Genomic DNA, 111218 nt, shown 5'->3' on the forward strand with positions numbered 1-111218 from the left:
GGAACGGCGTGCGTGCGCGCTCATCGTCCCGGAGCAGCCGTTCACCGCGTCGGTCATCGAGCTCGCGAAGCGCCTGGAGGTCTCGCTGCTCACCACCCGACGCGATATGACCCGCCTCGCGATCGATGCGGCGATCCGGATCGGCGCCGCGCGTGCCGAGGCGATGGTCCGCGTGCGCGCCGTCGTCGATCGGCTGGCGACCGTCTCCGGGCCCGCGCAGGCCGTCGACATGCTGTCGGACGAGCTCAGCGGAGCGCAGGTGTGGATCGAGTCCTCCGGGGCTCGCACGTTCGCGTCTCCGATGCCCCGCGAGGGCGATCCCGACCCTCGAGCCATGTCGGTCGTCCGGGCCAGGCTCGCGCCTCGGGCCGAGGAACAGGACCTGGTGCTCGCCAGGGTTCCCACACATGCGGTGGTCTTCGGCGAGCAGCTGCTTGCCGGGGCCGCACCATCGCTCAGGGCTCTGCTTCTCGAGCAGCGCCTGAACGCCACCCGGACTTCGCTCCCCGCCATCTCGATCACGGCGCTGACCGGGTTCGCACCGATCGCCACGTTCATGGAGCCGTCGGAGCCGCAGGACGAACAGCGCGCGCGGCTGCCGCTCGACGGCGCCTTCCTGGCAGTGTGCCTGCTCGCCGAGGCGCCGGATCGCCTGGGCGCCCTCGTGCACCAGCTCTGGCACCTCGCCTTTCCCGAGGCGCCGCTCGCCCGATTCGAAGGCGGCTGGATCGGCTTTCTTCCCGTCGGCGATACCACCGAGCAGCGGGCGGAGACGCTGGCACGGGTGAGAAGCGGGTTCGTGCGCGCCGCGGGCGTCCCGATCACCGGAGGCTGCTCAAGAGTCCACCGTTCCGCAGGGAGCGCTAAGCACGCGGTCCGCGAGGCCTGGCTCGCCGCGCGTCTCGCGGATGCCGCGGGGGCGACACCCGAGGCGCCCAGCTCCGACGCCTTCGTGGAGTTCGACCACGCGCCGCTGCACCTGCTTGAACGTGTCGTGCCGGCGGATCTCGCCGATCAACTCGTCGAGGCGCTGTTCCCGCAGCTCGTCGCCGATCCCTCGGCTCCCCGCCTCATTGAGGCAGTGCTCGGCTACCTGTCGGCGAACGGGTCGATATCGACCGCCGCCGCGCGTCTCGGTCTGCACCGCAACACCGTGCAGACCAGGCTTCAGCGCGCCGCCGCGCTCGGCGTCGACCTCACCGAGCAGGCGAACGTGCTCCCCGTGCATCTGCTCTTCGCGGCGATGCATCGCGCGGGCCCCCGCGCGGACGTGTGAGAAGCCTCGGCGGACACGACGAAGGCCCCGCCTCAGCGCGGCGCCGTGGGGAACGTGTCGGCTCCCGACCCGTCGAGCGCGAGCGCCCATTCGTTCATGGTGAGGTCCGCCCCGCGGAACTCCTCGGTGAAGGTTCCGGTCTGCGTGAAGCCTCCGCGCCGGCAGACGCCGTTGGAGGCGGCGTTGTCCGCGGCGGGGAACGCCGTGAGCAGGTGGCGCTCACCGCGATGCTCCCTCGCATCGTCGATGACCAGTGCGAGCGCCCGCGCCGCCACCCCGCGTCCCTGCGCCTCAGGGAGCACGAACCAGCCCGCCTCCAGCACGGGCTCGCCCCGCCAGTCGGCCCGCCAGTACGCGATGGATCCGAGCGGGACGTCCTGGGCATCCACGATCACGAAGTTCCGCGCCTCGCCGGCCGCTCCGAGTCGCAGATACCGCTCGTTGCGGTCGATGATCTGCTCCTCGGTCTCCGGGCCGTTCAAGTGCGCCGTCATCTCCGGGGTGTTCGCCGCGCGGAGCAGGTCGATGTCATCCGCCGTCCACAGTCGCAGTCGTATCGTGTCCACGCGGCCACGCTCTCACGGGCCTCCGACATCCGCGAGCGCGAGGTCCTCCCCCGGATGTCGGTGGCCGGGCGTACCGTCGCAGATGTGCGCGAGCCTCTCGCGTCTCCCTCGAGAAAGGCGCAGGACATGGACTGGAAGATCGAACTCATCCACGTGCCGGTGACGGACGTCGACCGCGCGAAGGAGTTCTACACGATGATCGGCTTCAACCCCGATCACGACCACCAGGTCTCCGACGAGCTGCGCTTCGTGCAGATGACCCCTCCCGGATCGGCCTGCTCCATCGCCTTCGGCACCGGCATGGGCAGCGGGCTCGAGCCCGGTCAGCAGAACTCGATCCAGGTCGTCGTGCCGGATGCCGACGAGGCTCTGTCGCACCTGCGCGGACTCGGTGTCGAGGCCTCCGGCGTGGACGAGCAGCCGTGGGGCCGATTCGTCACCTTCGCCGACCCCGACGGCAACACCTGGACGCTGCAGCAGATCCCGGACTACGGGGCGCAGTGAGCGAATGACGGAGCAGACTGCGCAACGACGCTCCGCCTGAGGTGCTCAATCACCATCATCGAGAACGCGGCGGCCGCGAGCCCGACAGCGCCGCTCACCAATGCCGCGATGAACGCGACCCGTGCTGCTCGATGGTGGCCACGTCGGCCTCGGCGAGTTTCATCGACGGCCGTCGCGGTGCGTCGGGCTGACGGGCCTTCATTGCCACCCACGACGTCCGTTCGACGGACTTGAATCGCCTCCGTCACGAGCGCCAACCACGAACGCACCACGTCGCTCGAGCTACGACGTGGTCGCGAACACGACCGTCGACGAGGACTACGGCGTCCCCGACTCAGGCTTCGATAACGCCTGACTACACGTCGCCGCGGATCTGAGACGACGCGCGGTGCGACCCCAATAAGATCGTCTGAGGGAGACGAACACGATGAGCAAAGAGGCCCCCGCCAATTGGTATGCCGACCCTACGGGCCGACACCAGTACCGCTACTGGGACGGCGCCCGGTGGACAGATACCGTCGCCGACAACGGCAACCAGTCAATCGATCTGCTCGTACCAGCAGCAGCGCCGCTGACCCGGCGCGAGATGCGGCAACAGGCGAAGGCAGACGCCCGTGCACAGAAGGAAGCGGAGCGCGAAGCCAAGCGCCTGCAGGAGGTTCACGAGCGCCGGGTCCGCGAGCTCGCCGCGAAGCAAGCGGAAGCCGCACGGGTGCTCGCCGAGCAGCAGAAGCGAACCGAGCAGGAGGCCGCGGCGCGAGCAGCACTCGAACGACAGGAAGCCCGCCTCCGCGCCGAGCAGGAAGCTCGCGCGGCGGCCGAACGCGAAGCACGGGAAGCCCAGGACCGCGAAGCGCGGATCATCACCCAGTACCCCCGGTTCCGACTCCCTGACAGCAGCGGCTACCCGACCACGGAAGTCGCCGGCGAGTTCGCCCGCATCGATGCGATCCACCGCGTGCTCGGCCGCGCACCCCGCATCGACCAGGAGCTCGTCAACGAGAACCTCGTCGCACTGCTAGTCCCCGAACCGCAAAACGCATTCGACCGCAACGCCGTCAAGGTCGTCATCAGCGGATACCACGTGGGCTACCTGGAGAAGGAAGTCGCCGCAATCACCCAGCCGATCATCCGCCGCATCATCGACGCCGGCTATGCTCCCGCTGTCGGCGCCCGCATCTGGGCCGTCGCACGCCGCGGCTATGACGGCCCGGCGAAGCAGCATGCGAACGTCCGCCTCGCGCTCACTTACACGCATCTGATGACCCCGCGCAACGACCCGCCACACGAGGCCTACAGCATCCTCCCCTGGGCCTCCGCGCTGCAGGTCACTGGCGAGGAGCACCACCAGCACGTCCTCGCCGAGTACGCCACCGAGGGCGACTCCCTCGTGATCGGCACCCTGCACGTCATACACGGTGGCATGGCAAAGACGCCGAAGGAGCTCATCGAGGTGCGCCTCGACGGCGAGCGCGTCGGCCAAATGACGCCAGCCTCGAGTCAGCACTTCCTACCGACCGTGCACCACCTCGCAGCGCAGGGCATGACGGCGGCCGCCTGGGTCACGATCACGGGCAGCGCGATCGCCGCTCAGGCGGTGTTGCATGCGACGAAGGCGCATGAGCTGCCTACCGAATGGTTCGAGGCACCTCAGACCGCGCCGCGGCTGTGGGGCACCCCCGCCCGTCGCGCCGTCGATGATGGCGCGATCGACGATGCGGAGATCCGCTCGCAGATGCGCGAGCCGATGTGGGACGAGCCGTGATGGATGTCTGGCGGCCTGCCGTCACCCTCGGCCTCGAGGTCATCGAGCGCCGCGACGTTCCACCGCTCCGACTGCATCCCCGGCGAGCGCTCGTGATGAGCGGACGCCGGGGGCGCACTCGTCGTCAGAGATTGTGTTTCTGACCTGGGATGATCAGAAGTCCCAGTCGTCGTCCTCGGTGGCCTCGGCCTTGCCGATCACGTACGACGAGCCCGACCCCGAGAAGAAGTCGTGGTTCTCGTCGGCGTTCGGCGACAGGGCCGACAGGATCGCCGGGTTCACGTTGGTGACGGTGGAGGGGAACATCGCCTCGTAGCCCAGGTTCATCAGGGCCTTGTTGGCGTTGTAGTGCAGGAACTTCTTGACGTCCTCGGTCAGGCCGACGCCGTCGTAGAGGTCCTGCGTGTACTGCACCTCGTTGTCGTAGAGCTCGTACAGCAGCGAGAAGGTGTAGTCCTTCAGCTCGTCGCGACGCTCCGGCGTCTCGGTCTCGAGGCCGCGCTGGTACTTGTAGCCGATGTAGTAGCCGTGCACGGCCTCGTCGCGGATGATCAGGCGGATCAGGTCGGCCGTGTTCGTCAGCTTCGCCTTGGACGACCAGTAGATCGGCAGGTAGAAGCCCGAGTAGAACAGGAACGACTCCAGCAGCGTGGAGGCCACCTTCCGCTTGAGCGGGTCGTCACCACGGTAGTACTCCATGATGATCTGCGCCTTCTTCTGCAGGTTCTGGTTCTCGGTCGACCAGCGGAAGGCCTCATCGATCTCCTTCGTCGACGCGAGCGTCGAGAAGATCGAGGAGTAGCTCTTGGCGTGCACCGACTCCATGAAGGCGATGTTGGTGTACACGGCCTCCTCGTGCGGGGTGATCGCGTCGGGGATCAGCGAGACCGCGCCGACCGTGCCCTGAATCGTGTCGAGCAGTGTGAGGCCGGTGAACACGCGCATCGTGAGCAGCTGCTCGTCGGCGGTGAGCGTGTTCCACGACTGCACGTCGTTCGACAGCGGCACCTTCTCGGGCAGCCAGAAGTTGCCGGTGAGACGGTTCCAGACCTCGAGGTCCTTGTCGTCCTCGATGCGGTTCCAGTTGATCGCATCGACGTGGCTGACCAGCTGAAGCTTCGGAGAGGGAGTCATTTCCTGTAGTCCTGTTCTCGGAGAAATTCTGATCAGAGAGCGATCACAGCATGCAGCTGACGCACTCGGTCATGTCGGTCCCCTCGAGGGCCATCTGACGCAGGCGGATGTAGTAGATCGTCTTGATGCCCTTGCGCCATGCGTAGATCTGCGCCTTGTTGATGTCGCGCGTGGTGGCGGTGTCCTTGAAGAACAGCGTCAGCGACAGGCCCTGGTCCACGTGCTGGGTGGCGGCGGCGTACGTGTCGATGACCTTCTCGTAGCCGATCTCGTACGCGTCCTGGTAGTACTCCAGGTTGTCGTTCGTCATGAACGGCGCCGGGTAGTACACGCGACCGAGCTTGCCCTCCTTGCGGATCTCGATCTTCGAGGCGATCGGGTGGATCGATGAGGTCGAGTTGTTGATGTAGGAGATCGAGCCCGTCGGCGGCACAGCCTGCAGGTTCTGGTTGTAGATGCCGTGCTCCTGGATGCTGTCGCGCAGCTCCACCCAGTCCTGCTGGGTCGGGACGAACTTGCCCGCGAACAGCTCCTTGACCTTCTCGGTCTCGGGCTGCCAGGCGCGCTCGATGTACTTGTCGAAGAACGCTCCCGACGCGTACGTCGAGTCCGCGAAGCCGTCGAAGGCCTCGCCGCGCTCGATCGCCAGACGGTTCGATGCGCGGAGCGCGTGGAACAGCACCGTGTAGAAGTAGATGTTCGTGAAGTCGATGCCCTCTTCCGACCCGTAGAACACGTGCTCGCGCGCCAGGTAGCCGTGCAGGTTCATCTGGCCCAGGCCGATCGCGTGCGACCGGTCGTTGCCATCCTCGATCGAGCGCACCGAGCTGATGTGGCTCTGCGTGCTCACCGCGGTGAGAGCGCGGATGGCGGTCTCCACGGTCTTGCCCAGGTCATCGGCGTCCATCGCCAGCGCGATGTTCATCGAACCGAGGTTGCAGGAGATGTCCTTGCCGATCTGGTCGTACGACAGGTCGGTGCTGTACGTGGTCGGGGTGTTCACCTGCAGGATCTCGCTGCACAGGTTGGACATGTTGATGCGGCCCTTGATCGGGTTCGCCTTGTTCACCGTGTCCTCGAACATGATGTACGGGTAGCCCGACTCGAACTGGATCTCGGCGATGGTCTGGAAGAACTCGCGCGCGTTGATCTTGGTCTTCTTGATGCGCGCGTCGTCGACCATCTCGTAGTACTTCTCGGTGACCGAGATGTCGCCGAAGGGCACGCCGTAGACCTTCTCGACGTCGTACGGCGAGAACAGGTACATGTCCTCGCCCTTCTTGGCGAGCTCGAAGGTGATGTCGGGGACGACCACGCCCAGCGACAGCGTCTTGATGCGGATCTTCTCGTCGGCGTTCTCGCGCTTGGTGTCGAGGAACCGCATGATGTCCGGGTGGTGCGCCGAGAGGTACACCGCGCCGGCGCCCTGACGCGCGCCGAGCTGGTTGGCGTAGCTGAAGCTGTCTTCGAGGAGCTTCATGACCGGGATGATGCCGGAGGACTGGTTCTCGATCTGCTTGATCGGGGCACCCGACTCGCGGATGTTCGACAGCAGCAGTGCCACGCCGCCGCCGCGCTTGGACAGCTGCAGCGAGGAGTTGATGCCGCGGGCGATGGACTCCATGTTGTCCTCGATGCGCAGCAGGAAGCAGCTGACGAGCTCGCCGCGCTGCGCCTTTCCTGCGTTGAGGAACGTGGGGGTGGCCGGCTGGAAGCGGCCGGAGATGATCTCGTCGACCAGGTCGATCGCGACCTGCTCGTCGCCCTCGGCGAGCGCAAGGGCGGTCATCACGACGCGGTCCTCGAAGCGCTCCAGGTAGCGCTTGCCGTCGAAGGTCTTCAGCGTGTAGCTGGTGTAGTACTTGAACGCGCCGAGGAAGGTCTCGAAGCGGAACTTCTTCGAGTAGGCGAAGTCGTTGAGCTTCTGGATGAACTCGAACGAGTACTGGTCGATGACCGCGGCCTCGTAGTACTCCTTCTCCACCAGGTAGTCCAGGCGCTCCTTGAGCGAGTGGAAGAACACGGTGTTCTGGTTCACATGCTGCAGGAAGTACTCCCGAGCGGCGCGCTTGTCGGCGTCGAACTGGATCTTGCCGTTCGCGTCGTACAGGTTCAGCATCGCGTTCAGCGCGTGATAGTCGAGCCCCTCGTATGCGGGGTTGACCTTGAACTCCACCTGCTCCGTCACTGACTGCTCTTCGAGTGCGCTGTCCACCATCGTTCCAATCCGTCGCTCACGCGATCGACATCATCCGGCGTGCCGAATACCTCCAGCCGGTACAAGTGCGGCACATGACACTTGCGGCTCACGATCTCTCCGGCGAGGCAGAACGACTCGCCGAAGTTGGTGTTCCCCGCGGAGATCACTCCGCGGATCAGGCTGCGGTTGTGCTCATCGTTGAGGAACCGGATCACCTGCTTGGGAACGGCGCCCTGCTCCTCGCCGCGCCCCTGACCGCCCCCGTAGGTGGGGGTGACGAGCACGTACGGCTCGTCGACGACGATCTGCTCGTCGTTTCGGTGCAGAGGGATGCGGCGGGCAGGAAGCCCGAGCTTCTCGATGAAGCGAGCGGTGTTACCCGAGACGCTCGAGAAGTAGACCAGGAGCGGCGCTGCGGTCGCGACTGCGCTCATGGCCGGCCACACTCACGCCAGACGGGCGGCGAGCTCGTCGATCTTGTCGGGACGGAAGCCCGACCAGTGGTCCTCGTCGGTGACGACGACCGGTGCCTGCATGTAGCCGAGCGCCTTGACCTGCTCGAGCGCCGTGGCGTCCTCGGAGAGGTCGTGGATCTCGTACTCGATGCCCTTCGCATCGAGCGCGCGATAGGTGGCGTTGCACTGCACGCAGGAAGGCTTGGTGTAGACCGTGATCGACATGAATTCCCCTCAATCTCAGCTGTTCTCCGGCAGACCCCCCACCGGGACTTCAATACTACATATAGGGACGGACATTGCGACCGACCACTAGGGATAGTAGTTACATCCGTGTAGTTTTCCACCGCTCTCCCCATGTTCAACACAGCTTCTCCACGGTTTCTTCCACAGCCGGGAGCCCCTCGGAACGGCCCGCGAACCGCGAGTTCTCGCGGCTTCCGGGGCCGGTCGCCGGATCCATCCACAGGCCGCACGCTACGCCGCACCACCGACATCCGATTTCCTGTGGAGAACGCCCTTCGGCGTGTCGCGGCGTGTCGCGGCATCCGACACCTCGCGCGCCGCCGCGCACCCCGGATAGGGTTCTCTGGTGGCGGGATATCGGGACCTTCTTCGCACGCCGGGAGTCGGCCGCATGATCGCGGCGCAGCTGGTGGCGCGCTTCCCCAACGGCATGATGAGCCTGGCGATCCTGATGCACGTCGAGCAGCAGTCCGGGTCCTACGGCGCCGCGGGCCTCGTGCTCGCCGCGGCATCCGTCGGCCAGGCCATCGCGGGCCCGGTGACGAGTCGCTGGATGGGCGCCTGGGGCATGCGCCGCGTGCTCACCCTCACCCTGTCCGTGTGCGTCGCCGCCGTGCTCTGCCTGGCTCTGCTGCCGCTGAGCATCGCCGGCTACATGGCGTTCGCGATGCTCGCCGGTCTGTCCACGCCTCCCGTGCAGTCGGCGGTGCGCACCATCTACCCCAAGCTCGTCAACGCGGGCCAGCTCACGCCGCTGTTCTCGCTGGACGCCTCGCTGCAGGAGATCATCTGGATCGTCGCCCCCGTGCTGATCACGATCGTCTCCACGCAGGTCGGCACCGTGCAGGGCCTGCTGCTGGTCGCGATCATCCTCGCCGGCGGGGGCACCTGGTTCATCCTCTCCCCCGAGGTCGGGCGCGTGCGCATTCCGCGCAGCAGGCGCGCGTTCGGACGCGTCGTCCTCAAGCCGCCGGTGCTGCTGGCGACCGTCATCGGCTTCCTCCTGATCGGAGCATGCTCCGCGGTCGAGGTGGGCGTCGTCGCCACCTTCGGGCACGGCGGGCTGGAGGCCGGGCTCGTGCTGGCGGTGTTCTCGGTCGGCAGCCTGGCCGGTGGCCTGGCGTTCGGCCACATCCCCATCGGACCCTGGGCGATGGCTCGGCGACTGCTCATCGTCACGGTCGGACTGGGCCTGACCATGGTGACGCTCAACGTGTTCTGGATCGGCGGCACACTGCTGCTGGCGGGCATCGGCATCGCCCCGGCCCTCGCCGTGCTGTTCGCGATCACCACCGCGAGCGTGAAGTTCAGCGAGACCGCCGAGGCGTTCGGCTGGGCGGGCACCGGGCAGCTGATCGGCGCGGCGGCGGGCTCCGCGGTCGCGGGCATCCTGATCGACGCGGGCGGCCCGACCGGCGCGTACCTCGCCGCGGCACTGTTCGCGCTCGCCGGACTGATCGTCTCGGTGGTCTTCGTGCGCGCCTTCCCCGACCTGCGGAACCGCGATCCCAGCCCCTACCCCGACACCGAGACGCTCTCCATCCCGACCGTCCGTCCCTGACGGTCGGCGCACGATCCTCGCGGCATAGGCTGGGCGCGTGAGCACCTTCGACGCCGCTGCCTTCCTTCCCGACAACCTGCTGGAGCGCATCCGCGAGCGCGCCGCCGTGCACGACCGCGAGAACACCTTCCCGCAGCAGGACCTCGACGAGCTGAAGGACGCCGGATACCTCTCGGTCCTCGTGCCCGCCGAGCTGGGCGGAGCGGGCCTGGGCCTCGAGCAGGCGGCCCTGCTGCAGCAGCGCCTGGCGACCGCATCCCCCGCCACGGCGCTCGCCATCAACATGCACCTGGTGTGGACCGGCGTCGCGAAGGTGTTCAGCGACCGCGGCGTGCCCGGGCTCGAGTTCGTGCAGCGCGGCGCCGTCGCCGGCGAGGTCTTCGCCTTCGGGATCAGCGAGGGCGGCAACGATCTGGTGCTGTTCGGCAGCGACACGGATGCCGCACCTCAGCCCGACGGCGGCTACGCCTTCACGGGCACCAAGATCTTCACCTCGCTCGCGCCGGTCTGGACGAAGCTCGGCCTGCACGGCCTGGACACGACCGATGAGGAGGCCCCGAAGCTCGTCTTCGCGTTCATCGACCGCACGGATGCCGTGGTCACCGGCGACGACTGGGACACGCTCGGCATGCGCGGAACGCAGAGCCGCACGACCCGATTGAACGGCGCGATCGCCGCCCCCGAGCATGTGGTCCGCCGCATCGACCCGGGCCCGAACCCCGACCCGATCGTGTTCGGCATCTTCAGCGTGTTCGAGATCCTGCTCGCCTCGGTGTACACCGGCATCGCCCGTCGCGCCCTCGACCTCGCGGTCGAGACCGCGCAGAAGCGGCGCTCGAAGAAGTCCGGCACGACGTACAGCCAGGATCCCGACATCCGCTGGCGGGTCGCGGGCATGGGCCTGGCATACGACGCGCTGCCGCCGCAGATCTCCGCACTGGCCCGGGACGTCGACCAGCTCGCCGATCACGGACCGCGCTGGTTCAGCCTGCTCTCGGGCGTGAAGCATCGCGCGGTCGTCATGGCCAAGCAGGTCGCCGACGAGGCGATGCTGGTGGCCGGCGGCGGATCGTACTTCTCCTCCAACGAGCTCTCGCGGCTGTACCGCGATGTGCTGGCGGGGCAGTTCCATCCTTCCGACCCGGAGTCCGCGCACGCCACAGCCGCGACCGCCTGGCTCGGACCGCTCGAGGGCTGAGACCCTCGAGCCGCTGACCCCGAGCATCCGAGAACAGGAGGATTGCCGAGACCAGGAGGATTCCGAGCGGAATCCTCCTGCATTCAGCAATCCTCCTGCGTAGGGTGATGCCGCCGTTCGACGACTCAGCCGCCCGCCATCGTGCGCGCGATGTCGGTGGCCGAGTCCCCCGCCCGCTTGAGCACGAGCGCCACGAGCGCCAGCGACGCGAGCGTGAGCACGAGCATGATGGTGGAGACGGCGGCGATCTCCGGTCGCAGACCGCTGCGCAGGGCGCTGAGCACGTACACCGGCCACGGCGTCGTGCCCGACACCTGCACGAACGCGGAGACGATCGTGTTGTCCAGTCCGAGCGTGAACGAGAGCAGGAAGCCGGCCAGCACCGCCGGCATGGCCAGCGGCAGCGTGACCTTCACGAAGGTGCGCAACGGCGGCGCGTAGAGGTCGGCGGATGCCTCCTCCAGACTGGCATCCAGTCCGACCAGTCGCGCCCGCACGATGTACGACACGATGGCGATGGAGAACAGCGACTGCCCGATGATCAGTCGCACGGTGCCGTCGTTGAAGATCCCGATCCCGGCGTCCTGGCCGAGGAACACCATCCACGGCAGCAGCGCGACGGCATCCACGATCTCGGGTGTCACCGAGATCAGCAGCAGCATGCCCAGGAACCACACCACCCACTTGCCGGGGTTCCGGGCCATCGCGATGCCGGCGAGCGTGCCGAGCACCGTCGCGATGACCGCGGCGAGCAGACCCGTGCGCACCGACACCAGCACTGCATCCCTGATCGCCGGCTTGGTGACGATCGCGGCGAAGGAGTCGAAGCCGAAGTGGTCCCACGAGACGAGCAGTCGCCCGACGTTGAACGAGTACACGATGATCACGATGATCGGTAGGAACAGGAAGACGAAGACCAGCGTCGACCACACCGGAAGCAGCCAGCGGCTCATGATCCTTCTCCCAACCTCAGGGCGTATCGCCGTCTCAACGGCATCGTGACCAGCCACAGCAGCAGCGCGGCGATGCCGATCGAGACGGCGATGGTGATGATGAGCAGCACGGCCATCGCCGATCCCAGCGCCCAGTTCTGCGCGGTCTGGAACTGGCTGGCCACCATCTGGCCGACCATGTTGCCCTTCGCGCCGCCCAGCACCGTGGCGGTGATGTAGTCGCCCATCAGCGGGATGTACACCAGCAGGACGCCGGCGATGATTCCCGGCTGCGCGATCGGCACCGTCACACGCAGGAAGGTGACGAGACCGTTCGCCCCGAGGTCCTTGCTCGCCTCGCGCAGAGGACCGCTGACGCGGTCGAAGGCGACGTACAGCGGCAGGATCATCAGCGGCAGGTAGTTGTAGACGACGCCCAGCAGCACGGCTCCCCGGGAGTTGAGGATGTCGAGCGGACCGGGGATGACGCCGATGAACTGCAGTGCGCCGGACAGCCATCCCTCGGGCGCCAGGATCACCTGCCAGCCGATCGTGCGCACCAGGAAGTTCGTCCAGAACGGCACCATCACCAGCGCCAGCAGCATCCCGCGCTTCGAGGGCGCCGCCTTCACGGCGATCCAGTACGCCACCGGCGCCCCGATGATCAGGCACAGCAGGGTGCCGATGACACCGACCCAGAAGGTGTTCTGGAACGTGTTGAAGAAGGTCGGCGAGAGCGCCTCGACGTAGCGGTCGAAGGAGAGCCGGTCATTGGAGTTCGTCGAGAAGATGCTCGGCTTGTAGCCGAAGCTGTACCAGACGACGACTCCGATCGGCACGACGAAGAACACGGCGAGCCACGCCCATGCCGGCAGCGCCAGCGCGAACGGCATCCTGACCTTACGCACCTGCGGCCACCTTCACCTTGTTCCAGATCTCCACGATGCGCTCCTGCGCGCTGGTGAACTTCTGCTCGTGCATCGTCTTCACCTGCTCGTCGCTGAAGTACACCATGTCGAGCCGATCCAGCTCAGCATCCTCGGCCTTCTGCTGCGTGCCCTGCACCCCCGTGTCGTAACCGATGTAATCGACCTGGGCCACCTGGATGTCGGGGGCGATGATGTAGTCGATGAACGCGTGCGCCGCCTCGGGGTGCGGGGCTCCCTTGGCGATCGCCCAGTTGTCCATCCACAGCTCCGTGGCCGGTGCGCCGAGCACCCACTGCCACCGCTCGGGGTCGTCCGACTCGTCCATGCCGAGCCTGGCGTCGCCGCTGTACGACTGCACGAGCGCCGCCGACGCCTGCGGGATCACCTGCCCGCCCGGTGCGGAGTCGAAGATCGAGATGTGCGGCGCGAGTTCCTCGACCAGGAACTTCTCGCAGGCATCGAGATCCTTCTTGTCCGTCGTGTTCCAGTCGATCCCGTGCGACCAGTGGTAGATGCCGCACAGCGGCGCCGGGTCGTCGAGGACCGAGGTCTTGCCGGATGCCTCGTTCTGGGCGGCGTCGATGAAGTCGGCCCACGTCGTGAGCTCACGGGTGATGACGCGCTTGTCGTAGACGAAGCCGGTCGTGCCCCATGCCTTGCATATCGAGTACGCGTTGTCGGGGTCGAAGGAGCGATGGATGAAGTTCGGATTCATCGTGGCGAAGTTCGGGATGAGGTCGAGGTTCAGCTTCTCGAGCAGACCGTTCTCGGCCATCGGCATCACGAACAGCCCGCTGGGGACGACGATGTCGTACCCGGAGGTCCCGCGCGCCGCCACCAGCTTCGCGATCAGCTCCTCATTGGAGTTGAACGCGTCGACGACGATCTTCGGCCCCTTCTTCTTGGTGAACGCGGAGAGCAGTTCGGGCTCGTCGTAGTCGCTCCAGGTGTAGATCGACAGCCGGTCCTCGAGCGGGCCGCCGTGCGCCTGCGCCGCGGTCCCGGCCTGGCCGGGTGCGCAGGCGGTGAACAGCACGGCTCCGCCGGCCGCGAGTGCCGTGGCGAGGAATCCCCGCCGGGTCAGCTCGCTGCGCAGGATGCCCGCCGCACCGCGGTGCGCGAGCACCCGGACCGGTTCGGAGGTCATCGGACGGCCTTGGGCAGCGCGATCACGTGCGTCGCGGACGTCGGCGCACCGTCGGCCGCGAACAGGCGTGCATCCGATGTCGCCCAGGTGCAGCGGACGTCGTCGTCGACCGCGACCCGCGGCGCGTTCGGCGCGGGGGTGCGCACCAGCAGGGTCTGCCCGTCCGCGACCCCGACCACGACCTGCAGGGTCTCGCCCAGATACGACACGCTCAGCACGCGGCCGTCGGCCCCGGCACCGGTCGCGCCCGCGGAGTCGAGTTGGATGAACTCCGGACGGATCGCCGCGACGGCCTCCGCGCCGCGCTCGACACGACCGGCGCCCCAGCGCCCCTCGATCAGGCCGAGGGGCGTCTCGATCGCATCGCCGTCGGCGGCGACGCCCCGGATGAAGTTCTGCTGCCCGATGAACGAGGCCACGTAGGCGGAGGCGGGTGCCGCATAGATGGCGTCGGGCGCGTCGAGCTGCTCGATGCGCCCCGCCCGCATCACGGCGATGCGATCGCTCATCGACAGCGCCTCGCCCTGATCGTGCGTGACGAAGACGAACGTCGTCCCGAGCCGAGACTGCAGCAGCTTCAGCTCGACCTGCATCTCCTCGCGCAGCTGCCGGTCGAGCGCCGCGAGCGGCTCGTCCAGGAGCAGCACGCTGGGCCGGTTGATGAGCGCCCGCGACAGGGCGATGCGCTGCTGCTGCCCGCCTGAGAGCATGGTGGGCTTGCGATCGGCGAAGCGCCGCAGCTGCACCATGTCCAGTGCTTCGGCCACGCGCTCGCGCTGCTCCGCCTTGGGGACACCGCGCTGCTGCAGCCCGTACGCCACGTTCTCGGCGACGGTCATGTGGGGGAACAGCGCGTAGGCCTGGAAGACGGTGTTGACCTCGCGCTTGTAGGGCGGCAGGCCCAGCACGCTGCGCCCGGAGATGCGGATGTCACCGCTGTCCGGGTGCTCGAAGCCGGCGATCATGCGCAGCGTCGTGGTCTTCCCGCAGCCGGACGGACCGAGCAGCGAGAGGAACTCCCCCGGCCGGATGCTCAGGGACAGGTCGTCGACGGCGGTCGACTCGCCGTAGTGCTTGGTGACGCCGGCGATCTCCACGCCACCGGACGCGGTGCCCGCGTCGGGTGCGGTCGCCGCCACTGCGATATCGGCCATGAAACCTCCACGATGAGATTCGAACAGCCGTCAGTCAACCACAGTCGGGGGCTGAGGTACAGCGAAAAGCGAAGAAAAGAAGCAGAATCGCGACGATATCCGTTGTCGAGACCTAGCGAGGCAACGGAATTTGCGTTACTTGCGGTCGAAGTCGAAGGCTTTCAGCAGCTCGCCGACGGCCTGCTCGCGCTCGTCGCCGCCCTGCTCGAACATGTGCGTCACGTGCGTGCGCAGGTGGTTCTCGAGCAGCAGCCGGTTCAGGGACTCCAGTGAGCGCTGCACGGCACGCGACTGCGTGATGATGTCCATGCAGTAGTCCTCGTTCTCGATCATCCGCGCGATGCCGCGCAGCTGACCCTCGAGGATGCTGGTGCGGTGCAGTGCGCGCTTCTTGATGTCGTCGATCACACTCAGAGCGTAGCCGTCATGAAAGGATGACGGCATGTCGCGAACCCCGATGGCGCTGCTGTCCCCCGCCGATCAGGAGCGGCTGCGGGGCCTGCGCCGGATGAAGGCCGTGGCGCTGGGCGCGCTGATCTTCATGGCCGTGGTCTTCGTGATCGCGTTCGCCTTGGAGCACAGGCACCCGTGGCTCGCGTACGTGCGCGCAGCCGCCGAGGGCGGCATGGTCGGCGCACTCGCCGACTGGTTCGCCGTGACCGCGCTGTTCCGGCACCCGCTGGGGCTGCCCATCCCGCACACCGCGATCATCCCGAACCGCAAGGACGAGATCGGCCGCTCGCTGGGCGAGTTCGTCGAGACCAACTTCCTCTCCGGCGATATCGTGCGCGACAAGCTCTCCCGCACCGCGCTGTCGAAGCGCCTCGGCGAATGGCTGCAGGATCCTGCCCACGCCGAGCGGGTCGCCGCCGAGGGATCGACAGCGGCATCCGCCGTGCTCCGCGCGCTGAGCGACGACGACGTGCAGGGCCTCATCGCCGATCTCGCGCGCGAGCACCTGATCGAGCCGGACTGGGCGCCGCCCGCGGGCGGCTGGCTGGAGCGCATCGTCGAGGCGGATGCGCACCGCGGTGCGGTGGACCTGGCCGTGGACAGCATCTCGACCTGGCTGCACGCCAACGCGCACACCTTCCAGGGCCTCGTCTCCCGGCGGCTCCCGGGCTGGGTCCCCAAGCTCGCGCACCGCTTCGTCGACGAGACGGTCTACCACGAGGCCGTCCGCTTCGTGGAGGCCGTGCAGGCCGACCCGCAGCATCCGGCCCGTCAGGCGCTCGACGGCTACCTGGCCCGCCTGGCCGACCGCCTGCAGCACGACCCCGCCATGCGGGACCGCTTCGAGGGCGCCAAGGCCGCGGTGTTCGACAGCCCGCGGGTGATCGCGCTCGCGGCGCAGGCCTGGGACACCGCCAAGAACGGCCTGCTCACCGCCCTCGCCGACCCGGAGAGCGGGCTGCGCCGCCGCGCGGCATCCGCCGTCGCCGAGATCGGACGACGCCTGGCCACCGAACCCGCCCTGCAGGCCCGCGTCGACGGCTGGGTGACCGACGCCGCCGTGTTCCTGGTGGACCGCTACCGGCACGACATCGCGTCGATCATCACCGACACCGTCGAGAAGTGGGATGCCGCGGAGACCACCGAGAAGATCGAGCTGATGGTCGGTCGCGATCTGCAGTACATCCGGCTCAACGGCACGGTGGTGGGGGCGCTCGCGGGACTCGCGATCTTCGCCGTCGCGCACGCCGCGATCCCGGTCCCGCTGGGGCTGGGCTGATGCCGTCGGCGTGAGCCGGGGTCTCAGCCCGCCAGGGCCTCGGCGATCGGCCGGTCGCCGTCGTTGAAGCGGATCGTCCGGCGGATGGTGGCGGGCTGCTGCAGCGTCTCCGCGATCACGAGCGCGACGTCAGCGCGCGACACCTCCCCCGAGACGGCGGGGGTCGCGTCGATGCGCCCGGTGGCCTCGCCGAGCGTCAGGCGGCTGGGCGCCAGCACGGTCCAGTCCAGGCTGGTCGCCCGCAGGTACTCGTCGGCGGCCGCCTTCGCCTCGGCGTAGGCGTGGAACGGATCGGATGCCGGGATGCCGTGCTCCGGCGAGGAGCCGAAGTAGGAGACCATGACGTAGCGGTCCACGCCGGCGTCCCTCGCCGCGTCCATCGACCGCACGGCGGCCTCGAAGTCGACGGCGTGCGTCCGCTCCGGACTCCCGCCACCCGCACCGGCCGACCAGACGACGGCGTCGTGCCCGGCGATCAGCGCGGCGAACGCCGCACGATCCTCCCGCTCCATGTCGAACACCACCGGTACGGCGCCTGCGGCGCGCACGTCATCGGACTGCGCGGGATCGCGGATGACGGCGGTGACCTCGTCGCCGCGAGCGACGAGCACCGGAGCGAGCAGCAGTGCGACCTTGCCGTGGCCGCCGAACACGATGATCCGAGCCATGCCTCCACGCTACCCGCGCGGAGCGGCTCTGGCACCGGAGCACCGCCGAAGCTCCTCCCCCGCACGAGACGGCCCTCATGACGCCCGTCTCGTGCTGGAGCAGAACTCTCCTGCGGCCTCAGCGTACGGCGAGGCCCGCGAGCAACTCGAGCACGCAGAGCGCAGCGAGGCGCACGGTGCGGCCGTCCTCGGCATCCGCGGTCGCGTCGACCTCGGCGAGGTCGGCGCTGACGACGCGTTCGTCGGCGGCGATGCCGCGCACCAGGGCCCGCAGCTCCCATGCGGCGAATCCGCCGGGAACGCTCGCCGGGCAGCCGGGGACGGCGGCGCGGTCGACCGCATCGACATCGATGTCCAGGTGGATGCGAGAGCCCGCCCCGGCGACCTCCAGCGCCTCGGCGACGACGTCGGCGAGGCCGCGACGGCGCACCTCGTCGAGCGTGATCACGCGGATGCCCCACTCCTCCGCGCGCTGAGCGTAGGCCGCGGAGTTCGCGAAATCGGCGATGCCGATCTGCACGATCCGCTTCGGGTCGATGCGCTCCCCATCCGGGGCGTCCTGCACCAGCCGGCGCACCGGGGAGCCGTTCGAGACTCCGTCACGAAGGTCGTAGTGCGCGTCGATCGTGATGAGCCCGTCGGCCCCGGCGCCACGGGCGACGGGATAGGTCAGCGAGTTGTCGCCGCCGAGCGCGATGACCAGACGCGAGTCCGCGGCCAGCTCCCGCACGCGGTCGACGGCGCGCTGCACGCCCTCGTCCCCGTCGGGCTCGTGCACATCACCGGCATCCACGATCCGCAGCGCCTCGTTCAGGTCCACGGCGGGCGCGCCCATCAGCGTCGCGCTGTAGCGCGGCAGGGCCTCGCGGATCGCCGCCGGCGTCGCGTGAGCGCCCGTGCTCGAGATCGACGTGCGCCAGGTCGGGACGCCCAGCAGCACGGCATCCGTCGTCTCCCCCGCGACCGGCGCGGGCCAGGATCCGGCGCGCGGCCAGAGCTCGTCGTGCGGAAGTGCCATGTTCGTCCTCTCCTGGCGTCAGCGGACCGCGACGCCGTCCTTCCAGACCTTCTTCACGAGCGGCACACCGGGGCGGTAGGCCAGGTGCACCCGCGTGGGCGCGTCGAGCAGCACCAGGTCGGCGCGCTTGCCCGGCGCGATCACCCCGATGTCGTCGCGCTGCAGCGCGGCGGCGCCTCCGGCGGTGGCGGCCCAGACGGCCTCGGCCGTCGTCATGCCCATCTCCCGCACCGCGAGCGCGATGCAGAACGGCATCGACGAGGTGAAGCTCGATCCGGGGTTCGTGTCGCAGGCGATCGCGACCGTCACTCCCGCGTCGATCAGCCGGCGCGCGTCCGGGAACGGATGCCGGGTGGAGAACTCCACCCCGGGCAGCGCCGTGAGCACGGTGTCGGATGCGGCGAGCGCGGCCACGTCCTCGTCGGAGAGGTACGTGCCGTGGTCGACGGATGCCGCGCCCAGCTCGATGGCCAGCTGCACGCCCTCACCGGGGCCGAGCTGACTGGCGTGCACGCGCGGCTTCAGGCCGCGGGCGATACCCGCCTCGAGCACCCGCCGCGACTGCGGCACCGTGAACGCTCCGGTCTCGCAGAACACGTCGATCCACTTGGAATGCGGGGCGCAGGCGTCCAGCATGTCGCCGATCACGAGCTCGACGTACTCGTCGCCGCGGTCGGCGTACTCCGCCGGCACGACGTGCGCGCCCAGGAAGGTCACCTCGGGTGTGACCTCGGCGGCCAGGCGCACCAGGCGGGCCTCGGTCTCGACATCCAGCCCGTAGCCGCTCTTGATCTCGACGGTCGTGGTGCCCTGCGCGAGCATCTCGTCGAGGAACCCCCGCAGCCGCGCGCGCAACTCGTCGTCGGACGCGCCGCGGGTCGCGGCGACGGTGGAGCGGATGCCGCCGGCGGCGTACTTCTCACCGGCCATGCGCGCCTCGAACTCGGCGGCCCGGTCGCCGCCGAACACGATGTGGCTGTGGCTGTCGACGAAGCCGGGGATGACCGCACGGCCCTCGGCATCCACCTCAAGGTACCCGCCGGGAAGCGCGGGGACGTCCGATGCCGGACCGACCCACGCGATGCGCTCGCCCTCGATGAGGACGGCCGCGTCGGTGAGCGTGCCGGAACGGCCCAGCGGGGAGCTGACGTTGGTCGTCAGCTCCCCGATGTTCGTGATGAGCGTGGTGCTCACAGCATCGGCACCTTGAGTCCGCGCTCGCGGGCGATGTCGCGGGCGTGCTCGTAGCCGGCGTCCACGTGACGCATGACGCCGGTGCCGGGGTCGTTGGTCAGCACGCGCTCGAGCTTCTCGGCGGCGAGCTCGGAGCCGTCGGCGACGGTGACCTGGCCGGCGTGGATCGAGCGGCCGATGCCGACGCCGCCGCCGTGGTGCAGCGACACCCAGCTGGCGCCGGACGAGGTGTTGAGCAGGGCGTTCAGCAGCGGCCAGTCGGCGATCGCGTCGGAGCCGTCCTTCATGGCCTCGGTCTCGCGGTACGGGCTCGCGACCGAACCGGAGTCCAGGTGGTCGCGGCCGATCACGATCGGGGCGGACAGCTCGCCGGAGGCGACCATCTCGTTGAACTTCAGACCGGCCAGGTGGCGCTCCTTGTAGCCCAGCCAGCAGATGCGTGCGGGCAGGCCCTCGAAGTGCACCTTCTCGCCGGCCTTCTCCAGCCAGCGGTGCAGCGCCTTGTCCTCGGGGAACAGCTCCGCGATGGCGCGGTCGGTCTTGTAGATGTCCTCCGGGTCGCCGGAGAGGGCAGCCCAGCGGAACGGGCCGCGGCCCTCTTCGAACTGCGGGCGGATGTACGCCGGCACGAAGCCGGGGAACTCGAACGCGCGGTCGAAGCCGCCGAGCTTCGCCTCGGCGCGGATGGAGTTGCCGTAGTCGAACACGGCGGCCCCGGCGTCCTGGAACGCGACCATGGCGGCGACGTGCGCGGCCATCGCCTCGCGCGAGCGACGGGTGAACTCCTCGGGGTCGCGCTCGGCCTCGGCCTTCCAGTCCTCGACGGAGATGCCGATGGGCAGGTACGCGAGCGGGTCGTGCGCGCTGGTCTGGTCGGTCACGACGTCGATTGCGATGTCGCCGGCCTGCTGGCGGCGGAACAGCTCCGGGAAGACCTCGGCGGCGTTGCCGACGATGCCGACGGAGAGGGCCTCGCCCGCCTCCTTGGCGGCGACCGCACGGGCCACGGCCTCATCGAGGTCGGTGTAGTAGACGTCGAGGTAGCCGTGGTCGACTCGGCGGGCGAGACGGGTCTCGTCCACGTCGACGATGAGGCAGGCGCCCTCATTGAGGGTGACGGCCAGCGGCTGCGCGCCGCCCATGCCGCCGGCGCCGCCGGTGAGCGAGAGGGTGCCCTTCAGGGACTCCTTGCCGAGCGACTGCGCAACGGCGGCGAAGGTCTCGTAGGTGCCCTGCAGGATGCCCTGCGAGCCGATGTAGATCCACGAGCCGGCCGTCATCTGGCCGTACATCATCAGGCCCTCGGCCTCGAGCTTGCGGAACTCGGGCCAGGTGGCCCAGTCGCCGACGAGGTTGGAGTTGGCGATCAGCACGCGCGGCGCCCACTCGTGGGTGCGGAACACACCGACGGGCTTGCCGGACTGCACCAGCAGGGTCTCGTCGGGCTCCAGCTCGTCGAGGGTGCGCACGATCGCGTCGTACGCCTCCCAGCTGCGGGCCGCGCGGCCGGTGCCGCCGTAGACGACGAGGTCCTCGGGGTGCTCGGCGACCTCGGCGTCGAGGTTGTTCATCAGCATCCGCTTGGCGGCCTCGGCACCCCAGCTCTTGGCAGTGCGCTGGTTGCCGCGCGCAGCGCGGATGCTGCGGGTCGGGTCGTGGAGGGTGGGCTCAGACATTCGTGTGCTCCTTCGCAGTGCGGAGGACGGCGCCCGAGCGCACGAGCTCGGTGACGGCCTCCATGTCGGGTGAGAGGAAGTGGTCGGGTCCGGGGCCGTCGGCGACGGTGCGGACCAGGTCGCGGACGGCGCCCGTGGCGGGGCCGGCGACCAGCGGCGCGCGCAGGTCGAGCGCGCGGGCGCCGGTGAGGATCTCGATGGCCAGCACGCGGGTGAGGCCGTCGACGGCGCGGCGCAGCTTGCGGGCGGCCGCCCAGCCCATCGAGACGTGGTCCTCCTGCATGGCCGACGACGGGATGGAGTCGACGGATGCCGGGGTCGCGAGCCGCTTGAGCTCGGAGACGATGCCGGCAGCCGCGTACTGCGCGATCATCAGGCCCGAGTCGACGCCCACCTCGTGCGCGAGGAACGGCGGCAGGTCGCGGTTGCGGGCCGGATCCAGCGCGCGGTCGGTGCGGCGCTCGGAGATCGAGGCCAGGTCGGCGACCGAGATCGCAAGGAAGTCGAGCACGGCGGCGACGGGGGCGCCGTGGAAGTTGCCGTTCGACTCGAGGCGTCCCTCCGAGACCACGATCGGGTTGTCGACGACGGATGCCAGCTCGCGCTCGGCGATCATCGTGGCGTGGCCCATGGTGTCGCGGGCGGTGCCGTGCACCTGCGGCGAGCAGCGCAGCGAGTACGCGTCCTGCACGCGGCCGTCCTCGGGTCCCTTGTGGCTGTGCACGATCGGCGACTCGGCGAGGAAGGCGCGGAGGTTCGCGGCGGAGGTCGCCTGGCCCACCTGCGGGCGCAGCGCCATCAGGTCGGCGGCGAACACGGCATCCGTGCCGAGCTGGGATTCGATCGACATGGCGGCGGCGAGGTCGGCGGTGGTCACGAGCTGCTCGAGGTCGTGCAGCGCGAGCACGAGCATCCCGAGCATGCCGTCGGTGCCGTTGACGAGGGCGAGGCCCTCCTTCTCCACGAGCACGAGCGGCTCGATGCCGGCAGCGGCGAGTGCTTCGGACGCCGGGACCAGCTCGCCTTCGGCGTTGCGCACGTCGCCCTCTCCCATGGAGGCGAGTGCGACGTGCGACAGCGGCGCCAGGTCGCCGGAGCAGCCGAGCGAGCCGTACTCGCGCACGACCGGGGTGATGCGGGAGTTGAGCATGGCCGCGTAGGTGTCGACGACGACGGGGCGCACGCCGGTGTGGCCGGAGGCCAGGGTCTGCAGGCGGAGCAGCTGCAGGGCGCGCACGACCTCGGTCTCGACCTCGGGGCCGGTGCCCGCGGCGTGCGAGCGGATCAGGCTGAGCTGCAGCTGGCGGCGGCGCTCGGGGGCGATGAAGGTGGTGGCGAGGGCGCCGAAGCCGGTGGAGACGCCGTAGTGGGGGTTCGGGTCGGCGGCCATGCCGTCGATGACGGCGCGGCCGGCGGCGACGCGCTCGCGGGCGGAGTCGGCGATCTCGACCTTCGCGAAGTGGCGGGCGACGGCGACGACGTCGGCGGGCGACAGAGGTGCTGCGCCGACGATCACGGTGGAGGAATGCTGCATGATCTGATTCCACACCGTCGGATGCCCGTGCGGGAGCGCTCCGTGGCAGACTGTGTCTGTGATCCCAGACGAGTTGGCTCCGGATGCCGCTGACACGCGCCCGCAGGTGCCCGCGGCGGATCAGACGCTGCGGATCCTGCGGCATCTGGCCCGCCGTCCGGCACCGATCGCGGCATCCGCACTGGCCCGCGACCTGGGCATCCCGCGCTCCACGGTCTACCATCTCCTCGCCACGCTCGAGGCGCACGGCTTCGTCGTGCACCTGTCGCAGGAGCGGCGCTGGGGCCTCGGCACCAGTGCCTTCGAGCTCGCCGGCGGCTACGCCCGCCAGGAGCCGCTGGCCCGGCTCGGGCGTCCGCTGATCGCCGCCCTCGCCGACCGCATCGGAGAGAGCGCGCACCTGGCCGTGATGAGCGGGCGGGACGTGCTGTACATCGTGGAGGAGCGCGCTGCGCGGCGGCCCGCGCTGGTGACGGATGTGGGCGTGCGCCTGCCCGCGCACCTCACGGCCACCGGACGGGCCATGCTCGCGGCGCTCCCGGCGTCGCAGGTGCGCGCGCTGTATCCGGACTCCGCCTCCTTCACCGACCGCACCGGGCAGGGCCCCTCGCGCCCCGCCGAGCTCAGGGAGGTGCTCCGAGAAGTGCGCGCTGCCGGCGTGGCCACCGAGGACGGCGAGGTGACGCCGGGCTTCCGCTCGGTCGCCGCCGTGGTGCGCGACCACGCGGGGTGGCCCGCCGCCGCGGTGGCCGTCACCTGGGAAGGCGAGCGCACGGTGACGCCGGCGGATGCCGTGCTCGAAGCCGCACACGCACTGCAGGCCAGGCTCGGCTGAACGACAGCATCCCGAACGGACGGAGAATTGTCGCTGATCTGCGACAAGGCCGCGACGGGCGTGCGACGGACGCTCGATACTCTCGAACCATGAACACTTCCGCACGAGCCCTCCTCGCGCTCCTCGGCACCGCCTCGGCCGTCATCGCCCTGGCCGGCTGCTCGGTCGGCGTGGCTTCGCCCGCGCCGGCATCCCAGAAGCCCAAGCCCGCGGCGTCCGCGGCCGCCACCCCGAAGCTGCTCGTGGTCCCCGGCTACGACGTCGGCGAGTTCCCGCCCGTGCCGCTGTTCCGCCTGCCGGATCTCTCTCTGCTCGACTCCGCATCGGCATCCGGGTTCACGATCGACATCAAGGACGACTTCGCGAAGATCCCCGGGGTCACCGTCTCCCCGGCGCACTGCGACGCGGGCGGCGAGGTGGTCGCCGGCAACGGCAGCGCCTACCTGTACGGCGACGGCTCAGGCAACTACACCGGTTCCGACGGCAGCATCCAGAACTACGGAGACGGCTCCGGCAGCTTCACACTGAACGGCATCACCGTGCAGAACTATGGCGACGGCTCCGGCAACTACTCCGGGAACGGCGTCACCATCCAGAACTACGGAGACGGCTCGGGCAACTACTCCGACAGCACGATGACCGTGCAGATCTACGGCGACGGCTCCGGCAACTACACCGGCCCCGACGGCACGATCCAGAACTACGGCGACGGCTCAGGCAACTTCACCGGAGGCGGCGTCACCATCCACAACTACGGGGACGGCTCCGGCAACTACGCCGCTCCCGGGCTGACCATCGAGAACTACGGCGACGGCACAGGCAAGCTCAACGGCAAGGACATCAAGGTCGAGCCGATCGCACCGGTCGCCAAGCTCGGCGTGTTCCCGCCCCTTGCGGCGCTGCAGCCCATCACCTCCTGCGGCACCGTGATCACCTTCGACGCGGGCGTGCTGTTCGACTTCGACAAGTTCAGCATCCGGCCGGACGCGGCGGCGACCCTGAAGACCGTGGCGGCCGCCCTGACCGAGTACAAGGTCGCGAACGCGGTCGTGTCCGGCCACACCGACGCCAAGGGCTCCGACGACTACAACCAGACGCTCTCCGAGAAGCGCGCGGCTGCCGTGGTGGCGGCCCTCCAGAAGGCCGGAGTGTCCACCGGCCTCACAGCGGAGGGCTACGGCGAGTCCCGTCCGGTCGCGGCGAACGAGATCGACGGCAAGGACAACCCCGCCGGCCGCCAGCTGAACCGCCGCGTCGAGATCTTCATCCCCGCGAGCCTGTGATGACCGTTCAGGAGAAGCGCACCATGATCCGTCCCCTCCCCGCCCTCGCCGCGGCCGCCCTCCTCGTCGCCCTGCTGAGCGGATGCTCGGTCAGCGTGATCGACAAAACCGACGGCGGCAAGCCGGCCGCTGGTGCACAGGACAAGCCCGCGAACGAGGAGCCTGTGGAGTCCCCGGACGCGGCTCCCACGGACGAGGGTGAGCTCCCTCTGCCGAACGCCGCCACGGGCCTCGATCGCGACACGATCACCGCCGCCGCCACCACCGTGCGCCGCTGCGACAGCTCCGGTGAGCTCACGATCCTCGACGACGCCGTCGTCGCGCGCGTGGAGGGCACGTGCAAGCGCATCATCCTGAACTCGAAGGGCTCGATGCTCGTCACCGACGACGTCACGTCGATGGAGGTGATCGGCGACGCCAACCTCGTGCTCACCGGCTCGGTCGACCAGGTGCTCGTGAACGGCATGGGCAACACCGTGCACTGGTCGGGGGCCACGCCGACGGTGTCGGATGTCGGCTCGGGCAACACCCTCACGGCAGGATGATCCCGTGCCCTCGGAACGTCCGCTGCTTCTCCTCATCGATGACGACGAGGCGATCACCGGCGCGCTGGGCGCCTTCCTGGAGCGCAGCGGCTACCGCGTAGCCGTCGCTGCGGACGGGATGCAGGGGCTGACCGCTCTCGAGCGCGAGCGCCCTGCGCTGGTGGTGTGCGATGTCCTCATGCCGCACCTGGACGGGCGCGAGTTCGTCCGCCGCGTGCGCGCCGGGGACGCCGTGCTGCCGATCATCCTGCTCACGCAGGTGGGCGAGTCGTGGGAGCGCAGCGCCGCCCTCGACGAGGGCGCGGACGATTACCTGAACAAGCCCTTCGACCCGCAGGAGCTGCTCTCCCGTATCCGGGCCGTGCTGCGCCGCAGCGGGAGCAGCTCGCAGCCGCTGCGTTCGGCTCAGCGGCTGCGCGCCCAGGATCTGGTGCTGGATCGCACCGCGCGCCGCGTGTGGCGGGCGGATGCCGAGCTCGTGCTCACTCCCAAGGCGTTCACGCTGCTGGAGTACCTGATGATGCATCCGCAGGAGGTGCACACCCGCGAGCGGCTGCTGTCGACGCTGTGGGGCTTCGATTTCGCCACGTCGAGTCGCGCCGTGGATCACCGCATCGCCGAACTGCGTCGGGTGATCGGGGACAATGGCGCGGAGCGGCTGATCGAGACCTCGCAGAGCGTGGGCTATCTGTTCACGGCACAGGTGGTGCCGGGATGAGGGCGCGCACGACGGGCTGGCTCCTGGCGCCCGTTCCGCTGGTGATCGGCGGGCTGGTGGGGCTCGGCTTCGTCCTCGCCGGCGACGAGCGGATGCTGCAGATCAGCACTGCGCTGCCTGCCGTGGCCTTCGGCACGGGGGCCGTGGTGTCGTGCCTGGTGGCGCTCCCGCTCATCGTCATCACCGCGCGCGACGGCGCCCGGCGTCGCCGGGAGGCGGCGGTCGCGCAGGCCGTGGACGACGGCGTGCTGCGGGAACGGGAGCAGCACCGCCGCTTCCTGGCGCGCCTCGACCATGAGCTGAAGAACCCGGTGATGGCGATCCGCGCGCAGGCCGCGGCAGTCGAGCCGACCCCGGAATGGCGCACGGTCGACGCGCAGGCGGCCAAGCTCAGCACGCTGGTGCGCGATCTGCGCAAGCTCGCCGAACTGGAGAGCAGGCCGCTGGAGCTCGAGCGGATCGACCTGGAGGAGCTGGTCCGCGAGTCCGTGCAGGCGATCGGTCAGCAGCATGCGGACGCCGCCTCGCGCTTCCAGGTCGTCGCCACCACGGTCCCCTGGCCCGTGCCGAAGGTGCAGGGCGACCTCGATCTGCTCTCGCTCGCCCTGGACAACGTGCTCGGCAATGCCGCCAAGTACTCCGCCCGGGGTGCGATCGAGGTGCGCCTGCGGGAGCAGCAGGGCGCCGCCGTGATCGAGGTGGCCGACAACGGACGCGGCATCCCCGCCGAGGACCTCCCCCAGGTGTTCGACGAGCTCGCCCGCGCCGGCAACGCAAGGGACGTGCCCGGCTCCGGTATCGGCCTCACGCTGGTCGCGACCGTGCTGCGCCGGCACGGCGGCGACGTCGACGTGCGATCGGTGGCGGATGCGGGAACCCTGGTCACCCTGCGCATCCCGGCGGCGCCGGAGGTTTAGACGAACCCCTCTTCGACGAGCACGCAGCCGCTCTCGGTGATGACGTGCGCCTGGCCCGACCCGCCGGCCACTCTCGACCAGCTCTCCACGAACAGCCGACCCTGATGAGTCGACAGGCTGAAGCCGCCATACATCCCGGGATAGCCGAACCACAGGGTCTCCAGCCGATCCCGCACGATGACCTCGGTCTGCACGGGCCGGATCTGCACCGGGCCGAGCCGCTCCGTGCGCTCGGCGATCAGAGCTGCGAGATGGTGGTCCCAGGCGGCGAACCGGCGATGCTCCGGCTCGCCGGTTTCGGGCAGCGCCAGGATCCGCTGCAGATGATCGTGGCCCCGGCTCCGGGCGATGTCCGATGGGAGCTCCCCGTCGGCGGTCCTCAGCGACCGCCAGGCGCCGCGCCGCAGCAGCTGCTCCGCGACCTGCTCAGGTGCGCCGAGCCAGGCCGCCTGATGCAGAGGCGAGAACCAGGATCGCCCGGTGATGCGCGAGTGGTTGGCGGTGAGGCCGTGGGCTGCATCCAGGAGGGTGAAGACGGATGCCCAGTCCCCCGCCCTGGCGGCGTCGGCGAGCCGATCGACCTGCGCCACATGGTTCGGCTTCAGGGCGTCGACGTCGAGGACACCCGGCCACTCCACGCTCATGCCTCGTCTTCGGGGGCGCGCCTGATCGCCGACTGAGGCACCAGCCACGCGCCGAAACGCGAGACGTTCGCCATCGGCGTCCACAGGCCGATGCGCGGATGATCCAGCACGATGCCGCCGGCTCCCCTCTCCCCCAGCGCGAGCGCGTACTCGAGAGCCTGCGGGGTGAGCAGGCCGAACACCACGTCCTCGCCCTGACCGAGTGCGGAGGCGGCCGCCGCCGCCCTTTCGCGGCAGCTGTAGACGCAGACGACCGGCGCCATGCCCGGCGGCTGCACGGCGTAGGGAACGACCGCATCGTCCGTGCCCCGGTTGATGAAGAACCACACGCCGAGGCGCGTGGCCGCCTTCCAGACGGCGATCTCGCCGTCGATGCCCGCCCCGCCCGAGTCGGCGTGCAGACGATCCAGCTCCGCCACCAGAACAGGTGCGTTGTCCAGATTCTCCGTGTCCATACTCCCCCTCATCCCGCGGACATCATCGTTCCGATCGACCGGCAGTTATGACGAAAGCCCCCGGTGAACCGGGGGCTTTCTGCTGTGGACCTAAGGGGATTCGAACCCCTGACCTCCTCGATGCGAACGAGGCGCGCTACCAACTGCGCCATAGGCCCTGACAACTCATCTAGGCTATCACGCGCTCAGCCGGCTGCTCGACGCGCGAGCAGCTCGCGCACGTGAGCCTCGATCTCGCGGTCGTCGATGACGCCCATCCGCGCGTACGGCGACTCCGCGGCATCCGCCTTCGCGGCCGGGGCGACCAGAGGCGTCGGGACGGGCGGGGCGAGCTCCTCGGCACGACGACGCAGCTCGGCGCGGCGCGCCGCGCGGCGGCGCTCCTCCTGCGCGTCCTGTTGAGCGCGGGCCTGCTGCGCGCGGGAACCCGCGACGTCGACCATCGGCTGCGGCAGCGGACGGGGAGTCCAGGATGCCGGGCCCTGGTCGTGCAGCGGCGGCGAGACGCGCTCGGCCTGCGGCGCGGCGACCGGCGCTGCAGCGCGGTGGACCGCGTTCCGCGCGACCTGCGCCATGCGCACCAGTACCATCCCGCCGAGCACGGCGGCGACGGCTCCGGATGCCGCCAGCATCCAGCCCCCGGTGGAGAGGTAGTCCCAGACGCCGAAGCCGATCATGGCGGCGGCGATGACCAGTCCGGCAGTGGCGGTGAGGCGCAGCCGGCGACGGGCCCTGGCCTGACGGACGAGCGGATCGCGCCTGGTCTCCGCGAGCTCCTGACGAAGACGCTCCAGCTCGGCGTTCTCCTTCTCGGCCTGCACGCGCTTTGCGAGTCGCTGCTGCTGCATCACCGTGCGTGCGGTCAGCTCGAGGCGGACCTCCTCGGGGGTCTCACTGGTCTCGGCCAGGACCCGCAGCGCCTGGTTCAGGCGGACGGCGTTGCGCTCGGCGGCATAGTACTGATGCCGCCCCCGCCAGCTGGGCAGGAAGTACAGCGCCCACAGCAGGACGGCGACGACGACGATCACGCCCCCACTCAGCACCGGCCCATCCATAGAGACCACGGTAAGCGAGCGGATCCGAACCGCCGCGAAACAGACTTCGCGTGTCGCGGCGATTGCGCCTCAGATCTCCGACGGAGCGACCCCGAGACCCGGCGGGACGCGCCCCTGCACCCAGCGCGTCAGCACGCCCTCCGGCACGTCCTCCTTGACCAGCGCGAACGCGTGATGGTCGCGCCAGTCGCCGTCGATGTGGATGTACCGCCGGCGCAGCCCCTCGTACCGGAAGCCGAGCTTCTCCACCACACGCAGGCTCGCGCGGTTCTCCGGGCGGATGCAGATCTCCATCCGGTGCAGGCCGAACTGATCGAACGCCGCGTCCGTCGCCATCGCCACCGCGGTCGGGGTGATCCCCCGGCCGGCGAACCGCTCGCTGACCCAGTACCCGATGGTCGCCGATCCCAGCGAGCCGCGCGCCACGCCCCAGATGTTGAGCTGCCCGGCGATCTCTCCGTCGTACTCCATCACGAACGGGTACCCGGCGCCGTCGCGGTGCTGCTGCAGCAGCCGGCGGATGCTGACGCGCATGTCGAAGGACGCGACGCCCCCGGGAATCGTCGCCTCCCACGGCCGCAACCAGGAGCGGTTGGACAGCAGCTCGCGCTGCAGCGTGCGCGCATCCCTGCCGCGGATCAGTCTCAGCCCCACCGGGCCGTGCTGCATCGGGTCGAAGCCGTCGGTCGCCATGTCGGTGCGTCGGCTACAGACCGCCGGCGAAGTCCTTCAGCCAGGGACGCAGATCCGCCCCCAGGTCGTCGCGGTCGACGGCCAGCTGCACGATCGCCTTGATGTAGTCGACGCGATCGCCGGTGTCGTAACGACGGCCGCGGAACACCACGCCGACCACGCCGGGGCCGTCAGGGTCGGTGGCGAGTTCCTGCAGGGCGTCGGTCAGCTGGATCTCCCCGCCCTTGCCGGGCTGCGTGCGCTCCAGCACCTCGAAGACGGCCGGGGGCAGCACGTACCGGCCGATGACGGCGAGGTCGGACGGGGCGTCCCCGGCGCTCGGCTTCTCGACGAGCCCGGTCACTCTGACGGCGCCGTCCGCGTCGTCGCCGTCGGTCGCGGCGACGCCGTAGAGGTGGATGCTCTCGGCGGGAACCTGCATGAGCGCGATCACGGCGGCCCCGGTGCGCTCGTGCGCCGCGATCATCTCGGTGAGCAGCGGGTCGCGCTCGTCGATGAGGTCGTCGCCGAGCAGCACCGCGAAGGAGCTGTCGCCCACGTGGGTCCTGGCTCGCAGGACGGCATGCCCGAGGCCCTTCGGCTCGCCCTGCCGGACGAAGTGGATGTCGGCCAGGTCGCTCGACTTCATGACGCGCTCCAGACGGCCGTGGTCGCCCTTCTGCTGCAGCCTGACCTCCAGTTCGGGCACGGAGTCGAAGTGGTCGGAGATGGCGTTCTTGTTGCGCCCGATGATGACCAGGATGTCGTCGATCCCGGCGCTCACAGCTTCTTCCACGACGTACTGGATCGCGGGCTTGTCGACGACGGGGAGCATCTCCTTGGGCATCGCCTTCGTCGCAGGAAGGAACCGGGTTCCGAGCCCCGCGGCGGGGATGACCGCCTTCATCTTGCTCATCCGGTCAGCATACCGGCGGCATCCGCTCGCACGGCGGGCCCGCAGGCGGTCCGCCGTATGATCGGTGCATGCCCGGCGACGAGGAACAGCAGAAGCGAGCACTGCGTGCAGAGCTGCGCGAACGACGGCAGCTGCTGTCCGATTCGCAGCGCGAATCGGCCTCGGACGGCGTGGCCGCTCAGCTCCATGAGCTCATCCGCGCACACGGCGCCCGCTCGGTGTCGTGCTTCCTGTCCACGACCACGGAGCCCGGGACGCGCCGCTTCGTGCGCGAGGCCGTCACCGCCGGCATCCGCGTGCTGCTGCCGATCACCCGCGCGGACGGACTGCTGGACTGGGCGGTCGCGAACGACAGCGACGAGGTGTCCGAGGGGCTGTACGGCCTCCCGGAGCCGACCGGCGAAGTGCTCGGCCCGATCGCCGTGAACGACGTGGACCTGATGATCATCCCCGCCGCCGCGATCGACCGCACCGGCACCCGGCTGGGCTGGGGACGCGGCTACTTCGACAAGACGATCGGCTCCATGGAGAAGTGCCCGCCGGTGTACGCGGTCATCTATGATTCCGAAGTACTCGATTCGCTGCCGCGCGAGGTCCACGACCAGCCGGTCGATGGCATCGTCACCCCGACGCAGACCATCGCCCTGTCGCCCGCGCGCCACTGAGACGCCCCGTACCGAGCCCGAAGGAACCAGGAACTCCCATGCCCACCTACGCCTACGCCTGCACGGCCTGCGGCCACCGCTTCGACGCCGTGCAGAGCTTCTCGGAGGACTCCCTCACCGTCTGCCCCGAGTGCGGCGGCGCGCTGCGCAAGCAGTACGGCACCGTGGGTGTGACCTTCAACGGCTCGGGCTTCTATCGCACCGACTCGCGGGGAAATACTGGTGCGACGACGGGAAGTCCGGCATCATCCAAGGTGGATTCTTCGACCGGCTCCAATCCGGCGCCTGCGAAGACCCCGGCCTCGAGCTGAGGTCGACCACAACTCCAGGGGGAGTCCATGTTCCAGGGATTCAAGGAATTCATCGCCAAGGGCAATGTCATCGACCTTGCCGTCGCAGTCGTCATCGGCGCGGCCTTCTCGGCCATCATCGCCGCCCTCGTCGACAACCTCATCAACCCGCTCATCGGCCTGGTCTTCAACGCCCAGGATCTCAACCACGTCAAGCTCGGCGTGATCGGGATCGGCGCCATCATCGGTGCGGTCATCAACTTCCTGGCCGTCGCGCTGATCGTGTACTTCGTGTTCGTCCTGCCGATGAACAAGTACAAGGAGCACCAGGCCGCCAAGAACCCGGCCGTCGAGGAGGAGACCCTCCCCAGCGAGCAGGAGCTGCTCATCGAGATCCGCGACGCGCTGCGCAAGAATGCCGCCGGCTGACCTCGGCCATCACGACGGCGAGCGCCTCGTCCCCTCGGGGGCGGGGCGCTCTTCTGCATCCCGCCGTGCTCACCCGCCGCATTCAGTAGTGCGGGGGCACCTCGCGCAGCATCCGCTCGTCGTTGGGGCCGTGGTCGCCCTCGGTCCCGGCACGGCGCTCCTCGCGCACGTGCGGTTCGGCGGTCGTCCCCGCCACGGGGGTCAGCCGTGCGCGCCGCACGCCGGGGACGCGCTCGATGTGCTGACGCTCCTCGTCACTCATCGACGTCGAACGGCTGCGTGTCGTTGTCGGCGCGGACGGCGTCCTCCTCGATGCCGAGGACGGTGGCGATGCGCCGTGCGACCGTGGCGGGGTCGCTGTAGAGATCGAAGGCGTGCACGCGCACGTAGTGCCAGCCCAGGCGCCGCAGCACCTGCGGACGCAGCCGCAGGCTCTCCCGCAGCGACTCGTCGCGCGACTCCGGGTCGGACTCGATCACGACCGCCCGTCCGCCGTGCTGCGCGACCAGCGGCAGCAGGCCGCGGTAGTCGACGTCGACGGATGCCCCGAGCCGGCGCAGCTCGCGCGCCAGGGCCAGGGTGAGCGGATCGGCGAGGTCCTCGAGACGGGCGTCCCGGCCGCGGGCGGCGAGGCCGCCGAGGATCGACATCAGCGTGGACGCGCCGTGCTCCAGGCGTCCCTCGTCGAAGGCGGAGGGGCGGATGCAGGACACGATCACCATCGAGCGACGGGCGCGGGTCATGCCGACGGTGAGCAGCCGCTCGCCGTCCTCCTGCGACAGATCGCCGAAATCGCTGAGCACGCGGCCGTGCCTGGTCAGGCCGAACCCGAGGGAGAAGATCACCCGGTCGCGGCTCTCCGCCACGGACTCCTCGAGGGTCAGCACCGCGAAGGGCTCCTCGGTGTCGCGTCCGACGAACTCCGCCACGTCGGATCGCCCGGAGAAGGCGGATGCCACGGCGGCGCGCACGCGCTCGGCGTGACGCCGGCTGGCGGTGACGACCATGAGCGACTCGGACGGGCGGTTGATCGCGTGCTCCACCACCAGGGTCACGACGCGGGCGACCTCGGCATCCGGGCTCTCCACCGCGCCCGACTCCGGATCGGGGTTGCCGACGCCGCCCTCGACGTAGTCGACGGTGAGGCTCCCCCGGCCGAGATAGGAACCCGCCCACGGGAGGGACACGATCTCCCCGCCGTAGAAGGCGTCGTTGATGAGCTCGGCGAGGTCCTCTCCCCCGGCCCGGTAGCTGCGGGTCAGGGTGCACACCTCGAACAGCTCGGCGAGGCGCTCGAACACCGAGACGTCGTCGAACGGCACCTCGGGCTCCCACTCCGGATCCGGCACGGTCGCCACCGAGAACGGCGTGGGCCGCTGCGTGACCGGGTCGCCGAAGGCGACCACCTGACGGGCGCGCCGGATGGCGGGGGCGGCCTCTGTGAGGTTCACGGCAGCCGCGTCGACCAGCAGCACGGCGTCGAACTTCACGGAGTCGGGGATCTCGGGCACCTGGTATGGCGAGGCGATCCACACCGGCGCCAGCACGCGCACCAGGTCGGGTGCCGCCGTGACGATCTCGGCCGGGCTGGCCTCACCGTGCTTCAGCGCGCGCCGGAGGTTGGCGGCCTGCTCGGGCTCGTCGACGATCGCGATGCGCCACTGGCTGGCGAGGTTCCACGCCAGCAGCGGTCCCGCCATGGCGGTGTGCGCCTCGTCGACGAGACGGAAGTCGCGCTCCAGCCGGTCCACCACCGAGGTGTTCGCCCCGAGCAGCGAGCGGTCGTCCTGGAGCGCGCGCTCGAGCAGCGACTGCCACCATGCGAACTCCAGCTCGTCCGCCACCCGCTCCTCCGGCACGTGCCGCACCGACAGGTCGGACAGCAGCGGGCGCAGCCCGAGCCCGGTGAGCGCGTCCCTGATCTGGGTGCGCTCGACGAGGTTGTCGAACACGGCGCTGCGCGCCGCGAGACCGGAGAGCGTGCGCACGAGACGCGCGACGGGAAGTGCGGCGAGAGGTTCCTTGCGCCCCAGCGCGGCATCCAGCTCGGCGAGCTCCGCCGACACCCGCTGCCACGCGACGTGCACGTCGGAGAGCCCGAGCGGCACCTGCGGCGCGACACCGGCGTCGACGTAGCGCTGCCACTGGGAGCGCTGGTACTGGATGCGCAGCAGCGCCTCGTGCATCTCGAGCACCTGAGCGCCGGGGCGCACGTACTCACGAGCGAGGCGCTTGAGACGCCGGCGGTTGGCCGACGACATCCCGGGCGCGTCACGGCGCGACCCGTGCGCCTGGATGAGCTCGCCCAGCGGACGCTCGAAGACGGTGGGGCTGAAGCGGTCCAGGGAGTCGCGGATGCCCTTGAGCAGCTGCAGGTACTCGCCGAGCTCGTCGATCGTGCCGAACGGGCGCATGCTGGTCTGGGCGATCAGCTCGTAGCCGCGTTCGAGCAGAGCGGGCACGGCGGTGCCGTGCAGCCCGCCGGCCAGGGCGTGCGCCTTCTGCGCGGCCTCCGTGCTCTCGAAGCTCACGCCGTACCAGGGCGAGTCATCCGGCCCGAAGCGGAACTCGCCGAGCTTCGCCGCACGGGTCAGCGCCTTCGCGGCATCCGTCCGGTCGCCCGCCAGTCCCTCCAGCGTCTGCATCGACAGCCGCGCACCGGTCGACGGCGGCACCGGCAGCGAGGCCATCCGGGTCAGCTGGCGGGTGGCGTCCAGCACGGATGCCCCGGTGCGACCGACCTCGCCCGTCAGAGCGCGGCGGTAGTCCCGCAGCACGGCGCGGAGCCGGACCAGGGCCTCGTCGACCTCGGTCGCCTTGGGCTGCGTCGCCTTCTCGCTGCGGGCGATCGATCGGATGAGATCGCGCCGCACGGCCGCCGGGGAGACGGCCAGACCCTCGAGCCCGATGCCCGCCAGGCGATGGCGGACGCCGTCGAGCGTGGAGCGCCGGGTCGAGACCACGAGCACCCGCTTGCCGGCGCGCACGAACGCGCCGAGGGCGTTGATCACCGTCTGCGTGCCGCCCGTGCCCGGCAGGGTGGAGACGACCAGCGAATGCCCGGCCGCGATCCGCGCGAGCACCTCCTCCTGCTCGGCATCCGCATCCAGCAGCAGCGTCTCGGCGGCCGGGGCCCGATCGTCGGGACCGTGCACGACCGGAGCCTCCCGGCGTGCAGACACCTGCTCCCGATCGCCGGCGTGCCCGCCCAGCGCGTTGAGCACGGGGTGGTCGAGCTCCACCATGTCGCGCACCATGGCGCCCGAGACGTCGGCGAACGTGGAGACCACCAGCCGCGGATGCACCGCGAACGTGTCGATGGAGTGCGTGAGGGCGCGCAGCTGGTCGATCACCGGCTGCGGCTTGAAGATGCCGCCGTCGTAGGCGAGTGATGCCAGGCCCGGGCCGTCGAGCGTGAGGCCGAAGTGGTCGCGGGCGACACGGATGAGCTCCGGGTTCACCTCGAAGCCGCCCTGCAGCTTGAGCTCGAAGTCGGCGTGGTGACGACGGATCGCCAGCGGGCGCAGCAGCACGGGCGCGGAGAATGCCGCACCGCCGATCCGCCAGCGCGCGATGCCCACCGCCAATCGCACGGCGTCGATGCCGCGGACCGTGCGCAGCTCGGTGTTGCGCGCGGTGATCCGCTCGGCCGCCATCCGCGCCGTGCGCAGGCCCACCTCGTCGCGGAACAGGTTGGACAGGAGTGTGGAGCGCCCGGTGATGAACTGGGGAAGGCTGCCGGGGTGCGCCTTGGAGATGTCGATCCCGGCCTCTGGTGTGTCGCCGAAGGTGACCAGCGGCGAGGCGCCGCCGAGATCGGCGGCCTCGGCGCGCAGCGTGGTGCGTCGTGCCTCCGCGGCGTGGGCGATGTCGATGCCCGTCGATGAGTCGCTGAGCTCCCCGAGGTTCATCGCGGCATCCTCTCCCGCGTCCTCGGCGCCCTTCGCCTCTCGTCGCCACACATCTGAAAGCCTAAGCGCGACGCGCCCGGGGGCCGGTATCCCGGGCCGATTCGCGCGGATTGGCACCGATGGACTCGTATGAACATCCTCCCTGCACAGGGGAGATTTCCGTAAGGGTTGTCCACGGATGCCGGGATCCACGCCGTCCGCTGTCCTGCGGCGCAGGAAGATGGGTGGCATGACCTTTCGACACGACTTCGTCCCGACGCCGTTCGGCGACGCCCTGGCGGTCTTCTCGGACGACGGCATCGTCAGCTTCGACCTCTCGGAGTCGGCCGACCCGAGCGTGCCGTGGCTGCTCGAGGGGATCAGCCGACGACTGGGTGAGGTTCCCGACGAGGCGCCGGGCGCCGGAGACGAGCTCGCTCACCTGCTCGATGACTACTTCGAGGGGGCGCCGATCCGCTTCGACGAGCACGTCCGCTTCGACTGGCGTCTGATCGACGGCTTCGCGCGTGCCGCGCTGCAGGCGGTGTGCGACATCCCCTGGGGCGAGACGATGAGCTACGGCGAGGTCGCCGTCGTCGCGGGCAGCCCGGGCGCGGCCCGTGCGGTCGGCACCGCCTGCCGGCTGACCCCCTTCTCGGTGATCGTCCCCGTGCATCGCGTGATCCGCTCCGACGGCTCCCCCGGCCACTACGGCGCGCACCCGGAGCGGAAGCGCTTCCTGCTCGACCTCGAACGCGAAGCCGCGTCGACGTCGTGAACGAAGCGGAGCCCGGCGTGTAGGCCGCCGGGCTCCGCTCCCTGGAGACGCTCGGGTCGCACTGGGGAACGACCCGAGTGGTCACTAGTGCTCGACCGCCTTCTCGGCGCCGAAGCCGGTGAGCGAGCGCACCTCCATCTCGGCGGCAAGGGCGCGCGACTCCGCGGTCCTCGCCGTCACCGTGCCGATCCAGCCGAGCAGGAAACCCGCCGGGATCGAGACGATGCCGGGGTTCTCCAGCGGGAAGATCGCGATGTCGATGCCCGGGATCATCGCGGTCGGGCTTCCGGAGAAGACCGGCGAGATCACGATGAGCGCGACCGCCACGATCAGGCCCCCGTACATGCTCCACACCGCACCGCGCGTGTTGAACCGCTTCCAGAACAGCGAGTAGAGGATCGTCGGCAGGTTCGCCGACGCCGCGATGGCGAAGGCGAGCGCCACGAGGAACGCGATGTTCTGGCCCTGTGCTCCGATGCCGCCGACGATCGCCAGGATGCCGATCACGATGACCGTGCGGCGCGCGACCTTGACCTCGCCGGCGGCGTCGGACTCGCCCGTGCCGTCCTTGCCGCGCTTGATCACGTTGGAGTAGATGTCGTGCGCGAACGATGCCGCCGCCGTGATGGTCAGACCTGCGACCACCGCGAGGATCGTCGCGAACGCGACCGCCGAGATGAAGCCCATCAGCAGCGGACCGCCGAGAGCCTGTGCGAGCAGCGGAGCGGCGGAGTTCACGCCACCGGGAGCCTTGGCGATGGCGTCAGGTCCCACCAGCGCGCCGGCACCGTAGCCGAGCACCAGGCTCAGCAGGTAGAAGCCGCCGATGAGCCAGATCGCCCACACCACGGACTTGCGCGCCTCCTTGGCCGTCGGCACCGTGTAGAACCGCATCAGCACATGCGGCAGACCCGCGGTGCCGAGCACGAGCGCCATGCCGAGGGAGAGGAAGTCCAGGGGGTTCGCGCCGTACTTCAGGCCCGGGCCGAGGATCTTGTCGCCCTGCGGAGCGTTGGCCACCGCATCCTGGAGCAGGTTGTTCAGGCTGAACCCGTGCAGCGCGAGCACCCACACCGTCATGGCGAGGGCACCGGCGATCAGCAGGCCCGCCTTCACGATCTGCACCCAGGTGGTTCCCTTCATCCCGCCGATGAGCACGTAGATGATCATCAGCACGCCGACGATCGCGATCACGATCGACTGGCCGACCTTGCTGTCGATGCCGAGCAGCAGCGACACCAGCCCACCGGCACCCGACATCTGCGCGAGCAGGTAGAAGAAGCAGACCGCGAGGGTCGTGATCGCGGCCGCCATGCGCACCGGCCGCTGCTTGAGACGGAACGAGAGCACGTCCGCCATCGTGAACTTGCCCGTGTTCCGCATCATCTCGGCGACCAGCAGCAGCGCGACCAGCCACGCCACCAGGAATCCGATGGAGTAGAGGAAGCCGTCGTAGCCGTTGACCGCGATGGCACCGCAGATGCCGAGGAAGGATGCTGCCGAGAGATAGTCGCCGGCGATCGCGAAGCCGTTCTGCGTTCCGCTGAACGAGCGTCCGGCTGCGTAGTAGTCGGCGGCCGTCTTGTTGTTGCGGCTCGCGCGGATCACGATGAACAGCGTCACCGCGACGAACGCCGCGAAGATGGCGATGTTCAGGACGGGGTCGTTCTTCACGGCTTCCGCGGCCATGGGTGTCACGTTCATGCGCCGGCCTCCGCCTTCTCGAGTTCTTCGCGGATCTCTTTCGCCACGGGGTCGAGCTTGCGGTTGGCGAATGAGACGTACCACATGGTGATCACGAACGTGGTCACGAATTGGCCCAGTCCGAAGAGCAGGCCGACGGTGATGTCACCCCAGACCCGCTGGCTCATGAAATCCACGGCGAACGCGGCGAGCAGCACATATGCGAAATACCAGAGCAGGAAGAACACCGCGAGAGGGAAGATGAATGACCGCTGCATCCTTCTCAACCCTTGGAACCGCTGCGATTCCTCGACCGCGATGTAATCGATGCCTACGCCTGATTCTTCGTCGATCCGACCTGTCATGAGGCCTCCTTGCCACATGTCCGATGCCACGTGACGGCGTCACGCGGGTGGTATCGTCGACGCTACGAAAGGGGAGGACGCAGCGGTCACCCCCGAAAGTTGGTATTTGCTGAGAATGAGCGTGCAGACCGGATCCGCAGAGGAGCTCGTCGCCGACGGCGTACGCGAGCTCGCTCGGCGCACGCGCTTCCCGGTCGCATTCGGCGGACTCATCGAGGACGGCGAGGTCGCGGTCACGACCATCGTCGGCAATCGCACGCGCCACCTGGACGGGCTGCAGGTGCGCCCGGAGCGCGGACTCGGCGGGCGCGCGATGATCGAGCTCCGCCCCCGCATGACGAACAACTACCGCGCCTCGCAGCAGATCACGCACGACTACGACGTGTTCGTGCTGGGCGAGGGGCTGCGCACGCTGCTCGCCCTTCCCATCATCGTCGAGGGCCGTCCGCGCGGAGTGCTCTACGCCGGCGCATGGGAGGAGTCCGAGGTCGGAGGCGTGACGACGGCGCCGGCCATGAGCGTCGCTCAGCGCATCGCCACGGAGCTGCGCATCCGCGACGAGGTCGACCGGCGGCTGCGCGAGTCCGCTCCCGCGCCCGCTCTGGCCACGCCGCAGCGCGAGGAGCTCCGGGAGAGCTTCGCGGAGCTCCGCAGCATCGCGGCCGGAATCACCGACGAGGCCCTGCGCGACCGCATCGCCGCCGTCGAACGCCGCCTGATGGGATTCGTCGAGCCCGAGCAGTCCGCCACCACAGGGACCATTCCCACGGTGCATCTCTCCCCGCGCGAATTGGACGTGCTGGCGTGCGCCGCCGTGGGCTCCACGAATTCCGAGATCGCCGCCCAGCTCGGACTGCGCGAAGGCACCGTCAAGGCGTACCTGGGAACGGCGATGTCGAAGCTGGACGCCTCCACTCGCCATTCCGCGGTGGCGCGCGCCCGCCGCGCCGGTCTTCTTCCCTGACATTTCCGAAATGAATTCGCTGCGATTTACCGCGCGCATTCTTGCCAGGGCGGAATATCGCACATATTGTTCTTCCCATGGCTCGAAGAATTGTGCATCAGCTCGTTGACGATATCGATGGCACGCTGCTGGAGGTCGGGGAGGGCGAGACCGTCCATTTCTCCCTGAACGGCGTGGCGTACGAGATCGACCTGACGAATTCCCACGCGGAGGAGCTGCGTGCGGCTCTCGACCCGTACATCAAGGCCGGGCGTCGCGCCTCGGCCGGAACCGCCCGCGCCGCCGCTCCCCGCCGCCGGGCATCGCGAGACTCCGAGGTCGGTGAGATCCGCGAGTGGGCGAAGGCCCAGGGCCTGAAGGTCTCCGAACGGGGCCGCATCGCCGCGGACGTCATGGACGCATACCGCGCGGCGCACTGACATCCGGAATGCAGCGAAGGCCGATGCTCCTCGGGGCATCGGCCTTCGTCATGCGTGCCCTCGACAGGATTCGAACCTGCGACCTGCCCTTTAGGAGAGGGCCGCTCTATCCGACTGAGCTACGAGGGCGCCCGGCAAGTCTAGCCGAGCGAACGCCGGCCGCCTGAAACCTACGCCGCGAGCGCGAGGTACGGCTCCCAGCGCGGGTCACCGCGCTCACCGCCGCGCACCGTCCACGCCGTGCCGTGCGGCGGTCGCGGCGTCATCCGCAGTTCCCAGCCCATCTCCTGCGGGGTGCGGTCGCTCTTGATGTTGTTGCACTTCAGGCAGCAGGCGACGAGGTTCTCCCAGCTGTCCGCCCCTCCCCGCGAGCGCGGAAGGATGTGGTCGATCGTCGACGCACTCCGTCCGCAGTAGCCGCAGCGGTGGTCGTCCCGGCGGAGCACGCCCCGCCGGGTTACAGGAACGCGCCTCGATGACGGCACGCGCACATAGCGGGTGAGCAGGATCACGACCGGCCGGTCGTATGCGTTGCGTCCCGCCCAGACGGGATCGCCCTCCACGTGCTCGATCACGCTGGCTTTGTCGTTCATCACGAGCACCATGGCTCTCTTGAACGAGACCACGGTGAGGGGCTCGTATCCGGCGTTCAGGACCAGTGTGCGCATCGTCGTCATCCTCTCGATCCGGCCGGGATGGCTTCCCGGCGCTCTCGACTCACACGACGCCGCGCGGACAGCAGGCGGTCGCAGGGACGAAAAAAGGCGCTGCCTTACAGACAGCGCCTTCCACGCTCGACGGTGTCGAGCCGTCCCTGCGGACGATGCCGAAGAACCAGACGACCGAGCGCATCCATGGTTCGGATGCTCGGTAACTGCTCCATCGGCTTCTCCCGTCCGTACGACGACGGGTACAGGCTAGCCCATCCGTCTGAACAGCGCGGGAACGGCGCTCAGACGGACGACGACGTGTCGGGTCAGCCCGCGTTCGCGCGCAACCAGGAGATCGGCTCGACGAGGGAGCCGTTCACGTGCACCTCGAAGTGCAGGTGGGCGCCGTAGGAGCGACCCGTGTTCCCGACCTTGCCGATGAACTGTCCGGGCTGGACGGTCTGGCCGGCCGAGACGGCGCGCGTGCCGTTCGTCATGTGGCCGTAGAGCGTGGAGACGCGCTGACCGCCGACCACCGAGTCGATGACGATGGCGACGCCGTAGCCGAAGTAGCTCTCGGACGAGACGCGCACCACACCGCCCGCGGCGGCGAAGATCGGGGTGCCGGCCGGCGCCACCATGTCGGCGCCGTTGTGGCCGCTGCCGACCGTGCGGCTGACGTAGTACGAGCCCTGCGGGAGCGGGTAGCGCACCTCACCGGAGCCGGCCGCGACCAGTCGCAGGTCGGCGTCGCTCAGTCGGCCGCCGGCGCCCGCGGTGCGCGCGGCGGCAGCAGCGGCGGCGCGCTTCTTGGCGGCCTCCTCGGCCTTCTTCTTCGCGATCTCGTCGGGCGTGGTCGCGGCGTAGGTGCCGCGGTCGAGCGGAGCCGTGGTGGCCTCGGATGCCACGACGAGCGACTGCGCGTCGTCGGCGGCCATCTGCTGAAGGGTCGCGGCACCGGACTTGGCGGACGCGCCGCCGGTCGCTGCGTAGGCGGGAAGTGCGACGGCGGCGACGAGAGCACCGACTGCCGCGAAGATCGCGACAGTGCGCATGGGCTTCACGCTGGAGCGGGTGCCTGTGCGGCTGGCGGCGCGTCCTCGCACCTTCCTGCTCTTCTTCGGGTCTTCAGCTGCGTCGGTCGTGGCGATGTCTTCGGCCAAAAGGGATTCCTCCTGCGCCTCCGCGCTCATTCGGGCTAGCGCAGGCTCGTCAGCAATGTCGATTCTCGGGCACGTATGTCACACGGCACGTTGTGCGAACTGCTCACGGGGACGACGAGCCAGGGAGGCGATCCCCGTGATCGTCACCGACGGGCTTCTTCGTCGGCGACCCCAACGACGTTACCGGAAGATAACGATTCTGTCACCCTCCGAACCTGGCAATCTTCCTGGCGGAGGGAGAAAGATCATCTGATCAGGAGTTACCGCCGACCAGGAAGATGTGAGACGCCAGCTCGACCGGCAGCTCCAGACCCTCTTCGCGGCCTTCCATGCGGATGAGGACGTAGCCCTCGTTGTACCGGTAGTCCCCTCGAGCGCCGGGGACGACACCGGCGTCGCGTAGCTGCTCGAGCAGCTCGGGATCCACCTGAGCGGGCTCGGCGAGGCGCCGGACGGTGCCCTCGATCGGCTCACCAGCGGCGTCCAGCTTCTTGACCAGTCCGATCACGCCGTCGTCGAAGGAGCGCGTCGGGACGTCGCCGAGCTGGTCGAGGCCGGGGATCGGGTTGCCGTATGGCGACTCCGTCGGATGACCGAGCAGTTCCACGAGCCGGCGCTCGACCTGCTCGCTCATGACGTGCTCCCACCGGCAGGCCTCTTCGTGGACGAACGCCCAGTCCAGCCCGATGACATCGGAGAGCAGCCGCTCGGCGAGGCGGTGCTTGCGCATGACGTCGACGGCCTTGCGGCGGCCGGCATCCGTGAGCTCGAGCCGGCGGTCCTCGGAGACGACGACGAGGCCATCGCGCTCCATACGCCCCACGGTCTGCGACACAGTCGGACCAGAGTGCCCGAGGCGCTCGGAGATGCGCGCGCGCAGGGGCACGATGTTCTCCTCCTCGAGCTCGAGGATGGTGCGGAGATACATCTCGGTCGTGTCGATCAGATCGGTCATGCGGGCCCTCCGGAGGTTCTTAGGCAAGCCTACCTTTTCACAGGAGCTCGTCGCCGTCATGCGGGCGGAAGGGCACGGGATACCCGCCTACAATCGACCCATGGCGATCGAGATCCCCCGAGAACTCCTGCCCGTCGACGGACGCTTCGGCTGCGGTCCGTCCAAAGTGCGCCCCGCGCAGGTCGAGGCGCTCGCCTCGGTCGGAGAGAGTCTGCTGGGCACCTCTCACCGCCAGCTGCCGGTCAAGAACCTGGTCGCGAGCGCTCGTGAGCGCCTCTCCACGCTGTTCCGTCTTCCCGACGGATACGAGATCATCCTCGGCAACGGTGGATCCACGGCGTTCTGGGACGCCGCGGCCTTCGGACTGATCGAGCGCCGCAGTCAGAACCTGGTGTTCGGCGAGTTCGGCGGCAAGTTCGCCAAGGCGGCCGCGGCCCCGTGGCTGGAGGCGCCCGATGTGCGCAACGCGGAGCCCGGGTCGCTGACCTCGGCCGAGGTCGTCGAGGGCATCGACGTCTACGCCTGGCCGCACAACGAGACCTCCACCGGTGTGGCCGCACCCGTGCAGCGCGTCGCCGCAGAGGGCGCCCTCACCGTGATCGACGCGACCAGCGCGGCGGGCGGCATCGACTTCGATGTGACGCAGGCAGACGTCTACTACTTCGCGCCGCAGAAGAACCTCGGCTCCGACGGCGGCCTGTGGTTCGCGGCGGTCTCCCCCGCCGCCGTCGAGCGCATCGAGCGCATCGCGGCATCCGGCCGGTACATCCCGGAGTTCCTCAGCCTGAAGAACGCCCTGGACAACTCGCGGCTCAGCCAGACCCTGAACACTCCGGCGCTCACCACGCTGCACCTGCTGGACAGCCAGCTCGCGTGGATCCTGAACCACGGCGGACTGGAGTGGGCGGCCGCCCGCACCGCCGAGTCGTCCGGTCTGCTGTATGACTGGGCCGAGGCCACCTCGGTCACCACGCCGTTCGTCGTCGACCCGGCGCACCGCTCCCCCGTCGTCGCGACCATCGACTTCGACGGGGTCGATGCGGCGGCCATCGCCAAGACGCTGCGCGCCAACGGCATCGTCGACACCGAGCCCTACCGCAAGCTCGGCCGCAACCAGCTGCGCATCGCGACGTTCGTGTCGATCGAACCCGATGACGTGCGCCAGCTGATCCGCTCTATCGAGTTCGTGCTCGAGCACCAGGGCTGAGCCCCGAAACACGGAACGCCCGCACCGACCGTCAGGTCGTGCGGGCGTTCTCCGTTCTGGGGTCACTCCTCCTCGTCGGAGTCGTCACCATCCTCATCCTCGTCGGACTCGTCGTCCTCGTCGGACTCGTCGTCGTCGTCCTCGTCGGACTCGTCGTCGTCATCGGACTCGACGTCCTCGTCGTCCTCGTCATCCTCATCGGATGAGTCGTCGTCGTCCGCGTCCAGCTCGTCGATGTCGACGCCGTCGAGGTCACCCGCGTGCAGCAGGTCGCTCTCGTCGTGGTCGTCGTCCCCGTCGGAGTCCTCGTCATCGGACTCGTCGGCGTCGTCGTCCGCATCCTCACCCGCAGCGGCCGCCTGCTCGGCGAGCTCCGCCTGGTGCGCGCGATACTCGGCCAGCCGCTCGGCCCACGGCACCCAGTCCGGGGCCAGGAGGGCGCTCTCGCCGGGCATCAGCTCGACCTCGAGCACCGTCGGCTCCTCGCCGTCGACCTGCGCGACCGAGACCGTCCAGTACCACCCCGGGTATCCGGGGAGGCGGTTCTCGAAGCGCAGCGAGACCGCGCCGCTCTCCTCGACGGAGTGACCGGCGGCCGGCCCGACGGTGGATGCCGGGGTGATCTCGTGCAGCGCGGCGAGCGCGAGCTCCCGCGTCGCCGAAGCGAGTTCGTCAGGCGTCGAGGTCATCAGCGACCTTGCGGAGCACGGCGGGCAGAGCCCGGCTGGTGGGACGGCCGTGGCGCAGGTCCGCGCTCGCGTCGTCGAGCATCTTCATGAGGTCCTCGATGATCACGGCCATGTCATGGGCGTTCGCGCGCGGGGTCTTCGCGCGAGCGGGCGGTGCGTCCAGCACGCGCACGGAGAGGGCCTGCGGGCCGCGGCGGCCGTCTGCGAGGCCGAACTCCACGCGGGTGTTCTTCTTCACGGAGACGCCTGCAGGAAGGGCAGAGGCGTGCAGGAAGACGTCCTGGCCGTCATCGGATGCGATGAAGCCGAACCCCTTCTCGTCGTCGTAGAACCTGACCTTGCCGGTGGGCATGGGAGAACCTCGCTGAGTGTCGCTGTCGTGAATCGTCGCGCGGCGGCGCGACCCCTCCAGCCTACCCGTGCACCCGGTGCGGACGCTCGATCCCGCGCAACCGCCCAGGCGATACGCTGGAGTGTGATGAGCACGCACGAAGACAGCAGCGGCACCTCAAACGGTCTGCTCGATCGCATCCTGGCATACACGGCCCTGGCGCTGACCGCGGCGTCCATCATCTGCTTCTTCGCGATCCCCATCGGCACCGCCACCGGCATGCAGCAGAAGGACTTCGGCCAGGGCGCCTGGCCCTTCATCGCGGCGCTGCCGCTCTACGGCCTTCCCGTCGCGTTCCTGATGATCATCACGCTGCTGATCATCACCTTCGTCCGCAGGGGACGCGCGAACACGCGCCGCTGAGCCGAGGATGAGCACCCACGCGCGCCCGCTGGCCGACAGGCTGGCCGCGGTGAGCGATGCCCGGCTGGCCGACCTGCTGCGCAGCCGTGCGGTGCGCCCCGACGCCGAGTGGTCGGACTTCTTCGACGCAGCGGAGGCGCTGCTCGAGCCGGTCTCCATCGAGCGCGGACTCGCGGCGCTCACCCGCGCCGAAGCGCGCGCCCTGACAGGCGCCGTCGCGGGTGAGGCGGATGCCGACGAGCTGACGATGCTCGCCGAACGAGGTCTCGTCGACGACGGGGGCCGGGTCCCGGCGCCGGTCGCCGCCGCGGTGACCGCTCACCCACCGGTGCCGGAGCTCGACCCTGTCGAGGAGACCCCGGCATCCGCCGCGGGGTCGGCCCGTGCCGCAGAGCGCGCGTTCACGACGGTGGGCGCGCTGGCCGACCTGCTGCTGACTGCCAGGACCACGCCACTGGCGCTCGTCGCCACCGGCGCCCTGAGCGCCACGGAGAAGCGCAGATTCGCCCCCGGCGACGATCCGGACGAGCTGCGCGAGATCGCCGACCTGACCGGACTCGCGCACGCCGTCGACCGCGAGCTCCGCGTCACCGCCGCCGCCGAGCGCTGGCTCGACTCGTCGTTCGCGGAGCGCTGGAGCATGCTGGCCGACGGCTTCCGGAAGGCCCTGCCCGCGGGCATCCGCTCAGGCGGCGGATGGCTGCCCGTCGGGATGTGGGCCGACGCCCATCCCTGGGACGAGGCCTGGCCGGCACGAGCAGACGCCCTCCGGCACCTGGCGACGATGCTCGGTCTGCGCACGCCCGACCACGCGGAGCCGGCCTGGGCGCGTCGACTGCGCGAGGGCGCCGAGCCGGACACCACGGACCTCGAGGCGCTGCTGCCCACGGAGGTGGATCGGCTGTTCCTGCAGAACGACCTGACCGCCATCGCGCCGGGGCCGCTGCAGCCCGCGCTCGACAATCGCCTGCGCGGCATGACCGAGCACGAGACCGGCGCTCAGACCTCGTCGTACCGGTTCACCGCCGACTCGGTGGCCGGCGCGCTCGTCGACGGCGAGACCGAGCAGAGCATCCTGTCGTTCCTGCGGGAGATCTCGCTGACCGGTCTTCCGCAGCCGCTCGAATACCTGGTCGCGCAGGCCGCGGCACGGCACGGACTGGTCAGGGTCGGCCCGGATGCCACCGGTGGCACCGCGGTGTCGAGCACGGACGAGAACCTGCTGCAGGCCATCGAGGTCGACCGCAATCTGCGTCCCATGGGCCTGGTCCGCGACGGCGACCGGCTGGTCTCGCGCGTCAGCGCGGAGACCGTCGCCTGGGCGCTGGCGGATGCCCGCTACCCGGCGACGCTGGTGGACCGCGACGGCGCGACGGTGGCGGCGCTGCGCCGCCGGGTCGCGCCGACCGCACCCGCGCATCCCCCGACGTATGCGACGCTCATCGCCCGTCTGCGGGCGCACCGCGGCCCGGACGCGGATGCCGCATGGCTGGACCGCGAGCTGGAGGCCGCCGTCCGCGCCCGCGCGCTCATGCTCGTCGAGGTCGCCATGCCGGACGGCTCGAGCCGGGAGCTGACGCTGGAGGCATCCGGCATCGGCGGCGGGCGCCTGCGCGGTCGCGACCGCGCCGCCGACGTCGAGCGGACGCTCCCGGTGCGCAGCATCCGCTCGGTGCGGGTGCTCGAGAGCTGAGCAGAGCCTCTCCCGGACGTCGCCGGTAGACTGGTCTGCTATGTCTGATGGCCCCCTGATCGTCCAGAGCGACCGCACCGTGCTGCTCGAAGTCGCGCACGCCGATGCTGAGACCGCGCGTCACGAGCTGGCGATCTTCGCGGAGCTGGAGCGCGCGCCCGAGCACATCCACACCTACCGGATCACCCGGCTGGGGCTGTGGAACGCCCGCGCAGCCGGCCACACGGCCGACGACATGCTGGAGACCCTGGACCGCTGGTCCCGCTTCCCGGTGCCGCCGTCGGTGTCGGTCGACCTCCGTGAGACCGTGGACCGCTACGGCCGTCTCGTCATCGAACGGGACGAGGAAGGCGCGCTGATCCTGCGCTCGGACGACGCGGCAGTGCTCACCCAGGTGGCGGGCAACAAGCGCATCCAGCCGCTGCTGATCGGCCACCCGACCCCGCAGAGCTACACGATCGACGCCTGGGCGCGCGGTCAGATCAAGCAGGAGCTGCTGAAGATCGGCTGGCCCGCCGAGGATCTCGCGGGCTACACCCCCGGCACCCCGCACGAGATCGAGCTCGCGGAGGACGGGTGGGCGATGCGTCCGTACCAGCGGCAGGCCGTCGACGCGTTCGCGCACGAGGGCTCCGGAGTGGTCGTCCTCCCCTGCGGCGCGGGCAAGACGATCGTCGGCGCAGGCGCCATGGCCGCGACCGGCACGACGACGCTGATCCTGGTGACCAACACCGTCTCGGCGCGGCAGTGGCGCGACGAGCTGCTGAAGCGCACCTCGCTCACCCCGGACGAGATCGGCGAGTACTCCGGTCAGGCCAAGGAGGTCAAGCCGGTCACCATCGCGACCTACCAGATCCTCACCGCCAAGCGGAAGGGCCAGTACGCGCACCTCGCCCTGCTGGATGCCCTGGACTGGGGCCTCATCGTCTACGACGAGGTGCACCTGCTGCCGGCCCCGGTGTTCAAGCTCACGGCCGACCTGCAGGCGCGTCGCCGCATCGGCCTGACCGCGACCCTGGTGCGCGAGGACGGCCGCGAGGGCGACGTGTTCAGCCTGATCGGCCCCAAGCGGTTCGACGCACCCTGGAAGCAGATCGAGGCGCAGGGCTTCATCTCCCCCGCCGCCTGCTACGAGGTGCGAGTGGACCTGCCGCCCAGCGACCGGCTGGAGTACGCCGCGGCCACCGACGACGAGCGGTACCGGCTCGCGGCATCCGCCCCGGCGAAGATCACGGCCGTGCGCGAGCTGATCGCGAAGCACCCCGACGAGCGGATCCTGGTGATCGGGCAGTACCTCGATCAGCTCGAGGAGCTGTCCGAGGCGCTCAACGCCCCGCAGATCACCGGCGCGACCCCCGTGGACGAGCGCGAGGAGCTGTACCGGCAGTTCCGCGAGGGCGAGATCTCGCTGCTGGTCGTGTCGAAGGTCGCGAACTTCTCGGTGGACCTGCCGGAGGCCTCCGTCGCGATCCAGGTCTCGGGCTCGTTCGGCTCCCGCCAGGAGGAGGCGCAGCGGCTCGGACGCCTGCTGCGTCCCAAGCAGTCGAACCACACAGCGAGCTTCTACACGCTGATCGCCCGCGACACGGTCGATCAGGACTATGCGCAGAACCGGCAGCGGTTCCTCGCCGAGCAGGGGTACAGCTACACGATCATGGACGCCGTCGACCTGGCGGCCTGAGTCAGTCGCGCGGCTCCTCCCCCGGCTTCAGCCCGCATCGCCAGCACGGCGAGGAGAGGTCGTCGAGCAGCGCACCGCACTCGGGGCACACCTTCGAGAGCCAGCAGGCGCTGTCGCCGCCCTCGAACTCTGACATGTCTCGGATGCTACCCCTGCGGGGCCGGCATCGGCGCGGGAAGCTGCACGGTGCGGGTGCGCACCAGCCCGTGCCGCCGCTGCATCCACTCGATGATCCCTGCGTACACGGCCATCGTGATCGCCGCGGTGAGCACGTCGACCGGCGATCCGGTCGTGGCGTTCGCGTCGGCGAGGCCGAAGGCGCCGAGCAGGAACGCCGAGACGTTGTTCACCGCGTGGAGCGCGATCGCCGACTCCAGCCCGCCGGTGCGCCACGCCAGCCAGGCGGCCGTGACCGCGAACACGCCGACGCTGAGGAGCCCCCACACGTCGTAGAGGTGCCCGAACACGAACAGCGGGATCGGCAGCAGGATCGGGAAGAGCGGATGCCGCAGCCAGGTGCCGATCGCCTGCATCAGGAACCCGCGGAACACGTACTCCTCGGCTGCGGACTGCAGCGGGACGAGCACGACGATCAGCACGACCATCAGCGCGAGCCCGGGCTGCGAGGCGTCCACCGCCATGGACTCGCCTGTGGCCGCGGCGAGCGCGAGCGACACCGCCGTCTGCACGACGAACACGGCGAGCGCGGCGAGCAGGCTGCGTCCGAGCCAGCCCCAGCGGAGGCGGCCGGTGACCGACAGCAGCAGTCCCACGCCCCGTCCGCCGAGCATCCGGGACGCCGCCAGCAGCGCGGGGATCATCAGGATCAGCGGGACGACCAGGAGCAGGAACCCTGTGGGATCGGCGACGTCGAACCCGGGGATCTCGCCACGGGCGAGTGCGTCGAACGCGCTCCCGAACGCGGGCACCTGCATCGCGATGATGACCAGGGGCACCATGATCGCGACCATCATGGCGAGGTACAGGCCCACGGCCACGAGCGCCACCAGCAGCGGCCGCCACCAGCGCGGCGGCCGGGAGCGCGCACGATCCAGCCGGTGGAAGGCGAGCTCCTCCGGCGTCCCCGCTCCTGCCATCACCGGCGTGGCCGGGACTCCCGCGGGCGGGCGCGGTGCAGGTGGCGGTGGCGGCGGGTACGCCGCGGGCGATGCATGACCGGTGCGGGGATCGATGTCGGACGGCACACGACGATCCTTGCGGATCCGAGCAGTCCGCGCATCGCCCCGCGCCGTTCAGCCCTCTCGCGCGAACCACTCCAGGGCCAGATCGACGATGGCATCCGGTGCATCGTCGGTGATGAAGTGCGCCGCGTCGTCGACGAAGGCGAGCTCGAACCGCTCGGCGCAGCGGTCGTGATGGCGGCTGATCCGCCGTACGTTCGCCTCGCTGAAGGGGCGATCCTCGCGGCCGAAGACGAACAGCGTCGGCGGCTGCAGCCGCATCCGCTTGTAATCCCCGCGCACCAGCCTGACGACCTCGGGGATGACCATGCCCCGGTACAGCGCGCGCACGTTCTGCAGCACCTCGGGGCGCCGCTCCGGCGCGAGATAGCCGCCCAGCACGTCTGCCGACAGCGGGTGGGAGATGTACGGAGCGGCGAAGAGGTATCCCATCGATCGCGGCGGACGATGCATCAACAGGGCCGGCATGTGCGCGAAGGCGGGGATGATCCGGGGCGTGAACTCCAGGAACCCCGGAGGCACCGACAGCTGGACCATCGAGCGGATGCGGTCGGGATGCGTATAGGCGAGCTGCATCGCGGAGATCGCACCCATGTCGTGGCTCATCACATGCACGCGCACGACGCCCAGCGCGTCGAGGACCGCCAGTACGTCGTCCCTCTGGATCGTCCGGTGCATGCCGGGGGCGTCGGTCTCGGTCCATCCTGATCCGCGCAGGTCGGGGCAGATCACCCGATAGCCGTGAGCCGCGATCCGCGGCGCGATGAGCCGCCACTGCCACCAGTGCTCGGGGAAGCCGTGCAGAAGCAGGACAGGGTCGCCCTCGCCGATCTCGGCGACATGGCACCGCGCTCCAGGGGTGCGGACCATCCGGTGCGCGAAGCCTGGCGCCGGCGGCAGCGGGGGCGACCACTCCTGCTGCAGGGTGTCATGAGGAGCTGCGTCTGCGTCCATGAGAGGGCCTCCACGTCGCTGTGCGGACCGGGCCTTCCGGCCATGCTCTCACTTTACTATGTTCATAGTAACCTGTCACTATGAACATAGTTGCGTAGGCTCGGCATGTGAGCACCACGCGAAGACGCGCACTGGAAGCCGCCGTGACCCTGATTGGCACCGAAGGCATCCGCGCGCTGACACACGGCCGAGTGGATGCCGCGGCAGGCCTCCCCGCAGGGTCGACCTCGAACCACTTCCGCACCCGCGCGGCGCTGGTGGCGGGCGTGGCCGAATGGATTGCCCGGCACGAGATGGGTGACGCCGGCACCCCGGAGATCGCCACGCGCGACGAGTTCGTCGGCGCGCTCACCCGGATGATCGAGGTGCAGTCCGGCCCGCTGGCCGCGCGAACCCGCGCCCGGTACGCGCTCTTCCTCGAAGCGGACGACGACGCAGTGCGCCCGTTGCGCGAGCAGCGGACGGGCATGGAGGCATGGGTGCGCAGCATCCTGACCCGTCTCGGCGGCGACGCTGCCGCGCGCAACACGATCTTCCTCATGGCCGCCGGTGACGGGCTGCTGCTGCATCGCCTCACTGTCGACCCGGACGCCCCGATCGATGACGTGGTCTCCCACGCGATCGACGCCGCGCTGCAGCTCTGACCGCCGCATCTCCGAGCGCAATCAGCCCGCGCATCGGTGAACTCACCATAATGGGGTCATGACTGATGCGCGCATCCTGGTCGTCGACGACGAACCGAACATCCGCGACCTGCTCTCCCGGGGTCTCAGCTTCGCCGGGTTCAAGGTGAAGACCGTCGCCAACGGCGCGGCGACCATCTCTGCCGTCCTCGAGGAGGAGCCGGACCTCATCATCCTCGACGTCATGCTGCCGGACATGAACGGCTTCAGCGTCACCAAGCGACTGCGCGGGGCGGGCTTCACCGCCCCGATCCTGTTCCTCACCGCCAAGGACGACACCCAGGACAAGATCGAAGGACTGAACGCCGGCGGCGACGACTACGTCACCAAGCCCTTCGCCCTGGACGAGATCGTCGCGCGCGCCCAGGCCATCCTGCGCCGCACGATGCAGAACGGCGACGAGGAGTCGCTGATCCGCGCCGGCGAGCTGTCGATGGATCAGGACACCCACGACGTCTTCGTGGGCAAGGTGCCTATCGAGCTGAGTCCCACCGAGTTCAAGCTGCTCAAGTACCTCATGCTCAACCCCAACCGGGTGCTCTCCAAGGCGCAGATCCTGGACCACGTGTGGGAGTACGACTTCAACGGCGACGCGGGCATCGTGGAGAGCTACATCTCGTACCTGCGGCGCAAGATCGACCCGCACACCGAGGAGTCGGTCATCCAGACCAAGCGCGGCTTCGGCTACATGCTGAAGGTCGGCAAGACCGCCTGAGCGCGGACTTCAGAGCACTCCCATGGCACAAGGCGCGGACTCCGTCACCCAGTGGTGGCGGCGGATCAGCCTGCGCGCCAAGGTCACGGGAGTGACGGTCGCGGTGCTCGCCCTCGGGCTCGTCGTCGCGGGGATCGGCACCGTGCCGATCCTGCGCGGTGCGATGATCAACAACATCAACCAGCAGCTGCCCTCACTCACCGGCACGGGGCAGGCGGAGCGCTTCTTCGACGTGTCGATCCCCGACGGGAAGCTGGTCTTCGACCAGAAGGACGACGCGCCCCGCGCGACGGACTTCGTGGTCGCCTTCTACACCACCGCGGGTGATCCGATCGCGACCGCCGGAGGCCAGAGCACCCCCGAGCATCGCCCGCAGTTCCCCGCGAAGCTCAGCCTGCAGTCCGCGCAGGCCATGGGCGACACCACGGTCACGCTCACCACTCCGAGCGGCCAGACGTACACGGCGGCTGCCGCCACCCAGTCGCTGCAGAAGATCGCCGGCGTCACCTACGTGCAGATGGTCGCACTGCCCCTGGAGGAGGCCGACAAGATCGTCGGCACCTACTTCGCGGTGTACACGACCGTCGCACTGGTGACGATCCTGCTCGCGGCGCTGCTGATCCGCGGTCTCGTCACGCTCACCTTCCGCAGACTCGGCCACGTGGAGTCCACCGCCATGGCCATCGCCGCGGGCGACTTCAGCCAGCGGCTCACGGATCTGGAGCCGACCACCGAGGTCGGACGCCTCAACTCCGCCATCAACACCATGCTCGACCGCGTCGACCACTCGCTCGCCCAGCGCGACCGCACGGTGCAGAACATGCGGCGATTCATCGGCGACGCCAGCCATGAGCTGCGCACTCCGCTGGTGAGCGTGCGCGGATACGCGGAGCTGTACCGGATGGGCGCGATCAGCGGTGACGAGGACACCGCACGTGCCATGGAGCGCATCGAGAAGGAGGCGATCAGGATGGGCGTGCTCGTCGAGGACCTCCTCGCCCTCGCGCGCCTGGACGAGGATCGCGAGAAGCAGCTCGAGATCGTCCCGATCGACCTGCGCCCGGTGGCCCGCGACGCCGCTCTGGACCTGCGGGTCGCCTCGCCGGGGCGCACCATCACCGTGATCGACAACACCGCCGAGGATCAGGAACCCCCGCGCCTGCATCCGGCCGCCCCCGCCGACCCTCCCGTGGCCTCGCCCGCACCGACCGGCCGCGCCGCGGGTGCGCTGGGTCGCCTGCGCCGTCGCGGAAGGCCCGCCCCGGTCGTGCCGTCGATCGACTTCACCGAGGCGACGGATGCTCCGGTCCGTACGCCCCCGATCGTGCTCGGCGAGGAGAACAAGGTGCGTCAGGTCGTGACGAACCTGCTCGGCAACGCGCGCCGCTTCTCCCCCGCCGAGAGCCCCATCGAGCTCGTCGTCGGCGCGGACCGCCGCCGCGGCGTCGGCACGATCGCCATCGTGGATCACGGCGAGGGCATCCCGCCGCAGATCCGCGAGCACATCTTCGAGCGCTTCTGGCGCGCCGACACGTCCCGCGCCCGGGAGACCGGCGGGGCGGGCCTGGGCCTGGCGATCGTCGCCTCGATCCTGGAGTCGCTGCACGGCTCCGTGCATGTGGAGGAGACGCCGGGCGGCGGCGCGACCTTCATCGTCTCGCTTCCCCTCGCCCCCGCGCAGGCGACTCCCGCGCATCTGCTCGAGGAGACCCAGCCGCTGGACCGCCTGGATCTCTGAGCGACTTCCCCTGCACATCTCCCGTTCCCCGTGGGTTGTGCACGGATGCCGGGATCCGGGGCATCCGTCCCTCTCCGCGCTTCTAGTCTCAGAAGCTCATCGAGAGGAGAACCCCATGTCCGTCTTCACCGTCGACACCGATGCGGTCCACGCCGCCAACGGCGCCGCCCGCGCCACCATGGAGCGTCTGCAGAGCGAATCGGCCGCTCTCATGGCGCAGCTCACGCAGCTGCAGTCGTCCTGGACCGGTTCCGCGTCACTGGCGTTCCAGCAGTGCAGCGAGCAGTGGCGTGGCGCGCAGCTTCACGTCGAGCAGGTGCTGGCCTCCATCGGCACCGCGCTCGGATCTGCCGCCAGCCAGTACGCGGATGCCGATCAGTACTCCGCGAGCCTGTTCCGCTGAGCGGGGCCCCGGACACGCAGAACGCCCCCTGCCGGAGCAGGGGGCGTTCTGTCTGTCGATCAGGCCGGACTCAGAAGTCCATGCCGCCCGACGGGTCAGCCGGCATGGCCGGAGCCTTCTCGGGCTTGTCCGCGACGACGGCCTCCGTGGTGAGGAACAGGCCGGCGATCGAGGCTGCGTTCTGCAGCGCCGAGCGGGTGACCTTGGCCGGGTCGATGATGCCCTGTGCGAACATGTCGCCGTACTCGCCGGTCGCGGCGTTCAGGCCCTGGCCCGCGGGGAGCTCGGACACCTTGTGCGCGACGACGCCGGCCTCGAGGCCCGCGTTGATGGCGATCTGCTTCAGCGGCGCCTCGATGGCGACGCGGACGATGTTCGCGCCGGTGGCCTCGTCGCCCTCGAGGGTGAGGGTGTCGAGCACCTTGGCCGACTGCAGCAGCGCGACGCCACCACCGGGGACGATGCCCTCCTCGACGGCTGCCTTCGCGTTGCGGACGGCGTCCTCGATGCGGTGCTTGCGCTCCTTGAGCTCGACCTCGGTGGCGGCGCCCGCCTTGATGACGGCCACGCCGCCGGCGAGCTTGGCGAGGCGCTCCTGCAGCTTCTCGCGGTCGTAGTCGCTGTCGGTGTTCTCGATCTCGCGACGGATCTGGGTCACGCGGCCCTCGATCGCGGACTGCTCACCGGCACCCTCGACGATCGTGGTCTCGTCCTTGGTGACGATGACCTTGCGGGCGCGGCCGAGCAGGTCGAGGGTGGTGTTCTCGAGCTTGAGGCCGACCTCCTCGGTGATGACCTGGCCGCCGGTCAGGATCGCGATGTCCTGCAGCTGGGCCTTGCGGCGGTCGCCGAAGCCCGGAGCCTTGACGGCGACGGACTTGAAGATGCCGCGGATCTTGTTCAGCACCAGCGTCGCGAGAGCCTCGCCCTCGACGTCCTCGGCGATGATGACCAGCTCCTTGCCGTCCTGGATCACCTTGTCGACGACCGGCAGCAGGTCCTTGATGTTGCCGATCTTCTGGTTGGCGATGAGGATGTACGGGTCCTCGAAGACGGCCTCCTGGCGCTCCGGGTCCGTGACGAAGTAGGGGTTCAGGTAGCCCTTGTCGAAACGCATGCCCTCGGTGAGCTCGAGCTCGGTGCCGAAGGTCTGCGACTCCTCGACGGTGACGACACCCTCCTTGCCGACCTTGTCGATCGCCTCGGCGATGAGCTCGCCGATCGCGGGGTCAGCGGCGGAGATCGACGCGGTGGCGGCGATCTGCTCCTTGGACTCGATCTCCTTGGCGCTGGCGAGCAGGTCGGCGGTGATGGCTGCGACGGCCTTCTCGATGCCCTTCTTCAGGCTGATCGGGTCGGCGCCGGCTGCGACGTTGCGCAGACCCTCGCGGACCAGTGCCTGAGCGAGGACGGTCGCGGTGGTGGTTCCGTCACCGGCGACGTCGTCGGTCTTCTTGGCGACCTCCTTGACGAGCTCCGCACCGATCTTCTCGTACGGGTCGTCGAGCTCGATCTCCTTGGCGATGGAGACGCCGTCGTTCGTGATCGTGGGGGCGCCCCACTTCTTCTCCAGCACGACGTTGCGACCGCGCGGGCCGAGGGTCACCTTGACGGCGTCGGCCAGGATGTTCAGGCCGCGCTCGAGGCCGCGGCGGGCCTCCTCATCGAAAGCGATGATCTTTGCCATGAGTCTTTCGTCCCTCCCGGACGTAGGCGATTTTGTTAGCACTCAGGGTGATCGAGTGCTAACACTCAGTCTGGCACTCGACCCATGAGAGTGCAAGCCACGCGGATGCCGCGTTCGCCGAGCGCGGATCAGGTCGTGGGATCGGCCCGCGAGGGTCAGCCCGCGGGGGTCTTCTCCCCGCCACCGGGTGCGGGGCTCGTCGTGCCGACGTGGTCCATGCCGATCACGACGGTCAGCTGCGGGGAGCCGTCGCCGCTCACCGACTGGTAATGATCGCTCTGCTCGGTCTTCGCGCCGCCCAGGACCTCCGCGACGCCGAGCGCTGCGGACTCGTCCGCCTTCTTCACGTAGAAGACGGTGGTCTGATCGAACTTCGTGGTCGAGCCGTCGCTGCCGAACACGGCATCCGCCGCCCAGCCCTGGTCGATCAGCTTCTGCCGCACCTGGGCGACCACTCCGGTCTCCGGGGTCGCGTTGAGGATGAGCACCTGGTACGAGGTGTCGATCTCGGCAAGCACGCCGGGCGTCTGGGGTGCTGCGGGCTCGGCCGTGCCGAACAGGTCGATGCGCCCCATCAGCACCATCGAGACGAAGATCCCGATGACGATGAGCACCAGCGCGACCGCCGCCGACCACAGCAGAGCGATGGGTCCGTTGATGCCCGGCTGCTCAGCGCGGTGCGCGCCGACGCGTCCGGAGGTGCGGGGGATGTCGTCGAATCGGTCGTGGGGGGACTTTGACACCCCACGATGCTATCGGCCGAACCCCGGGAAACCGCTGGAGCGGTCGGCTCAGCCGGCGAATCCGCGCATGCGCGCCGTGCGCTGCCTGCCTCGGGCGTCCCTCAGCCGTCGCAGGCGGCGCACGAGCAGGGGGTCGAACTCCAGCGCCTCCTCGGTGTCGATCAGGCGCCCGAGCAGCTGGTAGTAGCGCGCCGGGCTCATGCCCAGCTGCGCGCGGATCGTCTCCTCCTTCATGCCGCCGTGCCGCGGCCACGCCGCCTCCAGCGTCAGGATCGCGCGATCGCGATCGGAGAGTTCACCCAGCATGGCATCAGGCTACGCGCGATCGGGCCCGACGCCCGCGCGCCACTCCCACCAGCGCCCCAGCGGATCGGCATCCGCGACCGGATCGCCGTCGAGGCCGACCGCGAAGGCGCCCTCGCGCCCCGACCAGCCCTCCTGACTGGACCAGCCCTCGTGCAGGCGCACCGGATCGATCGTCACCCAGCGCGCGCCGGACGAGCGGATGGCGCCGATCAGCGCCTGCCGCGCCTCGCGCGGCAGGTAGACGAGCACGCCGGGGGTGGTGGTCACGAGGGTCGCCTGCGGCGGTGCGGATGCCACGAGGTCCCCCAGCCGCTGCGCGGCGTCGCCGGCGAGGAGCAGCGGCGGGTCGGCCGCGACGATGTCGGCCGCGGCGGCGATACGCCCGGCGCGCTCGTCCTCCCCCGGCCAGACCAGCGTCTCCAGCCAGGCACGATCCGCGGCATCCCGCACGTCGACGGGCGAGAGATCGATGCCCGCGCGCCAGACGACCTCCGGCATCCGCAGTGGCGGCAGCGCACCGCGCACGACAGTCGTCAGCACCACGCGCGACGGGCCGGATGCCGGGTCGAGGCGGGTGCGTTCGGTGCCGTCCTCCCCCAGGAAGCGGTAGGAGTACCGGTCGGGGAACAGGCAGAGCCCGGCCGCGGCGCCCAGCTCGAGCAGGGCGACCGGGCCGTCGATGGCGCTGAGGGCAGGCAGCAGAGCGGCCAGGCGCAGCGGTTCGTTGGCCTGCACGGTGCGGCGTGCGCATTCCGAGACGATCTCGCCGGCGTGGGCGAGCACGAAGGCTCGCCAGTCCGCGTACCCCGCGACGGGCGCACCCCGCAGCCGCGTCACCGCGAACACCAGCGGCGGCTGCCGGTGCTGCTCCGGGATCCGGGAGAGCACGGCCTGCATCTCGGCATCCGCGGCGACTCCCGCAGCCCACTCGGCGTACACCGCGCTGCGACCAGGGGCCTCTTCGCGGGCGAATCGGTCGTAGCGCTCGCGCACGGCATCCGTCATCCGGCCATTCTCCCAGCCCGGCCGCGCCGCGGAACGGGCCGTTCATCACACCGGCCCATCTGGCCCGCGGACGGGGGAGAATGGATGCATGGCTTACAGCGTGAACAAGACCGAGGCCGAGTGGCGTGAAGAGCTCGGCGACGACCAGTACGCGGTGCTGCGCACGGCGGCGACCGAGCGTGCGTGGACCGGCGAACTGCTCGACGAGAAGCGCGACGGGCTCTACACCTGCGGCGCCTGCGGGGCGGAGCTGTTCCGCAGCGGCACCAAGTTCGATTCCGGTTGCGGCTGGCCGAGCTTCTACGAGTCGGTGCGCCCCGAGGCGGTCGAGCTGATCGAGGACACGACGCTCGGCATGGTGCGCACCGAGGTGCGCTGCGCCGCCTGCGGCTCGCATCTCGGACATGTCTTCCCCGACGGCTTCGGCACGCCGACCGGTGACCGCTACTGCATGAACTCGCTCGCCCTGACGTTCAGCCCCGACGAGTCGTGAGCGCGCTCGAGGCCGTCCTGCGGCGCACCTCCTGGTCGAAGGTCACCGAGGACGCCCCGACACGCGAGGAGCTGCTGCCGCTGATCGCGGCGGCGGGCCGGGTCGCCGATCATTCCTCGCTGCGCCCGTGGCGGCTGATCGAGTTGCGCGGCGACGATCGGATCGCGCTCGGTGCGGCCATCGCGAAGGCGAACGGCGACGACAAGCCGTCCACCAAACCGCTGCGCTCGGCGCTGCTGATCGCGGTGGTCGTCTCCTATCGGAAGAGCGACAAGGTGCCGCACTGGGAGCAGGAGGCCGTGGCCTCCGGCGTCGCGCACACGCTCAGCCTGCTGCTCGACGAGGCGGGGTGGGGCGTGATCTGGCGCACCGGCGGGTACACCCGTTCGCGCGCCGTGGCCGAGGCGCACGGTCTGGCCGAGAACGAGGAGCTGCTGGGCTGGCTGTACGTCGGAGGCAAGCCGCAGGGCAAGGACGCCGGGCGCCGCAAGCCGATCGACGCCGACGCCCTGCTGACTCAGATGCCCGCGGGGCGGCGAGAGGGCTGAGCGTGCGCGCCGACGTCGCTGATCAGCGGCGTCGGCGCGGCAGCGCCGCGAAGACGGAGGCGAACGCGACCACCACCATCGCGAGCAGTTGCCAGAGAGCGGGACGGCTCGCCGTGGGCCACAGCAGATCGATGAGGATCGACATACTCAGCTGCCCCAGGACGCTGCCGAGCCCCATGAGCAGCACGCCGGTGTGCGCGACGAGGAACGCACCGAGCATGATGTAGACGAAGCCGAGCAGTCCGCCGACGTAGAGCCACGGTTCGGCAGGGAGAGCAGCGGGCAGCCCGCGCACCGCGACACTGACCGCCGCGGCGACCACGAGCACCGAGGTGCCCGCGATGAAGCTCATCAGCGTCGCGGCGATCGGCGAGGACACCGTCTTCGCGAGCCGGCCGTTCGCACCGGCCTGCCAGGCGATACCGGCACCGGCGAGGACGGGCAGCACGAGCAGCCAGACCGGCGCCTCGCGCAGGACGTCCCCGCCGATCGAGATTCCCACCGCGAGCAGCGCGAGCGCACCGCCGACGACTCGCCCCGGAGTCACCGCGACGACGCCGGCAGGGCCGAAGCCGATGCGGTCCAGCAGCAGTCCGTGCAGGGTCTGGCCGGCGACGATGCCCACCGTGAAGAGCGACACTCCGAGCACCCCGGCGACGACGCCCTGCGTCGACACCGTGAGCGCACCGCAGGCGCCGCCGAGCAGCATCCAGACTGGGATGGTGCGAGTGCGGATGCCGTCGATCAGCCGGCCCGCGGCGGCACGCGTCGACGGGATCAGCGGGACCAGGATGAGCAGGGCGATCAGGCCGACGGCGAAGGAGATGAGTCCGGCGACGATGCCGTCGTCGACCCGCACACCCAGCACGCCGTTGATGCGCGCCTGCACGGCGGTCATCGCGCCGATCGAGACGGCCCCTCCGAGCGCGAGCCAGGTGGGCATGGTGCGGGTCCGTGTCACTCGCTCCACGGTACCGCTCGGGATGGCCTCGGAGCGCATCCATCCCACGATCCGGAATCGTCCCGATGTCGGCAGCCGTGAGTACCCTGTCAGCATGTGCGCGAGCTACGGACTCGATCCCCGATTCACGGATGCCGAACTGCTGGCCGAGGCCGATGAGGCGGTCCTGGAAGGGCTGCGCTCCTGGGCGGAGGCCAACGCCGGCGAGACCCTGCGCCCCACCGGCAAGAACCTGCGCAATCTCAACCCGCTGGTGACCGCGTCGGAGGGCATGCCGACACTGGAGCCGGCGTGGTGGGGTTACCTCGTGGACGGGGCGCCGGCACGGTTCCCCTCGATCAACACGCGCTCCGAGCGCCTGCAGGACAGACCAGGCGGCCTGCGCAGCCGGGCGATCGTGCCGACCACAGGATGGTTCGAGCTGCAGAAACCCGACCGCGTCTGGCACGAGTTCGGATTCGGACGCGGCGTGCTGTTCGGCATGGCGGCCGTCACGCAGCGCGGCCGCACGCCCGACGGCGAGTGGACCACCTGCTACTCGATCGTGATGCGCCCCGCTCCCCCGCACCTGGCCGCCCTGCACGACCGCGTGCCGATGCTGGTGCCCACCGGCTTCGCCGCGGACTGGCTGACCGGTGATCCGACACGGGATCTCATCGACGAGGCGCTGCTGGCCGCCGCATCGCTCGATGAGCGGCTGATGGCGGAGCCGCGCGCCGACGACCGCGGCGACGGGATGCTGTTCTAGGCGAGCGCGCCGGAACGTGAGAAGGCCCGCCCGGAGATGATCTCGGGCGGGCCTTCCGCTTCGCAGAGCCCCCTGCCGGACTCGAACCGGCCACCTGCGGTTTACAAGGCCGCTGCTCTACCAGATGAGCTAAGGAGGCGAGGGTGGCCGAAGCCGCTCACAAGCATAGCGACGGCCGGGACGCGCTCCGCGCGTCAGGGCGTGGCGGTCTCGGTGGGCGCGGGCGACGCCGGCGGCGTCGGCGTCGGGGTGGGGTCGGTCTCGCCGTAGTACTCGTCACTGGCGGTGGTCAGCACGAACTGCGAGAACTCCGCAGGGTTGTTCAGCGCGCCGACATACGCCTGGCCGCCGACGACGATCAGCGCCTCGTTGTTCAGCTTGAGGTCCTTCGAACCCGGCAGCGGACCCTCGAGAGCGCGGGCCGTGGCATCCTTCGCCCAGCTCACGAAGTCCTGACCCTCGATGCAGGAGCGCACCTTCTTGGCGTTCTGCACGCCGACCGCGACCGCCAGGTCGGCCAGCTCGACGTCCGAGCGGCCGTCGCTGTCGATCTTGGGCTGGTCAGTGAGCAGCTCGTGGTTGTAGTCGAAGAACTGATCCGGCGAGTACGTCGCCACGCAGGCGGCGGCGGCCGCAGCCCGCAGCGAGTACTTCGTGCCGTTCGAGCTGGCCATCAGCAGCGCCACCGGGTGGTAGGTCACGGTGACGGCGCCCTGCTTGATCCAGCCGGCCAGCTGACGGGCGTTGGCCTTCTCGAACTCGGCGGCGCCCGCCGACAGGTAGTCGACGTAGATGTGGATCTGGGTCGGCTCGGCGGCCTTCTCCGTGGTCTTGGGCGTCGGCGTCGCAGCCGCCTCGGAGGGCGTGGGCGATGCGTTCGGGGAGATGTCCGTGCTGCCGGAGGCGAGGGTCACGTCGCTCACGGTCACGCCGTCGTCGGTCATGCCGCTGGGGCTGAGCATCGGCTTGGACATCGAGGAGCTGACGGCGAACGCGACGGCCGTGCCGATCGACCCCACGGCCACCGCCGCGACGAGCCCGATGATCACTCGTCGCATGACGCGGGCACGCGACTGCTGCGCATGCACTCGCTGGGCCTTCTCCCGCACGGCTTCGCGTGAGTTGCGAGCGGCAGGGACGTTCGGCGTTTCGTCGCTCGACATCGTTCCTCTTGAAAGATCGGATGGGACGGGGGATCCCGCTGCCGCTACGGGTGCGGCACCGGATCCGATGTTACGGAGGCAGTCTGGGAAATACCCAGACGCGCACGCGCCGTGCAATACTGATCACGACCCGATGGCGGGTCACGGCGGGCGCAGGCCCACCGCTTCCATCACTACGGATCGTCCGGCACGTACCTGCCGGTGAAGGAGAAACAATGGCAACCGTTACGTTCGACGAGGCCACCCGCATCTACCCGGGCGGAACCCGCCCCGCGGTCGACAAGCTGAACATCGAGATCGCCGACGGCGAGTTCCTGGTTCTGGTCGGCCCCTCCGGTTGCGGTAAGTCCACCTCGCTGCGCATGCTCGCCGGCCTCGAAGAGGTCAACGCCGGCCGCATCCTGATCGGCGACCGCGACGTCACCGATGTGCCGCCGAAGGACCGCGACATCGCGATGGTGTTCCAGAACTACGCGCTGTACCCGCACATGACCGTGGCCGAGAACATGGGCTTCGCCCTGAAGATCGCCGGCGTCGGCAAGGAGGAGCGCGCACAGCGCGTCCTCGAGGCCGCCAAGCTCCTCGACCTCGAGGAGTACCTGAACCGCAAGCCGAAGGCCCTCTCGGGTGGTCAGCGTCAGCGCGTCGCCATGGGCCGCGCCATCGTCCGCCAGCCGCAGGTGTTCCTCATGGACGAGCCGCTGTCGAACCTCGACGCCAAGCTGCGCGTGCAGACCCGCACCCAGATCGCGTCGCTGCAGCGTCGCCTGGGCGTCACCACCGTCTACGTCACGCACGACCAGACCGAGGCCCTGACCATGGGCGACCGCATCGCGGTGCTCAAGGACGGTCTGCTTCAGCAGGTCGGCTCGCCGCGTGAGCTGTACGAGACCCCGAACAACGTCTTCGTCGCCGGTTTCATCGGCTCGCCCGCCATGAACCTCTTCGAGCTTCCGCTCGCCGAGGGCGGCGTGCAGTTCGGTACGAAGAACGTCGCGACCGAGACCGCCGCGGTCGCCAAGGCCAAGGGCAACTCGGCCACCGTCGGAATCCGCCCCGAGGACATCGTGGTCGCGCCCGAGGACGGCCAGGGCCTCTCGGTCACCGTCGATCTGGTCGAGGAGCTCGGCGCCGACGGCTACCTGTACGGCCACACCGACATCAACGGCAAGCGCACCGACCTGGTGGCACGCGTCGACGGCCGTCGTCACCCGAACGCCGGTGACACCGTCGTGCTGGCGCCCGTCGCCGGTCACGTCCACCTGTTCGACATCGAGTCCGGCGAGCGTCTCAACGAGAAGCCGATCGTCTCGGCCTGATCATCAGGCACTGCGGCGCGGGTCGACCTTCACGGGTCACCCGCGCCGCGGCGTTTCCGGAGCACGACACTCCCCCGGCATCCGCTTCCCCACACCCCGCGGAGGACGCATGAAGAAGCAGTCGCTGCGCATCAACGCCAGTTCGATCGATCCCGGTCTGCTCACACTCCCCTGGAGCACGCCCCTGGGCAAGTGGCCGTCCGAGCACATCGTCTCGCTGCCCAAGGGCCTGTCCCGCCATCTGGTGAGGTTCGCCGACCTGTCCGGCCGCGTGGTCGCCGTCAAGGAGACCACCGAGGAGATGGCGCAGCGCGAGTATGAGATGCTCGGCAGCCTGGCGAAGCTCGACGTGCCCTGCGTGGACCGTGTGGCCGTGATCGCGGGTCGACGCGACAGCGACGGCAGGGATCTGCCCGCCGCGCTGGTGACCTCCCACCTGCGCTTCTCGATGCCCTATCGCGCGCTGTTCACGCAGGTGCTGCGCCCCGACACCGCCGACCGGCTGGTGGACGCGCTGGCGCTGCTGATGGTGCGACTTCACAACGTCGGGTTCTACTGGGGCGACGTGTCGCTGTCGAACGCCCTGTTCCGCCGCGACGCCGGGGCGTTCGCCGCCTACCTGGTGGACGCCGAGACCGGCGAGCTGCACGAGGAGGGCCTCACCGACGGGCAGCGCTCCTACGATCTGGATCTGGCCCGCACGAACATCGCCGGCGAGATCATGGATCTCGCCGCGGGCGGCCGACTCGAGCGCGGCGTGGACGCCCTCGAGATCGCCGACGGCATCGTCTCGTCCTACAGGTCGCTGTGGAACGCGCTCACCGACGAGGAGTCGTTCGGCGTGGACGAGGCATGGCGGATCACGGAGCGCGTGCAGAAGCTGAACGCGCTCGGCTTCGACATCGACGAGATGTCGATGGTCACCACCCCGGACGGCACCGCGGTGCGGATCCAGCCGAAGGTCGTGGACGCCGGGCACCACCAGCGCCGGCTGATCCGCCTGACCGGCCTCGATGTCGAGGAGAACCAGGCCCGCCGGCTCCTGAACGATCTGGACGAATTCCGGGTGCGCTCCAAGAAGGATCTCGGGGATGAGGAGATCTACGCGCACGAATGGCTGACCCGCGTGTTCGAGCCCGTGGTGCGGGCCATCCCCTACGACCTTCGCGCGAAGCTCGAACCCGCCGAGGTGTACCACCAGGTGCTCGAGCACCGCTGGTACCTGTCCCAGGCGCAGGGCCGATCCGTGCCGCTCGCCGAGGTGCTCACGAGCTACATCAACGACGTGCTGCGGCATCGCCGCGACGAGGCCACGATCATGGGCCCGCCGACCGAGACGATGAGCCTGCCCGTGATCACCGGATCGGTCGAGGTCTCCGACGACACCGCGGCGATCGACTGGCGCGACCTGGTCTGACCGAGACCCCTTGCGCAAATTACTCACGCGAGTAATATTTTCGGTGTGACACCGGAGACCAGGACCTACGCCCGCACCGAGGGGCGCCGTCGTCAGATCGTCTCGGCGACGATTCAGGCCCTCGCCGAGGGCGGCTACGCCGCGATGACCTTCTCGCGCATCCGCGAGGTGGGGCGCCTCAGCAGCACCCGGCTCATCTCGTACCACTTCGACACCAAGGACAGGCTGGCGGAGGCGGTGGTGATGCAGGTGGTGTCGGATGCTGCCGAGATCATGCGACCGGCCATGGACACCGCATCGGATTTCCGCGCCAAGCTGTCGGCGTACATCCGCTCCAACCTCGAGTATCTGTCCGGCCATCCGGCCGAGGCGATCGCCGTCACCGAGATCGTCCGCGGGAGCGGCCGCCCGCGTTCTGGCGACGACGTCTCCGTGATGCTCCTCTCCGTCCTCCTCTCGCAGGGCCAGCACGCCGGGGAGTTCGGCGAGTTCGATGCGGAGGTCATGGCGCGCAGCATCCGGGCCACCATCGACGAGTTCGCCTACCGGCGCACCCTCTCCCCCCGCGACGACGCCGCGGAGATCGCCGAGATCGTCGCCATCTACGATCGCGCCACCGCGCGTGCGGAAGGGAACCAGCCATGACCACCGACCGTCTCCTCGATGCGGGTGCCGTCCGCGACCTCGACCACGTCAAGCGGCTCTGGGCCGCCGCGGGGATCGTCTCCTTCCTCGGGCTCGCCGTCACCGCGGTGCTGGCCTTCACCGACCCGGGCGACGTGAACTGGGTGATGTGGCTGCGCGGGATCGCGGTGACCGTCGCGTGCTTCGCGTTCATCCTCGTGACGACCGCGGTGCGGCGCGGCAGTCGTCGCGCCTACACGCGGATGCGGCTGGTGGCGACGATCGCACCGATCGGCGTCGCACTGCTCATCGTCGCCCCCGACTCGGGATATCCCGGCTGGATGAAGGTGGAGCAGGCGGTCCTCGCGATACCCGTGATCGTGATCGCGGTGCTCCTCTGGCGCCGCCGGATGCGTCAGGCCCTGCGGCCGACGCGCTGAGACGACGGAGACCCGCCCGTGTCCTCCGCCTCCTACCTGGAGCGCCTCCCGATCCCGGCGCTGCGCGGTGTCGCCCGCACGGCCTGGATCCAGGACACCGGGGATGCCGCGTACCAGCAGCGGCATCTGCCCACCGGCGGGGTCGAGCTCCACGTGCCGGTCGGCGGCGATCCGATCCTGCTCGGCGCGCTCACCCGGCCCCAGGTGGAGCTGATACCCGCGCACACCACCGTGCTCGGCGTGCGCTTCCTCGCCGGCTCACCGCTCCCCCTGCCGGTAGCCCTCGATGAGCTCGTCGACGCCCGCGTGCTCCTGCGCGACCTCTGGGGATCGCCTGCGGACGCCCTCGCGGAGGCGGTCGCTCTCGCATCCACCAGCGCAGCCGCACTCGGTGTCCTGCAGGAACGGCTCGCGGACGAGTTCCGGCACGCCGAGCACCCGGACCCGCTCGTGCGCGAGGCCGCGGCACTGCTCATGCCGTGGCGGCCGGTCGACGTGCGCTCCACGGCCGATCGGCTCGCGCTCTCCGAGAGCCAACTGCGTCGCCGGTGCCTTCGCGTCGTCGGCCTGAGCCCGAAGGTGCTGCAGCGCACTCTGCGATTCCAGGGGTTCCTCGCGCTCGCCCAGGCGGGCCCGGCGGGTCGGCTCCCCCACGGGACCCGGAGCATCGCCGGCCTCGCCGCCGTCGCAGGATACGCCGACCAGGCGCATCTGAGCCGCGAATGCGTGCGACTGACCGGTGTGACTCCGGCACAGCTGCTGCACGGCGGCACCGGCGGCTGCGCCTGCGGACACGACCACTCCGCGTCGTACCTCCCCTTCCTGCAGGTGCGACCGGTCGGGACGAACCACTGAGTCGCGGTGGGACCGCTCGTGCACGATTCGTTCAATCCGCGGCGCCGAGAGGGACCGTAGATTCGGGCCGAGCGGCACTCGCGGCGCGGCATGGACCGAGCATCCGACGGACAGACGTGCCGAACAGAGATCGAGCAGAGGGAAGCACATGAGCAGAGTCATCACCGCACTGTCCGTCTCCGCCGACGGGTTCATCACGGGTCGTGATCCTCGCCCGGGACACGGGCTCGGCGACGGCGGCGTCCTCTTCGACTGGTACACCAGCGGTGACGTGGCGAGCGGACTGTTCCCCGGCTTCACCCTGACCGCTGCCAGCGCTCCCTTCTTCGACGCGGTCGGCGGCCGGGTCGGCGCCAGCCTGGCCGGGCACACGACCTATTCGGACTCCGAGGACTTCGCAGGTGGCGCACCGCATCCCACCGCGCCGCTCGTCGTGCTGAGTCACCACGACCTCGCCCCCGCCTCGGAGCGTCAGCACATCGTCACCACCGGACTGGCCGATGCTGTAAGCCTCGCGAAGCGTCTCGCAGGAGACAAGGACGTGGCGCTCATGGGCGGCGTCATCACCACGGAGGCGCTGAAGGCGGGCCTGGTGGACGAGCTGGTGCTCCACGTGGTTCCGGTGCTGCTGGGCTCCGGGCGGCGCTACTTCCACGAGCTTCCCGAGCACATCGGCCTGGACATCGTCGAGGTCGTGCCCGCCCCCGATGTCACCCACATCCACTACGAGGTCCGCCGATGATCCTCGTCACCGGCGGTCTGGGGGCGATCGGGGCGCACACCGCGCTGGCCCTGGTCGAGTCCGGCGCGGACGTCGTCGTGACCAGTCATCACAGGACGGACGTTCCGTCCTTCCTGGCAGGCCGCGTGACCGTCGAGGTCCTCGACGTCACCGACCGCGAGGCCTTCCTTGCGCTCGGGCACCGGCACTCCATCACCGACATCGTGCATCTGGCGGGAAGCATCCCGGGAGCCGACACCGTGGACTTCTTCCGGCACGACCTGACGGGACTGCTCAATGCTCTGGACGCGGCCCTGGCCTGGAACGTGCGCAGATTCGCCGTCGCCAGCAGCATCGGCGTCTACATCGGACAGGAGGAGAGGCCGTGGCACGAGGAACTCGCCCTCCCCGCCGTCGAGGTGCCGCTGTCGATCATCGCCTTCAAGAAGGCGGTGGAGCCGATCGTCACCGATGCCCTGCACGGCAGCGGCATCCAGCCGGTGATCCTGCGGATCGGCAGCACCTGGGGCCCGCTGATGGATCCCGAGACCCCGTTCAGCGCCGTCCCGCCGATCGTGGGCGCCGTGCAGCGCGGGGAGGAGCCCGCACCCCTGGACGCCGACGGCGGCGGCGACTTCGGGTACGCCCCCGACGTGGGCCGCGCGATCGCCCTGCTGATGACGACGGAGACGCTCGACCACACCATCTACAACGTCTCGAGCGGATCGACGTTCACGAACCGCGAGCTCGCCGATGCGATCGCTCACGCGCTGCCCGGTTCGCGTCCGCGCCTGACCGGAGGCGGGGACGGCACCCCGCAGCATCCGTATCTCGACATCTCGCGGCTGAGCACGACCACGGGCTTCGTCCCGGAGTTCGACGTCGGGAAGGCCGTGGCCCACTATGTCGCGTGGCGGCGGGAGAACCCGCGGTGACTCTCGCCGCATGTCACGCGGAGCGCCTCGGCCTCGGCTGATCGACGACGATCACGGCCGCCGGAGGGACCGCGCCCCTCCGGCGGCTCGAGGTCAGTAGCCGACCGTGAAGCGCTCGCGGCGGTGCTTCGGGTTCTCGATCTCGTCGAAGAACGCGACCGCGAAGTCGGCGCCCGAGATGGTCGAGTTGCCGTCGGCGTCACGCACGATCACGTCGCCGCCGTCGCGGTAGTCGCCCGTGCGAACGCCCTCGGCCCACGGGCCGAAGACCTCCGCCGGGTGCACGAAGAACCAGTCCACGCCCTGACCGGACTCCTGCAGCAGCTCGAGCGAGTCGATGCCGACCTGCGCCTCGTGCTTGTACTCCTCCGGGAAGCCCTGATCGAACAGCCGCGGGCCGCCGGGTGCGACCAGGCTGCCGCCCGCGCCGCCGACGACGCCGAGGCGGGTCGACGTGCCGTTCAGCTTCGCGATCAGCGCGCTCAGCGCGTCGATCGCCTTGTCCGCCATGTCGCCGCGGGGCGAGATCGTCGAGATCACGGCATCCGCACCGTCGAGCACGTCACCGAGGCCGGCGACGTCGAGTGCCGAACCCTGCACGTAGGTCGCACCCTCGATCGGGTCGGAGGGCGCCTTGCGGGCGACAGCGACCACGTCGTGGCCCCGGCTCACCCCCTCACGGACGAAGTGCGCTCCGGCGTAGCCGGTTCCTCCGATGACGACGATACGAGCCATGTGCGTTCCTTCCGCTGACGAATGAGTCCGTCAGGGTCAAGGCGCCGGCCTCCCGTGCTATTCCCGTCCGCCGCGAACCGTCGACACCTGGTACAGCGCGACGGATGCCGCGATGCCGGCGTTGAGAGATTCGGTGGCCGCCGAGATCGGGATCGACACGATCTGATCGCAGGTCTCGGCGACGAGCCGCGAGAGGCCCTTCCCCTCGGACCCGATCACGATCACCACGGGACGGTCGGCCAGCTCGAGCTGCGGGAGCATGACGTCGCCGTCGCCGTCCATGCCCAGCACGAACACGCCCTGCTTCTTGAACTCCTTCAGCATGGAGGTCAGGTTCGACGCCAGCGCGACGGGCAGGCGGGCTGCAGCCCCGGCGCTCGTCTTCCAGGCGGCGGAGTTGACGCTCGCCGAGCGGCGCTGCGGCAGGATGACGCCGTGCCCGCCGAAGGCAGCCGTGGAGCGGATGATGGCTCCCAGGTTGCGGGGGTCGGTGATGCCGTCGAGCGCCACGAACAGCGGCGTCTGGCCGCGGTCGATGACCTGCTCCAGCAGATCCTGAGGGTGCGCGTATTCGTACGGCGGCACCTTGAGCGCCACGCCCTGGTGCACGCCGTCGAAGCCGGCCATCCGGTCGAGCTCCTGCCGGGTCACCTCGAGCACCGGGATCTCGCGGTGCCGCGTGATCGCCAGCATCTCCTTCACGCGGTCGTCCATCTCCACGCGCTGGGCGATGTAGAACGCCGTGGCGGGGATCTTGGTGCGCAGTGCCTCGAGCACCGAGTTGCGCCCGGTGACGGTCTCGGTGTCGTCTGCGGGCTTCGACCCGCGCGACTGACGGTTCAGATTGGGCTGCGGCTTCTGGCCCGGCTTGCCCTTGCCGCCGGCCGCGGCGTAGCGCTCCGCGGCGGCCTTGCGCTTGCCGGCGACGTGCCAGCTGCGGTCCTCCGCCTTGGGCGTGGGTCCGCGGCCCTCCAGGGCTTTGCGGCCCAGACCGCCGGTGCCCTTGGAGGCGCCCTTCTTCTTGCTGTTGCCCGCTCCGGGGCGGCCAGGCTTAGCCATCGATACTCCAATGTGTTCCGTCCGGAGTGTCCTCCAGAGTGATTCCTGCCGCGCCGATCGCATCGCGGATGCGATCGGCCGCGGCCCAGTCCTTGTCGGCGCGCGCCTGCGCACGCTGCGCGATCATCGTCTGCACGAGCGTGTCCAGAGCGGATCCCGCAGCATCCGAGCCCCCTGTCCCCCGCTCGCTCGACAGAGGGTCGATGCCCAGAACGTGGGTCATCGCCTTCACAGCCTGGAGCGCAGTGCGCACTCCCTCGGCATCGCCCTTGTCCAGCGCCGCGTTGCCGGAGCGCACGGTCTCGTGCAGGACGGCCAGCGCCTGCGGCACGCCCAGATCGTCGTCCATCGCGGCACTGAACGCCTGCGGGAGCGACTGCTGCGCCATCCAGCCGACGCCGCCGGTGACCCGGGCGGCGCGCTCGATGAACCCGCGGATGCGTCCGAGCGCCGCCTCGGCCTCGGACAGAGTCGACTCCGTGAGGTCCAGGCTCGACCGGTAGTGCGCGGCCGCGAGGGCGTAGCGCGCCACGATCGGATCGACGCCGTCGAGGAAGTCCTTCGCGAGCGTGAAGTTGCCGAGCGACTTCGACATCTTCTGCCCGCCCACGGTCACCAGGCCGTTGTGCACCCAGTAGCGCGCGAAGCCGTCGCCGGCTGCGGTGGACTGCGCGAGCTCGTTCTCGTGGTGCGGGAAGCGCAGGTCGAGGCCGCCGCCGTGGATGTCGAACTCGGCGCCCAGATAGCGCTTCGACATGGCGGAGCACTCGATGTGCCACCCCGGGCGCCCGGCTCCCCAGGGCGAGGCCCACACGGCATCCGCCTGCTCCTCGGGCTTCGCACCCTTCCAGAGGGCGAAGTCCTGAGGGTTGCGCTTGCCGCGCGGGTCGGCGTCGGCCGCGGCCTCCATCGCGTCGACGGACTGCCGCGTGAGCTCGCCGTATGCCGGCCAGGAGCGCACGTCGAAGTAGACGTCGCCGGAGCCGTCGGCGGCGGGATAGGCGTGGCCGCGCTCGATGAGCGCGGCGATCAGGTCGTGCATCTGCGGGATGAAGCCCGTGGCACGCGGCTCGTAGGTCGGCGGAAGGATGCCGACGGCGGCATACGCCTCGGTGAACTCCTTCTCCATCCGGTAGGCGAGCGCCCACCAGGGCTCGGCCTCGGTGGCGTTCGCCAGGATCTTGTCATCGATGTCGGTGACGTTGCGCACGAAGGTCACGCGCCCGAAGCGGAGCTCGAGCCAGCGGCGCAGGATGTCGAAGCTCAGCGCCGCGCGGACATGCCCGATGTGGGGCCCCGACTGGACGGTCGGCCCGCACACGTACATCGTCACGTTCGAGGAGTCGAGCGGAACGAAGTCGCGCAGTTCCTGCGCGCGGGTGTCGTAGAGGCGGATCGTCACCGCACAAGACTACCGGGGCCGTGGTCCACGCACCTGGGCGTTGCGGGATTTCGCTCAGCGACCCCGCAGCGCGTAGGTGACGACGTTCACCCTGCCCCGGAAGGCCGTGGTCCGTCCGGCTTCGGCATATCTGTCGTCTCCGTCGATGAACGCGAGCACGGCCGCGTGATCCTGCATCCGGGGGTGGAGGTCCTGCAGCACGCCGCCGTCCTCGGCCCGGAGCCGGATGCTGCCGACGCGAGGCTCGTTCACCGTGTATCCGACGATGTCCCTGCGTCGCAGATGCTTCTCGCTTCGGCCGATCCTCACGTTCAGCGTCTCGGCGTCCTGGCGCAGCCGCACCTTCTGCGTCGCCAGTGCTCCGAGGGCGATCAGCGGCACGAAGACGAGCGCCCCGACGATCATGCCCGTGGCCTTCGCTCCCGCGCCGGCGGCAGTGCCGTTCACGATCTCGGCCAGCGCATCGAAGTTCACGATCATGGCCGTCAGCACGACGACGAGGTACACGAACCCGAACACCAGGATCAGTGTGCGCCGGGGCTGGCGGAAGGTGAGCTCGTTCATCCGGTGGCCCCTCGGGGCAGCACCAGCGCGACGGCGGTGACCGAGATGCCCTCGCCACGGCCGGGGAAGCCGAGGCCGTCGGTGGTCGTCGCGGACACCGAGACGGATGCTCCGCCCAGGGCCTGCGAGAGCGCGGCCTCCGCCTCGGCTCGACGGGCGCTGAAGCGCGGGCGGTTGCCCTGGAACTGCACCGAGACGTTGCCGATCGCGAACCCCGCCTCCTCGAGCATCCGCGCGGTGCGCGCCAGGAAGACGTCGGCGTGCGCACCCGCGTACTCCGGATGCGCGGTGCCGAAGTGCTCGCCGATGTCACCGAGTCCGGCGGCGCCCAGCAGTGCATCGACCATGGCGTGCGCGACCGCGTCGCCGTCGGAGTGCCCGGACAGCGGCTGCTCATCGGGCCATTCCAGGCCCGCGAGCCAGAGGTTCCCCTCGCCGCCGAACGCGTGCACATCCGTGCCCACGCCGATGCGCGGCCCCTGCGGGAGCGGGAACCCGGGCTGCGCCGGATGCAGCAGCATCCGCGCACGCTCCAGGTCGGCGGGTGTGGTGATCTTGAACGCGCGCTCGTCGCCGGCGATGCGGCGCACCGCGCCGCCCGCCGCGGCGAACAGGGCCGCGTCGTCGGTGTGCTCCTCCCCCGTCTCGAGTGCCCGGGCGTATGCGGCCTCGAGCGGCCCTCGCGGGAATCCCTGCGGCGTCTGCGCCGCGGCCAGGACCGACCGGTCGACGGCCTCGACCACGGCGTCCCCTTCGACGCGCTTCAGGGTGTCGATCACCGCGAGGGCGGGGATCACGCCGGCATCCGCGGTCACGGCGGCCGCGACCGCATCGATCTGCGCGGAGGGCGTCAGGGCGCGGGCGGCGTCGTGCACGAGCACGACCTCGATCCCGTCCCCGAGGGCGGCAAGGCCTGCCGTCACCGACTGCTGCCGTGTCTCGCCGCCGACGACGACCGTGGCCCGCCAGTCGTGCTCGCTGTTGAGATCCTCGAGCTCGTCCGCCGCTGCCTGCTCGTGCCCGGGTGGCGCGACGAGGATCACGTGCATCGGCTGCGCGGCGAACACGCCCTCGAGCGCGTGCCTCAGCACGGTGCGACCGTCGATGTCGACGAGCGCCTTCGGCACGCCGGCGCCGAGGCGCGTGCCGGAACCGGCGGCGACGATGATGATCGCCGTCGTGGGGGCCGAGTACGGAGTCACGCTCACACGCTACCGCGCGGCCGCCGGCGTCCGAGAACACGAGGAGGGCGGATGCCGCAGCATCCGCCCTCCTCGTGGAATCAGTCGATCGCGCTCAGGACGCGAGCACCTCGTCGAGCAGGCCGCCGGCCTTGTCCTCGTCGATCTTCTCGGCGAGAGCCAGCTCCGAGACGAGGATCTGACGGGCCTTGGCCAGCATCCGCTTCTCACCTGCGGACAGGCCGCGGTCCTGGTCACGGCGCCACAGGTCGCGGACGACCTCACTCACCTTGATGACGTCGCCCGACGCGAGCTTCTCGAGGTTCGCCTTGTAGCGACGCGACCAGTTGGTCGGCTCCTCAGTGAACGGCGCGCGCAGCACCTCGAAGACGTGGTCCAGACCCTCCTGGCCGATCACGTCGCGGACGCCGACCAGGTCGACGTTCTCAGCGGGCACCTCGATGATGAGATCCCCCTGCGTGACGTTCAGCTTCAGGTACTTCTTCGTCTCCCCCTTGATCACCCGGTCCTTGACCTCGATGATCGTCGCAGCCCCGTGGTGCGGATAGACGACGGTTTCGCCAACCTCAAAAAGCATAAAAACGTGTCCTTTCGGCAATCTCCAGGATACCACAGCCGTTATGTACTAAGGTTCGCGCCGGTGGACGTCGTCCGGCGTTCGGCCGGTCCCGGAGAACGGGCGCGAACCCACTAGACTGAGGCAGGACACCCGTCGCATCTCAGGAGGATCCGTGAACTCGCGCTCTGCTGCGTCCCTCGCTCCGCGCCTCATCGCCGCCGCCGCGCTCGGCGTGACGATCGCACTCGGCGCCACCGGCTGCACGTTCATGACCCCGCAGAACACGGTGGACATCAAGAACATCTCGGACGGTGTGGACGTCTCGTCGACCGGCGGCCCGGTCGTCGTGCGCAACGCCCTCATCGTCGCCGACGAGGACGGCTCCGCCGGGAACCTCGTGGCCGTGCTGGTCAACGACAGCGAAGAGAGCGCCACCCTCACGATCGACGTGGACGGCAAGCAGCAGGAGGTGCGCGTGCCGGCCGGCGAGCACGTGAGCCTGGGCGCCGACGAGGACCCGTTGCTCTTCGAGAACCTGGATGTGAAGCCGGGCGCCACCGTCGAGGTGCTGTTCCGCTCCGGCGACGACGACGCCGAGCCCACCCAGGTGCCCGTGCTCGACGGCACCCTCCCCTACCTCAAGGATCTCGTCCCCTCGCCGAAGCCGACGGTCGAGCCCGCGACCCCGACGCCGACGGGAACGCCCGCGTCCTGACATCCGTCTGCATGCAGAAGAGGCCGGTCCCCGCAGGGACCGGCCTCTTCTGCATTTCCTGCCCGCTCAGGCCTCGAAACGGTACCCGAGACCTCGCACGGTGACCAGCATCACCGGGTCGCTCGGGTTCTGCTCGATGCGGGAGCGGATGCGCTTGATGTGCACGTCCAGCGTCTTGGTGTCGCCGAAGTAGTCACTGCCCCACACCCGGTCGATCAGCTGACCACGGGTGAGCACGCGGCCGGCGTTGCGCATCAGCACCTCGAGCAGCTCGAACTCCTTCAGCGGCATGTTGATCTCGGTGCCGTCGACGGCGACCGTGTGCCGGTCGATGTCCAGGGTGACGCGGCCGCCGTCCAGCACGCGCTCGTCGATCTCCGTCTCCGCCTGCGCCACCCGGCGCAGCACCGCGCGCATGCGCGCCAGCAGCTCGCGCGACGAGTAGGGCTTGGTGATGTAGTCGTCGGCGCCGAGCTCGAGCCCCACCACGATGTCGACCTCGGAGTCCTTCGCGGTGAGCATGATGATCGGTACGCCCGAGGCCTGGCGCACCTGCCGGCACACCTCGGTGCCCGGCATGCCGGGGAGCATCAGGTCGAGCAGGATGATGTCGGCGCCGCGTGCGCGGAACGCCTCCAGCGCGCCGGGTCCGTCCTCGCTGATCTCCACCTCGTAACCCTCGCGGCGCAGCAGGTACGCGAGGGGGTCGGCGAGGTCGGGCTCATCCTCGACGAGCAGGATCCGGGTCATGCGTTCTCTCCGTTCCGGGCGGCGCCGATCGAACCGTGATCAGTGCGGGCGCGCTTGGCGGTCTTCTTCTTGTGCTTCTTCTTGGACTTCTTCGAGGCGCCTGCCCCGTCGGCTCCCGGCGCATCGATGCGCGGCAGCCGCATGGTGAAGGTCGATCCCTTGCCCGCGCGCGACCAGACGCGCACCTCGCCGCCGTGGCGCTGGGTCGCGTGCTTGACGATCGACAGGCCGAGCCCCGTTCCGCCCGTCCGGCGGGAGCGCGCGTCGTCGGCGCGGTAGAAGCGCTCGAAGATGCGCTCCCGATCCGCTTCCGAGATGCCGATGCCCTGATCGGTCACCGCGATCTCGACGAGGTCGCCGTCGACCCGGATGCCGATCCCGACGCGCGACCCGTGGGGCGAGTACTGGATGGCGTTGGCGAGCAGGTTCCCGACGGCTTCGACGAGCACCTGCGCATCGCCGCGCACCCAGGCGCCGTGGTCGCCGCCGCGGGTCAGCTCGACCCCGGCGGAGTCGGCCTGCACCGCGTGCGCCTCGATCGAGGCGTGCACGACCTCATCGATGGAGACGGGCTCCACCTGGGCGAGGCTCTCGGCCGCCTGCAGCCGCGACAGGCTCATGATCCGGCCGGTGAGCTGGCCGAGACGACCTGCCTCGGCCATGATGCGCGAGGCGAAGATGCGCACCTGATCGGGGTCGTCGGCGGCGGATTCGATGGCTTCGGCGAGAAGACTGACCGAGGCGACCGGCGTCTTCAGCTCATGGCTGGTGTTGGAGACGAAGTCGGTGCGCATCTGATCCAGGCGCTCCCGCTCGGTGACGTCGCGCACGATCAGCAGGGTCAGACGCGGACCGACAACGCTCGCCCGCGCGGACACCAGGCGCGGGTCCAGCACGTTCCCGGCGGTGATCCGCAGCGTCTCGGTGCCGCTGATGCCCGAGCTGCGCACATCCCGCACCAGCCGTCGCAGCTCGCCGTTCTCCAGCACAGCTCCGGGCCGGATGTCGAAGCGCGCCGCCGCGCGGGAGGTCGCGACGACCAGTCCGGACGGATCCAGCACGCATGCGGCGTCGTCCATTCCCGCGAGCACCTCGGTGATCCCCGCCGGGATCGACTGCGACGTGTCCTGGATCGCCTGCATCCGCATGCGGTACGCCCAGGTCACCAGCAGCACGACACCGGCGCCGATGACGATGCCGATGACGAGCGCGAACAGCGCGAGCTGGGGCGAGGGCATGGTTCCAGAGTAGGGGCAGCACCCCCGTCCTTCCGCCGTTCAGACCGCCGTCACGGGCCGGGCGAGGCAGTGTTCGCGATCACGACACCATTCGTTAACCTTCGATGGGGATGATCGACCCGGTTCGCGTGTGCGCGTGCCCGCTCGGCATCCGTGCCGACCCCACGACGAAAGGTTGCGCCAACATGCGCGAAGTCTTCCACCAGTCCCTCGAGGAGCTCCAGTCCCGGCTGGCCGAGATCGCCGATCTCGTCACGGTGGCCATCGAGAAGGCCACCACCGCCTTCGCCGAGAGCGACGTCGCGCTGGCCGAGGAGGTCATCGCCGACGACGCGAAGATCGATGACCTCGCCGTCGCACTCGACGAGCAGGCCATCGAGATCCTCGCCCGCCAGCAGCCGGTCGCCCGCGACCTGCGCATCGTCATCACGGCGCTGCGCGTCAGCGCATCGCTGGAGCGCATGGGCGACATGGCCGAGCACATCGCGCAGCTCGCCCGGCTGCGCTTCCCGGAGCGCGCGATCCCGAAGGGCCTGAAGGGCACGTTCCGCCGCATGGGCGAGCTGGACGTCGAGATCTCCCGCACCCTCGCGGAGCTGCTCCGCACGCAGGACCTGCGCTTCGCGGATGCCATCCGCAACGCCGACGACGACGTGGACGAGCTGCACGCCAGCGTGTTCGAGAAGGTGCTCAGCGACAACTGGAAGGGCGAGGCGACCGCCACCGTCGACGCCACGCTCGCCAGCCGCTACCACGAGCGCTTCGCCGACCACGCCGTCGCCGTCGCGAAGAAGGTCGTGTACCTCGCCACCGGCGACTGGGCCGTGGACGAGCAGGACATCGCCCTGGCCGCTGAGGCGCAGTCCTCGGCATCCGACGCTCCGGAGTCCCCGGCGAACTGACCATCGAGACCGAAGAAGGGCGGATGCTGCATCAGCATCCGCCCTTCTTCGTCTGTCGCGTTACTTCTTGCCCTGCGCGGCGACCGCAGCGGCACCGGCGGCGGCGGCCTCGGGGTCGAGGTAGCGGCCGGGGCCGGTCGGGACGTTGTCGTCGTCGAGCTCGTACACCAGCGGGATGCCGGTGGGGATGTTCAGCTCGGCGATGTCATCGTCGCTGATGCCCTCCAGGTGCTTGACCAGACCGCGCAGCGAGTTGCCGTGGGCGGTGACCAGCACGGTCTTGCCCGCCTCGAGGTCGGGGACGATCGCGGACTCCCAGTACGGCAGCAGGCGGTCGATGACGAGCTTGAGCGACTCGGTGCGCGGGACCTCGCCGTCGATGCCGACGTAGCGCGGATCGTTCACCTGGCTGAACTCGCTGGCATCGTCGAGCAGGGGCGGCGGCACGTCGAACGAGCGGCGCCACAGCATGAACTGCTCCTGGCCGAACTCCTCCAGCGTCTGGGCCTTGTCCTTGCCCTGCAGGGCGCCGTAGTGACGCTCGTTCAGGCGCCACGAGCGGGTCACCGGGATCCACAGCCGATCGGCGGCATCCAGCGCGATGTTCGCGGTCTGGATCGCGCGGCTCAGCACCGAGGTGTGCAGCACGTCGGGCAGGATGCCGGACTCCGCGAGCAGTTCGCCGCCGCGGCGTGCCTCGGTCTTGCCCTGCTCGGTGAGGCGGACGTCGACCCAGCCCGTGAAGAGGTTGAGCTGGTTCCATTCGCTCTGGCCGTGACGCAGAAGAATCAGAGTGCGGGTCATGGGATCCAGACTATCTTTTCGGATGCCGTGGGATGAGGTCCGTGACTTTGGATGGCGGGCGCAGCGACCTTGGATCACGGGCGCAGCGGCGTTCCCTTCGCTCGCAGAGCGGGTGCCCCTCCCGCTGCGCGGGTCCCTCCCCGATGCTCGCTCCGGGAACGTCGCTGCGCCCTCACGTGCACGAGCGTGAACCCTGGCGTGGGGAGGGGGCCGAGCGACCTGGATGGGGGTGTGGTGGGGTAAGGGAGAATGAGGGTATGAGCGGACCTGTCGGACAGCCCACGCGGGGGACGACGGGGACGAACCGGCTGCGGCGGAACGACCGCTGGATCGCGGCGTCCGCGGCGTTCCGGAAGGCGGCGGACCCGCTGGTCATCGACCTGGGATACGGCGCCAGCGGCGTGACGGCGTTCGAGCTCGCCCAGCGGCTGCAGCAGCACAGAGCGGATGCCGAGGTCATCGGCCTCGAACTCGACCCGGAGCGCGTGGCGACGGCCCGCTCGCAGCTGCAGAACGTGCGCGCGGGTCGGACCTCATTCGCCTCAGACCTGCCGGTGTCCTTCGAGCGGGGCGGCTTCGAAGTGCCTCTGCCCGGCGGCCGGCGCCCGGCCGTGATCCGAGCGATGAACGTGCTGCGCCAGTACGACGAGGCGGACGTCGCCGATGCGTGGCGGCTCGTCGCCTCCCGCCTCGCCCCGGACGGAATGCTGTTCGAGGGGACCTGCGATGAGGTGGGGAGGATCGCGAGCTGGGTCGACGTGGCATCCGACGGTGCGCCCGTGCGATTCACGATCTCGCTGCGGCTCGCGGATCTCGAGCGCCCCGGGATCGTCGCCGAGCGCCTGCCGAAGGCGCTCATCCATCGCAACGTGCCCGGCGAGCGGGTCCATGACCTGCTCACCGCACTCGACCGGGAGTGGGACCGCGCCGCTCCCCTGTCGACCTTCGGACCGGTGCAGAGGTGGCTGGCCGCCGTGACTGCTCTCCGGGCTCAGGACATCCCGGTGCAGGGCACCAAGTCGCGCTGGCGCCTCGGCGAGCTGACCGTCCCCTGGTCCACCGTCGCCCCCGCCTCCTGACTCAGGCCCACCGCTGCTGAAGCCATTCCATCCCGGCAAGAGCCTCGCGGTACTGGAAGTCGCGCAGCGTGGGCATGCCGGGCGGAGCGGGCAGCTGAGCCTTCACGAAGAAGCGCCCGGTGACGGCCGCCAGCGCGGAGTCCACGTCGGCCGGCGCCACGCCGTCGAACAGCGGATGCTGCGCCAGCACCTTCTCGACGTCGACGGCCTCTCCACGCAGTCTCACATCGAGCAGGTAGAACAGCCCGTCGATCCAGCGCGCACCGACCGACGCCCACGGCCAGTCGATGATCCAGGCCGTGCCCTCGGCATCCATCAGCACGTTGTCAGCCCGGCCGTCGAAGTGCTGGAGATGATCACCCGCCACGACCTCGAGAACACGCTCCGCCGCCGCGCGGAGTCGTCCGCGGTTGTCGGCGGCCCAGGCCGGCAGCTCCACGTCCTCCGCCTCGATGACCCGCCAGCTGTCCTGCTCCTCGACGAACTCGTCTACCGCCGACGGCAGCGTCGAGAGCGACTCGCCCTCGAGCCTCGGGAACGTCGCGAAGGCGTCCAACACGGCGATCACGTCCGACCCGTCCCCCTCCCCGCCGGGATGGCGCCCCTCGATGTCGGCGAGCACGAGGACCGCCCACTCCTCTGTGACCAGCGAACCGAGCAGAGCCGGCGCGCTCACCGTGCCGGGCAGCAGGCGCATGACCTCGATCTCCCGCTGGTGCAGTTCGTACGCGCCCTCGTTGCGGTCACGATGCACGGTCTTCACGAACGCCCGGCGCCCGCTCGCGGCGACGACACGGTCCGCGCTTCCCGGCGAGAATCCCTCGGCCTGGCTGACAGCCTCGACCACCGGTGCGTCCAGCACCCTCTCGACCTCGCGCACGACCTCGTCGGGGAGGTCGCTCCACAGCATCCGCGTCTTCAGCTCACCCGTCATCCGTCGACCCTATCCGCCGTCTCGCCCATCTCTCGATCCGAGTGCACCGCTTCCTGACGACTGCGCCCCGTATCGACGTCGGGAGTCGGTGCGGTCGACGACAACCGGTTCAGTCGGCCCGGGCGTTGCGGGGGTCCTCGCCGACCGGGCGGCGGGAGAGGCGCGTCAGACGGGGCACGTCCGCGGTCGCACCGGCGTCCGCAGGGACGATGACCTGCTGCGCGGCCGCGATGTCGACGCCCTCGGACCGCACCACGAGGTCTCCGACGGGTGCCCGGCGGGACAGGATCGCCAGGGCGATCGGGCCCTCCTCGTAGTGCAGCACAGCCGAGGTGATGTGCCCGACCTCGTCATCGCCGGCGAGCACGACGTCGCCGGGCGCGGGCAGCACGACGTCACTGCCGTCCAGGTGCAGGGCGGCGAGACGACGCGGCGGATGCCCGAGGTTGTGCACCTTCGCGACCGTCTCCTGGCCGCGGTAGCAGCCCTTGTTCAGGTGCACCGCGCTGCGGATCCAGTCCGACTCGTGCGGGATCGTGCGCTCGTCGACCTCGTGCGACCAGCGCGGACGCCAGGCGGCGACGCGCAGCGCCTCGGCGGCGAGCGCGCCTGCGAAGGGCCCGGTCAGAGCGGATGCGTCGTCGACCACGGCCACGCTCCAGGCGTAATCGGCGGCCGGATGCCCGTCCACGAGCGCGTACTGGTGGCCTCCGGGCTGCACCTCGCGCCACGGATCACGCCAGACCAGCGGGACACCGTGCGGAGCGGATGCCGTGATCCGGCCCTCGGCGCCGCCTCCGGCGAAGAAGCCGACCAGGGCGGCATCCGCGTGCACCGTGACCGTGACCCGAGAACGGAACACCATGCGCTTCAACCACGTCGCGAGCTGCTCGGCATCGCCGGCATCCGCGATCAGCCATACCGAGGCGCCGTCCTCGAGCACGCCGGCCGCGTGCTCGACACGACCCTGCGGGTCCAGGATCAGCAGTTCCGTGCTCGCACCGGGACGGAGGCGCGCCAATGACTGGGATGTGAACGAGTCCAGCCAGCTGAGCCGATCCTCCCCTGCCACCTCGATCAGCACGCGATCCGTCAGCGGTGCGAGCGCCTCGCCGTGCGCGAGCTGCCGCTGCTCGATGATCGGGTTGCCGAAGTGCGTGATCAGGTCACCGTCGCGCACAGCGCCGGGGAGCGCGTCGAAAGCGGACATGCTCAGACCTTCGCGAGACGCGCGGACGCGTGCGACTTCAGCTGCTCGCCGAGAGCGGTGATGTCCCAGGCCCACAGCAGGTGACCGTCGACCAGGCCGTACATGCGGCTCGCCGCCGTGTACTCCTTGGTCGCAGCCCCCGCGGGGCGCACCACGGCATCCGTGGAGATGTCGATCCGGGGACCGGCGATACGGCCCAGGTACAGCTCGAGCGTGCCGTCGGAGTGCGCGACCGACACCTCGATCGGGAACCCGTCGGCGCTGCGCAGCTGCTCGACATCGTCGACGGTGCGCTCCGGACCCGCAACAGCCGGGGGCAGCAGAGCCGGACCGGGATCGGCATCGGTGCGCGGCCGTGCCAGACGCCAGAAGCCAGTCTCGGCGAGCAGCTGCACGGGCTCGTCCTGGCCCTCGAGGCCGAGGAAGGATGCCATCGCCGCGTAGTTCAGGAACGGACCGCCGTCATGGCTGAAACTGACGCGGTGCGAGAACTCGCCCTGGAAGCGCGTCTCGCCCGCGGTGTACTCGATGACACCGGTGCCCTCCCAGACGCCCAGCAGCCACGAGAGCGGCGCGAGGTCGGCGGGAAGATCCGTGGGCAGATCGATCACGACGGACGTCTGATCAGCGCTGGCCGCGGAACAGGTTGACGAGCACGACGCCGGCGACGAAGGCGATCGCAAGGCTCGCCAGTCCCAGCAGACCGAGGAAGAAGAATTCGAGCGCGACGGGATCCATGCGGATCAGTCTAGTCGACCCGCACTGCCGGGGCAGTCAGCACGCCAGCCCAGTTCCGCGCGACCCCGGCCCGCGCGCTGCGCCCGCACCTAGTCGACCCGTGGCGTCAGAGGGCGGCGGCGAGCGCGGCCAGGCCGAACACGGCCGACACCAGCCCCATCACGACGAGCGCGCCGACGACGCTGCCCGCGACCCGCACGATGAATCCCTGCGCGCGCCCGTAGGCGAGCTGCACGGCGAACGCCACCAGCACCATGGCGCCGAATGCGATCAGGAGCCAGGTCACACGGGCCTGCTCGGGAAGCACGACGCCCAGGACGATCGCCGTCACCAGCGACGCGATCCACACGGCGACGACGCCGTGGAAGGCGTTGCGCGGGGCGAGAGCCGGTTCGGACATGCGGCCATCGTACTCATCCGCGGCTGTGACATGACTGCGGACCCGCGCCGCGACGGCAAGTATGCTCAACGCGTGGCCCTGCTGCTCGTGCTCAGCACCTCCGCCGACGCGGAGTCGCTTCTGCCCGCGCTCGGACTGTTGTCGCACGGCATCCGCCGGCACCCCCTCGACACGGGCCACCTGCTCACGCTGCCCGACGCCGACGCGATCCTCGTGGACGCCAGGTCCGACCTCGTCGCGGCCCGCACCGCCTGCCGGTTCCTGCGCACCGCCACCGTGGAGCTGCCCGTGCTGCTCGTGGTGACCGAGGGCGGCCTCAGCGCCGTCGCCGCCGACTGGGGCTTCGACGATGTCGTGCTGCACGACGCCGGTCCCGCCGAGATCGACGCGCGCCTGCGCCTCGCCCTCTCCCGCGCCGCCGCGGACGACGAACCCACCCGGATCCAGGCGTCCGGCATCACGATCGACGAGCAGTCCTACTCCGCCCGGCTGCACGGCCGACCGCTGGATCTCACCTACAAGGAGTTCCAGCTGCTGCACTTCCTCGCCACCCACCCGTCCCGCGTCTTCACGCGCGAGCAGCTGCTCAGCGACGTGTGGGGGTACGACTACTTCGGGGGCACGCGCACGGTCGACGTGCACGTGCGACGGCTGCGCGCCAAGCTCGGCGAGGCCGAGCAGATCATCGGCACGGTGCGCAACGTGGGGTACCGATTCAACCTGAACGACGAGGATCACCGGGCGGACGACTGAGTTCACCCACACGTCACCGGCGGATGCGAGGATGTACCCCATGATCGAACCCGTAGTTGTGGATGCCGGCCTGGGCGATGCCGAGGACGACGATTTCGATGCGCACGAGGCGCCCGACGCCGTGCTGCCCGATCATCGCTACCACGACCGCGAACTGAGCTGGCTGGCGTTCAATCAGCGCGTGCTGGAGCTGGCGGAGGACCCGGCGCTGCCGGAGCTGGAGCGGGCCAACTTCCTGGCGATCTTCGCCAGCAACCTGGACGAGTTCTTCATGGTGCGCGTCGCGGGGCTCAAACGCCGCATCCTCACCGGGCTCGCGGTGCCGACCAACGTCGGCCGTGCGCCGACCGACGTGCTCTCCGACATCTCCGCCGAGGCGCACGCCCTGCAGCTGCGCCACGCCGACGTGTGGACCGAACAGGTCAAGCCGGCATTGGCGGATGCCGGTATCGAGATCACCGAGTGGGGGGATCTGACGGATGCCGAGCGGGGCGCGCTCGGAGAGTACTTCCAGGCCCAGGTGTTCCCGGTGCTCATGCCCCTGGCCGTCGACCCGGCGCACCCGTTCCCCTACATCTCCGGACTGTCGCTGAACCTCGCCATCCGCATCCGCAACGCCCGCACCGGGCGCCAGGACTTCGCGCGCCTGAAGGTGCCGCCGATGCTCCCCCGGTTCGTGGAGGTGCCGGGTGCTGGCGAGATCCTGCGGTTCATCCGCCTTGAGGAGCTGATCGCCAACCATCTGGACGATCTCTTCCCCGGCATGGAGGTGCTGGATCACCACGCGTTCCGCCTCACCAGGAACGAGGACGTGGAGATCGAGGAGGACGAGTCCGAGAACCTCATCCAGGCCCTCGAGGCCGAGCTGCTGCGCCGTCGGTTCGGCCCGCCGATCCGCCTCGAGATCACCGACGACATGGACGACGTGACGCTCGAGCTGCTGATCAAGGAGCTCGACATCACCGACCAGGAGGTCTACCGCCTCCCCGGCCCGCTCGACCTGCGCGGCCTGTTCGATCTGGCCCGCATCGATCGGCCCGACCTGCGCTACCCGCCCCACCTGCCCACCACGGCGGTCGCGTTCCAACCCGGCGACAGCAACGAGCGCCCTGACATCTTCAAGGCGATCGGCCGCGCCGACGTGCTGGTGCACCACCCGTACGAGTCGTTCGCGACCAGCGTGCAGGCGTTCCTGGAGCAGGCGGCCCGTGACCCGCAGGTGCTGGCCATCAAGCAGACGCTGTACCGCACCTCGGGCGACAGCCCGATCGTGCAGGCGCTGATCGATGCCGCAGAGGCCGGCAAGCAGGTGCTGGCGCTGGTGGAGGTGAAGGCGCGCTTCGACGAGGCGAACAACATCGTCTGGGCACGCAAGCTCGAGAAGGCCGGCGTGCACGTCGTGTACGGCCTGGTGGGCCTGAAGACGCACTGCAAGCTGGCGCTGGTGATCCGCGAGGAGGACGGCGTGCTGCGCCACTACTCGCACGTCGGCACGGGCAACTACAACCCGAAGACCAGCCGCATCTACGAGGACTTCGGGCTGTTCACCGCCGATCCGCAGATCGGCAAGGACCTCACGAGGCTCTTCAACGAGCTGAGCGGCTACGCGATCGAGAAGAAGTTCAAGCGCCTGCTCGTCGCGCCCCTGCACCTGCGCAAGGGCCTGCTGCGGCTCATCGACCGCGAGCGCCGCAACGCCGAGGAGGGCAAGCCGGCGCGCGTGCGCATCAAGGTCAACTCGATGGTCGACGAGCAGATCATCGACGCCCTGTACCGCGCGAGCATCGCCGGCGTGAAGGTCGAGGTGTGGGTGCGCGGCATCTGCAGCCTGCGGGCGGACCTGCCCGGTGTCAGCGACAACATCACGGTGCGCAGCATCCTGGGCCGCTACCTGGAGCACTCCCGCATCTTCGCCTTCGACAACGACGGCGACCCGATCGTGTACATCGGCAGCGCCGACATGATGCACCGCAACCTCGACCGCCGCGTCGAGGCACTGGTCCGGCTGTCGTCTCCCGAGCACACCCAGGAGCTGCACGACCTGTTCGATCTGGCGATGGACGACGGCACGAACTCCTGGCATCTGGAGGACGGCGCCTGGACCCGGGCGGTCGGAGACGAGGACGCCCCGCTCGTCGATCTGCAGGACCGCACGATGCTCGCCGTGCAGAGCCGCCGCCGCAAGCGAACGGTCCGATGACGGACACCGCGGTCTTCGCGGCCGGCGCGGTGGTGTGGCGCCTGGTCGAGGACAAGCTGCGCATCCTGCTGATCCACCGCACCAAGTACCGCGACGTCACGCTGCCCAAGGGCAAGGTCGACCCCGGAGAGATGCTGGCTCAGACTGCCGTGCGCGAGGTGCGCGAGGAGACCGGCATCAAAGTCACCCTCGGCGTGCCGGTCGGCGTCAGCCGGTACTGGATGCGGCCGAAGCGCCAGAAGGTCGTGCACTACTGGGCGGCGGAGGCGACGGACGAAGCCATCCGGGCCTCCAGTTTCGTGCCCAACGGCGAGATCTCCGGAGTCGAGTGGGTGAGCCTGAAGAAGGCGCGTTCGCGCCTCAGCTACCCGGTCGACGTGGAGATCCTCGACAACTTCGCACGGCTCGTGGACGACGGCGTGCTGCACACCTTCCCGCTGATCGCACTGCGGCACGCGAAGGCCGTGGGCCGCGACGGCTGGGAAGGAGCGGATGCCGAGCGCCCGCTCACCGATCGCGGCCAGCGCCAGGCGGCCGCCATCGTCGCCCCGCTGCGCGCCTTCGGCGTGCGGCGCATCGTCTCCAGCGACGCACTGCGCTGCCGCCAGACGGTCGCGCCGTTGGAGAAGAAGCTCGGGCGCACGGCGCGGGTCACCGCGAAGATCAGCCAGGATGCCTGGGAGAACGGCACCGAGGACATCCGGGCGGTCGTGGGCCGTCGGGTCCGGGCCCGCAAGGCCGCCGTGCTCTGCAGCCACGGCCCGGTGCTCCCCGGCATCCTCTCCGAGCTGGCTCTGGCGACCGGGACCATGCACGGGTCATACGTCGACAGCGCCAGCAGCCTGGGGATGGCGGGCTTCTCGGTCGTGCACCTCTCCGCCACCAACCCGGGCTCCGGGATCATCTCGATCGAGACGCACGAACCCAAGATCTGACTCCCGCCGCGATCCGTTCACCTTCCGTTCACCCGACGGGGAGAGTCTCGTTAACCGGTCCTCCTAACGTCACTGTGTGCCCTGCACCGGGCCGCACACATCTCCCGATCGAACGGATCCACAGTGAAGATCTCCCGTATCGCCCGCATCACCGCCATCGGCGCGGTCGCCGCCCTCGCCCTCGCCGGCTGTGCCGCGAACGAGAACAGCACCCCCGCCGGCTCCGAGAAGCCGTCCTCCGGCCCGGCGCTGAGCGGCAACCTCGTCGGCGGCGGCGCCACCTCCCAGGAGGTCGCGATCGCAGCCTGGACCAAGGCCTTCCAGACCGCCAACGGCGACGTCACCGTCGACTACGACCCGCAGGGCTCCGGCGCGGGCCGCGACTCCTTCGCCGCGGGCGCCTACAACTTCGCCGGCTCCGACCGCGCGTTCAAGACCGACGAGCTCTCCTCGATGGAGTTCAAGGGCTGCGAGGCCGACTCCCCGATCGTCGAGATCCCGGCGTACATCTCGCCGATCGCCGTGATCTTCAACCTCGACGGCATCGACAAGCTGAACCTCGACGCCGACACCCTCGCGGGCATCTTCGCCGGCACCATCACCAAGTGGAACGACGAGAAGATCGCCGCCACCAACCCCGACGTCACGCTGCCCGACCTGGCCATCAACGCGGTGCACCGCGCGGACAAGTCCGGCACCACCGGCAACTTCACCGACTACCTGTCGGCCGCCGCAGGCTCCGTCTGGACCCACGGCTCGGTCGAGGAGTGGCCGATCCAGTCCGGCGAGGCCGCACAGGGCACCTCGGGCGTCGTCCAGGCCGTCGAGGGCGGCAAGGGCACCATCGGCTACGCCGACGCCTCGCGCGCCGGCAAGCTCGGCACCGTCTCGGTGAAGGTCGGCGACAAGTTCGTGCCGTACTCCCCCGAGGCCGCTGCCGCCATCGTCGACCACTCGCCGCTGGAGGAGCGCTCGGGCAAGGCCGACCTGGCCGTCAAGCTCGACCGCACCAGCACCGAGGCCGGCGTCTACCCCGTCGTCCTGGTCAGCTACCTGATCGGCTGCGAGAAGTACGCCGACCCGGCCAAGGCCGCACTGGTGAAGGGCTTCTTCACCGAGGCGATCAGCGCCGAGGGCCAGAAGGCCGCGGCTGAGGCCGCAGGCTCCGCCCCGATCTCGGACACGATCCGTACCAAGGCACAGGCCGCGATCGACCTGATCGTCACCAAGTGACCTTCGGACGGCGGGTCGACGGCGCACAGCGTCGTCGACCCGCCGTCTGCTCCACATCCCGCATCCGCACGGAAAACACCACTCAGACGAGCGAGGACATCCCGAGATGACCACCACTGCCACCGCGGTGTCGGCGAAACAGCGTCCAGGCGACCGCTGGTTCTCCGGAGCCGCGCTGTCCGCCGGCACGATGATCCTCGTGACGCTCGCCGCCGTCGCGGTGTTCCTGATCATCCAGTCGATCCCCGGCATCACGGCGACCAACGAGGACGCCTCGATCCTGAAGAGCGACTTCTGGTCCTACGTCGGCCCGCTCGCCTTCGGCACCGTGTGGGCGGCGGCCATCGCCCTGCTGATCGCGATCCCGCTCTCCATCGCCGTGGCGCTGTTCATCTCGCACTACGCACCGCGCAGGCTCGCACAGGGGCTCGGCTACATCGTCGACCTGCTGGCCGCCGTGCCCTCCGTCGTCTTCGGCATCTGGGGCATCGCCGTGCTCGCCCCGGCCGCCCTCCCGGTCTACACCTGGATGACCGAGAACCTGGGCTGGATCCCGCTGTTCGACGGCAACGCCTCCGGCCGCAACATCCTGACCGCAGCGATCGTGCTGGCCGTCATGGTGCTGCCGATCATCACGGCCATCTGCCGCGAGATCTTCCTGCAGACCCCGCCGCTGCACGAGGAGGCCGCGCTCGCGCTCGGCGCCACGCGCTGGGAGATGATCCGCATGGCGGTGCTCCCCTTCGCCCGCGGCGGCATCGTGTCCGCATCGATGCTGGGCCTCGGCCGCGCGCTCGGCGAGACCATGGCCGTCGCCATGGTGCTCTCGGCATCCGGCGGCATCACCTGGCGCCTGCTCACCGCGCAGAACCCCAACACCATCCCCGCGAACATCGCACAGACCTTCCCCGAGGCGTACGGCGTGAACATCAACGTCCTGATCGCCACGGGCCTGATCCTCTTCGTGGTCACGTTCCTGGTCAACGCCGTCGCGCGCTGGATCGTGAGCCGCCGCAAGGAATTCTCGGGAGCGAACTGACATGACCATCACCGAGAACGCCCCCGCCACGGTGCAGCTCGCGCCGTCCGCACGCATCACCAACGGGCAGCTGCCCGCCTGGTCACCGTGGGTGCTCCTGGCCGCGTCCCTGGTCGTCTCCGCCGCCGTGTTCGGCGTGGTCGCGGCCGGCGGCGGCGGATTCAACCTCGTCGGGACGATCATCGTCGGCGTGCTGCTGTACGTGGTCCTGATCGGCGTGATCTCCTCGCTCGTCGAGGGCCGCCGCAAGGCGACCGATCGCATCGTGACGGCGCTGGTCGCCTCCGCCTTCGGCATCGCCATGGTCCCGCTCGTGTCGGTCGCCTACACCGCCCTTCAGAACGGCATCGCCGGCCTGAACGCCGAGTTCTTCTCCAGCTCCATGCGCAACGTCGTGGGCGAGGGCGGCGGTGCGCTGCACGCCATCATGGGCACCGTGCTGATCACCCTGGCTGCCGCCGTGATCTCCATCCCGATCGGCCTGCTCACCTCGATCTACCTGGTCGAGTACGGCCGCGGACGGCTCGCACGCGGCATCACGTTCCTCGTGGACGTGATGACCGGCATACCGTCGATCGTCGCGGGTCTGTTCATCTACGCGCTCTTCGCGCTGATCCTCACCCCCGGCATCCGGATGGGCCTGATGGGCGCGCTGTCGCTGGCCGTCCTGATGATCCCGGTCGTCGTGCGCTCCAGCGAGGAGATGCTGCGGCTGGTGCCCAACGAGCTGCGCGAGGCCTCCTACGCCCTGGGCGTGCCGAAGTGGCTCACGATCCTGAAGGTCGTGCTGCCCACCTCCATGGCGGGCATCGTGACCGGCGTGACGCTCGCGATCGCACGTGTGATCGGCGAGACCGCGCCGCTGCTGGTCACCGCCGGATTCACGGCATCCATGAACTACAGCCTGACCGACGGCCGGATGATGTCGCTGCCGGTCTTCGTGTACACGCAGTACATGAACCAGGGCCTGCCCGCCGAGGCCTATGTGAACCGCGCCTGGGCTGCCGCCCTGGTGCTGATCGTCATCGTCATGGTCCTCAACCTCATCGCGCGACTCGTCGCCCGCTACTTCGCTCCGTCCAAGAGCCGCTGAGCCTGATCCAACCCGAAGGAACATCGTGTCCAAGAGCATCGAAGTCAACGACCTCAACGTCTACTACGGCGACTTCCTCGCCGTCGAGGGCGTCTCCCTCGAGATCCAGCCCCGCAGCGTCACCGCGTTCATCGGCCCTTCCGGCTGCGGCAAGTCCACGTTCCTGCGCACCCTGAACCGCATGCACGAGGTCATCCCCGGCGCCCGCGTCGAGGGTGAGGTGCTGCTGGACGGCAACGACCTGTACGGCCCCGGTGTCGACCCGGTGCTGGTCCGCCGCCAGGTGGGAATGGTCTTCCAGCGCCCGAACCCGTTCCCGACGATGTCGATCAAGGAGAACGTCCTCGCCGGCGTCAAGCTGAACAACAAGCGCATGTCGCGCTCGGACGAGGACGCGCTGGTCGAGAAGTCGCTGATCGGCGCGAACCTCTGGAACGAGGTCAAGGACCGCCTCGACAAGCCCGGCTCCGGTCTGTCGGGCGGCCAGCAGCAGCGTCTGTGCATCGCCCGCGCGATCGCGGTCTCCCCCGAGGTCATCCTCATGGACGAGCCCTGCTCGGCCCTCGACCCGATCTCGACTTTCGCGATCGAGGAGCTCATCCAGGAGCTCAAGAACGACTACACGGTCGTGATCGTCACGCACAACATGCAGCAGGCCTCGCGGGTGAGCGACAAGACGGCGTTCTTCAACATCGCCGGCACCGGCAAGCCCGGCAAGCTCATCGAGTACGACGAGACCGCCACGATCTTCACCACCCCGTCCGTGCAGGCCACCGAGGACTACGTCTCCGGCCGCTTCGGGTGAGCCTCGGCGTCTGAACCGCAGCGGCCCCTGATCGGCGAACGATCGGGGGCCGCTTCGCGTCCGCCTCAGCGCGGAGACAGCAGGAAGGCGTTCAGCTCCGCCGTGAGGTCGGGATCGGATGTCAGTGGTGCGCCGTCCACGGCGGTGATCGCCACGGCCAGGCGGATGCTGGAGACCAGCCAGGCGGCATCCGCGGTCGCCAGGTCGGTGGCCGAGAGCGTCGCGTACGTCGTGCGGAAGCCGCGCGACTCCAGCAGCTCGTACACGCTGAGCTGCGTCGTGCCGTGTAGGATGCCGCCGGACGGCGCCGGCGTGAGGAACTCGTCGCCGCGGCGGATGATCAGCGATGCCGTGGGCGCCTCGAGCACGAACCCCTCGCGCGTGACGAACACGGCGTCGTCGGCTCCGCGCCGGTGCGCCTCGCGGAGCGCCGACATGTTCACCGCGTAGGAGAGGGTCTTCGCGCCGAGGAGCAGCCACGGCGCCCGCTCCCCCGCTCCGAGGTCGTAGCCGCGGTCGAGAGTGACGACGCGCACGCCGTCGCGGCGGACCGCGGAGAAGTCGGCGGCGGGCGCGGCGGTGACCCACGCGGTCGGCGCCGGTCCGTGCTCCACGCCCCGGCTCAGGATGAGCTTGACGACGGCCTCGCCCTGCGGGATCCGCGCGGCGGCGACCGCGACCGCCTGCCGCCACTGCTCGAGGTTCGGTGCCGGCAGGTCGCAGATCTGCGCGGAATGCGCAAGCCGCTGCACGTGCGCCTCGACCTCGTTGGCATGTCCGTCGATCACGCCGATCGACTCGAAGACGCCGTCCCCGCGCTGGGTGCTGAACTCCCCGACGCTGAGCGCCGGGGCCTCGACGTCCACGTCTGTGAAGGTGTCGGAGTAGTCGTCACGGGCATCCGCCACGTCGGCGGGGTCGATCATCAGGGCGTAGCGCTGAGCCATGTCCACAGCTTAGGACGGTCGGGAATACCTCTGCCGAAGACGCGTTACACTTGATCGGCCGGGCCGCATAACCCCGGGCTCCAACTTCTGCCGCTGCGAGCGGCCTTCCGCCGAGAGGCGTTCTTGCGGCCCGGTCTTTCTCTGTCCGGACGACGTCTCAGGCGAACGCGTCCGTCGCCTCAGGTCAGCGCGCCGCGACGCCACGCGGCCGCACTCGCGGACAGGTCGTCGGCGTAGCCGCTCAGGCGCAGGGCGCGGCGGGTGAGCTCACTGGCACGGCCGGGCTCGGTGGGCTCGTAGTCGTCGGCGGTGTGCGTGGCGCCGGAGGCCTGCACCCGGCAGTAGGCCGCTGCACGCTCGAGCGCCACGGCGAAGTCGCCCTGGAACACCCCGCGCAGGATCGTGTCGACGAGCTCGGCGAGCTCCTCCGGGCTGGCCGGTGTCGGCGCCCCCGCGATCAGGCTGTCCGCCGACTGCAGCTCGACCCTGCCGCGCTCGTACAGCAGGGCGGTGGTCGCGGCATCGCTGCGGATCGCGATCTGCAGCAGGTACAGTCGCCACAGCGCACCGGGCAGCGAGCGCGCGGGAGCGTGCGACCAGAGCTCGGCGATCTCGTCGATGCCGTGCTCGGACGCGAAGGCGATCAGTCGCTCGGTCGTCTCCCCCGTGACGTCCTTCCGAGCCCGCTCGAGAAGAGCGGATGCCGTGGCGTGCGCGATGCGCGACTTCTCGGCGGGGTCCGCAGCTCCGACGAGGTTGTCGAAAGCGGCGGTCGGACGCCGGACGGGACGATGGAACTGCTCTGGCACTCGATCCAGGGTACGCCAGCCTCAGGCGGTGGGGATCACGATGATCGGCTCGCTCGTCGGCGCGCCGGAGGGCGAGCCGCCGGACTGCTCCACCGTGACGGCGATCACGTCGCCGGCGCGCATGGAGCCCTTCAGCAGAGCCGTCGCACTGCCGTCCTCGGGGGCGAACACCCCGGCCGAGACGGGCTTGTCGCCGCGCACGAACCAGAGCTCGTAGGTCTTGCCGGCCTCGGGCCGCTCGAGCCCGGACGCCACCAGCACCGCCTCGCCCAGGTCGGCCGACCAGTGCGCGGTGGCCGTCGCTCCGGATCCCAGCTTCACCGTCGCCTGAGCGGCATCCGGTGCCGAGCGGATCTCGTCCAGCGCGACGACGGAGGCAGGGCGCTGCAGTTGGGAGACGACCACCGCGGTGGCGATGCCACCGCCGACGATCAGCACGAGGCACGCGGCGAGCGCGAAGAGCGCCCGCGACCAGCGCTTCGGCGCGGGATGCGAGGCGTCCACCACGGCCTCCGCGTCCGACGCCTCCCCGACATGCGCTGCGGGATCCTGAGCGGACTGCGCGGCCGGACCGGCATCCGCTCGGCCGTCCGCGCCTGACTGCGGCGTCGTCGCGATGCGCGCGAGCAGCTCCTCCCTGAGCATCGGCGGCGGCGTCACAGGAGGGAGAGCGGCGGCGAGGGTCGCCGCGGTCTGCTCGTCCTCGTCGATGTGCTCGTGCCACTCCGGATGCGCTGCCCGCGCCTCGAGGAAACGCCGCTCGTCCACGGCCGAGAGGGCGTGCAGAGCGTGTCCGGCCGCGAGCTCGGCGAATTCCCGCTCGTTCATGTCGACACCCCCAGTTCGCTGCGCAGCCGCGTCAGCCCGTCTCTCATCCTCGTCTTGATCGTTCCCAGCGGAGCGCCGGTCAGAGCCGAGATCTCGGTCTGACTGTAACCCCCGTAATAGGCCAGGATCAGTGCTTCCTGCTGCGCCTCCGGCAGCGCCGAGAGCGCCGCCACGACCCGCTCTCCTTCGATCTGCGCCTCGACCGCCTCCTCGACGACATCCCGAGCCGCATCGAGGTCACGCACACCGACGCGCACGTCACGATCGCTGCTCGACTGCGACGCCCGCACCCTGTCGACGGCCCGGCGGTGGGCGATGGTGAGCACCCAGGACCTGCCCTGCCCTCTGTTCGGAGCGAAGCGTCCGGCGGATTGCCAGATCTCCAGGAAGACCTCCTGGAGGACCTCCTCGCTCTGCGAGCGGTTCACCACCACGCGCAGGATCAGGGCGAACACGCGCGGCGAGAGAAGGTCGTACAGTTCGGCGAAGGCACGCTGGTCGCCTGCGGCCACGCGCACCAGGAGGTCGGCCGCGCTGTCTCGCGCCGAACCGTCCTCCGGCACTTCCAGGCCGTCGATCACCATCTCCACCAGCATGCCGCATCCCCTCCTCTCCCGACCCGCGCCACTCTCAACCGAAGGTGAATGAGTAGACCTGCACGCCCGGCGACACCTCGACGGTGAGCTCACCGACCGTCGGCCCGCCCTGCTTCACCCGGTACGAACGCGGGCTGCCGTCCACATCGATGCGCTCGGTGGCGCCGTCCGGGCCTGTCACCATGATCCGGCCGGATCCGCCCATCACCATCCGCACCTCGTCGGCACGGTAGGTCAGACGGATGCTGCCGCCGTCGGAGCCCTCGGACGGTGCGGCGTACTGGCTCTGGACGTCCCACCGGCCGCTCAGCGTGAAGGTGTCCTTCGGCTGCTTCCGCGGGAACGCGAAGTCCTTCTCGCCGGATCGGTACGCACCCTCGCCGCCGTAGTTGCGGTCCTTCGAGAAGCCCAGGAACGTCTCCGGGGTGGTCGAGCCCACCTCGGGCGTGCTGTCGGCGACCTCCGTGGCGGCGGGAAGCGAGACATCGGGGTCGGCCTGCTCCAGCAGCTGCCGGATCAGCTTCTCGGTGGCGGAGTACGCGCCCTCCCCGAAGGCGATCTGCCGCACGACGCCCTTCGCGTCGATGAGGTAGTGCGCGGGCCAGTAGCGGTTGCGGTACGCGGTCCAGGTGGCCAGGTCGTTGTCGAGCGCCACGGGATAGTCGATTCCGAAGTCGCGGATGCCGGAGGCGACATTGCCCGCGTCCTTCTCGAAGGCGTACTCCGGCGAGTGCACGCCGATCACCTGCAGGCCAGCGTCGCGATACGCCTCGTCCCAGGCGACGACGTGCGGGATGGAGCGCTGGCAGTTGATGCACGAGTACGCCCAGAAGTCGACCAGAACCACCTTGCCGCGCAGCTGCTTCAGGTCGATGGCCTTCCCGTCCGGCGTGTTCAGCCACTGCGCGATGCCGCGGATCGCCGGTGCCGTGCCGCAGTCCTGCAGCGAGGCCGAGCCGTTCGTGCAGTTGCTGAGCTCCCGGTTCTCGTCGGTGACGAGGCCGCCCAGGTCGAGGGCCTCCGCCTGCTTGTCGGCGAGGTCCTGCTGCAGCGGCGCGGTGTAGTCCGGGAGCAGGCGCTGCAGCTGCTGCGGGACGTTGAAGACGAGTCCCACCGCCAGGGCGATCATCGCGATGCCGGCGGTGACGCGCAGGCCGCGCTCCCGGGTTCGGAACGCGCGGATCCGCTCGACCAGCCCGCGCCCGGCGAGGGCGAAGACGAGCAGCGGAACGGCCACGCCGATCGCGAAGGACGCGGTGAGCAGCACCGTGCCGATGCCGATGCGCCCGGTCGAGCCCGCGACGATGATGGCGGCGAGGACGGGGCCCGCGCAGGGCACGAACACCGCGCCGAGGGCGAGCCCGACGCCGAACCCGCTCCCCCGGTTCTGCACCTCACGCCGGGGCACCCACTGGAACGGCCGCTCCAGCAGCTGCTCGAGCCGTGGCACGATGAGCGCGACGCCGATGAGGATCAGGACGACGATCCCCGCCCATCGGATGACGTCCTGCGGCAGGTGCAGCAGGGAGAGCAGCAGCGATCCGGCCAGGGTCACGACGCTGAAGCTCAGCACGAGGCCCAGGATCACCAGGTAGGGGCGGCTCCGGCGTGCGGGCGCCACCTGACCCTCGAATCTCGCCGACTGCGCGCCTCCGGTGAGGAAGATGACCGGGAGCACCGGCAGGATGCACGGGGAGATCCCCGTGATGAGGCCGCCGAGCAGCCCGATGATGATCAGATCCATGATCCGCCTTCCGTCGAGTGCTGTTCGGCCCCGGCCCGGATTCGGATTGCCTGAACGCGCCGCTGACGCGCCGCTGACGCATCACGGTCACGCCCGGAAGGAGCCGAGGATGCTGCCGGAGAAAGACGTCCGAGGAATTCCCATCCGATCGCGGGAGGGCGCCGAACAACCCTCGACGCCGCGGGAGGTCCGCGGCCCTAGCAACCGGAGGTTGACATGCTCAGCACCAAGAAGAAGATCACCGCAGCTCTCTCACTCGGTTTCGCCGGCATCCTCGTGCTGGCGGGTTGCACGATGAACGGCGGATCGGAGGCGACCTCGGAGCCGAAGGCACCGGAGACGTCCGACTCCGCATCCCAGGCCCCCGAGACGATGGACCCCGCGGCGAACCTCGTCGGTCCCGGCTGTGCGGACTACGCCAAGCAGGTGCCGGACGGACCCGGCTCCGTGCAGGGCATGTCGCAGGACCCGGTCGCCGTCGCCGCGTCGAACAACCCGCTCCTGAAGACTCTGGTCTCCGCCGTGAGCGGGAAGCTGAACCCCGATGTGAACCTCGTCGACACGCTCAACGGCGATGAGTTCACGGTCTTCGCACCGGTGGACTCCGCGTTCGGCAAGATCGACCCGGCCACCATCGAGGCGCTCAAGACCGACTCCAAGACCCTCACCTCGATCCTGACCTACCACGTCGTCCCGGGACAGATCGAGCCCGCCGACATCGTGGGCATGCACAAGACCGTGCAGGGCGCTGATGTCGACGTGACCGGATCCGGCGACATGCTCAAGGTCAACGACGCCAACGTGATCTGCGGTGGCGTGCAGACCGCGAACGCGACCGTGTACCTGATCGACTCGGTGCTGATGCCGCCGGCTCAGTGACCGTCAGGTGATGCCGGCGCGTGGGGACGCCTCGGCATCGCCTGCCGGAGTGCCGGATCACGGAGGAGACCGGCACTCCGAGGAGAGCGCGCTCGCCGGCCTGCCGGCGGGCGCGCTCGTGCGTCCCGGGTCGACGACGCGGCTGCTCCGCCGGATAGGATGGATCGGTCAGGTCCGCCCTGACCAGGGGCCTCTAGCTCAGTTGGCAGAGCATCGGACTTTTAATCCGCGGGTCGTGGGTTCGAGCCCCACGGGGCCCACCTACGCAGGCATCGCCTGTGCTCGACGGGCGTTGCTCGCGAGCACCAGCTGCGCGATCCATTCGATCAGCAGCCACAGCCACGCTCCCGCCCACACCACCGCGCAGACGAGGCAGAGGATCATCGACAGGTCCGAACCCGCGGTGGTGGAGCTCGTGCCGGCCAGCTCGGTGAACGCCGAACCCGAGTTCCCGTCATCGCCGCCGTCGATCAGGAAGAATCCCACTCCGACCACGGCGACGGACGTCAGCCACGCGGCGATGATCGGCCGCAGGCCTGCGGAGCCCGTCCGCAGCACTCCGCGCGCCCGCAGCAGCCCGTTCGCCGCGATGACGATCTGCGTGGCCCAGCCGATCAGCAGCACGGGGCTGTACAGGAGCATGAAGACCAGCATCCAGCCCGGGACGACGAACTTCACCAGCAGGGCGACGAACGGGAGGACGATCAGCGCCAGCCCGGCGAGGGTGGCGGTCGTGCGCGAGACGCTCATGGCCCCGATCATGCCAGACGGCCGCCATGCGACCGCGGACGCCGGCGCGATATGGGAGGATTCCAGGGCGCCGGGAGCCGCTCCCGCACGACGAGCCGAACCGAGCAGGAGGAGCCCCATGACCGCCCTGGACGACGCACTCGCCGCCATCGAGGCCTGGCCGGTGGACAACGCCGCGGCCGCCGTCGTCTCCGCCACGGGTGCCGTCCTCGCCTCGCACGGTGACGTCTCGCGGCCGTTCCGGCTGGCGTCGGTCACCAAGCCGCTCACCGCGTATGCGGTGCTCATCGCCGTCGAAGAGGGCGTCTTCTCGCTCGACACGCCGGCGGGCCCGGAGGGATCCACGGTCCGCCACCTCCTCGCCCACGCCTCCGGCCTGGACATGACCGAGGACGTCGTGCGCGCCGCGCCCGGCACGCGCCGGATCTACTCGAACCGAGGGTTCGAGGTGCTGGCCGACGCGGTGACGGAGCACTCCGGCATCCCGTTCGCCGAGTACCTGGACGAGGCGGTGTTCCAGCCCCTCGGCATGTCATCGTCGCAGCTGCAGGGCTCGCCCGCGGCCGCCGTCGTCTCCACGGTCACCGACCTGTGCCGCTTCGCGGCGGAGCTGCAGCGTCCGGCCCTGATCTCGGCGCAGACGCTCGCAGATGCGACCGCCGTGGCCTTTCCCGGGCTCTCCGGGGTGCTGCCGGGCTACGGGATCCAGCGCCCCAACGACTGGGGCCTGGGGTTCGAGCTGCGCGACGGCAAGGCGCCGCACTGGACCTCGGCGGCGAACTCCCCCGCGACCTACGGGCACTTCGGCCAGAGCGGGACGTTCCTGTGGGTGGATCCGGATGCCGGCGTCGCCTGCGTCGCCCTCGCCGACCGGGACTTCGGCCCGTGGGCGATCGAGGCGTGGCCGCCGCTGTCGGATGCCGTGCTCGCCGCGCTGCGCGGCTGACGGCCCGTCGACAGGCTCGGGGACCCGAGCTCAGATCCCGCGCGCGCGATGGCGCCGGACCGCGTCGCGGTTGGCGCAGCGCACGGAGCAGTAGCGCTGCCGTCCGTTGCGGGTGATGTCGACGTAGACGTTCTCGCACGGCGCGGCGGCGCAGCGCCCGAGCCTGTGCATGCCGCGCTCGGTCAGATGCAGCGCGGTGCCGACACTGATCACGGCCTCGAGCACGTCAGGCAGCGAGCGTCCGGCGTCGCGGTAGTGCAGATGCCACCCTTCTCCGTCGTGGTCGGTGAGCTGGGGGTACGCGGCCGCCGCGGCCATCTGCCGGTTCAGGGCCGCAGCACGGGCGGCATCGTCCCCGGCATCCACCACGGCGAGCCAGGCATCCACCACCCTCCGTGTGCGGACGTGGTCGTCGGAGGCGACGTCGAATGCCATCGTCATCCCGAATTCGCGCGTGCGCTGCTCGATCCCGTCGCGGTGCTCCGGCCATTCGTTGGCCAGGGATGCGGCGAGCAGCACCGCATACTCGCCGTAAGGGTTGAGATGCATAAGGCCATTACATCATCGTGGTGACATGACCGCATCCCGTACCGCACCGATCCGCATCCCGAGCCCGCTCCCCCCGCACGAGCACGCGTGGACGACCGAGTCCGCGCACCGCACATCCGAGGGTGAGATCGTCTACGTGCGCTGCTCGGGATGCGGGGCGCGGCGCGTCGATCTGCGCGGCGCAGACGGCATGCCGCCCGCTCCGTGGAGCCGCGTGAGCCCGGCCGTGCCCGGCACTCAGAGGATGCCCGGGTAGGCCCCGCCGTCCGGGAACCGTCCCCGATCGCCACGCACGCGCCCGACGCCGCTCAGCGCGGCACGTCCACCACGCGCTCGGTCCCGGTGACGGATGCCCGCACCGACCCGCCCGAGGAGGCCGCGATCTCGGCCTGCAGCGCCTCGATTCCGGCTGCGGGGCTCCACACCTCGAAGACGGCCTGCTCGCGGTACTGCGGCTCGCCGAGCACGGCACCATTCCGGTCGGTCCAGTCGCGCAGCAGGTTGTCGAAGCGCCCCGCATCCGCATGCGGCACCGCGATCGTCAGCTGCGCGAGCATCAGCCGGTCGACGAGGGAGGCCAGATCCAGCGCCTCCGAGACAGCCGAGGAGTACGCCCGCACCAGCCCGCCGGCACCCAGCTTGATGCCTCCGAAGTAACGGGTGACGACGGCGACGACATCGGTCAGCTCCCGGCGGCGAAGCACCTCGAGCATCGGGATGCCCGAGGTTCCGGACGGCTCGCCGTCGTCCGAGGAGCGCGCCCGGTCTCCGTCGATCCCCGTGACCTGCGCGCTGCAGTTGTGCCGGGCGTCCCAGTACTGCTTCTTGACCCGCGCAATGACCGCATCCGCGTCCTCGGGCGAGGACACGGGCGCCACGTGCGCGATGAAGCGGGACTTCCTGATGACCAGCTCGTGGTCCACGGCCGCGGCGATCGTGGCGGGATGCTGCGGTGACACCACCTCAGGCTACGCGACGGCCGAGGTGACCTCCGCGCACGCTCAGGCCGTGAGCTCGATGAGCTTGCGCAGCGTGAGGACGTTGCGGGCGGTGCCTGCAGTGCCGAGCGCGCGGTCGAGAACCGTCCGTGTGAGCTTCGTGTTCGCCGCCCCGCTCAGGCCGTAGTCGATCCACAGGTCACGGCCGACGAGCGCGATGCGCTCCCCCGGCTGCAGACGTGCGCGCAGCGCCTCCTCGGCGTCCGGCTGCGGCTCGCCCTCCAGGAACATGATGTGCAGCATCTTGTCGGCCACGGCGTCCGGGAACGGGTTCGCCTCCAGAGCTGCCATGAGCTGCTCGTGGGTGCGCGCGATCACGGGGGTGTCGGCGTCGAACTGCTCATGGATCAGCCTGCGCACCTGAGCGGACGCGTCGCCGATGTCGCCGGTGACGTCGGCCATGACGTTGCCGCTGGCGATGTACGTGGCGATGTCCCCCAGGTCCGTGCGCTCGCCCAGCAGAGCGCGCAGCTCCGCCATGGGCACGCGGTTCCTGCCGCCGACGTTGACGGCGCGCAGCAGCAGGGCGCAGCGGACGCTCACCGGGCTTCGGACCCGGTCGAGCCGTCCACGAGCTCCGCGCCCGCGTGAGCGAGCTCGGCCAGTGCCGCCCGGCTGGCCTGCTCGTCGACACCTGCGATGAGGTCGGTGAGCACTCGCACGTGCACGCCGTGCGCGATGGCGTCCAGCACCGATGCACGCACGCAGTGGTCCGTCGCGATGCCCACCGCATCCGCATCCGTCACGCCGTGCGCGGTCAGGATGCCGCCCAGCGTCTCTCCCTCCTCGGTCCTGCCCTCGAACATCGAGTACGCCGGAACGCCCTGCCCTTTGAGGACGTGATGGGTCACCGCGTCCGTCACCAGCAGCGGATCGTAGGCAGCGCCGTCGGTGCCGGCGACGCAGTGCGCGGGCCAGGAGTCCACGTAGTCGGGCTCAGCGGAGAAGTGCCCGCCGTTGTCGCCCTCGGCGTCGTGCCAGTCCCGCGAGGCGATGACCACGGCGTACTCGCCCGCGTGCGCGGCGAGATGAGCGGTGACGGCGGATGCCACGGCATCCCCGCCCGCGACGGCGAGCGCGCCGCCCTCGGTGAAGTCGTTCTGCACGTCGACGATGAGGAGTGCTCTGCTCATCCCTCGAGCGTACGCGGCGCACGACGGGCGCGGAAAGAGGACCCCCGCCGGAACGGGAAAGGCCCCGGAACGGGAGTTCCGGGGCCGATCTGAGCCACCTGTCAGGATTGAACTGACGGCCTTCCCATTACGAGTGGGATGCTCTACCACTGAGCTAAGGTGGCGTGCGCAGCGGACTGCGGCACAAGCAATGATCCTACTACGAGGATGCGGCCTCCGCGAAACCGAGGCCGCATCGGCGGGTCATTCGCAGCGCAGACCGTCCTCGGGAGCCTTGCCGTCGAGCAGGAAGCGCTCGACGGCCTGGTCGACGCAGCTGTTGCCCTTGTTGTAGCCGGTGTGCCCCTCGCCCACGCGGGTGACGAGGACGCCGTTCTGCAGCTGCTTCGCGAGCGACTCGGCCCACGCGTACGGGGTGGCCGGGTCGTTGGTGGTGCCGACCACGACGATCGGTCCCGAGCCGTCGGCGGTGATCGCCTCGCGCACGCCCGTCGGCGGGTACGGCCACACCTTGCAGGGGTCCGGCGCCTGCCAGTACGGGGCGAACGTGGGGGCCTTGGCCTCCAGCTGCGTGACCACGGCGTCCTCCGCGGCCGGATCGTCCTCGACCGGGTAGTCCATGCAGTTGTACGCGCGGAACGCCTCGGCGGTGTTGTCGGCGTAGGTGCCGTCGGGGTTGCGCGAGTTGTACGAGTCGGCGAGCCCCATCATCACGGACGGGTCGCCCTGCAGAGCTGCGGTGATCCCCTTGGTCAGGTAGGACCAGCTCTGCTGGCTGTACATCGCTGCGATCGTCCCGGTGATCATGGAGTCGACCGTCAGCATCCGCCCGTCGCCGTTCTTCATCGGCGTGCGCGAGACGCTCGACAGCAGCGCGCGGAAGTCGGTGAGAGCCTCGTCGACCGAGCCGTTGAACGGGCAGTCCCGGCCCGCCAGGCATCCCTCCAGGTAGGCGCGCAGCGCCGACTCGAAGCCCTCGGCCTGGATGGTGCTGACCTCCAGGCCGGGCACGGCGGGATCGATGGCGCCGTCCAGCACGAGTCGCTGCGCGCGCTCGGGGTACAGCTTCGCGTAGGTCGCCCCGAGGAAGGTGCCGTAGGAGTAGCCGAGGTAGTTCAGAGTCTTGTCGCCCAGGACGCCGCGGATGAGGTCCATGTCCCGCGCCGAGTTCACGGTGGTGATGTACGGCAGCAGGCCGTCGCTGTTCGCCTCGCAGGCGTCGGCGAAGGTCTTGTCCCGCGCGGAGAGCGCGGCGTCCCACTCCGGCGTGTTGCGCGGACCGGGCACGACGCCGTAGAGGTAGTCGTCCATCTTCTTCGCGTCGAGGCAGCGCACCGCCGTGGAGCGGCCGACGCCGCGGGGGTCGAACCCGATCACGTCGAAGTCCTCGATCAGATCGGCGCCGACCGCGTAGTCCAGGCTGTCGTGGACGAAGTCGTAGCCGCTCGCGCCGGGTCCGCCGGGGTTGATCAGCAGCGAGCCCTGCGAGGTGCCGGTCGCGCGGTGCCGCACGATCGCGAGCTCGAGGTCGCCGTCGGCGGGCTTGTCCCAGTCGCGGGGCGCCTTCACCTCGGTGCAGTCGAAGCCGGCGCCGCACGACTTCCAGGTGAGCTTCTGCGAGTAGTACGGCAGGAGCTCGGCGGAGACGCCGCTCGTGTCGGCCGTGCGCGCCGGCGCAGGCGCCCCCGCGGGGATCTGCGCGTACAGGCATCCGGAGAGCACGACGGATGCCGCGGCGACTCCGGCCAGGACGGTGAGGATGCGGCGCGCAGCGCGCCGTGCTCGATGGGTCACGGGGTCCTTCCGCTGGAGATGGTCACCAGGAGACTCTCGGTCGCGAGCAGCGGCGAGACGTTGCGCTCCAGGGACTCACGGGTGTCACTGATGGCGTCGAGGGCGATGAGCGCGCGCTCGACCGGCCAGGCCGCGGCGAGGGCCTCCAGCTCCGCGCGCAGCTCGCTGTTGATCAGCGCGCCGGTACGACCGAACTGCAGCATGACGACGTCGCGGTACATCGACTGCAGGTCGGTGAGCACCCGATCGATCCCGTCGCGCAGGCTGCGGGTGGCACGCTTCTTCTGATCGTCCTCGAGGGCCGAGAGCTGCGGCCGCAGCGCGGGCGGCACGGCCTGCCCCTCGGCGATGCCGACCGTGCGCAGCAGCGCGGCGCGCTCGGCGGCGTCGCGCTCGGCCGTCAGCGCCTTGGCGTCATCGGTGGCGGCCTGGATGATCTGCCCCGCGACCTCGACGGCGGTGCCCACACCGCGCACCCCGAGCACGGCGCGGAGGGTCTCGTCGCGCCGGCGGCGCGCACCGTCGTCGGTGGCGAGGCGCTGGGCCATGCCGATGTGGCGCTGCGAATGGCGCGCGGCCTGCTCGGCGGTGGCCTCGTCCGCGCCGGTGCGCAGCGCGATCAGGCGGGCGACGTCGGCGACCTCCGGCTCGCGCAGGCGCAGCGCCCGCACCCGGGAGCGGATGGTGGGCAGCAGGTCGGCCTCGCTGGGCGCGCACAGCACCCATACGGTCTGCTCGGGCGGTTCCTCGAGCGCCTTCAGCAGCACGTTGGAGGTGCGTTCGACCATGCGGTCGGCATCCTCGACGACGATCACCCGGTAGCGTCCGGCCGACGGGGAGAAGTAGGAGCGGGCGACGAGCTCGCGCGCCTCCTTGATCGTGATGAGCACCTTGTCGGTGCGCAGCGCCGTGAGGTCGGGATGGGTGCCCGCCAGCACCTGCCGCATGGCGTTCTCGTCGTCCGGATGCTCCGCGATCAGCGCCGCCGCGAAGGCGTAGGCGAGTGTGGAGCGGCCGGATCCGGGAGGCCCGGTGATCAGCCACGCGTGCGAGAGCGCGGCAGGATCGGAGGCCGCCTGCTGCAGCGTCTCGACCGCGGCATCCTGACCCCACACCTCGCTCCACGGGAACGGAGCGAGCGTGGCCTGAGTCATGCTGTCCAGCCTAACCTCGGCACCGACATCGTCCCGCGTGTTCAGAGCAGGACGGACAGGCGGGCGCGGATCACGCTCGCGATGTCCTCGGGATCGCGGGTGGCGTCCACGACGAGGAAGCGCTCGGGCTCGGCTGCGGCGAGGCGCAGGTAGGACTCCCGCACACGGGTGTGGAACTCCTCCTTCTCCGCCTCCAGCCGGTCGAACGGCTTGTCGTCGGCATCCAGGCGGCGGCGAGCCTCGGAGGGGTCGATGTCGAGCAGCACGGTGACGTCGGGCAGCGCACCCTCCGTCGCCCACAGCGACAGGTCGCGCACCTCCGTGGCGTCCAGCACGCGCCCGGCGCCCTGGTACGCGACCGACGAGTCGAGGTAGCGGTCCTGGATGACGACGTCGCCGCCCTGCAGCGCGGGACGCACCACGGTGGCGACGTGGTGCGCGCGGTCGGCGGCGTAGAGCAGCGCCTCGGCGCGCGGCGCGACCTCTCCGCGGTGGTGCAGCACGATGTTGCGGATCAGCACGCCGACCTCGGAACCGCCCGGCTCACGCGTGTGCAGCACCGTGCGGCCGTGCGCGCCGAGCCATTCGGCCAGCAGTGCGGCCTGGGTGGTCTTCCCCGAGCCGTCGCCGCCTTCGAGCGTGATCCAGAGACCCCGACGCTCCGAGGTCACGAGCCTGCCTTCGCCTTGCGCGCCGCATCGGCCTTGGCGATCGCGTTGGCCTTGCGGGTGGCGGCCGCCTTCTTGGCGGCCTCCGAGCGCGCGGCCGCCTTCTGATCGTCGGTCAGCGCCTTCTTCGCAGGCGCCTTCTTCGCGGCGGGCTTCTTCGCGGGGGCCTTCTTGGCCGTCGTCCTCTTCGCCCCACGCTTGGGCGCGGGACCCTTGGCCCGCTTGTCGGCGAGCATCTGCACGGCGATCTCGAATGTGACGTCGTCCGGAGTCCGCCCGCGCGGGATGGTGACGTTGGTCTCGCCGTCGGTCACGTAGGCGCCGAAGCGTCCGTCGCGGATGCGGATCGGCTTGCCGCTGACGGGATCGGCCTCGAACTCCTTGAGCGCGCTGGATGCCCGCCGCGAACCCGCACCGTACTTCGGCTGGGCGTAGATCGCCAGCGCCTGCTCGAGCGTCACGTCGAAGATCTGGGATTCGCTCTCCAGCGACCGCGAGTCAGCGCCCTTCTTCAAGTAAGGGCCGTAGCGGCCGTTCTGCGCGGTGATCTCGTCGCCGGACTCAGGGTCCTTGCCGACCACGCGCGGCAGGCTGAGCAGCTGGAGCGCGGTCTCGAGGTCGATCGTCTCGACCGACATCGAGCGGAACAGCGAGGCGGTGCGCGGCTTGGGCGCTGCCTCCTTCTTCTTGGTGCTCTTCTTCTTCGGCGCGGCCTCGACGACCTCGCCCGTCTCGGTGTCGACCTCGTCCTCGTCGGAGACCGGGTCGTTCTCCTGCACGTACGGGCCGAACCGGCCGTCCTTGACCACGACGATCTTGCCGTTCTCGGGGTTCTCCCCCAGCACCCGATCGCCGGCGACGGGCGCGTCGACCAGCTCCTGCGCCTTGGCGGGCGTCAGCTCGTCGGGGGCGAGGTCCTCGGGCACATTGACGATGCGCGGCTTGGCATCGGGGTTCGCCGGGTCGACGACCTCGAGGTACGGCCCGTACTTTCCGAAGCGCAGCGTGGCGGTGTCGGTGATGCGGGTGGAGTTCAGCGCCCGCGCGTCGATCTCGCCGAGGTTGTCGACCACCTGCCGCAGCCCGACATGGGCGTCGGAGCCGAAGTAGAAGGAGCGCAGCCACTCGTTGCGGTTCTGCTCACCACGGGCGATCGCGTCGAGGTCGTCCTCGAGCGCCGCGGTGAAGTCGTAGTCGATCAGATCGGCGAAGTGCTGTTCGAGGAGCCGCACCACGCTGAACGCCAGCCAGGTCGGCACGAGCGCCTGGCCGCGCTTGGATGCGTAGCCGCGGTCGATCACGGTGCCGATGATGCTCGCGAACGTCGAGGGGCGGCCGATGCCGTGCTCCTCGAGCGCCTTGACCAGCGAGGCCTCGGTGTAGCGGGGCTTGGGGGTGGTGCGGTGGCCCTTGGCCTCGGCATCCGCCATCGCCAGCTCGTCGCCGACGGCGACGGCGGGCAGGGACTGGTTCTCGGCGGAGTCCTGCGCGTTGCGCTTCTCGTCGCGGCCCTCCTCGTACGCCTCCAGGAAGCCCTTGAAGGTGTAGACGGTGCCGGACGCGGTGAACTCGAGCCGCTTGCCGTCGGCGTCCGATTCCAGCGTGACCGTGGTGGTCTCGTACTTGGCATCCGACATCTGGCTGGCGACCGTGCGCTTCCAGATCAGGTCGTAGAGGCGCTGCTCCTCGCGATCGAGCTGGGAGGAGACAGATGCCGGCGTCCGGAAGTTCTCGCCCGAGGGACGGATCGCCTCGTGAGCCTCCTGCGCGTTCTTGCTCTTGGACTTGTACACGCGGGGCTTGAGCGGCACCGCGCTGTCGCCGTACAGCGCGACGGCCTGGCTGCGCGCGGCCTGGATGGCCTGCGTCGACAGCGCGACCGAGTCCGTACGCATATAGGTGATGTACCCCTTCTCGTAGAGGCGCTGGGCGACGCTCATCGCCTGCTTCGCACTCATCGAGAGCTTGCGTCCGGCCTCCTGCTGCATGGTGGAGGTGGTGAAGGGCGCATAGGGGCTGCGGGTGCCCGGCTTGGCCTCGACCTTGCTGACGGTCGCGGCGCCCGCGTCGTTCACTGCCGCGGCGAGGGCCATGACCTCGGCCTCGGTCAGGACGACGACGGCCTTCTTCAGCTTTCCTGTGTCGTCGAAGTCGGTGCCGCGGGCGAGCTGTCCGCCGTCCACGCGCACCAGGCGCACGCCGAAGGACTGCCCGGTCGCGGAGGCCTGCGCCTCGACGTCCCAGTACTCAGCCGAGGTGAACGCCATCCGCTCTCGCTCGCGGTCGACGATCATGCGGGTCGCGGCCGATTGCACGCGTCCTGCGGACAGGCCGGACTTGACCTTGTACCAGAGCACGGGCGAGACGTCCCAGCCGTAGAGCCGGTCGAGGATGCGGCGGGTCTCCTGCGCGTCGACGAGCGCCAGGTCGAGGTCGCGGGTGCGGCCGACGGCCGCCTGGATCGCGTCCTTGGTGATCTCGTGGAAGACCATCCGCTTGACGGGGACCTTCGGCTTGAGGGTCTCCAGCAGGTGCCACGCGATGGCCTCGCCCTCGCGGTCCTCATCAGTGGCGAGCAGAAGCTCGTCGGCGGTCTTCAGGGCGCGCTTCAGCTCGGCGACCGTCTTCGTCTTGCGGTCGGAGACGACGTAGTAGGGGTCGAAGTCGTGGTCGACGTCGATCGAGTACTTCCCGTACGCCTGCTTGTCGGCGGCGGGGATGTCCTTCTTGTCGGCGAGGTCGCGGATGTGGCCGACGGAGCTGAGCACCTCGTAGCCATCGCCGAGGTATCCCTGGATCGACCGCATCTTCGTCGGGGACTCGACGATGACGAGCTTCTTGCCTTGTGCCAAGAGAGCGTCCTTTCTTCGAAGCACACCATACACACCGCTCTCCTGGTGCGGACACAGCGTCGCATCGACACGGCATCGTCGGGTGACCGGAAGCGGGGTGGGGGTCGTCGTCCTCATCCCTCGGGTTGCCCGGCACGGGCGCGGGAGACGGCGACGAGACCAGCGTACGCGGATTCGACCTGCACAGTCGCCATGAGACCGTCCGCCCGGCACGCGACGAGCGTCGCTCCGGATGCCTGCGCCACCCGTGCCGCAAGGGCGCAGGGGTCCTCGCCGGTGACGATCGCACCGGACGCGGCGTCGGCTGCGGCGAGCGCCGCGGCATCCGCCGCGCCCGCCGCGCGCTGGGCCGTGACGGCCGCGCCGCCGACCGCGGCCAGGCCGAGGGACAGCGTCGCCGCGACGGTCAGGATGCCGGATGCCAGCGCAGTGCCGGCCATCACAGCCCTCCCGCCAGGGCGCAGCTGTCGGCGCTCAGCGGGATGCTGATCAGCCGTCCGATCCGGGTCTGCACGGATGCCGTGACGCACACCAGGTCGGCGCCGCCACGCGAGGTCATGGTCGCTCCCTCGACGGCGGCGACCGCTGCGGCCGCCCGGGCGGCGCTCTCGCCGCGCCCGAGCAGTCGTGCGGCATCGGCCGCGGCATCCTGCAGCGCGACCTGCGTGGCCGCGGCGCCCAGCGCTCCGACGCCCAGCAGCAGCGCGAGCAGCACCGCCGGCAGGGCGACGGCCAGTTCGGCGGCGACGGATCCGCGCTCCCCGCGGAGCGCGGCCGGCGCCCGCACAAGACGCGCCCGGTGCGCGCGCATCACGACACCGTCAGCGCCCGCCGCACGAGGTCGGTGAGGATGCCGCGCACCTCGTCCGACCTCATGATCACGACCAGCAGGCCCGCGAACGCGACGGCCGCCATCGTCGTGATGGCGTACTCCGCAGTCGCTGCGCCCGACTCGTCCTGGAACAGGATCGCCGCCCGCCGACGGGTCAGACGGGGCAGATCGTTCTTCCTCTTGTTCGTCATGTCATTCCTTCTCTCTTCATCTCTTTCTGTGGTGGTGCGTTCTGTCGGTGGCGACGTCAGGTCGGCAGGGGCGTCGAGCCCAGCACGCTGAGCATGAGCGGGGCGACGCCGAGCAGCAGGAAAGCCGGCAGCGTGCATGCCCCCAGTGGCAGCAGCAGGGACGACGACAGCCGCGCCGCACGGATGCGGCCCTGCACCCTCGCCTCGTGGCGCTGCTGCGCCGCCGACGCCCGCAAGAGCGTTCCCGCAGGGACGCCGGCGCTGCGGGACAGCTCCAGCACGGCGTCGGTCGCGGCGCTGCCCTCGACGAGACGAGCCGTGCTGTGCTCGACGAGCCGCAGTGCACGCGGGATGCCGACGCCGCCCGACAGCGCGACCGCGACGAGCTCGGCGTGCATCCCGGGCGTCCCCGGACGCGGGCGGGCTCTGCGCACCATCCGGGAGGTCCAGAGGCGCGCGAGCAGCACCAGTGCCAGTCCGGCGACGACGCACACGATCCCCAGCGGATTGGTGGCCAGCACCCCGATCGTGTCGAATCCCAGCGCGAAGCCGAGAAGCAGACCCACGAACGGAAGCCACAACAGCAGTCGCGCCGTGCCCATGGGCTCGGCGAGCGCGATCCGCACGTCGTCGGCGGCCGCCGCAGCATCCTGCAGGGATTCGGCCAGGGACCGCAGCACCTCGGCCAGCGGCGCACCGACGACAGTGGCGATCTCCCACGCCGCGGCGACATCCGACCAGGCGCCACCCTCGGCGTCGATCGCGGCGGCGGGCTCAGAACCGGCCGCACATCTCTCGACGACGCGCAGCGCGACCGGGTCGCCGGTGTCCGCGAGGTGCCGCCAGGCGGCGATCGGCCGCGCACCCGCCTGCAGCAGCACGGCCAGCGTGCGCACGGCCGCGGCCGCCGCAGACGCCATGGCACCGGCATCCGGTTCTCCCCGGCGCAGCAGGTGCATCACCACGGCGCCACCTCCTCCATCGCCAGCCGCTCGGCCTCCAGCACGAAGCGGCCGGCGCGGGCGATGCGGCGACGACCGTCCGCACCGCGCTCCAGATGCAGCACGATCGTGAAGGCGCTGACGACCTGCCTCGCGAGCGCGACGGCGTCCATGCCCGCGAGCGCGCCGAGCGCCTCCAGACGTGCGGGGACGTCGGCGAGACCACTGGCGTGCAGAGTCCCGGCGCCGCCGTCGTGGCCTGTGTTGAGCGCGGTGAGCAGCTCCCGCACCTCCTCGCCACGGCATTCGCCCACGACCAGGCGATCAGGGCGCATCCGCAGAGACTCCCGCACGAGCATGGCGAGCGTGATGCGCCCGGCGCCCTCCAGGTTCGGCTGTCTCGCCTCGAGGGCGACGTGGTGCGGATGCCGCGGCCTCAGCTCCGCGACATCCTCGATCGTCACGATCCGCTCCCCCGGCCCCGCCTGGGTCAGCAGAGCGGTGAGCAGCGTCGTCTTGCCCGTGCCGGTGCCACCGGTGATGAGGATGTTCGCGCGATCCGCGACCAGCCGTCCGAGCCACTCCCTCTGCCCGGGCGTGAAGGTGCCCGACGCCGCCAGCGCCTCCAGATCGGCTCCGATCACCCGCGGCACACGGATCGACAGCGCCGTGCCGGATGTCGAGACCGGCGCCAGCACGGCATGCACGCGGATGCCGTCGTCGAGTCGCACGTCGACGCAGGGCGACTGATCATCGAGATGCCGCCCGCCGGCGCCGACCAGCGCGACGGCCAGGTCGCGGACCTCCCGCTCGGATGCCCGCCAGTCCGCCACGCGCTCCGCGCCCTCGCCCCGATCGATGAACAGCCCGGCGGAGCCGTTCACGAAGATGTCGGTGACCAGCGGATCGCGCACATGATCGGCGAGGGCGCCGAATGCGGCATCGACCGTCTTGGGCACGGACACGTCCTCGACGGCGGTGAGGCGGCCGGCGGTGCGCGGACGGAGCACGAACGGTTCTGGCATGCCACGACGCTAGGCGGGCCGGCCGACGCACCGAGGCCGTGAACCCGCGGGATGTGCACAATCCTGCGGAATCCGCGGTTGTGCAGGGAGAACGCGTCCGGCGAAGGGTGCTGGAGAACACCGCCCCGAGAATGCCGAAGGGCGGCACCTCACGGGGGGAATGAGATGCCGCCCACGCGCGACCCGCGTTCGGGGGTATCGGGCGCGCTGAAGCCGGAATAAGATTCGGCTGACGTCAGTGTATGCAGGCGGCAGGGCCGATGCAAACGAGGCGCACTACCGACTTTCGACAGTAGGCCGCCGTGCGGACGCCGGACTAGATTCGGCCGTGTCCCGGGTCGCGCGCAGTCGCGGCCGAACAGCCCGCGC

General features: G+C 69.9%; 118 protein-coding genes and 5 tRNA genes (1 of these 123 cut by a window edge). 49 read left to right on the plus strand and 74 right to left on the minus strand.

Translation table 11 applies throughout. The features are described 5' to 3' along the window. Window positions 1–1276 carry the 3' portion of a helix-turn-helix domain-containing protein gene (locus MIAR_RS12500; protein WP_285636384.1) on the plus strand. The gene continues 230 nt to the left of window position 1, outside the view, so only the last 1276 of its 1506 coding nucleotides appear in the window; its start codon lies off the left edge, out of view; the stop codon is at window positions 1274–1276. A 32-nt stretch (window positions 1277–1308) separates the two neighbouring features. Here MIAR_RS12500 and MIAR_RS12505 read toward each other — a convergent pair whose 3' ends face one another. Then, window positions 1309–1842 (minus strand): GNAT family N-acetyltransferase, encoded by a 534-nt coding sequence (locus MIAR_RS12505; protein WP_285636386.1) that lies wholly within the window; start codon window positions 1840–1842, stop codon window positions 1309–1311. A 126-nt stretch (window positions 1843–1968) separates the two neighbouring features. Here MIAR_RS12505 and MIAR_RS12510 point away from each other — a divergent pair, with 126 nt between their 5' ends. Both MIAR_RS12510 and MIAR_RS12515 read left to right on the plus strand, forming a co-directional pair. Further along, the gene (locus tag MIAR_RS12510) at window positions 1969–2346 is read left to right on the plus strand and encodes a VOC family protein (protein ID WP_285636388.1); all 378 of its coding nucleotides are present in this window, start codon (window positions 1969–1971) and stop codon (window positions 2344–2346) included. Between the two features lie 427 nt (window positions 2347–2773). Continuing rightward, on the plus strand, window positions 2774–4111 hold the full coding sequence (locus MIAR_RS12515) for a DUF2510 domain-containing protein (protein WP_285636390.1): 1338 nt from the start codon (window positions 2774–2776) through the stop codon (window positions 4109–4111). Window positions 4112–4264: 153 nt separating this feature from the next. Here the strand turns inward: MIAR_RS12515 and nrdF are convergent, their stop codons facing one another. The 4 genes from nrdF to nrdH are packed head-to-tail and all read right to left on the minus strand — an operon-like array spanning window position 4265 to window position 8125. After that, on the minus strand, window positions 4265–5245 hold the full coding sequence (gene nrdF, locus MIAR_RS12520; RefSeq protein WP_285636393.1) for a class 1b ribonucleoside-diphosphate reductase subunit beta: 981 nt from the start codon (window positions 5243–5245) through the stop codon (window positions 4265–4267). A gap of 43 nt (window positions 5246–5288) precedes the next feature. After that, window positions 5289–7463, minus strand: coding sequence for a class 1b ribonucleoside-diphosphate reductase subunit alpha (gene nrdE, locus MIAR_RS12525; RefSeq protein ID WP_285636395.1), 2175 nt, complete (start codon window positions 7461–7463; stop codon window positions 5289–5291). Then, window positions 7430–7879 carry a class Ib ribonucleoside-diphosphate reductase assembly flavoprotein NrdI gene (gene nrdI, locus MIAR_RS12530; RefSeq protein WP_285636397.1) on the minus strand — a complete coding sequence of 150 codons (450 nt, stop codon included), beginning with the start codon at window positions 7877–7879 and terminating at the stop codon, window positions 7430–7432. The genes nrdE and nrdI overlap by 34 nt, the downstream gene beginning before the upstream one ends. A 12-nt stretch (window positions 7880–7891) precedes the next feature. Beyond that, on the minus strand, window positions 7892–8125 hold the full coding sequence (nrdH, locus tag MIAR_RS12535; RefSeq protein ID WP_285636399.1) for a glutaredoxin-like protein NrdH: 234 nt from the start codon (window positions 8123–8125) through the stop codon (window positions 7892–7894). A gap of 367 nt (window positions 8126–8492) precedes the next feature. On the opposite strand from nrdH, the gene MIAR_RS12540 reads away from it, so the two are divergent. Beyond that, window positions 8493–9707: an MFS transporter gene (locus MIAR_RS12540; protein WP_285636401.1), complete on the plus strand. Its 1215-nt coding sequence runs from the start codon at window positions 8493–8495 to the stop codon at window positions 9705–9707. Window positions 9708–9744: 37 nt separating this feature from the next. Next, on the plus strand, window positions 9745–10905 hold the full coding sequence (locus MIAR_RS12545) for an acyl-CoA dehydrogenase family protein (RefSeq protein WP_285636403.1): 1161 nt from the start codon (window positions 9745–9747) through the stop codon (window positions 10903–10905). Window positions 10906–11030: 125 nt separating this feature from the next. On the opposite strand, the gene MIAR_RS12550 is transcribed toward MIAR_RS12545, so the two are convergent. The 5 genes from MIAR_RS12550 to MIAR_RS12570 all read right to left on the minus strand — a co-directional run bounded on the left by MIAR_RS12550 (window position 11031) and on the right by MIAR_RS12570 (window position 15475). Beyond that, window positions 11031–11858, minus strand: a complete 828-nt coding sequence (locus MIAR_RS12550; protein ID WP_285636405.1) for an ABC transporter permease — start codon at window positions 11856–11858, stop codon at window positions 11031–11033. Continuing rightward, window positions 11855–12745 (minus strand): ABC transporter permease, encoded by an 891-nt coding sequence (locus tag MIAR_RS12555; protein WP_285636407.1) that lies wholly within the window; start codon window positions 12743–12745, stop codon window positions 11855–11857. The genes MIAR_RS12550 and MIAR_RS12555 overlap by 4 nt, the downstream gene beginning before the upstream one ends. After that, window positions 12738–13913 (minus strand): polyamine ABC transporter substrate-binding protein, encoded by a 1176-nt coding sequence (locus MIAR_RS12560; RefSeq protein ID WP_285636409.1) that lies wholly within the window; start codon window positions 13911–13913, stop codon window positions 12738–12740. Before MIAR_RS12560 ends, MIAR_RS12555 begins: the two co-directional genes overlap by 8 nt. Further along, window positions 13910–15067: an ABC transporter ATP-binding protein gene (locus MIAR_RS12565; protein ID WP_285636411.1), complete on the minus strand. Its 1158-nt coding sequence runs from the start codon at window positions 15065–15067 to the stop codon at window positions 13910–13912. Before MIAR_RS12565 ends, MIAR_RS12560 begins: the two co-directional genes overlap by 4 nt. Window positions 15068–15202: 135 nt before the next feature. Then, on the minus strand, window positions 15203–15475 hold the full coding sequence (locus MIAR_RS12570; RefSeq protein WP_285636413.1) for a metal-sensitive transcriptional regulator: 273 nt from the start codon (window positions 15473–15475) through the stop codon (window positions 15203–15205). Window positions 15476–15509: 34 nt separating this feature from the next. Between MIAR_RS12570 and MIAR_RS12575 the strand changes: the two genes are divergently transcribed. Then, on the plus strand, window positions 15510–16799 hold the full coding sequence (locus tag MIAR_RS12575; RefSeq protein WP_285636416.1) for a DUF445 domain-containing protein: 1290 nt from the start codon (window positions 15510–15512) through the stop codon (window positions 16797–16799). Window positions 16800–16822: 23 nt separating this feature from the next. On the opposite strand, the gene MIAR_RS12580 is transcribed toward MIAR_RS12575, so the two are convergent. The 5 genes from MIAR_RS12580 to hutH form a co-directional block, all read right to left on the minus strand. After that, the gene (locus MIAR_RS12580) at window positions 16823–17467 is read right to left on the minus strand and encodes an NAD(P)-dependent oxidoreductase (protein ID WP_285636419.1); all 645 of its coding nucleotides are present in this window, start codon (window positions 17465–17467) and stop codon (window positions 16823–16825) included. 118 nt (window positions 17468–17585) lie between these two features. Further along, the gene (locus tag MIAR_RS12585; protein ID WP_285636422.1) at window positions 17586–18485 is read right to left on the minus strand and encodes an agmatinase family protein; all 900 of its coding nucleotides are present in this window, start codon (window positions 18483–18485) and stop codon (window positions 17586–17588) included. Between the two features lie 18 nt (window positions 18486–18503). Further along, on the minus strand, window positions 18504–19679 hold the full coding sequence (gene hutI, locus MIAR_RS12590) for an imidazolonepropionase (protein ID WP_285636425.1): 1176 nt from the start codon (window positions 19677–19679) through the stop codon (window positions 18504–18506). After that, complete coding sequence (hutU, locus tag MIAR_RS12595) at window positions 19676–21355, minus strand: urocanate hydratase (RefSeq protein WP_285636428.1); 1680 nt, start codon at window positions 21353–21355, stop codon at window positions 19676–19678. Before hutU ends, hutI begins: the two co-directional genes overlap by 4 nt. Then, window positions 21348–22889: a histidine ammonia-lyase gene (hutH, locus tag MIAR_RS12600; RefSeq protein ID WP_285636431.1), complete on the minus strand. Its 1542-nt coding sequence runs from the start codon at window positions 22887–22889 to the stop codon at window positions 21348–21350. Before hutH ends, hutU begins: the two co-directional genes overlap by 8 nt. A 58-nt stretch (window positions 22890–22947) precedes the next feature. Between hutH and MIAR_RS12605 the strand changes: the two genes are divergently transcribed. The 5 genes from MIAR_RS12605 (at window position 22948) to MIAR_RS12625 (ending at window position 27187) form a co-directional block, all read left to right on the plus strand. Continuing rightward, on the plus strand, window positions 22948–23724 hold the full coding sequence (locus MIAR_RS12605) for an IclR family transcriptional regulator (RefSeq protein WP_425561600.1): 777 nt from the start codon (window positions 22948–22950) through the stop codon (window positions 23722–23724). 89 nt (window positions 23725–23813) lie between these two features. After that, window positions 23814–25007 (plus strand): OmpA family protein, encoded by a 1194-nt coding sequence (locus MIAR_RS12610; RefSeq protein WP_285636436.1) that lies wholly within the window; start codon window positions 23814–23816, stop codon window positions 25005–25007. A 23-nt stretch (window positions 25008–25030) separates the two neighbouring features. Continuing rightward, window positions 25031–25552 carry a DUF3060 domain-containing protein gene (locus MIAR_RS12615; protein WP_285636439.1) on the plus strand — a complete coding sequence of 174 codons (522 nt, stop codon included), beginning with the start codon at window positions 25031–25033 and terminating at the stop codon, window positions 25550–25552. After that, window positions 25518–26270, plus strand: coding sequence for a response regulator transcription factor (locus tag MIAR_RS12620; protein WP_425561601.1), 753 nt, complete (start codon window positions 25518–25520; stop codon window positions 26268–26270). The genes MIAR_RS12615 and MIAR_RS12620 overlap by 35 nt, the downstream gene beginning before the upstream one ends. Further along, a complete protein-coding gene (locus MIAR_RS12625) occupies window positions 26267–27187 on the plus strand; it encodes a sensor histidine kinase (RefSeq protein ID WP_285636445.1) in 921 nt (306 codons plus the stop codon). Before MIAR_RS12620 ends, MIAR_RS12625 begins: the two co-directional genes overlap by 4 nt. Here the strand turns inward: MIAR_RS12625 and MIAR_RS12630 are convergent. The 6 genes from MIAR_RS12630 to galU form a co-directional block, all read right to left on the minus strand. Continuing rightward, window positions 27184–27831, minus strand: coding sequence for an ankyrin repeat domain-containing protein (locus tag MIAR_RS12630; RefSeq protein WP_285636446.1), 648 nt, complete (start codon window positions 27829–27831; stop codon window positions 27184–27186). The genes MIAR_RS12625 and MIAR_RS12630 overlap by 4 nt on opposite strands. Then, window positions 27828–28286, minus strand: a complete 459-nt coding sequence (locus MIAR_RS12635; RefSeq protein ID WP_285636449.1) for a hypothetical protein — start codon at window positions 28284–28286, stop codon at window positions 27828–27830. The genes MIAR_RS12630 and MIAR_RS12635 overlap by 4 nt, the downstream gene beginning before the upstream one ends. 85 nt (window positions 28287–28371) lie before the next feature. Then, a tRNA-Ala gene (locus MIAR_RS12640) sits at window positions 28372–28444 on the minus strand. 27 nt (window positions 28445–28471) lie between these two features. Next, window positions 28472–29341, minus strand: coding sequence for a hypothetical protein (locus tag MIAR_RS12645; RefSeq protein WP_285636452.1), 870 nt, complete (start codon window positions 29339–29341; stop codon window positions 28472–28474). A 69-nt stretch (window positions 29342–29410) separates the two neighbouring features. Beyond that, window positions 29411–30010 carry a GNAT family N-acetyltransferase gene (locus tag MIAR_RS12650; protein WP_285638511.1) on the minus strand — a complete coding sequence of 200 codons (600 nt, stop codon included), beginning with the start codon at window positions 30008–30010 and terminating at the stop codon, window positions 29411–29413. Window positions 30011–30047: 37 nt separating this feature from the next. Next, window positions 30048–30929 (minus strand): UTP--glucose-1-phosphate uridylyltransferase GalU, encoded by an 882-nt coding sequence (galU, locus tag MIAR_RS12655; protein ID WP_285636457.1) that lies wholly within the window; start codon window positions 30927–30929, stop codon window positions 30048–30050. Window positions 30930–30997: 68 nt separating this feature from the next. Between galU and MIAR_RS12660 the strand changes: the two genes are divergently transcribed. The 3 genes from MIAR_RS12660 to mscL are packed head-to-tail and all read left to right on the plus strand — an operon-like array spanning window position 30998 to window position 32313. After that, entirely contained in the window at window positions 30998–31594 is a 597-nt protein-coding gene (locus MIAR_RS12660; protein WP_285636460.1) for a 5-formyltetrahydrofolate cyclo-ligase, read from the plus strand. 38 nt (window positions 31595–31632) lie between these two features. Then, window positions 31633–31905 (plus strand): FmdB family zinc ribbon protein, encoded by a 273-nt coding sequence (locus MIAR_RS12665; protein ID WP_285636463.1) that lies wholly within the window; start codon window positions 31633–31635, stop codon window positions 31903–31905. Window positions 31906–31932: 27 nt separating this feature from the next. Then, on the plus strand, window positions 31933–32313 hold the full coding sequence (gene mscL / locus MIAR_RS12670) for a large conductance mechanosensitive channel protein MscL (protein WP_285636466.1): 381 nt from the start codon (window positions 31933–31935) through the stop codon (window positions 32311–32313). A gap of 82 nt (window positions 32314–32395) precedes the next feature. Here the strand turns inward: mscL and MIAR_RS12675 are convergent, their stop codons facing one another. Both MIAR_RS12675 and MIAR_RS12680 read right to left on the minus strand, forming a co-directional pair. Further along, window positions 32396–32575 (minus strand): hypothetical protein, encoded by a 180-nt coding sequence (locus tag MIAR_RS12675; protein ID WP_285636469.1) that lies wholly within the window; start codon window positions 32573–32575, stop codon window positions 32396–32398. Then, window positions 32568–36224 (minus strand): AAA family ATPase, encoded by a 3657-nt coding sequence (locus MIAR_RS12680; protein WP_285638513.1) that lies wholly within the window; start codon window positions 36222–36224, stop codon window positions 32568–32570. Before MIAR_RS12680 ends, MIAR_RS12675 begins: the two co-directional genes overlap by 8 nt. 229 nt (window positions 36225–36453) lie before the next feature. Here MIAR_RS12680 and MIAR_RS12685 point away from each other — a divergent pair, with 229 nt between their 5' ends. Beyond that, on the plus strand, window positions 36454–36981 hold the full coding sequence (locus tag MIAR_RS12685; RefSeq protein ID WP_285636471.1) for a methylated-DNA--[protein]-cysteine S-methyltransferase: 528 nt from the start codon (window positions 36454–36456) through the stop codon (window positions 36979–36981). 84 nt (window positions 36982–37065) lie between these two features. Here MIAR_RS12685 and MIAR_RS12690 read toward each other — a convergent pair whose 3' ends face one another. Beyond that, a complete protein-coding gene (locus MIAR_RS12690) occupies window positions 37066–38685 on the minus strand; it encodes a solute symporter family protein (RefSeq protein ID WP_285636473.1) in 1620 nt (539 codons plus the stop codon). Further along, a complete protein-coding gene (locus tag MIAR_RS12695; protein ID WP_285636474.1) occupies window positions 38682–39029 on the minus strand; it encodes a DUF485 domain-containing protein in 348 nt (115 codons plus the stop codon). Before MIAR_RS12695 ends, MIAR_RS12690 begins: the two co-directional genes overlap by 4 nt. A gap of 115 nt (window positions 39030–39144) precedes the next feature. Here MIAR_RS12695 and MIAR_RS12700 point away from each other — a divergent pair, with 115 nt between their 5' ends. Beyond that, a complete protein-coding gene (locus tag MIAR_RS12700; protein WP_285636476.1) occupies window positions 39145–39993 on the plus strand; it encodes a LuxR C-terminal-related transcriptional regulator in 849 nt (282 codons plus the stop codon). A gap of 77 nt (window positions 39994–40070) precedes the next feature. Next, the gene (locus tag MIAR_RS12705) at window positions 40071–40412 is read left to right on the plus strand and encodes a histone-like nucleoid-structuring protein Lsr2 (protein WP_285636478.1); all 342 of its coding nucleotides are present in this window, start codon (window positions 40071–40073) and stop codon (window positions 40410–40412) included. A 55-nt stretch (window positions 40413–40467) separates the two neighbouring features. On the opposite strand, the gene MIAR_RS12710 is transcribed toward MIAR_RS12705, so the two are convergent. From MIAR_RS12710 to MIAR_RS12725, 4 genes are all read right to left on the minus strand, one after another. Beyond that, window positions 40468–40541: transfer RNA gene (locus tag MIAR_RS12710), tRNA-Arg, on the minus strand. 41 nt (window positions 40542–40582) lie between these two features. Next, window positions 40583–41080 (minus strand): HNH endonuclease, encoded by a 498-nt coding sequence (locus tag MIAR_RS12715; RefSeq protein WP_285636480.1) that lies wholly within the window; start codon window positions 41078–41080, stop codon window positions 40583–40585. Window positions 41081–41388: 308 nt separating this feature from the next. Then, complete coding sequence (locus MIAR_RS12720) at window positions 41389–42225, minus strand: M23 family metallopeptidase (protein WP_285636483.1); 837 nt, start codon at window positions 42223–42225, stop codon at window positions 41389–41391. A 253-nt stretch (window positions 42226–42478) separates the two neighbouring features. Then, window positions 42479–43180 carry an iron-dependent transcriptional repressor DtxR gene (locus tag MIAR_RS12725; RefSeq protein ID WP_285636486.1) on the minus strand — a complete coding sequence of 234 codons (702 nt, stop codon included), beginning with the start codon at window positions 43178–43180 and terminating at the stop codon, window positions 42479–42481. A gap of 100 nt (window positions 43181–43280) precedes the next feature. On the opposite strand from MIAR_RS12725, the gene serC reads away from it, so the two are divergent. Then, complete coding sequence (gene serC / locus MIAR_RS12730) at window positions 43281–44387, plus strand: phosphoserine transaminase (RefSeq protein ID WP_285636489.1); 1107 nt, start codon at window positions 43281–43283, stop codon at window positions 44385–44387. Window positions 44388–44449: 62 nt separating this feature from the next. Here the strand turns inward: serC and MIAR_RS12735 are convergent, their stop codons facing one another. Together MIAR_RS12735 and MIAR_RS12740 are read right to left on the minus strand one after the other, a co-directional pair. Continuing rightward, window positions 44450–45076: a DUF3027 domain-containing protein gene (locus MIAR_RS12735; protein WP_285636492.1), complete on the minus strand. Its 627-nt coding sequence runs from the start codon at window positions 45074–45076 to the stop codon at window positions 44450–44452. Continuing rightward, complete coding sequence (locus MIAR_RS12740; RefSeq protein WP_285636495.1) at window positions 45060–45428, minus strand: cold-shock protein; 369 nt, start codon at window positions 45426–45428, stop codon at window positions 45060–45062. Before MIAR_RS12740 ends, MIAR_RS12735 begins: the two co-directional genes overlap by 17 nt. 126 nt (window positions 45429–45554) lie before the next feature. Here MIAR_RS12740 and MIAR_RS12745 point away from each other — a divergent pair, with 126 nt between their 5' ends. Genes MIAR_RS12745 through MIAR_RS12755 form a run of 3 tightly spaced genes read left to right on the plus strand, consistent with a single transcriptional unit; the run spans window position 45555 to window position 49204 of the window. Beyond that, window positions 45555–45830: a multidrug ABC transporter ATPase gene (locus MIAR_RS12745; RefSeq protein WP_285636498.1), complete on the plus strand. Its 276-nt coding sequence runs from the start codon at window positions 45555–45557 to the stop codon at window positions 45828–45830. Between the two features lie 7 nt (window positions 45831–45837). After that, window positions 45838–47523 (plus strand): helicase-associated domain-containing protein, encoded by a 1686-nt coding sequence (locus tag MIAR_RS12750; RefSeq protein ID WP_285636501.1) that lies wholly within the window; start codon window positions 45838–45840, stop codon window positions 47521–47523. A 40-nt stretch (window positions 47524–47563) separates the two neighbouring features. Further along, window positions 47564–49204 (plus strand): DNA repair helicase XPB, encoded by a 1641-nt coding sequence (locus MIAR_RS12755; protein ID WP_285636504.1) that lies wholly within the window; start codon window positions 47564–47566, stop codon window positions 49202–49204. A 1-nt stretch (window position 49205) separates the two neighbouring features. Here MIAR_RS12755 and MIAR_RS12760 read toward each other — a convergent pair whose 3' ends face one another. The 3 genes from MIAR_RS12760 to MIAR_RS12770 are packed head-to-tail and all read right to left on the minus strand — an operon-like array spanning window position 49206 to window position 51360. Then, entirely contained in the window at window positions 49206–49340 is a 135-nt protein-coding gene (locus tag MIAR_RS12760) for a hypothetical protein (protein WP_285636506.1), read from the minus strand. A 10-nt stretch (window positions 49341–49350) separates the two neighbouring features. After that, window positions 49351–50409, minus strand: coding sequence for a CPBP family intramembrane glutamic endopeptidase (locus MIAR_RS12765; protein ID WP_285636509.1), 1059 nt, complete (start codon window positions 50407–50409; stop codon window positions 49351–49353). A gap of 48 nt (window positions 50410–50457) precedes the next feature. Further along, window positions 50458–51360 (minus strand): alpha/beta fold hydrolase, encoded by a 903-nt coding sequence (locus MIAR_RS12770; RefSeq protein WP_285636512.1) that lies wholly within the window; start codon window positions 51358–51360, stop codon window positions 50458–50460. A gap of 107 nt (window positions 51361–51467) precedes the next feature. Between MIAR_RS12770 and MIAR_RS12775 the strand changes: the two genes are divergently transcribed. From MIAR_RS12775 to MIAR_RS12790, 4 genes are all read left to right on the plus strand, one after another. Continuing rightward, on the plus strand, window positions 51468–52004 hold the full coding sequence (locus tag MIAR_RS12775; protein WP_285636515.1) for a TetR/AcrR family transcriptional regulator: 537 nt from the start codon (window positions 51468–51470) through the stop codon (window positions 52002–52004). A 58-nt stretch (window positions 52005–52062) separates the two neighbouring features. Next, a complete protein-coding gene (locus MIAR_RS12780) occupies window positions 52063–52758 on the plus strand; it encodes a response regulator transcription factor (RefSeq protein ID WP_285636518.1) in 696 nt (231 codons plus the stop codon). Window positions 52759–52780: 22 nt separating this feature from the next. Continuing rightward, a complete protein-coding gene (locus tag MIAR_RS12785) occupies window positions 52781–54496 on the plus strand; it encodes a sensor histidine kinase (RefSeq protein ID WP_285636520.1) in 1716 nt (571 codons plus the stop codon). A gap of 115 nt (window positions 54497–54611) precedes the next feature. Beyond that, window positions 54612–54899: a WXG100 family type VII secretion target gene (locus tag MIAR_RS12790; RefSeq protein ID WP_285636523.1), complete on the plus strand. Its 288-nt coding sequence runs from the start codon at window positions 54612–54614 to the stop codon at window positions 54897–54899. Window positions 54900–54969: 70 nt separating this feature from the next. Here the strand turns inward: MIAR_RS12790 and groL are convergent, their stop codons facing one another. The 4 genes from groL to MIAR_RS12810 all read right to left on the minus strand — a co-directional run bounded on the left by groL (window position 54970) and on the right by MIAR_RS12810 (window position 58640). Next, window positions 54970–56586 (minus strand): chaperonin GroEL, encoded by a 1617-nt coding sequence (gene groL / locus MIAR_RS12795; RefSeq protein WP_285636525.1) that lies wholly within the window; start codon window positions 56584–56586, stop codon window positions 54970–54972. A 155-nt stretch (window positions 56587–56741) separates the two neighbouring features. Beyond that, window positions 56742–57329 (minus strand): LytR C-terminal domain-containing protein, encoded by a 588-nt coding sequence (locus MIAR_RS12800; protein WP_285636527.1) that lies wholly within the window; start codon window positions 57327–57329, stop codon window positions 56742–56744. Window positions 57330–57377: 48 nt separating this feature from the next. Beyond that, window positions 57378–57635, minus strand: a complete 258-nt coding sequence (locus tag MIAR_RS12805) for a DUF3263 domain-containing protein (protein ID WP_285636529.1) — start codon at window positions 57633–57635, stop codon at window positions 57378–57380. A gap of 9 nt (window positions 57636–57644) precedes the next feature. Next, a complete protein-coding gene (locus MIAR_RS12810; protein WP_285636531.1) occupies window positions 57645–58640 on the minus strand; it encodes a DUF2332 domain-containing protein in 996 nt (331 codons plus the stop codon). An 88-nt stretch (window positions 58641–58728) separates the two neighbouring features. Here MIAR_RS12810 and msrB point away from each other — a divergent pair, with 88 nt between their 5' ends. Further along, the gene (gene msrB, locus MIAR_RS12815; RefSeq protein WP_285636533.1) at window positions 58729–59133 is read left to right on the plus strand and encodes a peptide-methionine (R)-S-oxide reductase MsrB; all 405 of its coding nucleotides are present in this window, start codon (window positions 58729–58731) and stop codon (window positions 59131–59133) included. Continuing rightward, complete coding sequence (locus tag MIAR_RS12820; protein WP_285636535.1) at window positions 59130–59681, plus strand: nitroreductase family protein; 552 nt, start codon at window positions 59130–59132, stop codon at window positions 59679–59681. Before msrB ends, MIAR_RS12820 begins: the two co-directional genes overlap by 4 nt. 22 nt (window positions 59682–59703) lie before the next feature. Here MIAR_RS12820 and MIAR_RS12825 read toward each other — a convergent pair whose 3' ends face one another. Next, window positions 59704–60642, minus strand: coding sequence for a DMT family transporter (locus MIAR_RS12825; RefSeq protein ID WP_344289267.1), 939 nt, complete (start codon window positions 60640–60642; stop codon window positions 59704–59706). Window positions 60643–60736: 94 nt separating this feature from the next. Between MIAR_RS12825 and MIAR_RS12830 the strand changes: the two genes are divergently transcribed. Then, window positions 60737–61390, plus strand: coding sequence for an SOS response-associated peptidase family protein (locus MIAR_RS12830; RefSeq protein ID WP_285636538.1), 654 nt, complete (start codon window positions 60737–60739; stop codon window positions 61388–61390). Between the two features lie 66 nt (window positions 61391–61456). Here MIAR_RS12830 and MIAR_RS12835 read toward each other — a convergent pair. Continuing rightward, a tRNA-Thr gene (locus MIAR_RS12835) sits at window positions 61457–61529 on the minus strand. Window positions 61530–61584: 55 nt separating this feature from the next. Continuing rightward, entirely contained in the window at window positions 61585–62553 is a 969-nt protein-coding gene (locus tag MIAR_RS12840) for a DsbA family protein (RefSeq protein WP_285636541.1), read from the minus strand. A gap of 215 nt (window positions 62554–62768) precedes the next feature. On the opposite strand from MIAR_RS12840, the gene MIAR_RS12845 reads away from it, so the two are divergent. The 7 genes from MIAR_RS12845 to MIAR_RS12875 all read left to right on the plus strand — a co-directional run bounded on the left by MIAR_RS12845 (window position 62769) and on the right by MIAR_RS12875 (window position 68864). Further along, window positions 62769–63872, plus strand: a complete 1104-nt coding sequence (locus MIAR_RS12845) for an ABC transporter ATP-binding protein (RefSeq protein WP_285636543.1) — start codon at window positions 62769–62771, stop codon at window positions 63870–63872. A gap of 109 nt (window positions 63873–63981) precedes the next feature. Further along, on the plus strand, window positions 63982–65289 hold the full coding sequence (locus tag MIAR_RS12850) for a DUF4032 domain-containing protein (protein WP_285636546.1): 1308 nt from the start codon (window positions 63982–63984) through the stop codon (window positions 65287–65289). A 45-nt stretch (window positions 65290–65334) separates the two neighbouring features. Then, the gene (locus MIAR_RS12855; RefSeq protein WP_285636549.1) at window positions 65335–65934 is read left to right on the plus strand and encodes a TetR/AcrR family transcriptional regulator; all 600 of its coding nucleotides are present in this window, start codon (window positions 65335–65337) and stop codon (window positions 65932–65934) included. Next, window positions 65931–66353: a hypothetical protein gene (locus MIAR_RS12860; RefSeq protein WP_285636552.1), complete on the plus strand. Its 423-nt coding sequence runs from the start codon at window positions 65931–65933 to the stop codon at window positions 66351–66353. Before MIAR_RS12855 ends, MIAR_RS12860 begins: the two co-directional genes overlap by 4 nt. A gap of 18 nt (window positions 66354–66371) precedes the next feature. Beyond that, window positions 66372–67208 (plus strand): helix-turn-helix domain-containing protein, encoded by an 837-nt coding sequence (locus MIAR_RS12865; protein ID WP_285636555.1) that lies wholly within the window; start codon window positions 66372–66374, stop codon window positions 67206–67208. 148 nt (window positions 67209–67356) lie between these two features. After that, the gene (locus MIAR_RS12870) at window positions 67357–67950 is read left to right on the plus strand and encodes a dihydrofolate reductase family protein (protein ID WP_285636558.1); all 594 of its coding nucleotides are present in this window, start codon (window positions 67357–67359) and stop codon (window positions 67948–67950) included. Next, the gene (locus MIAR_RS12875) at window positions 67947–68864 is read left to right on the plus strand and encodes an NAD-dependent epimerase/dehydratase family protein (RefSeq protein WP_285636561.1); all 918 of its coding nucleotides are present in this window, start codon (window positions 67947–67949) and stop codon (window positions 68862–68864) included. Before MIAR_RS12870 ends, MIAR_RS12875 begins: the two co-directional genes overlap by 4 nt. A gap of 93 nt (window positions 68865–68957) precedes the next feature. Here the strand turns inward: MIAR_RS12875 and MIAR_RS12880 are convergent, their stop codons facing one another. The 6 genes from MIAR_RS12880 to MIAR_RS12905 form a co-directional block, all read right to left on the minus strand. Then, window positions 68958–69599, minus strand: a complete 642-nt coding sequence (locus tag MIAR_RS12880) for an NAD(P)-dependent oxidoreductase (protein WP_285636564.1) — start codon at window positions 69597–69599, stop codon at window positions 68958–68960. Window positions 69600–69656: 57 nt separating this feature from the next. Beyond that, window positions 69657–70658 (minus strand): 23S rRNA (guanosine(2251)-2'-O)-methyltransferase RlmB, encoded by a 1002-nt coding sequence (gene rlmB / locus MIAR_RS12885; RefSeq protein ID WP_285636566.1) that lies wholly within the window; start codon window positions 70656–70658, stop codon window positions 69657–69659. Beyond that, window positions 70651–72060 carry a cysteine--tRNA ligase gene (gene cysS, locus MIAR_RS12890; RefSeq protein WP_285636569.1) on the minus strand — a complete coding sequence of 470 codons (1410 nt, stop codon included), beginning with the start codon at window positions 72058–72060 and terminating at the stop codon, window positions 70651–70653. The genes rlmB and cysS overlap by 8 nt, the downstream gene beginning before the upstream one ends. A gap of 54 nt (window positions 72061–72114) precedes the next feature. Next, on the minus strand, window positions 72115–72624 hold the full coding sequence (locus MIAR_RS12895) for a hypothetical protein (protein ID WP_285636572.1): 510 nt from the start codon (window positions 72622–72624) through the stop codon (window positions 72115–72117). Then, the gene (ispD, locus tag MIAR_RS12900) at window positions 72621–73832 is read right to left on the minus strand and encodes a 2-C-methyl-D-erythritol 4-phosphate cytidylyltransferase (RefSeq protein WP_425561602.1); all 1212 of its coding nucleotides are present in this window, start codon (window positions 73830–73832) and stop codon (window positions 72621–72623) included. The genes MIAR_RS12895 and ispD overlap by 4 nt, the downstream gene beginning before the upstream one ends. Window positions 73833–73920: 88 nt before the next feature. Further along, window positions 73921–74403, minus strand: coding sequence for a CarD family transcriptional regulator (locus MIAR_RS12905; protein WP_285636578.1), 483 nt, complete (start codon window positions 74401–74403; stop codon window positions 73921–73923). A 154-nt stretch (window positions 74404–74557) separates the two neighbouring features. Here MIAR_RS12905 and MIAR_RS12910 point away from each other — a divergent pair, with 154 nt between their 5' ends. Continuing rightward, window positions 74558–75100 carry a DNA modification methylase gene (locus tag MIAR_RS12910; protein ID WP_285636581.1) on the plus strand — a complete coding sequence of 181 codons (543 nt, stop codon included), beginning with the start codon at window positions 74558–74560 and terminating at the stop codon, window positions 75098–75100. A 66-nt stretch (window positions 75101–75166) separates the two neighbouring features. Here the strand turns inward: MIAR_RS12910 and MIAR_RS12915 are convergent, their stop codons facing one another. Beyond that, window positions 75167–75850, minus strand: a complete 684-nt coding sequence (locus MIAR_RS12915) for a response regulator transcription factor (RefSeq protein ID WP_285636584.1) — start codon at window positions 75848–75850, stop codon at window positions 75167–75169. After that, complete coding sequence (locus MIAR_RS12920) at window positions 75847–77088, minus strand: sensor histidine kinase (protein WP_285636592.1); 1242 nt, start codon at window positions 77086–77088, stop codon at window positions 75847–75849. The genes MIAR_RS12915 and MIAR_RS12920 overlap by 4 nt, the downstream gene beginning before the upstream one ends. Window positions 77089–77273: 185 nt before the next feature. On the opposite strand from MIAR_RS12920, the gene phoU reads away from it, so the two are divergent. Beyond that, window positions 77274–77990, plus strand: coding sequence for a phosphate signaling complex protein PhoU (gene phoU / locus MIAR_RS12925; RefSeq protein WP_285636595.1), 717 nt, complete (start codon window positions 77274–77276; stop codon window positions 77988–77990). 60 nt (window positions 77991–78050) lie between these two features. Here the strand turns inward: phoU and MIAR_RS12930 are convergent, their stop codons facing one another. Next, window positions 78051–78794 carry a phosphoglyceromutase gene (locus MIAR_RS12930; protein WP_285636597.1) on the minus strand — a complete coding sequence of 248 codons (744 nt, stop codon included), beginning with the start codon at window positions 78792–78794 and terminating at the stop codon, window positions 78051–78053. 257 nt (window positions 78795–79051) lie between these two features. On the opposite strand from MIAR_RS12930, the gene MIAR_RS12935 reads away from it, so the two are divergent. Beyond that, entirely contained in the window at window positions 79052–79873 is an 822-nt protein-coding gene (locus MIAR_RS12935) for a class I SAM-dependent methyltransferase (RefSeq protein WP_285636600.1), read from the plus strand. A 1-nt stretch (window position 79874) separates the two neighbouring features. Here MIAR_RS12935 and MIAR_RS12940 read toward each other — a convergent pair whose 3' ends face one another. The 4 genes from MIAR_RS12940 to MIAR_RS12955 all read right to left on the minus strand — a co-directional run bounded on the left by MIAR_RS12940 (window position 79875) and on the right by MIAR_RS12955 (window position 83155). Continuing rightward, window positions 79875–80807 carry a protein kinase family protein gene (locus tag MIAR_RS12940; protein WP_285636603.1) on the minus strand — a complete coding sequence of 311 codons (933 nt, stop codon included), beginning with the start codon at window positions 80805–80807 and terminating at the stop codon, window positions 79875–79877. Between the two features lie 109 nt (window positions 80808–80916). Next, window positions 80917–82017 carry a CAF17-like 4Fe-4S cluster assembly/insertion protein YgfZ gene (gene ygfZ, locus MIAR_RS12945; protein ID WP_285636606.1) on the minus strand — a complete coding sequence of 367 codons (1101 nt, stop codon included), beginning with the start codon at window positions 82015–82017 and terminating at the stop codon, window positions 80917–80919. Window positions 82018–82019: 2 nt separating this feature from the next. Beyond that, on the minus strand, window positions 82020–82628 hold the full coding sequence (locus MIAR_RS12950; protein ID WP_285636608.1) for a heme-binding beta-barrel domain-containing protein: 609 nt from the start codon (window positions 82626–82628) through the stop codon (window positions 82020–82022). 233 nt (window positions 82629–82861) lie between these two features. Further along, window positions 82862–83155, minus strand: a complete 294-nt coding sequence (locus tag MIAR_RS12955) for a hypothetical protein (RefSeq protein WP_285636610.1) — start codon at window positions 83153–83155, stop codon at window positions 82862–82864. Window positions 83156–83227: 72 nt separating this feature from the next. Between MIAR_RS12955 and MIAR_RS12960 the strand changes: the two genes are divergently transcribed. The 7 genes from MIAR_RS12960 (at window position 83228) to pstB (ending at window position 91213) form a co-directional block, all read left to right on the plus strand. Continuing rightward, the gene (locus MIAR_RS12960) at window positions 83228–83908 is read left to right on the plus strand and encodes a winged helix-turn-helix transcriptional regulator (RefSeq protein ID WP_285636613.1); all 681 of its coding nucleotides are present in this window, start codon (window positions 83228–83230) and stop codon (window positions 83906–83908) included. 40 nt (window positions 83909–83948) lie between these two features. Continuing rightward, entirely contained in the window at window positions 83949–86108 is a 2160-nt protein-coding gene (locus tag MIAR_RS12965) for an RNA degradosome polyphosphate kinase (RefSeq protein WP_285636615.1), read from the plus strand. Then, complete coding sequence (locus MIAR_RS12970) at window positions 86105–87043, plus strand: NUDIX hydrolase (protein WP_285636618.1); 939 nt, start codon at window positions 86105–86107, stop codon at window positions 87041–87043. The genes MIAR_RS12965 and MIAR_RS12970 overlap by 4 nt, the downstream gene beginning before the upstream one ends. Window positions 87044–87166: 123 nt before the next feature. Then, a complete protein-coding gene (gene pstS, locus MIAR_RS12975; protein ID WP_285636620.1) occupies window positions 87167–88276 on the plus strand; it encodes a phosphate ABC transporter substrate-binding protein PstS in 1110 nt (369 codons plus the stop codon). Between the two features lie 106 nt (window positions 88277–88382). Continuing rightward, a complete protein-coding gene (gene pstC / locus MIAR_RS12980) occupies window positions 88383–89315 on the plus strand; it encodes a phosphate ABC transporter permease subunit PstC (protein WP_285636622.1) in 933 nt (310 codons plus the stop codon). A 1-nt stretch (window position 89316) separates the two neighbouring features. Continuing rightward, the gene (pstA, locus tag MIAR_RS12985) at window positions 89317–90408 is read left to right on the plus strand and encodes a phosphate ABC transporter permease PstA (protein ID WP_285636625.1); all 1092 of its coding nucleotides are present in this window, start codon (window positions 89317–89319) and stop codon (window positions 90406–90408) included. Window positions 90409–90433: 25 nt separating this feature from the next. Continuing rightward, window positions 90434–91213 (plus strand): phosphate ABC transporter ATP-binding protein PstB, encoded by a 780-nt coding sequence (gene pstB / locus MIAR_RS12990; protein WP_285636628.1) that lies wholly within the window; start codon window positions 90434–90436, stop codon window positions 91211–91213. Between the two features lie 65 nt (window positions 91214–91278). Here pstB and MIAR_RS12995 read toward each other — a convergent pair whose 3' ends face one another. From MIAR_RS12995 to MIAR_RS13015, 5 genes are all read right to left on the minus strand, one after another. Next, complete coding sequence (locus tag MIAR_RS12995) at window positions 91279–92160, minus strand: aminodeoxychorismate lyase (RefSeq protein WP_285636631.1); 882 nt, start codon at window positions 92158–92160, stop codon at window positions 91279–91281. 179 nt (window positions 92161–92339) lie between these two features. Next, the gene (locus MIAR_RS13000) at window positions 92340–92978 is read right to left on the minus strand and encodes a DNA-directed RNA polymerase subunit beta (protein WP_425561616.1); all 639 of its coding nucleotides are present in this window, start codon (window positions 92976–92978) and stop codon (window positions 92340–92342) included. Between the two features lie 12 nt (window positions 92979–92990). Then, window positions 92991–93797: an anti-sigma factor gene (locus MIAR_RS13005; RefSeq protein ID WP_285636637.1), complete on the minus strand. Its 807-nt coding sequence runs from the start codon at window positions 93795–93797 to the stop codon at window positions 92991–92993. Further along, entirely contained in the window at window positions 93794–94393 is a 600-nt protein-coding gene (sigK, locus tag MIAR_RS13010) for an ECF RNA polymerase sigma factor SigK (protein WP_285636640.1), read from the minus strand. The genes MIAR_RS13005 and sigK overlap by 4 nt, the downstream gene beginning before the upstream one ends. Before the next feature lie 34 nt (window positions 94394–94427). Next, window positions 94428–96137 (minus strand): cytochrome c biogenesis protein DipZ, encoded by a 1710-nt coding sequence (locus tag MIAR_RS13015; protein ID WP_285636643.1) that lies wholly within the window; start codon window positions 96135–96137, stop codon window positions 94428–94430. A gap of 216 nt (window positions 96138–96353) precedes the next feature. On the opposite strand from MIAR_RS13015, the gene MIAR_RS13020 reads away from it, so the two are divergent. Continuing rightward, the gene (locus tag MIAR_RS13020; RefSeq protein WP_285636645.1) at window positions 96354–97016 is read left to right on the plus strand and encodes a fasciclin domain-containing protein; all 663 of its coding nucleotides are present in this window, start codon (window positions 96354–96356) and stop codon (window positions 97014–97016) included. A 187-nt stretch (window positions 97017–97203) separates the two neighbouring features. Further along, a tRNA-Lys gene (locus MIAR_RS13025) sits at window positions 97204–97276 on the plus strand. 1 nt (window position 97277) lies between these two features. On the opposite strand, the gene MIAR_RS13030 is transcribed toward MIAR_RS13025, so the two are convergent. Next, window positions 97278–97766 carry a hypothetical protein gene (locus MIAR_RS13030; RefSeq protein WP_285636648.1) on the minus strand — a complete coding sequence of 163 codons (489 nt, stop codon included), beginning with the start codon at window positions 97764–97766 and terminating at the stop codon, window positions 97278–97280. Between the two features lie 118 nt (window positions 97767–97884). Here MIAR_RS13030 and MIAR_RS13035 point away from each other — a divergent pair, with 118 nt between their 5' ends. Beyond that, window positions 97885–98712: a serine hydrolase domain-containing protein gene (locus tag MIAR_RS13035; protein WP_285636651.1), complete on the plus strand. Its 828-nt coding sequence runs from the start codon at window positions 97885–97887 to the stop codon at window positions 98710–98712. Window positions 98713–98742: 30 nt separating this feature from the next. Here the strand turns inward: MIAR_RS13035 and MIAR_RS13040 are convergent, their stop codons facing one another. Continuing rightward, on the minus strand, window positions 98743–99261 hold the full coding sequence (locus tag MIAR_RS13040; RefSeq protein ID WP_285636654.1) for a CGNR zinc finger domain-containing protein: 519 nt from the start codon (window positions 99259–99261) through the stop codon (window positions 98743–98745). A gap of 25 nt (window positions 99262–99286) precedes the next feature. Here MIAR_RS13040 and MIAR_RS13045 point away from each other — a divergent pair, with 25 nt between their 5' ends. Then, complete coding sequence (locus MIAR_RS13045) at window positions 99287–99517, plus strand: hypothetical protein (protein ID WP_285636657.1); 231 nt, start codon at window positions 99287–99289, stop codon at window positions 99515–99517. Between the two features lie 52 nt (window positions 99518–99569). Here MIAR_RS13045 and MIAR_RS13050 read toward each other — a convergent pair whose 3' ends face one another. The 13 genes from MIAR_RS13050 to MIAR_RS13110 all read right to left on the minus strand — a co-directional run bounded on the left by MIAR_RS13050 (window position 99570) and on the right by MIAR_RS13110 (window position 110849). After that, window positions 99570–100220: a YigZ family protein gene (locus MIAR_RS13050; RefSeq protein ID WP_344289290.1), complete on the minus strand. Its 651-nt coding sequence runs from the start codon at window positions 100218–100220 to the stop codon at window positions 99570–99572. A 42-nt stretch (window positions 100221–100262) separates the two neighbouring features. Beyond that, on the minus strand, window positions 100263–100802 hold the full coding sequence (locus MIAR_RS13055) for a DUF1697 domain-containing protein (protein ID WP_285636664.1): 540 nt from the start codon (window positions 100800–100802) through the stop codon (window positions 100263–100265). Further along, the gene (locus tag MIAR_RS13060; protein ID WP_285636667.1) at window positions 100799–101392 is read right to left on the minus strand and encodes an isochorismatase family protein; all 594 of its coding nucleotides are present in this window, start codon (window positions 101390–101392) and stop codon (window positions 100799–100801) included. Before MIAR_RS13060 ends, MIAR_RS13055 begins: the two co-directional genes overlap by 4 nt. Before the next feature lie 92 nt (window positions 101393–101484). After that, a tRNA-Thr gene (locus tag MIAR_RS13065) sits at window positions 101485–101556 on the minus strand. 79 nt (window positions 101557–101635) lie between these two features. After that, on the minus strand, window positions 101636–103186 hold the full coding sequence (locus MIAR_RS13070) for an alpha/beta hydrolase (RefSeq protein WP_285636670.1): 1551 nt from the start codon (window positions 103184–103186) through the stop codon (window positions 101636–101638). Continuing rightward, on the minus strand, window positions 103183–104340 hold the full coding sequence (locus tag MIAR_RS13075) for a DNA polymerase III subunit delta' (RefSeq protein ID WP_285636673.1): 1158 nt from the start codon (window positions 104338–104340) through the stop codon (window positions 103183–103185). Before MIAR_RS13075 ends, MIAR_RS13070 begins: the two co-directional genes overlap by 4 nt. Before the next feature lie 41 nt (window positions 104341–104381). Next, the gene (gene tmk, locus MIAR_RS13080; RefSeq protein WP_285636675.1) at window positions 104382–105011 is read right to left on the minus strand and encodes a dTMP kinase; all 630 of its coding nucleotides are present in this window, start codon (window positions 105009–105011) and stop codon (window positions 104382–104384) included. Continuing rightward, complete coding sequence (gene topA / locus MIAR_RS13085; RefSeq protein WP_285636678.1) at window positions 105008–107860, minus strand: type I DNA topoisomerase; 2853 nt, start codon at window positions 107858–107860, stop codon at window positions 105008–105010. Before topA ends, tmk begins: the two co-directional genes overlap by 4 nt. A gap of 113 nt (window positions 107861–107973) precedes the next feature. Then, on the minus strand, window positions 107974–108300 hold the full coding sequence (locus tag MIAR_RS13090; RefSeq protein ID WP_285636681.1) for an Rv3654c family TadE-like protein: 327 nt from the start codon (window positions 108298–108300) through the stop codon (window positions 107974–107976). Further along, window positions 108300–108671, minus strand: coding sequence for a TadE family type IV pilus minor pilin (locus tag MIAR_RS13095; protein WP_285636684.1), 372 nt, complete (start codon window positions 108669–108671; stop codon window positions 108300–108302). The genes MIAR_RS13090 and MIAR_RS13095 overlap by 1 nt, the downstream gene beginning before the upstream one ends. Then, complete coding sequence (locus MIAR_RS13100; RefSeq protein WP_285636687.1) at window positions 108671–108883, minus strand: DUF4244 domain-containing protein; 213 nt, start codon at window positions 108881–108883, stop codon at window positions 108671–108673. The genes MIAR_RS13095 and MIAR_RS13100 overlap by 1 nt, the downstream gene beginning before the upstream one ends. 56 nt (window positions 108884–108939) lie before the next feature. Beyond that, window positions 108940–109842 (minus strand): type II secretion system F family protein, encoded by a 903-nt coding sequence (locus MIAR_RS13105; protein ID WP_285638517.1) that lies wholly within the window; start codon window positions 109840–109842, stop codon window positions 108940–108942. After that, window positions 109842–110849, minus strand: coding sequence for a TadA family conjugal transfer-associated ATPase (locus tag MIAR_RS13110; protein ID WP_285636690.1), 1008 nt, complete (start codon window positions 110847–110849; stop codon window positions 109842–109844). Before MIAR_RS13110 ends, MIAR_RS13105 begins: the two co-directional genes overlap by 1 nt. Window positions 110850–111218 lie beyond the last annotated feature (369 nt).

It is taken from the genome of Microbacterium arabinogalactanolyticum (genome assembly GCF_030268005.1).
In the GTDB taxonomy this organism is placed as follows: domain Bacteria; phylum Actinomycetota; class Actinomycetes; order Actinomycetales; family Microbacteriaceae; genus Microbacterium; species Microbacterium arabinogalactanolyticum.

Coding starts and splice junctions, on each gene's coding strand:
- MIAR_RS12510 (WP_285636388.1), top strand. CDS start 1,969: ATGGACTGGAAGATCGAACTCATCCACGTGCCGGTGACGGACGTCGAC.
- MIAR_RS12515 (WP_285636390.1), top strand. CDS start 2,774: ATGAGCAAAGAGGCCCCCGCCAATTGGTATGCCGACCCTACGGGCCGA.
- nrdF (WP_285636393.1), bottom strand. CDS start 5,245: ATGACTCCCTCTCCGAAGCTTCAGCTGGTCAGCCACGTCGATGCGATC.
- nrdE (WP_285636395.1), bottom strand. CDS start 7,463: ATGGTGGACAGCGCACTCGAAGAGCAGTCAGTGACGGAGCAGGTGGAG.
- nrdI (WP_285636397.1), bottom strand. CDS start 7,879: ATGAGCGCAGTCGCGACCGCAGCGCCGCTCCTGGTCTACTTCTCGAGC.
- nrdH (WP_285636399.1), bottom strand. CDS start 8,125: ATGTCGATCACGGTCTACACCAAGCCTTCCTGCGTGCAGTGCAACGCC.
- MIAR_RS12550 (WP_285636405.1), bottom strand. CDS start 11,858: ATGAGCCGCTGGCTGCTTCCGGTGTGGTCGACGCTGGTCTTCGTCTTC.
- MIAR_RS12560 (WP_285636409.1), bottom strand. CDS start 13,913: ATGACCTCCGAACCGGTCCGGGTGCTCGCGCACCGCGGTGCGGCGGGC.
- MIAR_RS12565 (WP_285636411.1), bottom strand. CDS start 15,067: ATGGCCGATATCGCAGTGGCGGCGACCGCACCCGACGCGGGCACCGCG.
- MIAR_RS12575 (WP_285636416.1), top strand. CDS start 15,510: ATGTCGCGAACCCCGATGGCGCTGCTGTCCCCCGCCGATCAGGAGCGG.
- MIAR_RS12580 (WP_285636419.1), bottom strand. CDS start 17,467: ATGGCTCGGATCATCGTGTTCGGCGGCCACGGCAAGGTCGCACTGCTG.
- MIAR_RS12585 (WP_285636422.1), bottom strand. CDS start 18,485: ATGGCACTTCCGCACGACGAGCTCTGGCCGCGCGCCGGATCCTGGCCC.
- hutU (WP_285636428.1), bottom strand. CDS start 21,355: ATGTCTGAGCCCACCCTCCACGACCCGACCCGCAGCATCCGCGCTGCG.
- hutH (WP_285636431.1), bottom strand. CDS start 22,889: ATGCAGCATTCCTCCACCGTGATCGTCGGCGCAGCACCTCTGTCGCCC.
- MIAR_RS12610 (WP_285636436.1), top strand. CDS start 23,814: ATGAACACTTCCGCACGAGCCCTCCTCGCGCTCCTCGGCACCGCCTCG.
- MIAR_RS12615 (WP_285636439.1), top strand. CDS start 25,031: ATGATCCGTCCCCTCCCCGCCCTCGCCGCGGCCGCCCTCCTCGTCGCC.
- MIAR_RS12620 (WP_425561601.1), top strand. CDS start 25,518: ATGTCGGCTCGGGCAACACCCTCACGGCAGGATGATCCCGTGCCCTCG.
- MIAR_RS12625 (WP_285636445.1), top strand. CDS start 26,267: ATGAGGGCGCGCACGACGGGCTGGCTCCTGGCGCCCGTTCCGCTGGTG.
- MIAR_RS12630 (WP_285636446.1), bottom strand. CDS start 27,831: ATGAGCGTGGAGTGGCCGGGTGTCCTCGACGTCGACGCCCTGAAGCCG.
- MIAR_RS12635 (WP_285636449.1), bottom strand. CDS start 28,286: ATGGACACGGAGAATCTGGACAACGCACCTGTTCTGGTGGCGGAGCTG.
- MIAR_RS12645 (WP_285636452.1), bottom strand. CDS start 29,341: ATGGATGGGCCGGTGCTGAGTGGGGGCGTGATCGTCGTCGTCGCCGTC.
- MIAR_RS12650 (WP_285638511.1), bottom strand. CDS start 30,010: ATGCAGCACGGCCCGGTGGGGCTGAGACTGATCCGCGGCAGGGATGCG.
- galU (WP_285636457.1), bottom strand. CDS start 30,929: ATGAGCAAGATGAAGGCGGTCATCCCCGCCGCGGGGCTCGGAACCCGG.
- MIAR_RS12660 (WP_285636460.1), top strand. CDS start 30,998: ATGCCCGGCGACGAGGAACAGCAGAAGCGAGCACTGCGTGCAGAGCTG.
- MIAR_RS12665 (WP_285636463.1), top strand. CDS start 31,633: ATGCCCACCTACGCCTACGCCTGCACGGCCTGCGGCCACCGCTTCGAC.
- mscL (WP_285636466.1), top strand. CDS start 31,933: ATGTTCCAGGGATTCAAGGAATTCATCGCCAAGGGCAATGTCATCGAC.
- MIAR_RS12675 (WP_285636469.1), bottom strand. CDS start 32,575: ATGAGTGACGAGGAGCGTCAGCACATCGAGCGCGTCCCCGGCGTGCGG.
- MIAR_RS12680 (WP_285638513.1), bottom strand. CDS start 36,224: ATGAACCTCGGGGAGCTCAGCGACTCATCGACGGGCATCGACATCGCC.
- MIAR_RS12685 (WP_285636471.1), top strand. CDS start 36,454: ATGACCTTTCGACACGACTTCGTCCCGACGCCGTTCGGCGACGCCCTG.
- MIAR_RS12690 (WP_285636473.1), bottom strand. CDS start 38,685: ATGAACGTGACACCCATGGCCGCGGAAGCCGTGAAGAACGACCCCGTC.
- MIAR_RS12695 (WP_285636474.1), bottom strand. CDS start 39,029: ATGACAGGTCGGATCGACGAAGAATCAGGCGTAGGCATCGATTACATC.
- MIAR_RS12700 (WP_285636476.1), top strand. CDS start 39,145: ATGAGCGTGCAGACCGGATCCGCAGAGGAGCTCGTCGCCGACGGCGTA.
- MIAR_RS12705 (WP_285636478.1), top strand. CDS start 40,071: ATGGCTCGAAGAATTGTGCATCAGCTCGTTGACGATATCGATGGCACG.
- MIAR_RS12715 (WP_285636480.1), bottom strand. CDS start 41,080: ATGCGCACACTGGTCCTGAACGCCGGATACGAGCCCCTCACCGTGGTC.
- MIAR_RS12725 (WP_285636486.1), bottom strand. CDS start 43,180: ATGACCGATCTGATCGACACGACCGAGATGTATCTCCGCACCATCCTC.
- serC (WP_285636489.1), top strand. CDS start 43,281: ATGGCGATCGAGATCCCCCGAGAACTCCTGCCCGTCGACGGACGCTTC.
- MIAR_RS12735 (WP_285636492.1), bottom strand. CDS start 45,076: ATGACCTCGACGCCTGACGAACTCGCTTCGGCGACGCGGGAGCTCGCG.
- MIAR_RS12740 (WP_285636495.1), bottom strand. CDS start 45,428: ATGCCCACCGGCAAGGTCAGGTTCTACGACGACGAGAAGGGGTTCGGC.
- MIAR_RS12745 (WP_285636498.1), top strand. CDS start 45,555: ATGAGCACGCACGAAGACAGCAGCGGCACCTCAAACGGTCTGCTCGAT.
- MIAR_RS12750 (WP_285636501.1), top strand. CDS start 45,838: ATGAGCACCCACGCGCGCCCGCTGGCCGACAGGCTGGCCGCGGTGAGC.
- MIAR_RS12755 (WP_285636504.1), top strand. CDS start 47,564: ATGTCTGATGGCCCCCTGATCGTCCAGAGCGACCGCACCGTGCTGCTC.
- MIAR_RS12760 (WP_285636506.1), bottom strand. CDS start 49,340: ATGTCAGAGTTCGAGGGCGGCGACAGCGCCTGCTGGCTCTCGAAGGTG.
- MIAR_RS12770 (WP_285636512.1), bottom strand. CDS start 51,360: ATGGACGCAGACGCAGCTCCTCATGACACCCTGCAGCAGGAGTGGTCG.
- MIAR_RS12780 (WP_285636518.1), top strand. CDS start 52,063: ATGACTGATGCGCGCATCCTGGTCGTCGACGACGAACCGAACATCCGC.
- MIAR_RS12785 (WP_285636520.1), top strand. CDS start 52,781: ATGGCACAAGGCGCGGACTCCGTCACCCAGTGGTGGCGGCGGATCAGC.
- MIAR_RS12790 (WP_285636523.1), top strand. CDS start 54,612: ATGTCCGTCTTCACCGTCGACACCGATGCGGTCCACGCCGCCAACGGC.
- groL (WP_285636525.1), bottom strand. CDS start 56,586: ATGGCAAAGATCATCGCTTTCGATGAGGAGGCCCGCCGCGGCCTCGAG.
- MIAR_RS12805 (WP_285636529.1), bottom strand. CDS start 57,635: ATGCTGGGTGAACTCTCCGATCGCGATCGCGCGATCCTGACGCTGGAG.
- MIAR_RS12810 (WP_285636531.1), bottom strand. CDS start 58,640: ATGACGGATGCCGTGCGCGAGCGCTACGACCGATTCGCCCGCGAAGAG.
- msrB (WP_285636533.1), top strand. CDS start 58,729: ATGGCTTACAGCGTGAACAAGACCGAGGCCGAGTGGCGTGAAGAGCTC.
- MIAR_RS12830 (WP_285636538.1), top strand. CDS start 60,737: ATGTGCGCGAGCTACGGACTCGATCCCCGATTCACGGATGCCGAACTG.
- MIAR_RS12840 (WP_285636541.1), bottom strand. CDS start 62,553: ATGTCGAGCGACGAAACGCCGAACGTCCCTGCCGCTCGCAACTCACGC.
- MIAR_RS12845 (WP_285636543.1), top strand. CDS start 62,769: ATGGCAACCGTTACGTTCGACGAGGCCACCCGCATCTACCCGGGCGGA.
- MIAR_RS12850 (WP_285636546.1), top strand. CDS start 63,982: ATGAAGAAGCAGTCGCTGCGCATCAACGCCAGTTCGATCGATCCCGGT.
- MIAR_RS12860 (WP_285636552.1), top strand. CDS start 65,931: ATGACCACCGACCGTCTCCTCGATGCGGGTGCCGTCCGCGACCTCGAC.
- MIAR_RS12870 (WP_285636558.1), top strand. CDS start 67,357: ATGAGCAGAGTCATCACCGCACTGTCCGTCTCCGCCGACGGGTTCATC.
- MIAR_RS12875 (WP_285636561.1), top strand. CDS start 67,947: ATGATCCTCGTCACCGGCGGTCTGGGGGCGATCGGGGCGCACACCGCG.
- MIAR_RS12880 (WP_285636564.1), bottom strand. CDS start 69,599: ATGGCTCGTATCGTCGTCATCGGAGGAACCGGCTACGCCGGAGCGCAC.
- rlmB (WP_285636566.1), bottom strand. CDS start 70,658: ATGGCTAAGCCTGGCCGCCCCGGAGCGGGCAACAGCAAGAAGAAGGGC.
- MIAR_RS12895 (WP_285636572.1), bottom strand. CDS start 72,624: ATGAACGAGCTCACCTTCCGCCAGCCCCGGCGCACACTGATCCTGGTG.
- MIAR_RS12905 (WP_285636578.1), bottom strand. CDS start 74,403: ATGCTTTTTGAGGTTGGCGAAACCGTCGTCTATCCGCACCACGGGGCT.
- MIAR_RS12915 (WP_285636584.1), bottom strand. CDS start 75,850: ATGACCCGGATCCTGCTCGTCGAGGATGAGCCCGACCTCGCCGACCCC.
- MIAR_RS12920 (WP_285636592.1), bottom strand. CDS start 77,088: ATGCCCTCGCCCCAGCTCGCGCTGTTCGCGCTCGTCATCGGCATCGTC.
- phoU (WP_285636595.1), top strand. CDS start 77,274: ATGCGCGAAGTCTTCCACCAGTCCCTCGAGGAGCTCCAGTCCCGGCTG.
- MIAR_RS12930 (WP_285636597.1), bottom strand. CDS start 78,794: ATGACCCGCACTCTGATTCTTCTGCGTCACGGCCAGAGCGAATGGAAC.
- MIAR_RS12935 (WP_285636600.1), top strand. CDS start 79,052: ATGAGCGGACCTGTCGGACAGCCCACGCGGGGGACGACGGGGACGAAC.
- MIAR_RS12940 (WP_285636603.1), bottom strand. CDS start 80,807: ATGACGGGTGAGCTGAAGACGCGGATGCTGTGGAGCGACCTCCCCGAC.
- ygfZ (WP_285636606.1), bottom strand. CDS start 82,017: ATGTCCGCTTTCGACGCGCTCCCCGGCGCTGTGCGCGACGGTGACCTG.
- MIAR_RS12955 (WP_285636610.1), bottom strand. CDS start 83,155: ATGTCCGAACCGGCTCTCGCCCCGCGCAACGCCTTCCACGGCGTCGTC.
- MIAR_RS12965 (WP_285636615.1), top strand. CDS start 83,949: ATGATCGAACCCGTAGTTGTGGATGCCGGCCTGGGCGATGCCGAGGAC.
- MIAR_RS12970 (WP_285636618.1), top strand. CDS start 86,105: ATGACGGACACCGCGGTCTTCGCGGCCGGCGCGGTGGTGTGGCGCCTG.
- pstC (WP_285636622.1), top strand. CDS start 88,383: ATGACCACCACTGCCACCGCGGTGTCGGCGAAACAGCGTCCAGGCGAC.
- pstA (WP_285636625.1), top strand. CDS start 89,317: ATGACCATCACCGAGAACGCCCCCGCCACGGTGCAGCTCGCGCCGTCC.
- MIAR_RS12995 (WP_285636631.1), bottom strand. CDS start 92,160: ATGGCTCAGCGCTACGCCCTGATGATCGACCCCGCCGACGTGGCGGAT.
- MIAR_RS13005 (WP_285636637.1), bottom strand. CDS start 93,797: ATGAACGAGCGGGAATTCGCCGAGCTCGCGGCCGGACACGCTCTGCAC.
- sigK (WP_285636640.1), bottom strand. CDS start 94,393: ATGCTGGTGGAGATGGTGATCGACGGCCTGGAAGTGCCGGAGGACGGT.
- MIAR_RS13015 (WP_285636643.1), bottom strand. CDS start 96,137: ATGGATCTGATCATCATCGGGCTGCTCGGCGGCCTCATCACGGGGATC.
- MIAR_RS13020 (WP_285636645.1), top strand. CDS start 96,354: ATGCTCAGCACCAAGAAGAAGATCACCGCAGCTCTCTCACTCGGTTTC.
- MIAR_RS13030 (WP_285636648.1), bottom strand. CDS start 97,766: ATGAGCGTCTCGCGCACGACCGCCACCCTCGCCGGGCTGGCGCTGATC.
- MIAR_RS13035 (WP_285636651.1), top strand. CDS start 97,885: ATGACCGCCCTGGACGACGCACTCGCCGCCATCGAGGCCTGGCCGGTG.
- MIAR_RS13040 (WP_285636654.1), bottom strand. CDS start 99,261: ATGCATCTCAACCCTTACGGCGAGTATGCGGTGCTGCTCGCCGCATCC.
- MIAR_RS13045 (WP_285636657.1), top strand. CDS start 99,287: ATGACCGCATCCCGTACCGCACCGATCCGCATCCCGAGCCCGCTCCCC.
- MIAR_RS13060 (WP_285636667.1), bottom strand. CDS start 101,392: ATGAGCAGAGCACTCCTCATCGTCGACGTGCAGAACGACTTCACCGAG.
- MIAR_RS13075 (WP_285636673.1), bottom strand. CDS start 104,340: ATGACTCAGGCCACGCTCGCTCCGTTCCCGTGGAGCGAGGTGTGGGGT.
- MIAR_RS13090 (WP_285636681.1), bottom strand. CDS start 108,300: ATGGCCGGCACTGCGCTGGCATCCGGCATCCTGACCGTCGCGGCGACG.
- MIAR_RS13095 (WP_285636684.1), bottom strand. CDS start 108,671: ATGCGCGCGCACCGGGCGCGTCTTGTGCGGGCGCCGGCCGCGCTCCGC.
- MIAR_RS13100 (WP_285636687.1), bottom strand. CDS start 108,883: ATGACGAACAAGAGGAAGAACGATCTGCCCCGTCTGACCCGTCGGCGG.
- MIAR_RS13105 (WP_285638517.1), bottom strand. CDS start 109,842: ATGCACCTGCTGCGCCGGGGAGAACCGGATGCCGGTGCCATGGCGTCT.
- MIAR_RS13110 (WP_285636690.1), bottom strand. CDS start 110,849: ATGCCAGAACCGTTCGTGCTCCGTCCGCGCACCGCCGGCCGCCTCACC.